This is a genomic window from Pseudomonas sp. KK18 (assembly GCF_037094675.1).
Lineage (GTDB): Bacteria > Pseudomonadota > Gammaproteobacteria > Pseudomonadales > Pseudomonadaceae > Aquipseudomonas.
In genome coordinates, this window is the sequence record NZ_CP146605.1 from 2845274 (window position 1) to 2958932 (window position 113659).

The window sequence follows — 113659 nt, forward strand, 5'->3', positions numbered from 1 at the left end:
GTAGGGCTCGGCGCCGGTGGCGATGATCACCCGGTCAGGTTGTTCGCGTTCCACCAATGCGCGGTCGACGCGGGTGTTGCGCACCACGCGGACCCCGGCCAGTTCCATCTCGCGCTGCAGGTTGGTACTGGCGCCGCCGAACTCGCTGCGTCGGGGCAGTAACTGCGCCAGAAGCACCTGGCCGCCCAATTGGGCACTGGCTTCATACAAGGTCACCTCATGTCCGCGCTGCGCCGCCACCGCTGCCGCTTTCATCCCTGCCGGGCCGCCACCGGCGACCATGATCCGCTGGCGTCGCAGTGCCGGTTGCAGTTGGCCAAACTGCAATTCGCGGCCGGTCTCGGGATGCTGGATGCAGGAGATCGGCAGGCCTTTGTGGAAGTGGCCGATGCACGCCTGATTGCAGGCGATGCACGCCCGTACATCCTCGGCATGGCCGCTTGAGGTCTTGGCCGGCATGCGCGGGTCGCAGATCAGTGCGCGGGTCATGCCGCACACATCGGCCTGGCCGCGTTGCAGCATCAATTCGGCCTCCTGGGGCTGGTTGATGCGCCCGGTGACGAACAGCGGAATCGACAGGTGCGTCTTGAACGTCGCCGCTTCTGTCGCCAGGTACGCCGGGGCAATGGCCATGGGCGGCACGATATGGATCGCGCCGCCGAGGGAGGCCGAGGTGCCGGCAACGATGTGCACATAATCCAGGTGTGATTGCAGCTGTTGCACGGCGGCCAGGGAATCCTCTTCGGTCAGGCCTTCGGGGTCGCGTTCATCGGCAGAAATGCGCAGCCCGATGATGAAGTGCTCGTCGGTTTCGGCACGCACCGTGGCGATGATTTCCCGCAGGAAACGCAGGCGTTGTTCCAGCTCGCCGTTGTAGCCGTCGGTGCGGCGATTCACCCGCGGGTTGAGAAATTGCGCAGGCAGGTAACCATGGCTGGCGACCACTTCCACACCGTCAATCCCGGCCTGATACAGGCGCCTTGCCGCAGCGCCGTAGCCGGCGACGATCTCGTCGATCATTGTCTGGTCAAGGGCGCGCGGCATCACCCGGAAGCGTTCGTTGGGCACCCCGGAAGCCGAGTAAGCCACCGCCAGCAAACCGTCGGCCGACTCCATGATTTCCCGCCCCGGATGGAAAATCTGCGACAGCACCACGGTGCCGTGGGCGTGGCAGGTTTCGGCCAGTCGGCGATAGCCGTCGATGCAGCTGTCATCGGTGGCCATCAGCACATGGGAGGTGTAGCGGGCGCTGTCGTGCACCCCGGCCACCTGCAACACAATCAGCCCCACGCCGCCTTCGGCGCGTGCCCGGTGGTAGGCGATCAACTGCTCGTTGACCTGGTTGTCGGTGGGCATCGAGGTGTCGTGCCCGCTGGACATGATGCGATTTTTCAGGCGTTTGCCGCGCAGTACCAGCGGTTCAAAAAGATGCGGAAAGGCATGGGGCGACATGGTGCGGATACTCCAGGCGCTGTTGTTATTATTTTTCTATAGGAGGTCAGCCTCAGTAAAAAATCAACTTGTTTTTTTACTGGCGACTGGATTAGCGTCAGCCACATCACCCACCCGCCTGGAGAATAAAAATGCCTGGGGCCACCGAACAACAGCTGCGCGAAGAGCTTGCCGCCTGCTACCGGCTGATCGCGCACTTTCGCATGAGCGATTTGATTTTCACCCATATCTCGGTGCGTATCCCGGGGCCCGAGCATCACTTTTTGATCAACCCCTATGGGCTGATGTTCGAGGAGATCACCGCCTCCAGCCTGGTGAAGATCGGCCTGGACGGACGTGCGGTCGAGGCTTCGGTCCATGGCGTCAACCCGGCGGGGTTTGTGATTCACAGCGCGATTCACGGCGCCCGCGAAGATGCGCAGTGCGTGCTGCATACCCACACCCGCGCCGGCTGTGCGGTGGCGGCCCTGGAGTGCGGGCTGTTGCCGGTGAACCAGATTTCCATGGAGTTCTACGGCAAGGTCGCCTACCACGACTACGAAGGCGTGGCGCTGGACATGGACGAGCAACAGCGACTGGTACGCGACCTCGGCGACAAGCCGGTGTTGATGCTGCGCAACCATGGTTTGTTGACGGTAGGGGAGACGGTCAGCCAGGCGTTCCTGCGCATGTATTACCTGGAGAAGGCCTGCGATATCCAGATCGCCGCCCAGGCGTGCGGCAAGCTGATCCTGCCGCCTGCGCACGTGTGTGAATACACCGAGCGGCAGTTCAATGAGCCAGGCCGGCCACTGGAAGAGGGCGAACTGGCAGACCCGGACGCCATGCAACTGGCATGGGCGGCATTGCTGCGGTTACTGGATCGGGTGTCGCCGGGGTTCCGGGAGTGAGGTAGAGTCGTCCAGCCGACTCAACCCAAGGACACCGCCTCATGACCCAGGAATCCCGTTTCTCCCGCATGGAACCGGAGTTGCGCAAGGCCAATCTGGTGCAGGCGACGTTGGCCTGCCTCAAGCGCGACGGCTTCCAGGGCGCGTCGATCCGCAAGATCAGCGCCGAGGCCGGGGTGTCGGTGGGGCTGATCAGTCATCACTACTCGGGCAAGGATGAGCTAGTGGCCGAGGCCTATCGGTCAATCACCCGGCAGGTCATGGACTTGCTGCGGGATGCGATGGCCAAGGCGCCGCCCAGCCCGCGGGAGCGGCTGTCGGCGTTCTTTCGCGGCTCGTTCTCCCCCGAATTGCTCGACCCGCAACTGCTGGATGCCTGGCTGGTGTTCTGGGGGGCGGTCAAGACGGCCCCGGCGATCAACCAGGCCCACGAACACTCCTATGGCGAGTACCGCACCATCATGCGTACGGCCTTGGTGGACATGGCCGGAGAGGAGGGCTGGAAGCAGTTCGATGCCGATTTGGCGGCCATCGCCTTGAGCGCCTTGCTCGACGGCTTGTGGCTGGAATCGGGGCTCAATCCCGGCACCTTCACCCCGGAGCAGGGCATCCAGATCTGCGAAGCCTGGGTCGATGGCTTGCAGTCGGGCGGGCGCAAGCGCTTCCAGATCAAACCCTGAACTGACGATTCCGCGCCGCCTGGACGCAATGTCCGGGCCGGCATTTTCCCCTCGAAAAATATTTGCAGTTACCCGATTGCCTCCTTACTGAACACTCGTTTAGTATCGCCCCATGTCGCACCCCTCAAGCCAATTAAAATAATTCGAGGATTCCATGACTACAGATCCGTCCGTGCTCACTCAGGTGCAGGCAGGCGTTGCCTGGATCACCCTCAATCGCGGCCCCCAGCGCAATGCCCTGGACATCCCGACCCTCAACCACCTGCATGCCTTGCTGGACGGTTTCAACCGCGACCCGGCTGTGCGCGTGGTGGTACTGACCGGCAGCGGTCGCAGCTTCTGCGCCGGTGCCGACCTTGCCGAATGGGCCGATGCCGAAGCCCGTGGCGCCCTCGAAACCTACGGCTGGACCGAAACCGCCCACGCCCTGATGACCCGCCTGCACACCCTCGACAAACCCACCCTCGCCGCCATCAACGGCACGGCGGTCGGTGCCGGCATGGACCTCACCCTGTGCTGCGACCTGCGCGTCGCCGCGCAATCGGCACGCTTCAAGGCCGGCTACACCAGCATGGCCTACTCGCCGGACGCCGGCGCCAGCTGGCATCTGCCGCGCCTGATCGGCAGCGAGCAAGCCAAGCGCCTGCTGTTCCTCGATGAATTGTGGAGCGCCGACCGCGCCCTGGCCGCCGGGCTGGTGGGCGAAGTCGTTGCCGACGAGCAACTGCATACCCACGTCGCCGAGCTGGCCACGCGCCTGGCCAACGGCCCGACCTTTGCGTTTGCCCAGACCAAAACCCTGATCCGCGAAGGCGCCGGGCGCAGCCTGCCCGAGCAGCTCCAGGCGGAACTCGCCGCCGGCCTGCTGTGTGGACGCAGCGCCGACGGTGCTGAAGCCCTGCGCGCCTCGATGGAAAAGCGCCCACCGAACTTCTCCGGCAACTGATTCCCCTTCAAAACACCCTCGAACGATCGACAGGTAGCGCCATGAATTTCCAGCCCAGCCAAGAACAAGACATGTTGGTGGACGCGGTACGCAGTTTTGTTGCCAAGGAGTTGTTGCCCCACGAGGAGGCGGTGGACCGCGCCGATGAAGTTTCGCCGGAGCTTGCCGCGCAGATTCGTGACAAGGCCATCGCTGCCGGTTTCTATGCCTTCAACATGCCGGAAGACGTCGGCGGTGGCGGCCTGGATTACCTGTCACAGGCGTTGATCGAGCGTGAGTTGTCGAAAGTCTCCTGGGCGCTGCATGTGTTTGTCGCCCGGCCGTCGAAAATCCTCATGGCCTGCACCGGCGCGCAGATTGGCGAGTACCTGTTGCCGTGCGTGCAGGGCAAGAAGATCGACTGCTTTGCCCTGACCGAACCGGGTGCCGGTTCCGACGCCAATGCGATCAAGACCCGCGCCGTGCGCAGCGGTGATGACTTTGTGCTCAATGGCAGCAAGCACTTCATCAGCCACGCCGGCCACGCGGATTTCGCCATCGTGTTTGCCGTTACCGACACCTACGAACACAACGGTCGCCAACGCAATGCCGTGACCTCGTTCCTGGTGGACCGTGGCACGCCGGGCATGACCATTCGCCGGGGCCCCAAGTGCGTCAGCAACCGCGGCTACCACACTTATGAAATGTTCTTCGACGACTGCCGCGTACCAGCCTCCAAAGTCCTCGGCGAAGTCGGCAAAGGTTGGGAAGTCGCCAATGCCTGGCTGACCGCAGGCCGGGTGATGGTGGCTGCCAACTGCGTCGGCCAGGCCCAGCGTGCGCTGGACGTTTCCCTGCAATGGGCGGCCGACCGCAAGCAGTTCGGCCAGCCCATCGGCACCTATCAAGGCATCTCGTTCAAGCTCGCCGACATGGCCACGCAAATCCGTGCGGCCGAACTGCTGACCCTGAACACCGCCTGGAAAATGGACCAGGGCACCATGACCGACGGCGAGGCCGGCATGGCCAAGCTGTTTGCCAGCGAAGTACTGGGCAAGGTTGCCGATGAAGCGGTGCAGATCTACGGCGGCATGGGTTTGATGGACGAAGGCCCGGTGGAGCGCATCTGGCGCAACGCGCGGATCGAGCGGATCTGGGAAGGCACTTCGGAAATCCAGCGCCACATTATTGCCCGCGAACTGTTGCGGCCACTGTTGCGTTGATCGGGTCGGAGAACGCTTATGTCCCAGGCTATTCGCGACAATCTCAAGCGCCTGCTGGCGCCCCGTCACCTGGCATTCGTCGGTGGGCGCAGCATGGCCCGTGCCCTCAAGCGCTGCGCAGAAGGTGGTTTTGCCGGCCAGATGTGGCTGGTCAACCCGCAACATGACAGCCTCGATGGCGTTCCCTGCGTGCGTCGCGTGGCCGATTTGCCGTGCGGTCCGGACGCGGTGTTTATTGCCACCAACCGCGAGCTGACCCTGACCTGCGTTGCCGAACTGGCGGCCATCGGCACCGGTGGCGCCATCTGCTACGCCTCCGGGTTTGCCGAAACCGGCGCCGAGGGCCAAGCCTTGCAGCAACAACTGCTCAAGGCCGCTGGCGAGATGGCACTGCTGGGCCCCAATTGCTATGGCCTGCTGGATTACCTGCACAGCTCGGCGTTGTGGCCGGTGGCCCATGGCGGCAAGCCGGTCGAGAAGGGCGTTGCGGTGCTGACCCAGAGCGGCAACTTTGCCTACAACCTGTCCATGAGCGACCGTTCGCTGCCGGTGGCCTACATGGCGTCGGTGGGCAACCAGGCGCAGCTGGGGGTTGCCGAGTTGATGGACGTGCTGCTCGACGAGCCGCGCGTTACAGCGATTGGCTTGCACCTGGAAGGCTTGAAGAATGTGCCGGGGTTCGCCCGTGCGGCCCACAAGGCCCTGGAAAAAGGCATTCCGATCATCGCCCTGAAAACCGGGGTGTCACAGATCGGCGCCGAGTTGGCTTTGAGTCATACCAGTTCGTTGTCGGGTTCCGATGCGCTGTACGACAGTCTGTTCGCGCGCCTGGGTGTGATCCGGGTCAGCGGGCCGGTGAGTTTTGTCGAGACCCTGAAGGCGGCGGCCTGCGGTAATCTGCCGGCGGGCAACAGCCTGATCGCCCTGGCCTGTTCCGGTGGTGATGCCGGGTTGATTGCCGACTACGCCGAGCGCAACGATTTGAGCCTGCCGAAGCTCGACGAAGGCCAGCGTGAAGAGTTGGCGCAGGTGCTGCCCAGCTACGCCAATCTGGTCAACCCGCTGGATTTCACCACGGCCATCTGGGGCAACAGCGACGCGCTTAATACGATGCTCGACACGGCACTGCGCACCGAAGCGGATGCGGCAATGCTGGTGCTCGACTACCCGGCGGAATTTACCGGTGAGCGCAAGGAGTGCGACCTGCTGCTGGAGCTGTTTTGCAGTGCGCTGACTCGCCACGGCAAGACTGGCTTTGTCACCTCTGCATTTCCCGAATTGCTCCCGGCCCACGCTCGCGAGCGTCTGCATGCCCAGGGCGTTGCCGCGTTGCAAGGCGTGGAAGATGCGCTGGCGGCCTGGGGCCGGATTGCTGACTATCAAAACAATCGCCGGGCGTTGTTGGCGCGGGGTGAGTCGATACTGGTGCCGCTGTGCCCGCAAGCGCTTGAGCAACACGGACAGTCGCTTGATGAGTGGGATTCCAAGCAGGCTTTACGGGCTTTCGGCCTGACCACGCCAGCCGGTGTCTTGAGCACTCCCGAGCGGGCCATAGCCGATGCCAAAGTGCTGGGTTACCCGCTGGTACTCAAGGCCGTCAGTGCCGACTTGCCGCATAAAACCGAAGCCGGCGCCGTGGCGCTCAACCTGCAGGACGGCTTCGCCTTGACTGCTGCCCTGGCTCATATGCGCGAGCAAATCGCCGCTTATGCGCCGGATGTGCCGTTCGATCAGCTGCTGCTGGAGTCCATGGCTACGCCGCCGCTGGCCGAGCTGATTGTGGGCATCAAGCGCGAAAACGACTTCGGCCTTGCGCTGGTGATCGGCGCTGGTGGAATCCTTGTGGAGTTGCTCAAGGACAGCCGCAGCCTGCTGTTGCCGACCACCGACGACGCAATCCGCAACGCCTTGCTCAGCCTGCGCAGCGCCGCATTGCTGCAAGGCTTTCGCGGACGGGAAGTGGCCGACATGGAAGCCCTGGTGGCGGCGATTCGTGCGGTGGCCGACTACGCCTGCGCCAACGCCGGGCAATTGCTGGAGCTTGATGTAAACCCATTGCTGGTCAATGCCCGGGGCGCCACGGCGGTCGATGCATTGATCCGTCTCGCCCAGGCGTGAAGGAGATGACAATGCAAAGCAAAACCTTGACGGGCGGCCAGGCCCTGGTGCGATTGCTGGCCAACTATGGTGTCGACACGGTGTTCGGGATTCCCGGCGTGCACACGCTGGAGCTGTATCGCGGCTTGCCGGGCAGCGGTATTCGGCATGTGCTGACCCGCCACGAGCAGGGCGCCGGCTTTATGGCCGACGGTTATGCGCGGGTCAGCGGCAAGCCGGGGGTGTGTTTCATCATCACCGGGCCGGGGGTGACCAACGCCGCGACGGCGATCGGCCAGGCGTATGCCGACTCGATTCCGCTGCTGGTGATTTCCAGCGTCAACCACACCGCCAGCCTCGGCAAAGGCTGGGGCTGCCTGCATGAAACCCAGGACCAGCGGGCGATGACCGCGCCCATCACTGCGTTTTCAGCGGTGGCGTTGAGCGCCGAGGATTTGCCGGAGTTGATCGCGCGGGCCTACGCGGTGTTCGACAGTGAGCGACCGCGCCCGGTGCATATTTCGGTGCCGCTGGATGTACTTTCGGCGCCGATCAAACGGGACTGGAGCAATGAGGTGGTGCGCCGTCCCGGGCGTGGCTTGCCATCGGCTGAAAGCCTTGATCAGGCAGTGGCAAAACTGGCCGCGGCCAAGCGCCCGATGATCATTGCCGGTGGCGGTGCGCTGTTGGCGGCCGATGCCTTGCCGCGCTTGAGTACGCAGTTGGCGGCGCCGTTTTTCAGCAGTGTCGCCGGCAAGGGATTGTTGCCGGTGGAGCATCCGCTGAATGCCGGTTCGACTCTGTGTGTCGAGCCCGGCTGGCAGCTCATCGCCGAGGCGGATGTGGTGTTGGCCATCGGCACCGAAATGGCCGATACCGACTTCTGGCGTGAACGCCTGCCGATTAATGGCGAGCTGCTGCGGGTGGATATCGACCCGCGCAAGTTCAACGATTTCTATCCTTGCGCCGTCGCGTTGCACGGTGATGCCCAGCAAACGACGCTGGCTTTGCTGGAACGCTTGCCAGCCACGCCGCGCAACGCGGATGCCGCCACCGCTGCGGTCGCGACGTTACGCCAGGCAGTCAGCAGCGGCCATGGTCCGTTGCAACGGATTCACCAGGCGATTCTCGACCGCGTGGCCGCCGAGCTGCCGGCCAATGCCTTCATCAGCAGCGACATGACCCAACTGGCTTACACCGGCAACTACGCCTTTCCCAGCAACGCCACCCGCAGTTGGCTGCATCCCACCGGCTACGGCACCCTGGGCTATGGCCTGCCGGCCGGTATCGGCGCCAAGTTCGGCGCACCGCAACGGCCCGGCCTGGTGCTGGTGGGCGACGGCGGCTTTCTCTACACCGCCCAGGAACTGGCCACGGCCGTGGAAGAACTGGACAGCCCGCTGGTGGTGTTGCTCTGGAACAACGACGCCCTGGGGCAGATTCGCGACGACATGCTGAACCTGGACATCGAACCCATCGGCGTACTGCCGCGCAACCCGGACTTTGCCGCCCTGGCGCGGGCGTTCGGCTGCACGGTCAGCGAGCCACAGAACCTGGATGAGCTGCAGACGGATTTGCGTAACGGTTTCAAGCGCAACGGCGTGACCTTGATCGAGTTGAAGCATGCCTGTGTGAACCTTTAGAGGAGCAACACCATGAGCGAAAACAACAACAAAATGACTCAAGCGATGCACCGGCGGGACTTCCTCAAGCACAGCGCCGTAGCCGGTGCCGTGGCCGCCGCGTTTTCCATGGGCCTGCCGCTGCAGGCCTTTGCCGAGGAGGCCACGCCCAAGCCGGGCGGCGTGCTGCGCATGGGCCTGGCCGGCGGCAGCACCACCGACTCCCGCGACCCGGGATCCTGGGTCGACACCTTCACCTTCGTCGGCTTTTCGGCGGTGTACAACACTCTCACGGAAATCGCGGTGGACGGCAGCGCCATCCCCGAATTGGCCGAAAGCTTCGAGTCGACGCCCGACGCGCGCACCTGGACCTTCAAGCTGCGCCAGGGCGTGACCTTCCATAACGGCAAAAGCCTGACCGCTGACGACGTGGTGGCCTCGATCAACCATCACCTGGCAGCCAACTCCACCTCGGCGGCCAAGACGGTGATCGGCGATGTGGCCAGTGTCAGCGCCAAGGGCAGCGATGCCGTGGTGTTCGAACTGCACTCGGGCAATGCCGATTTCGCCTATGTGGTCGCCGATTACCACCTGGTGATCATGCCCGCCAAGGACGGCGCCGCCGACTGGCAGGCCGGGATCGGCACCAGCGGTTATCGCCTGAAAAGCTTCGAGCCGGGCGTACGCATGGACCTGGAGCGCAACCCTGATTACTGGAAGCCGGGCAGGGCACACTTCGCCAGCGCCGAGCTGTTGGCGATTGCCGACGGCGCAGCGCGGGTCAATGCGCTGGTCACCGGGCAAGTCGACGTGATCAACAAGGTCGACCTGAAAACCGTAGCCCTGCTCAAGCGCAATCCCACGCTGGTCATCGAAGAAACCAAGGGCGCCCAGCACTACACCTTCCCGATGTTGTGCGACAGCAACGAGTTCAAGAACAACGACATCCGCATGGCGATGAAGCATGCGATCAACCGCGAAACCCTGCTGGCCTCGGTGCTGCATGGCTATGGCCTGGTGGGCAACGACCATCCGATCCAGCCGGGCAGCCGCTTCATCAACGCCGCCCTGGAGCAGCGCACCTACGACCCGGACAAGTCGCGGTTCTACCTGCGCAAGGCCGGTGTGGAGTCGCTGAAGGTGCGCCTGCAAGCTTCCGATGCCGCCTACACCGGCGCGGTGGATGCTTCGGTGCTGTTCAAGGAGCAGGCGCGCCAGGCCGGGATTGATATCGACGTGGTGCGCGAGCCGGCGGATGGCTATTTCTCCAACATCTGGATGAAGCAGCCGTTCACCACCTCGTTCTGGTACAGCAGCCTGACTGCCGACCGCATGTTCAGCATCGGCTACGCCAAGGGCGCGGCGTGGAACGAAACCCATTGGAATAACGACCGCTTCAACCAGTTGCTCAACGCAGCGCGGGGCGAGATGAACGCGCCGCTGCGCCAGGAGATGTACAACGAAATGCAGAGCCTGTGCCGGGACGACGGCGGTGCGATTGTGCCGTTGTTCGCCAGCTCCGTGGCGGCCCGCTCGAACCGCGTCAGCCATGGACCGCTGACGGCGCCGTATGGGGAACTGGATGGGTTGCGGCTGATCGAGCGGTGGTGGCAGGCGTGAAGATTTCAGAAACGCCACCAATCAAATGTGGGAGCGGGCTTGCTCGCGAATGCGGTGGATCAGTCTCTATCTGTATTGGCTGACACACCGCTTTCGCGAGCAAGCCCGCTCCCACATTGGTCCTGTGTCGCCTTCGAGAACATGCCCAACTCATGAGAACCGAACATGAATAGCCTATTCAAACTGGTACTCCAACGTCTCGCCCTTGGCCTGCTGTCGTTGTTCGCCGTCTCGGTGATCATCTTCCTGGCGGTCGGCATGCTCCCCGGTGATATCGCCCAGGCCATGCTCGGCCAGTCCGCCACGCCGGAAACCGTCGCCGCCTTTCGCGCCCAACTGGGCCTGGACCTGCCGCCCCTGAGCCGGTTCGTGCAATGGCTGCTGCGCCTTCTGCACGGCGACCTCGGCGCTTCCCTGGCCAACCAGCGGCCCATCGCCGAACTGATCGGCGCACGCCTGGGCAACACCTTGCGCCTCGCGGCACTGGCGGCGTTGGTCTCGGTGCCCCTGGCGCTGGTGCTGGGGATGCTCGCCGCGCTGTACCGCAACAGCTGGTTCGACCGCCTGCTCAACACCTCGGCCCTGAGTGCGGTGTCGTTCCCGGAGTTCTTCGTCGCCTACCTGCTGATCCTGGTATTTTCGGTCAAGCTGGGCTGGTTTCCCAGCCTGTCCAACCTGGCGCCGGATGCCTCATTCGCCACCATTCTCGAACGTTCGGTGTTGCCGGTGGCCACCCTGAGCCTGGTGGTGATCGCGCAGATGATGCGCATGACCCGCGCCTCGCTGATCAACCTGCTGGCCAGCCCGTATATCGAAATGGCCCGGCTCAAGGGCATCAGCCAGTCGCGGATTATCTGGCGCCACGCACTGCCCAATGCCCTGGCGCCGATCGTCAACGTGATCGCGCTCAACCTCGCGTACCTGGTGGTGGGCGTAGTGGTGGTGGAGGTGGTGTTTGTCTACCCGGGCCTCGGCCAGTTGCTGGTGGACTCGGTGTCCAAGCGCGATATCCCGGTGGTGCAGGCGTGCAGCCTGATCTTTGCCGCCACCTACATCCTGCTCAATACCGGCGCCGATGTGCTGTCCATCGCCACCAACCCACGCATGATGCATCCCAAGGGGTAGACCATGAGCCTTCTCACACAACTGGCCCGGGCGCCATTGAGCGCGAAGTTCGGCCTGCTGGTCATCGTGCTGTACGTGCTGGTGGCGTTGTTTGCACCGCTGCTCGCACCTTACGGGGAAACCCAGGTGGTGGGTGACGGGTTTGCGCCCTGGAGCGGCCAGTTCCTGCTGGGCACCGATAACCTTGGGCGGGACATGTTCAGCCGCCTGGTGTATGGCGCGCGCAACACCCTGGGCATCGCTTTTTTGACCACGGTGCTGGCGTTTTTGCTGGGCGGTTTGAGCGGCTTGATAGCCGCGATCAAGGGCGGCTGGGTCGACCAGGGATTGTCGCGGGTGGTGGATATCCTGATGGCGATCCCGCAACTGATCTTCGCCTTGCTGATCCTCAGCGTGGTGGGCACCAATGCCACCTCGCTGGTGCTGGTGATTGCACTGCTGGATTCGACCCGGGTGTTTCGCCTGTCCCGGGCCGTGGCGATGACCGTGGTGGTGCAGGACTTCGTCGAAGCCGCCCGGCTGCGTGGGGAAGGGCTGTGGTGGCTGGTCACCCGCGAAGTGCTGCCCAATGCCGCCGCGCCATTGATTGCCGAGTTCGGCCTGCGGTTCTGTTTCGTGTTCCTGTTTATCAGCGCGCTGTCGTTCCTTGGCCTGGGCATTCAACCGCCCACCGCCGATTGGGGCAGCATGGTCCGCGACAATGCGGTGCTGATTACCTTCGGCGACATCAGCCCGTTGCTGCCGGCCCTGGCGGTGGCGTTGATCACCGTCAGCGTGAATTTTGTCGTCGACTGGATGCTGCATAAATCCAGCGGCCTGAAGGAGTGTTGAGGATGGACAAGCCATTGCTGGAAATCCGCAACCTGCAGATTGAAGGGCATTACGAAGACGCCTGGCATCCGTTGATCAAGGGTATCGACCTGACGTTGCAACGGGGTGAGGTACTGGGGCTGATTGGTGAGTCTGGCGCGGGTAAATCAACCCTGGGCCTGGCGGCCATGGGCTTTGCCCGCGACGGTTGTCGCATCACCGGTGGCTCGGTGTGCTTTGACGGCATTCAACTGTTGCAGGCCAAACCCGAAGCCTTGCGCAAGCTTCGAGGACTGCGGATTGCCTACGTGGCGCAAAGCGCTGCCGCGTCGTTCAACCCGGCCCACCGGCTGATTGACCAGCATGTGGAAACCGCCGTGATCAACGGTGGCATCAGCCGCGCCCAGGCTGAACGTGAGGCGGTGGAGTTGTACCGCGTGCTGCGCCTGCCCTATCCGGAAACCATCGGCCAGCGTTATCCGCATCAGGTCTCCGGCGGGCAACTGCAACGGGTGATGACCGCCATGGCGATGGCCTGTCACCCGGACCTGATCATCTTCGACGAACCCACCACCGCCCTCGACGTCACCACCCAGATCGAAGTGCTGGCGGCGATTCGCGATGCGGTGAAAACCTTCGGCAGTGCCGCGCTGTATATCAGCCATGACCTGGCGGTGGTCGCGCAGATGGCCGACCGCATCATGGTGCTGCGCCACGGCAAGCTGGTGGAGGAGGCCGAGACCCGCGCCATGCTCAGCGCCCCGCAGCAGGACTACACCAAATCCCTGTGGGCGGTGCGCAGCTTTCGCACCGAACCCAAGGCCTGTCCCCAGCAGCAGATGCCGTTGCTGGAAGTGCGTCAGGTGTGCGCCAGCTACGGGCATCAGCCGGTGCTGCATGACGTGTCGATGAGCTTGCATCGCGGCCAGACGTTGGCGGTGATCGGTGAGTCCGGCAGCGGCAAAAGCTCCACCGCACGCTTGATTACCGGGTTGCTGCCGGCTACGGCGGGGCAGGTGCTGTATGACGGTGAAGCGTTACCGGCGGACTTTCGTCGGCGCAGCAAGGAGCAGTTGCGACGGATCCAGATGATCTACCAGATCCCCGATACCGCGCTGAACCCGCGCCAGCGCATCGTCGACATCATTGGCCGGCCACTGACCTTCTACCTCGGCCTCAAGGGCAAGGCCATGCGTGCCCGGGTCGCCGAGTTGCTGGAGATGATCGAGCTGGATCCGGCCACCTTCATGGAGCGTCAGCCCCGTGAGCTGTCCGGCGGCCAGAAGCAGCGGATTTGCATCGCCCGCGCTTTGGCGGCCGATCCGCAATTGATCATCTGCGATGAAGTGACCTCGGCCCTGGATCAATTGGTGGCCGAAGGCGTGCTGAAGCTGCTCAACCGTATCCAGCAACAGTTGGGCGTGGCCTACCTGTTTATCACCCATGACGTGGCCACGGTGCGCGCCATTGCCGACGAAGTGGTGGTGATGCAGCGGGGCAGGGTGGTGGACCAGGGCAGCCGCAGCGCGATCTTCACCCCGCCGTATCAGGACTACACCGGCCTGCTGTTTTCATCGGAGCCGGAAATGGACCCCGACTGGCTCGACCATTTGCTGGCCGAACGGGCCGCGCTTACTTCTTGAGGAGTTTTTATGAATGTGTTGATTGTCCATGCCCATCCCGAGCCGCAGTCGTTTACCGCGGCCTTGCGTGACCAGGCCACGGCTACCCTGCAAGCGCAGGGGCATGAGGTGCAGGTCAGTGATTTGTACGCGATGCACTGGAATCCCGTAGCCAGCGCCTCGGACTTCACCTCGCGGGAGAACCCCGACTACCTGGTGTATGCCCTGGAGCAGCGCCTGGGGGTGAAAAGCCAATCCATCGCGGCGGATATCCGGCAGGAGTTGGACAAGCTGCTGTGGGCCGATCTGCTGATCCTCAATTTCCCGATCTTCTGGTTCTCGGCGCCCGCGATGCTCAAGGGCTGGATTGACCGGGTGCTGGTGTCGGGCGTGTGCTACGGCGGCAAGCGGTTTTATGATCAGGGCGGGCTCGCCGGCAAGAAAGCGCTGGTCACGGTCACCCTTGGCGGGCGCGAGCATATGTTTGGCGAGGGTGCGATTCACGGGCCGTTGGAGGACATGCTGCGGCCGATCCTGCGTGGCACGCTGGCGTATGTCGGGTTTGAGGTGCTGGAGCCGTTTGTGGCGTGGCATGTGCCGTATATCAGCGCCGAGGCCCGGCAGGATTTTCTGCGCAATTACCAGCAGCGGCTGGAAGGGCTGGCGGATGACCAGCCGTTGGTGTTTCCGAAGTTGGCGCAGTTTGATGAGGCTCTTTATCCACTTTAGTCAAGTGAATGAAGATCCAGTGTGGGAGCGGGCTTGCTCGCGAAAGCGGTGCGCCAGTTGATGCATGTGCTGGCTGAACCACCGCATTCGCGAGCAAGCCCGCTCCCACATTTGATCTTCATTGTCAGGCGCGATTGTGTACCCGCAACCGCTCGGCAGCGCTGCGCAGCAGCTGTTCCGTGCCGTCCCAGCCCAGGCAGCCGTCGGTGATCGACACGCCGTATTTCATCGACGGGCTCAATGGTTGGCAGCCTTCAAACAGGTGGCTTTCGATCATCATGCCGATCAGCGAGGTGTCGCCCTGCAGGCGCTGTTCCAGCACGTCGTTGAACACCGCCGGTTGGCGCAGCGGGTCTTTGCCGCTGTTGGCGTGGCTGCAGTCGACCATGATCCGCGGCGCGACTTTGCTCTTGGCAAGGTCGGCGTGAACCTGGGCCACGCTCTGGCGATCGTAGTTCGGCCCACGATGGCCGCCGCGCAACACGAGGTGAGTGTCGGGGTTGCCCGGGGTCTGGATGATCGCCGGATGGCCCTGGCTGTCGACACCGAAGTGACGGTGCGGGTGAGCGGCGGAGCGCATGGCGTCACAGGCGATGGCCACGCCGCCGTCGGTGCCGTTCTTGAAGCCGACGGGCATGCCGAGGCCGCTGGCCATTTCGCGATGAATCTGCGATTCGGTGGTGCGCGCGCCAATGGCGACCCAGCTCAGCAGGTCATCGAAGTAGCCGGCAGCCATCGGTTGCAGCAGCTCGGTGGCGACCGGCAGGCCCAGGCGCAGCATTTCCCGCATCAGTTCCCGGGACAGGGTCAGGCCGGCGGCCATGTCGTCGCTGCCATCCAGGCGTGGGTCGTAGGCCAGGCCTTTCCAACCGATGGTGGTGCGGGGTTTTTCGACGTAGGCGCGGATCACCAGCAGCATCTGGTCACTGACTTCATGGGCCAGTTTTTTCAGGTTGCGCGCGTATTCCATGGCCGATTCCGGGTCGTGGATCGAGCACGGGCCGACAATCACCAGCAGGCGTGAGTCTTCACCCTGGAGGATGGCGCGCACGGCTTGGCGATGGGCGTGGATCTGTTCGTTGAGGAATGGGCTCAGGGGCAGTTGGTGCTTGAGCTCAAGGGCACTGGGCAAACGCTGGGTCAGCGCTTCATTGGCGCAGGACAGGGTGGAAACAGGCAGAGCGGCGATCGAGGCTTTCATATTCGGGCTTCCTGGGCAAGCGGCGGGCTGTTCCCGCACGCTCTGCCCTACTGGGGTGTTCGACAATTGGCCGTATTGGCTACGTGTGTTGGCTTGCCACCAATAGGTGACCGATCGGAGGCGGCAGGCTGTCCCGAACGGAGCTTGCTAAATCGCCAGGCGGTGGAGGTGTCGTAGCGGTAATAGGTGGCGTAGTTCATGGCGTGAGTCCTTTAAGTGTTCGGTGTGTGGCAAAAATAATAAGGGCTGAAAAAACAAAACCCCCGGTCGGGGAGCCGACCGGGGGTTAGATTTCTCTGGTAGGCGACCTCTTGAGTAGTGGGCGCCGATTTCAGGTATCAGGCGCGCCAGTGGCTAAACCAATACCCAAAATAAAAGCTGACCAGTGCGCTCAAACCGCTCACGCGGGCAGCCACGACCGAGCGCTGGGCGCTGGCAGCAGGGCAAACCTGGGTGTGGGTGAGTTGCAACATGGTGTGTCTCCAAATGATGGGGGGAGCTTAACTGAGGCGAGCGGGTGGATTCAATCAGTAATTTCTATTGAGGTTGGGTACTTACGGCTATGACCCAAGTGTCGATATGCTGCACGGACTTCACGATGATTGCCTGGATGCGACCATGATTGCCTTCACGATTGCTGCTGCCCAATCCATCTCCATTGCCGGCGACGTGCCCGGAAATATCGCGCGTCACTTGGCATTCATGCGCACGGCGGCAGAGCATGGTGTGCAATTGCTGGTGTTTCCGGAACTGTCGCTGACGGGGTACGAACCAGCGTTGGCCGCCGAATTGGCGATTGCGCCTGACGATGAAGTAGTGGCGCCGCTGCGGGAGATGGCCCGTGAGTTGCGCATCACCGCCGTGGTGGGCATGCCGATTCGCCTGGGGGCCGGCAGTGAGGTGTTGATCGGCGCGCTGGTGCTGGGGCCGGATGGTTCGGTGGCGGTCTATACCAAGCAGCATCTGCATCCCGGTGAAGACGTGGCGTTTGCTGCGGGGCAGGGCGGGGCGGCCCTTGAATGGGGGGACGACCGGATCGCCCTGGCGGTATGCGCGGATTTTTCCCACGCCAGCCACCCTCGACAGGCTGCCGAGGACGGGGCGAACATCTACGCTGCGGGTGTGCTGATCAGCGAAGGCGGCTACGCGCCGGACACCGCCTTGCTACAGGGCTATGCCGCCGAGCACCGGATGCTGGTGCTGATGGCCAACCACGGCGGTCCATCCGGTGGCTGGGCCTGCGCCGGGCGCAGCGCAATCTGGGGCGCCGACGGTGGTTTGATCGCGGCTAGCCCGGGTGTAGGCGATACGCTGGTGATTGCACGACGCGACACCGGCGGCGAGTGGCAGGGAGAACAGGTGGCAATCTAGGGAGTTCAGGCACATGGCGTTTCAACTGCAGGCCGCGACCAACCAACACCTGGCCTTCGCCCGGACCCTGACCCACCAGGCCATGGGTAATTATTATCGCCAATACGACTTGTCGTGGTCCGATGCCGGTTTCGATACCGCCTGGGCCGGACGAGAAAACTGGCTGATCTGTCGCGATAACGAGGTGCTGGGTTTCATCAGCATCAGTCGTGACCCCAAGGCACTGTATATCCGCGAGCTGCACATCCTTGAGGCGTTTCGTCATCAAGGAGCTGGCGGCTGGGTTATCGAGCAGATGGTGTACAAGGCGCGCGCGCAAGGGCTGGGTCTTTTACGGTTGACCGTTTTCAAGACCAACCCGGCGCGAAGGCTCTATCAGCGCAAGGGCCTGGAAATCGTTGGAGCGGAGGATTGCTTCTGGCGCATGGAGCGCAATTGCCGGCCGTGATCGGGTGCGAGTACTGCCAGTTCGAGGAAAACAGGCACTTGGTTTTAATAAGCGCATACTCACTTCAAGAAATGACTTCCTGCTCTTGTCTCACGGTTTCGCCCTCAACCGGGATGATTCCGTCCTTCATGCCCAACAGGACCGCCACCTTGTGGGCTTCTCCACGCCGTCCCTTTTTGCGCCCAGCGAGCACTTGATAAGTGGTTGCCGGGTCCACGCCATGTTCCCGGGCGAACGCTTGAACAGACTTACCTTGATGTTCCAGCCAAGCCTTGGCTTGTGCAGCAGTGCGAATACCGGGCATAGTTCAAAACCGTTCAAGTTTGTGTAAAACGAGATGAGTGTGTCACCTCTTGGGGTGTGCCAAATAGGATCATACATCCAAATGAGTGGAATCGGTTTCCGGTTAAGGCAAGAAAGAGAGCGACTTGGCCTGTCGCAGAAAACTTTTGGTGAAATAGGAGGTGTAGAAGCTAACGCACAGGGGAAATACGAAAATGGCGGCCGTGCGCCCAAGGCCGATTACTTGTCCCGCGTGGCAGAAAAAGGTGTCGATATCCTGTACGTGTTGACCGGCACGCCGACGCCGACCCAACTGGAAAATCTGAGCCAAATCGAAGAAAAAGTGCTGGGCAACTACCGTGCGATGTTCAAGGAAGACCAGGATGCAATCCATCGCCTGACCTCTACCCTGGCCGAGCATTCACTCTCCACCAATGGAAAAAACCGGTCATCGGCCCCGGATTCCTGACCTTTTACCCAGGAAATTGAGCCGCCCGCCACTCGGCGGCGGCCCGTTGTGCATTGAAACTCTATATATATGACGCTTGCAGCTAGGTCTGCGCCGTGGTTTTTTGCTAAGGTGTTCAGCAACCTATAAGACCATATCGCGAGGTGTCTGCTTGATTAGGGTGCTAGTAGTCGATGACCATGATCTCGTTCGTACAGGCATTACACGAATGCTGGCTGACATCGATGGCCTGCAAGTAGTCGGCCAGGCCGAGTCAGGGGAGGAATCCCTGATCAAGGCCCGGGAGTTGAAGCCCGATGTGGTTTTGATGGACGTCAAGATGCCTGGGATCGGCGGTCTTGGCGCCACTACAAAGTTGTTGCGCAGCCATCCGGATATCAAAGTCGTGGTAGTGACCGTGTGTGAGGAAGATCCTTTTCCTACACGGCTGCTACAAGCGGGCGCGGCTGGCTATCTGACAAAAGGCGCGGGATTGGCGGAAATGGTCCAGGCCATTCGCCTGGTATTTGCCGGCCAACGCTACATCAGCCCGCAGATTGCCCAGCAGCTGGCGATCAAGTCGTTCCAGCCCACCAGCGACTCGCCGTTCGATGCGCTGTCGGAGCGCGAAATCCAGATCGCCCTGATGATTGTCGGCTGTCAGAAAGTCCAGTCGATCTCCGACAAGCTGTGCCTGTCGCCGAAAACCGTGAACACCTACCGTTATCGGATTTTCGAAAAGCTTTCCATCAGCAGTGATGTTGAATTGACCCTGCTGGCGGTACGCCACGGCATGGTAGACGCCAGCGCCTGAAATGACAGCCTCTGAAATTAAAGTGCTGTTCGATCCGAGTGCGTTCCTTGCAACCTGCAGTGGCCGTCCTGGCGTGTATCGCATGTTCGACAGCGAAGCGCGCCTGCTCTACGTCGGTAAAGCCAAGAACCTGAAAAGCCGCCTGGCGAGTTACTTCCGCAAGACGGGCCTGGCGCCGAAGACCGCGGCGCTGGTGGCGCGTATCGCCCAGGTGGAAACCACCATCACCGCCAATGAAACCGAGGCGCTGCTGCTTGAGCAGACGCTGATCAAGGAATGGCGGCCGCCCTACAACATCCTGCTGCGTGACGATAAGTCCTACCCGTACGTGTTTCTCTCGGACGGCGACTTTCCGCGCCTGAGCATCCATCGCGGCGCCAAGAAGCAGAAGGGCAAGTACTTCGGGCCTTACCCCAGCGCCGGCGCCATCCGCGAAAGCCTGAGCCTGCTGCAAAAGGCGTTTTTCGTGCGCCAGTGCGAAGACAGTTTCTACAAGAACCGCAACCGCCCGTGCCTGCAGTACCAGATCAAGCGCTGCAAGGCGCCGTGCGTGGGCCTGGTTGAGCCTGCGGAATATGCCGAGGACGTGCGTCACTCGGTGATGTTCCTCGAAGGCCGCAGCAATGCCCTGGCCGATGAGCTGTCCGGCGCCATGGAGCAAGCGGCCAGCACCCTGGATTTCGAGCGCGCCGCAGAGCTACGCGACCAGATCTCCCTGCTGCGTCGCGTGCAGGACCAGCAGAGCATGGAGGGCGGCACCGGTGACGTCGACGTCATCGCCGCCTTCGTCAACCCGGGCGGCGCCTGTGTGCACCTGATCAGCGTGCGCGGCGGCCGGGTGCTGGGCAGCAAGAACTTCTTCCCCCAGACCGGTATAGAAGAGGAGGTCGCCGAAGTCATGGCGGCGTTCCTCGGCCAGTACTACGTCAGCAGCCCCGAGCGCGACCTGCCGAGCGAACTGATCGTCAACGTGGTGCACGAGGACTTCCCGGCGCTGATCGAAGCGATTCACGAACTGCGTGGCCGCGAGCTGGACATCAGCCACCGCGTGCGCGGCACCCGTGCGCGCTGGCAGCAGTTGGCCGTGACCAACGCCGAACAGGCCCTGGGCGCACGCCTGGCCAACCGCCAGCACGTCGCCGCGCGGTTTGACGCCCTGGCCGAAGTCCTCAAGCTCGACGAGCCGCCCCAGCGCCTGGAGTGCTACGACATCAGCCACTCCAGCGGCGAGGCCACCGTGGCTTCCTGCGTGGTGTTCGGGCCGGAAGGGCCGATCAAGTCCGATTACCGGCGCTACAACATCGAAGGCGTCACCCCGGGCGATGACTATGCCGCCATGCACCAGGCCCTGACCCGTCGCTTCAGCAAACTGAAGGACGGCGAGGGCAAGCTGCCGGATATCCTGCTGGTGGATGGTGGCAAGGGCCAGCTGTCCATGGCCCGCGACGTACTCAACGAACTGGCGGTACCCGACCTGATCCTGCTCGGCGTGGCCAAGGGTGCCACCCGCAAGGCCGGTTTTGAAACCTTGTACTTGAATGATGCAGCCCATGAGTTCACCTTGAAGGGCGACTCCCCGGCGCTGCACCTTATCCAGCAGATCCGCGACGAAGCCCACCGTTTCGCCATCACCGGCCACCGTGCCCGACGTGGCAAAACCCGGCGTACCTCAACCCTGGAAGGGGTGGCAGGGGTCGGGCCGACACGGCGGCGGGACTTGTTAAAACATTTTGGTGGCTTGCAGGAGCTGTCCCGTGCCAGCATCGAAGAAATAGCCAAAGCTCCCGGTATCAGTAAAAAGCTCGCAGAGTTGATTTATGCAAATCTGCACAGCGAGTAGAATGCCTTCTCACCTCGTAGCCAGTTGTGCCGATGAATATCCCTAATCTGATCACCGTACTACGCGTCCTGCTCATACCGATTTTCATATTGCTGTTTTACCTGCCGTACGAATGGAGCTACATGGCATCCAGTTCGGTGTTTGCCTTCGCAGCCGCCACCGACTGGCTGGACGGTTACCTGGCCCGTCGCCTGGAACAGAGCACGCCGTTTGGCGCGTTCCTGGACCCGGTGGCCGACAAACTGATGGTAGCGGTCGCCCTGGTGCTGCTGGTGCAGGAACACGGCAACCTCTGGCTGACGTTGCCGGCGGCCGTGATCATCGGTCGCGAGATCGTGGTCTCCGCCCTGCGGGAGTGGATGGCCGAAATCGGCGCCCGAGCCCACGTGGCCGTGTCCAACATGGGCAAATGGAAAACCGCGGCGCAGATGCTTGCCCTGGTGATCCTGCTGGCCAACCCGTCGGATTTCTCCTTCTGGGTATTGCTGGGCTACGCCTTGCTGCTGATCGCCGCGGGCCTGACCTTGTGGTCCATGCTGCAATATTTGCGCGCCGCCTGGCCGCATCTGCGCACCGAGGTTGAAAAGAAATAAAACTTTTTTGAATCAAGGGGTTGACGGGTGATGAGGATTCTATAGAATGCGCATCACCAAGACGCGGGAATAGCTCAGTTGGTAGAGCACGACCTTGCCAAGGTCGGGGTCGCGAGTTCGAGTCTCGTTTCCCGCTCCAAACACAAAAAAAAGCCACTCTAACGAGTGGCTTTTTTTTGCCTGTGATTTATGCAATAGACGCTTCGGCGTCTTTTTTCGTTTCTGCGAGACGCTTGGCGCCTGCAGGCTCCAGTGCGCTACCTACTCCTTATCGAAGAACTCGGATTTGTCGGGTTGCCATTTCTCACACGCATCGGTGGTCGCCCTCCTGTGGACGTTCAACCCGACCTCTCTCTGAAGTGAATGGCCATTCAGCACGCCCGACCCGCAGGTAAAGATGGCTTCAACGCAAAGACGCTGCCTATCAAGCGATAACGTTCTGACTATTAGAGTTTTCCGCGATCGAAGCTAATCTCAGCACTCAGCCATCAATGTCTGAGGTGCGCCAGTGGCGCGATGGTACGGATGAACATGACTAAAAGGTGTGCCAAGCATGTCAACTGAATCGAAATGCCCTTTCAACCACGCTGCGGGTGGCGGCACCACGAACCGAGACTGGTGGCCCCAGCAACTGAACCTGAAGATCCTGCATCAGCATTCCTCCCTCAGCGATCCCATGGGTGAGGGCTTCGATTACGCCAAGGCGTTCCAGAGCCTTGACTTTGAAGCGGTCAAGCAGGATTTGCGCGATGTCATGACGCAATCCCAGGACTGGTGGCCTGCGGACTTTGGCCATTACGGCCCGCTGTTCATTCGCATGGCCTGGCACAGCGCCGGGACCTACCGTACCGCCGACGGTCGCGGCGGTGCCGGTTCCGGTCAGCAGCGCTTTGCACCGCTCAACAGCTGGCCTGACAACGTCAGCCTGGATAAGGCCCGTCGCCTGATCTGGCCGGTCAAGCAAAAGTACGGCCGGCGGATTTCCTGGGCCGATTTGATCGTACTCACCGGTAACGTTGCGCTGGAGTCCATGGGGTTCAAGACCTTCGGGTTCTCCGGCGGTCGCCCGGATGTCTGGGAGCCGGACGAGGACGTTTACTGGGGCGCCGAGACCACGTGGCTGGGGGGAGAAGAGCGTTACGGCGTGCAAAAGAAAATGCAGCAGCCGGGTGATGGTCCGTTGGTGGCTGAACCGCAGAACCATGGCAACGAAGAAAGCCGCACCGGGGGCGGTGAGCGCAACCTGGAAAATCCCCTCGCCGCTGTGCAGATGGGCTTGATCTACGTGAACCCGGAAGGGCCTGAAGGTGTTCCGGATCCGGTTGCCTCGGCGAAGGATATCCGTGAAACCTTCGGTCGCATGGCGATGAATGACGAAGAGACCGTAGCCCTGATCGCCGGCGGTCACGCCTTCGGCAAGACCCACGGCGCAGGTCCGGCGGATAACGTCGGCCCGGAACCGGAAGCGGCTGGCCTGGAAGAGCAGGGGCTGGGCTGGAAAAACAGCTTCGGCAGCGGCAAGGGCGGTGACACCATCACCAGCGGGCTGGAGGTGACCTGGACTTCGACGCCGACAAGATGGAGCAATGAGTACCTCGAAAACCTCTTCGGCTTTGAATGGGAACTGACCAGGAGCCCGGCGGGCGCCCATCAGTGGACACCGAAGAACGGTGCCGGCGCCGGCAAGGTTCCGGATGCCCATGACGCCGGCAGGCGGCATGCGCCGAGCATGCTGACCTCGGACCTGGCGCTGCGTTTCGATCCGGCGTACGAACAGATCTCCCGACGTTTCCTGGCCAACCCGGACCAACTGGCAGACGCCTTTGCCCGTGCCTGGTTCAAGCTTACCCACCGCGACATGGGTCCGCTTGCGCGTTATCTCGGCCCGGAAACCCCCGCGGAAGAGTTGCTGTGGCAGGACCCGATTCCTGCGGTCGATCATCCACTGGTGGATGAGCAGGATGTGGCGGCGCTCAAGCAGAAGATTCTCGCCGCGGGGCTGACGGTCTCGCAGCTGGTTTCGACGGCATGGGCAGCGGCGTCCACCTTCCGCGGCTCCGATAAACGCGGAGGAGCCAATGGCGGGCGCCTGCGCCTGGCTCCGCAGAAGGACTGGGCGGTCAACCAGCCTGAGCAACTGTCGGGCGTACTGAAGCGTCTCGAAGCTATTCAGGGCGACTTCAATACCGCACAGACGGGAGGTAAAAAGATTTCCCTGGCCGATCTGATCGTGCTGGCGGGCATTGTGGGGGTTGAGCTGGCGGCCAAAAATGCCGGCCGCCAGACCACGGTGCCTTTCACGGCAGGGCGCACGGATGCTTCCCAGGAGCAGACGGATGTCGAGTCGTTCGGTTTCCTTGAACCGGTCGCCGACGGCTTTCGCAACTACCAGAAGGGGCACTACAAGGTGTCGGCCGAAGCGTTGCTGATCGACAAGGCGCAACTGCTGACATTGACCGCACCCGAAATGACGGTGCTGTTGGGCGGACTGCGGGTCTTGGGTCTAAATGTCGGGGAAAGCAAGCACGGGGTGTTCACCGAGCGCCCGGGAACCCTGACCAATGACTTCTTCAGGAACCTGCTGGACATGGGCGTTGAATGGAAGCCAGTCACCGGCACCCACGATACCTTTGAGGCGCATGACCGCAAGACCGGTGCCGTCAAGTGGACGGGCACCCGGGTCGACCTGGTGTTCGGTTCGCATGCCCAGTTGAGGGCGCTGTCCGAGGTCTATGGCAGTGCCGACGCCGAGGAGAAGTTCGTCGAGGACTTCGTGGCGGCCTGGACCAAGGTGATGAATCTGGATCGCTTTGAACTGGCCTGACACTGGCGCCTGACGTTTACAGGCCCACGCTGTGGGCCTATTCGCTAGCGGCCTGGGCTTATCCAGGTTTCCAGGTCCGTTGCGGTCATGGGCTTTGCTATCAGGTAGCCCTGCGCTTCGGAACATCCCCACTGTATCAAGAGGTCGAGGATTTCCTGGTTTTCTACGCCTTCGGCAACGACTCGGTAGCCGAGCCCTTTCGCCAGGCCTATCAGGGTTTTAACCAACTGCTTGTCATTTTGATTGCTGCCCAGCCCGCTGATCAATGATTGATCCAGCTTGACGGTAGTGGCCGGCAGTTCCTTCAGGTACGCCCAGTTGCTGTAGCCCGTGCCGAAATCATCAACCGCGACCTCTATGCCAATCTGCCGAACGCGCTGCAGTTGCCGGATGACTTCCTCAGGGTTGGTCATCAACATGCTTTCGGTAAACTCAAGTTCAAAGTCGGCAGGGTCAAGGTCATGCCGGTGAAGCTCATGAATCATCGCGTCCACGAACTCGGAGCTTTCCAGATCGCTGACGGTAATGTTCATCGCTATTCGCAGGCGCACGCCTTGTGCTTTCCAGGCTGCGGCTTGCCGGATGATTGCGTTGAGCACCCATAATCCAACGGACGGTATCAACGCGGTTTTTTCGGCCAGGGGGATGAACTCGGCAGGGCTGATGGGGCCAAGCAACGGATGGTTCCAGCGTAGCAATGCCTCTACTGAATCACAGCTTCCCGAGGGCAGTTTGATTTTGGGCTGATACACCAGGCTGAACTGTTTGTCGCAGCTGACCGCTTCCGGCAACGAACTCAACAGCATGAACGCGCGTTGTTGAGCCGCATCAAACTGGGGTTCATAAAGAGACCAGCCCAGCTTGCGGTCACGCGCCTCATCTGCCGCACTCACCAGCAGGCGTAGCCAGTCTTGCGGGCCGGAATGGTGAATGGGCAGCACGCCAATCCCGACTTGCATGAGGATGGGGATGCCGTGGCATTCAACAGGCTTTTTGAAGTCCTTGAGAATACTTTCGCAGATGTGCTCGGTGGTTTGATTCTCCTCAAGGATGAAGCCAAACCGCGTCGGGCTGATTTTGTAAAGCAGGCACTGCGCGGGTAACAGGTTTTGCAGGCGAGATTTGATCGCCAGAACCAGGTCTCCGGCAAAGCTGTAGCCCAGGGCCTTTACAATATCGTTGAGAAACTTTGGCGAGATAATGTCAACTGCGTACACATGGCACGCGTTTTCAAGCTTAAGCGCTTGACGTATATCTTCCTCAAGCCTGAGTCGATTGAATAGCCCCGTGGGTTGGTCTACGAAGTTGCGGGACCGCATGCCCTGTATGCGCATCATGACCAGCTCGGCAAAGTCGTTGAGCATTGCACTGTCACGCTCGCTCATGGGAGGGCGGGGGACAGTATCAATGATGCAGAGACTTCCCAGGGTAAAGCCATCCTCCGTGATCAATGGCGCGCCCGCGTAATAACGAATATGCGGCGGCCCCGTGACCAGGGGATTGTCTTTGAAGCGGGCATCCAGCGTTGCGTCCGACACCTCCAGCAGGGCGTTGTCCAGGGTAGAGTAGGCGCAAAAAGACACTTCTCGCGGTGTCTGCGTTTCTGTAATTCCCACGCGTGCCCTGAACCATTGCCGGTGTTTATCGACAATTGAAATCAGTGCGATGGGGGCGTTGTAATAGGCAGACGCCATCTCGACGATCTTTTCAAATACATCATCACTATCGCTGTCGGTTGGACAAAATTTCGCGACCTCTTTTAGCCGTTCAATTTCATTCGGCGGAATAGGAGCGCCTTCGCCCATGACAATCCTCAAAGTGGTTATGTTCGTACAACAAGGTATCAGACAGTGCCATCATTATGATGTTGTTTTTCTATTCATCAGATAGCTCAAGGGTATGGCGTCCGGGTGATCTCTTCCTGCGTATCTCCCTAATTCTTGCGCCCTGCGGATGAATGTACGCGCGGGGCAGCGAAGTGGATGCAGGGCATTAAAAATTTTTCCGGCATTTCCGCGCTTCTAGTTCACCCGGGGCGCCGCCTTGATGGCCATGTACGCATCCTTGATGGGCTCAAAACCATATTTCTCTTCCAGCCGTTTCACGATGAAGTGCCCCCGCGCCATGTCCTGGTAGAAGTGGGTGAACAGCGTATTGATCGTCGCCCCGGTAAAGGCGCCCATCACCGGAACGGCCTGGGCTGCGAACTTGCTGGAAATGGTAAAGCCAAAACGTGTCGCGACTTTATCGATGAGGATCGCCAGCCATTTCCCGGCTTGGCCCGGGGACAAGCTGCTGATGGCCTTGGAGCCCTGCTTGGCGGCGATCCCCGCCAGCTCCTTGGACAGTTGTTGCATGGCCTGGGTGGTGAAGCTGCGGGTCATGTAGTAACCGGTCTCCGTTGCATCGTCGGCCTGGCTGGTGCCACCCATGGCAAACACCTCGATGCAGGCTTGTTTGGTCGAAAAGTCCCCCAGGTCGAAACCCTCGCTGCGCGCCACGTCGGCGACCGCGCGCATCATGATGGTGGTAGAGATCGGCAGCTCGATAAACAGCGCCGCGAAACCGAAGGCCCCGCCGATGGCGCCCGAGGTGGCCGCAAAAGCCTTGTGCAGCCGGGTCGAGGCCGGTTTTCTCGGACTGTTGTCCAGGCTTTTCAGCGCCGCGCCGGCGGATGAATGCAGCGCTGCCGCCACCGCGCCATTGATCCGTTTGGAAACCACCCCCGGCAATGCCTTTACCGCGCTTTCAATCGGGGAGCCGATCATGCCGGATAGCCTGGCCGTCAGGGAGGGTGACTCCAGCAAACCGACGGCCCGCTTGAGATCCTGATAGTCCTCGGGATTGTCTCTGATGCTCACAGGCGTCTCCTTGAAATTTTTCCGGCTTTGATAAAACAAAGACCCGCGAAGAGGGCCATCGTGCCGTCACGCTTTACCCATTCTTTACCTGCGCGGGTGCTGCGTTCGCCGGCGGGTCGGTTAGGCTGCCAGTTACCTTGAACTGAACGGCGGTGTGAATCGAATGAACCTTCAACCTCGGTACTGGCTGGCGGTGAGCGCCCTGGTGGGCAGCCTGGGATTGATTGCGGGGTGTGCGGGCGATCCGCCAAACCCGCGGGCCGAATTCAGCGAGCGGGTCAACAAGGAACTGAGCACCGCGTATCAACCGTCCCATTATGAAACGTCCGGCTGGGGCGCGACCTGGCAGCTCGACAAGCAATCGGTGAACGTTGCGTGGCTGGCACCGGTGACCCATGAGCGCCTGCCGCTGATTATCTACTTGCCGGGTTTGGGTGAGCCGGCCTCGGGCGGGGTGGCGTGGCGCAAGGCTTGGGCGCAGGCCGGTTATGCGGTGCTGTCGGTTCAGGAGCCCGCCCATGATCAGTCGATCTTTGCCTCGCAGCAGGCGGTATATGGTGACTTTCGTGGGATGGCGAGCAGTCATTACTCCGCCGCCGCCCTGCGTGACAGGCTGTTGACCTTGCAGAAAGTCCTGAGCGAAGTTCGGGCACGGGCCGCCAAAGGCGACGCGCAACTGGCGGCCATCGACTGGAACCAGGTGGTGGTGGCCGGCTTTGATTTTGGCGCGCAGACCGCAGAAGCACTCGCCGGGGCGCTGGAGCCCGGGGCCACCCCGGGCGTCGGGATTCAACCCAAGGCGGTGTTGCTGCTCAGCCCTTATGTGGACGCCGATGCCCGGCCGGACGTGTTTGCCCGGATAACGGCGCCCGTGCTGTCGATGACCGGCCAGCAGGATGAAGACCCGTTCAACTGGGTCAGCTCTTACCGTCAGCGAGAGGTGTTGGGCGAGTCGGTGACAGCGGCGGGCAGTGTTCAGCTGGAGTTGAACAGTGCGACGCACAAGACCGGGAGCGAGCTGTTCAGCCGGCCGGCGAAAAGGGCCGACAAGGGCAGTGCTTCGTCTGGCGACGCGCCCAAGGGGCGGGGGCACAAGCACGGCGCCAAACCTGGCGGCGGCGGCCCGATGGCGGGCGAACCGGCGCCGGACCCCAAGCAGGTGGCCGCGATTCAGGCCATGGGTGTGGCGTTCCTGGATAGCCGGGTCAAACACAATCCCGCCGCCACCGAATGGTTGCAACAGGGCGCGTCAACCTGGCTGGGTGAGGCGGGACGGTTGAAGTAATGGCGGCGGGCTTCCCCCCGCCAAGCGTGATGTATAAGTTTCTCAAACGTCATCAACCATCTTTTTCCGGCGTGATACGCTAGCCTTACTTTTGAATTGGCACTGGTCGTTCCCGCGTATACGGCGACAGTGAGGAGTGAACATGTCGAAAATTTCCCACCAGGATCTACGGCGCTCGTTTCGCGAGCTGCTGGCCTCCCAACACTGCTTTCACACCGCCTCGGTGTTCGACCCGATGTCCGCCAGGATCGCTGCAGACCTGGGCTTCGAAGTCGGCATCCTGGGAGGCTCGGTGGCGTCATTACAGGTCCTGGCTGCACCGGACTTCGCGCTGATTACCCTGAGTGAGTTCGTCGAGCAGGCCACCCGCATCGGCCGGGTGGCGCAACTTCCGGTGATCGCCGACGCTGACCACGGCTACGGCAATGCTCTGAACGTGATGCGCACGGTTCAGGAACTGGAGCGTGCGGGCGTTTCAGCGCTGACCATTGAAGATACCTTGCTGCCCGCGCAGTTCGGGCGTAAATCCACCGATCTCATCAGCACGGAAGAGGGCGTGGGCAAGGTCAAGGCAGCCCTGGAGGCGCGGGTCGATCCGCAGCTTTCGATCATCGCGCGCACCAACGCCGCCGTGCTGCCGGTGGAGGACGTCATCCATCGCACCAAGGCGTATCAAGAAGCCGGTGCAGACGGCATCTGCATGGTGGGTGTCCGTGACTTCGACCACCTTGAACAGATCGCCGAAGGCCTGACGGTCCCGCTGATGCTGGTGACCTACGCCAACCCGAACCTCAATGACAACGAGCGCCTGGCCAAACTGGGCGTGCGGATTGTGGTGGCCGGCCACGGCGCGTACTTTGCCTCGATCAAGGCCACCTACGACAGCCTCCGCGAGCAGCGCAACCTCACTCGCAGCACCTCAAACCTGACGGCCAGCGAACTGACCCATACCTACACCTTCCCCGACACCTACGTGAGTTGGGCCAAGGAGTTCATGGATGTTCAAGAGTAGAGCCTGCCAGGCGTCAGGCGTTACGCGACAGAAACTGAAAAAGGACCTCTGAAAAGAGGTCCTTTTTTTTCGTCTGCACAAACGTATTTCTTCGTGGGTTGCCACCGTCGACAGCGTCCGAACCGCAGCGCTTAAGCTAATGCAAAAAAGGTATTTATTCCTACTTTTTAAGATCGTTTAGCTTTATGCCCACGGAAGGTGTTGCGCTTCAAGCGCAGCGCTTTTTTTTGCGTTTGGCTACCTGGAGCTACTGTGACAATCATTCAATCCCCGTTGGCGACTGCCTGGGTCGCGCCTTCCCGACACCCTGAGGGGGGCGGAGACGATCATGCGAATGACGGTGACGTGGTGCTTGAACTGCGAAACATCACCAAGGCTTATGCGCGAAAAGACGCGTCGGCGCTGCCAGCCGTCAGCAATATCAACTTGAAGGTACGCCGCGGAGAAGTCCTCTGCCTGATGGGCACCTCCGGCAGTGGCAAGTCGACGTTGCTGCGGCACATCAACCGCTTGATCGAGCCCACCAGTGGCGAGGTGTTGATTGAAGGCGAGGCCATCAGCGAGCTGAGCAGCAAGGCCTTGCGTGCATTGCGCTCGCGCCGTATCGGCATGGTGTTTCAGCATTTTGGCCTGTTACCCCACCGTACGGTTCTGGACAACGTCGCGTTGCCGTTGGAATTGCGCGGGGAACCCGAGTCGGTTCGGCACGCGGCTGCCATCACTCAGCTGAAGGCCGTAGGGTTGGACGGTTGGGGAGAGCATTATCCCCACGAGCTTTCCGGAGGCATGCAGCAACGCGTCGGGTTGGCCCGGGCGCTGGTGACGCAGCCCGATATCCTGCTGATGGACGAGCCTTTCAGCGCACTCGACCCCACCATCCGCCGCGATTTGCAGCGTCATTTCCTGACCCTGGCACGTGAGCGCGGGATCAGCACCTTGTTGGTCACCCACGACCCGGCAGAAGCCATCCTGCTGGCCGATCGTATTGCCGTGCTACGCAAAGGCCGATTGGTGCAAGTGGGCACTCCGGCGCAGTTGCTTGAGCGTCCTGCCGATGCAGAAGTCGCGGATTTTTTCCGCGACTGCACGCCCACGCCATCCCCGGTGCAACAGGTTGCCAGCGTCCGCCTCCAGGCTCCCGATGCCGAGCCTCGTGAGCAACATGCCAGCCCCGGTCTGCGCGGCTGGCAAGCGCTTCTGCTGGGGCCGGCAGCGCTGGCTGCCCGTGGCAGGGGCGGCTGGTTCTGGCTGACCTTCGCCGCCGAGCTTGCCGCTTTGACCTTCCTGGTCAAAGGCATTATCAGCGGTGCGTGGCTCGCAGTGCTGGCCGCCATGGCGGTGCTTGGTGCCAGCCGTTTCCTGGCCGTTTCCCCCAGCCGTCAGCCGGTGCGCCGCACCGTATCGGGTTGGGGGCTGCCGTTGTTGGTACTGCTTGCCAGTGAGGCGTTGGTGGTCTGGCGAGTCATCACACCGGACACCCGTAGCGCGTTGCTTCAGTTTCCGGCAAACCGCCAAGCGTTGCTGTTTGCAGCAGACAGTATCGACCAGTTCATTGGTTGGTCTCAGGTGACCTTCGAGGGCGCATTTGTCGGGGTGATTGTCGCCGTCCGCACCGTCATCGAGGGCATCGAAAACCTGCTGGGATGGTTGCCATGGTCAGTCTCGGCATTGGCGCTGGTGTTGTTGGCCTGGCGTTCGGCCGGCCTGGCGCTGGCACTGACGAGCAGCGCTGCGTTGCTGTACATCGGGCTGTTCGGTTTCTGGGAGCGCACCATCGCCACGCTGGCACTGGTGGGCTCGTCGGTACTGATCGCGCTGGTCATCGGCGTGCCCACCGGCATCCTCCTGGCGAAACGACCGCTGTTTCGCCGCGTGGTAACGCCGTTGCTGGATGTGATGCAGACGCTGCCCACCTTTGTGTACCTGATTCCCGCCGTGGCGTTCTTCTCGGTGGGCAAGACGCCGGCGGTCATCGCGACGGTGATTTTTGCCTTGGCACCGATGATTCGCCTGACATCGCTGGGGATCCAGGAAGTCCCCAAGGATGCCGTCGAGGCTGCTGTCGCCCATGGCGCCAGCCCCTGGCAAACCCTGATCAAGGTCCAGTTGCCACTGGCTCGCCGTTCCTTGTTGCTGGGCATCAACCAAACCATCGTCATGAGCCTGTCGATGGTCGTGGTCGCTGCGCTGATCGGCGCCGGAGGCCTGGGTTATGACGTGATGACGGCGCTGCGCAACATCAAGGGCGGCGAGGGCATGCTGGCCGGTGTCGCGATTGTGCTGTGTGCGCTTATCCCGGACCGAATCATTCAATCGAGCTTGCGCAAGCAAGATCACCTGCACAACCCATCGTGAGATTTATCGTGAACACACCCTTATCGCGCCGCCTGGGCGCCGCCGCACTGCTGGCCTCCCTGATTCTCTCCCCGACGGTTTCCGCCAAGGACAAAATTGTCATTGGCGAGCAGAACTGGACGGGCGCAATCGCCATTCAGCACATTCTTGGGGAAGTCATCGAAAGCCGCCTGAACGGTGATGTGTCGTACCTGGCCGGGGACGTGCCGGTGCTGTTCAGTGCTGCCGCAAAAGGCGATGGCGCGGTGGATGTGCTGACCGACATCTGGTTGCCCAACCAGTCGGCAGCATGGGCCCGATACGTGACGGGCGGCACCCGTTCACTGGTGCCGAACGACCACCCTTATGCCGGCGAGCAAGGGTTTTACATCCCGGGCTATATCCAGGACAAATACGGTGTGAAATCGGTCTACGACCTGAAAAAACCGGAAGTGGCCAAGCTGTTCGAGCCGCTGGGCGGTGGCGAGGCACAGCTACTGGTGGGCCCGGCGGGCTGGGAGTCGACCTATATTGGCCAGATCAAGGCCAAGGATTATGGGTTCGCCGATCAATTCGAGGCGGTGTCCACCGAGGCCTCTGTGACCTACGCCAAGCTGGCGGCGGCGTACAAGGCCCAACGCGGCGTGGTGTTTTACGCCTACACCCCGGACTGGATCTTCTCGGCCTTTGACCTGCGCCGTCTGGAAGAACCGGCGTTCGACGGTTATGCCCAGGACAACAAAAAGGATGACCCGCTGTACAAGGCCGATGGCTGCTGGAAATTTATCAGCCCGACGGTCGACCCGGACTGGTTGAACAAGAGCCAGATCACCTGCGCCTTCCCGGACGCCAAGGTCTACGTACTGGCGTCAACGGCTTTGCAGAAGCGCGCGCCAAAAATTGCCGAATTCCTGCGTAATTTCTCGATTGAACCGGCGCAACTCAATGGTCTGATCCTGAAGATCGAAAAAGAAAAACTCCCGGCAGATGCCGCGGCCAAGGCCTGGGTCCAGGCGAACACGGCCACGGTTGATCAATGGTTGGCTCCGTCGGCGCAAAAAGTGAGTACAAACCCATGAGCCAGATTGCTGTGCGCCTGCTCGATGGCGGCATGGGCCGGGAGTTGAAACGCATCGGAGCGCCGTTCCGCCAGCCTGAATGGTCGGCACTGGCGTTGATCGAGGCGCCGGAGTTTGTGCTCCAGGCTCACGGAGCATTCATTGCTGCCGGTGCCCGGATCATCACCACCAACAGTTATGCCGTGGTGCCGTTTCATATCGGGGATGCACGCTTTGCCGAGCAGGGGCGTCTGCTGGCGGAGCGGGCAGGGCGCCTGGCGCGTCAGGCGGCATCCGCGAGTGGCGAGCCAGTGGCGGTCGCGGGCTCGTTGCCACCGGCCCTGGGCTCCTATCGGCCTGACCTGTTTGATCATCAACGCTCGGTCGCGATCCATCGCGAGCTGATCGACGGGCTGCAAGCCCATGTGGATGTCTGGCTGGCGGAGACCCAGAGTTCGACTGCTGAAGTTCGAGCGGTCGTTGAGGCGTTGGGCGCGCAATCCAAGCCGCTTTGGGTATCGTTTACGCTGCTGGATGAAACGGATGGGCCCGCGCGGCTGCGTTCCACCGAATCGGTGGGCGACGCCGTACGTGTGGCGGCACAATTGGGCGCGCAGGCGGTACTCTTCAATTGCAGCCAGCCGGAAGTCATGGCGGCGGCGCTCACCGAGGCCCGGCTTGTGATTCAAAGCCTTGGTCAAAGCCTTGAGCTGGGGGTTTACGCCAACGCGTTTCCTCCCGTCAACACAGAGGCCAAGGCGAATAGCACGTTGCTGGAAATTCGTAGTGACCTGGGCCCCGAGTCTTACCTGGAGTGGTCCAGAACCTGGGTCGAGGCGGGTGCGACCCTCGTTGGCGGCTGCTGCGGCATCGGGCCCGAGCACATCGCGCAGTTGCACCTGCACCTGATACCGCAAACAGAGGTGGCTGGAAAATGAGTGAGCATGATGTGGTTGAGCAGGCGACCTTTGGCGCCGGCTGTTTCTGGGGCGCGCAGGCGTCCTTCAACGGCTTGCCCGGCGTGCTCGACAGTCGGGTCGGTTTTGCCCGGTCATCCCAAGGTGACTCACCGCTGATCGAAGTGGTGCAAGTTGACTTCGATGCGAGGGTGATACCCTTCACCCAACTGGTATCGCACTTCTGGACGTTGCACGATCCCACGTCAGTAGATCGCCAAGGTGCAGATATTGGGGTGAAATACCGTTCAGCGGTATTTTTTACCACAGCTCAACAGGCCCAACTGGCGCTGGTTGCCAAACAAAAGCTGGATGCTTCGGGACAGTTGGGCAAACCAGTGGCGACCGTGATTGTGCCACTGGCTGAATTTCAGCTGGCCGATGAAGAGCATCAGAACTATCTGGAAAAGCACGGCGGCACTTGCTCAATCTGACTGTATTCGAACACACCACTTGAGGCTTGAATCGACTTCCATGACGGATAACGCCCAACACCCCAAGCTGGCATTCAGGCCGGTGAACCTGGATGCGCATCTCGACGTTTGTGTACGTTTCGCCATAGACGCTCAAATTTGCGCCTTCGGGTCGGCAGAACGCTTTCACACAAGCGATGGCAAAGGGACCGAACGTTACGCCGACTGGCTAAGGACCAAGTCGACGGACTTGCCAGGCAGCGTTGTACACGTGTGGCTGGGCGAAGACATCATTGGCCAGATTGAGATGGGCCGGGCGCCGGAGGATTTGACGGTAGGCTACGTGAGCCTTTTTTATCTGGTTCACGATATGCGCGGGCGAGGGCTGGGTAAGTTGCTGGAGGCCTACGCCTGGTCATTTTTGAGCGGGTTGGGTTGTGAGTCACTGCGGCTGTCCGCGACGCCGACCAATACACAGGCACGGCTCTTTTACGAACGGGGTGGCTGGCAAAATTCGGGGCCTCGCAAGGAGGCTCCCCATGTTTGCTTATTCCATAAAAAAGCCAGTGCCGAAGGTGCAGGCCTGCCCGTTGTGATCAACCCGGACGACTATCTGGAAACCGAGTTCGGCAGGGAGTTCACACCTGAGCGCAATCGCCAGGCATGGCAGCTCGCGTATACGCGGTTGAGGCACGAGCTGTCACAGGCGGCAAAGGGCACTCATGTCTACGTGGTCATGGGCGTGCAGGGGGCGGGCAAGTCTCGCTGGGTGTCGGAAAACCTCGGTCGGCTGGGACGTCGGGCAATTGTCTTTGATGCCGCCCTGCCTGCGCGGCGTCATCGGCAGGAGCTACTGTCCATCGCGAGGGACTATGCAGTCCCGGTGATCGGCATCCTGGTGAGCGCACCGCTGGAGCTGGCGCTGGCGCGAAATGCCCAACGCAATGCTGACAAAAAGGTGCCGGAGGACGCGCTGAAAAGCGTGTTCAGCATGCTCGAGCCACCCAGTGAAGACGAAGGATTCGTGTGGGTGCAAACCATTGAACAGCTGGCGCCGCTGCCCACAACCCTGCAAACTGACCGGATGACCCTGGTTGCGCCTGATGTGGCGCTCGCTGAAAAACTCGCCGATGCCTTGAACGCCAGCTACGCACTGCACCGCCGGTTTCTCGTATGGAGCAAGCCGCACTGGACGCGGGAGGACACGCAGGAAAGCCTGCAGCGCGCGGCCAAAGACTTCGATGCGCCTGTCGGGGAGAAACGGTATTTCCTGTTATCTCGCGACGAGCCCCAGGCATTGGTGGGCTGTATCGGCCTGCTGCCGCTGGCCGATGAGATTCACAGCTACGAAGTTGGCTATTGGGGCAATCAGGCACACGCCGGTCATGGGCTGATGAGGGAGGCATTGACCGCTCTGGTTTCGCAGTTGAGCGGGCACACACTGCGCCTGACCACTTCTTCGGCGAACATATCCAGTCAACGACTGGCTGAGGCAACGGGGTTTGAATGGGTGGAAACCCTTCAAGGCGCGCGGCGCTGCGAGTACTTCGGCGTACGCGATACGCTGGTTTACCGCCGGACCGCGCGCTGACACTAAAGGTACTCACACTCCCCACGCAGCAGCGAAAGCTGAACCAGGTCTTGATGAGCTGCATTCCAGTAACCCGCCTGCCTCAACGTTCCTTCACGCACGAACCCGGCTTTCTCAAGCAGGCTCAGTGACCGAGCGTTGTCAGGATGAACCAGCGCCTCGATCCTGTTGAGTTCCATGTGCTGGAACGCCCATCGAAGGGCGGCGTAAACCGCCTCCTTCATGAGCCCCTGTCCCTGTGCCGATTGCGCCATCTCAAACCCTATGGCACAACTGCGCCACGCACGATTCCATTTGAAGAAACCACAGGTGCCGATCAGCGCTGCCGTGGCTGTCTCCTCAATCCCCCAGCGAATCCCCGGATTGGGTGAGGTGCGCCAACTGGCAAACAGCTCGATCAGTTGCTCCGCTTGATGAGGCTCGGTAATTGGGTCGGCACCGAACCACTTCATTGCTTCAGCGTCGCTATGAATCGCAAACAACCCCACCGCATCCTCCTGTGTAAGTTCTCTGAGGGTCAGGCGTTCGGTTTTGAGAGTCGGAAAATCGGACACTGCGGGCGTCACCTTTTAGAAAAACGATTCGCTAAGGTGTGTCGTGCGGAATAAAAAATCAATCTGTTCAGTGGTGACGCAGGGCGTCACGGGATACGAATACACGCTCCTGATCAACTGAGATCAACTGAGATCAACTGAGACCAACTGTGGGAGCTGTCGAGCCCCAGCGAGGCTGCGATGCAGGCGCCGCGGTCTGGCAGGTACGGCGCGGTGATCCCATCGCAGCCTCGCCGGGGCTCGACAGCTCCCACATTGGTTTCAGCACTCACTCCTCGCGTTTGACCACCAACGTCAAGATGTCATAACTGGCCACCAGCTCACCCAACTGGTTGGTCACCTCCACATCCCACGCCACCACGCCTTGCGGAATGCCCTGGGGGCTCTTCTTGCCCTGGTCGATCTTGCGCTTGCAGGTCAGCCGCGCCTGGATGGTGTCGCCAATGCCCACCGGGTTGATAAACCGCAGGGTGTCCAGTCCGTAGTTCGCCAGCACCGGCCCCGGTGCCGGGGACACAAACAGCCCGGCCGCCGCCGACAGCACAAAGTAACCATGGGCAATGCGTTTGCCGAATTGCGATTCCTTGGCTGCGATGTCATCGAAGTGCATGTAGAAGTGATCGCCCGACAGGCAGCCGAAGTTCACCAGGTCGGCCTCGGTGACGGTGCGGCGGTGGGTCAGCAGCGATTCGCCAATCTGCAGGTCCTGGAAGAAGCGGCGGAACGGGTGCACTTCGGTCTCGATGACCTTGGCGCCGCGTACGTACTCGCCGGTGACCGCCGCCAGCATGGTCGGTGAGCCCTGTACCGCTGCGCGTTGCAGGTAGTGTTTCACGGCGCGCAAGCCGCCGAGTTCTTCGCCGCCACCGGCGCGGCCCGGGCCGCCGTGCTTGAGTTGCGGCAGGGGCGAGCCGTGGCCGGTGGATTCGGCGGCGGATTCGCGGTCGAGCACCAGCAGGCGGCCGTGCCACGCGGCAGCCACCGGGATGGCTTTGGCAGCGATCTGCGGGTCTTTGGTGATCAGGCTCGCGACGAGGCTGCCTTTGCCGCGTGCGGCCAGGGCCAGGGCTTCGTCGAGGTCGTCGTAGGCCATCAGCGTGCTGACCGGGCCGAAGGCCTCGATGTCGTGGGCGCCGCCTTCCGCATGCGGGTCGCGGGCTTGCAGCAGGGTCGGGGCGAAGAACGCGCCCTGGCTGACGTTTTCACCGCGGGGTTCAAAGCCGTCGCGGGCGCCGAACAGCATATCGCTGCTCTGCAGCAGGCTTTCCAGGCGTTCGGCCACGTCTTTCTGCTGGTCGTGGGAGGCCAGTGCGCCCATGCGCACGCCTTCCACCGACGGGTCGCCCATCACGACTTTTTTCAGGCGGTCCCGCAGGCGGGTGGCGACGGCGTCGATATGTTTGGCCGGCACGATGGCGCGGCGAATGGCGGTGCATTTCTGCCCGGCCTTGGTGGTCATTTCCCGGGCGACTTCCTTGATGAACAGCTCGAACTCTTCGTCGTCCGGGCTTACGTCCGGGGCGAGGATCGCGCAGTTCAGCGAGTCGGCCTCGGCGTTGAACGGCACCGAGTTGCGGATCAGGTTCGGGTTGACCCGCAGCTTGGCGGCGGTGTCGGCGGAGCCGGTGAAGGTCACCACGTCCTGGCCTTGCAGGCGGTCGAGCAGGTCGCCGGTGCTGCCGATCACCAGTTGCAGGCTGCCGGGTGGCAGCAGGCCGGATTCGTCCATCAGGCGCACCACGGCTTCGGTCAGGTAGCTGGTGGCGCTGGCCGGCTTGACGATGCATGGCATGCCCGCCAGGAAACTCGGGGCGAATTTTTCCAGCATGCCCCAGATCGGGAAGTTGAACGCGTTGATGTGCACCACCAGGCCGCCACGAGGCACCAGGATATGGGTGCCGGCAAAGCTGCCGAGCTTGCTCAGCTGCATCGCCGGGCCTTCGTGGACGATATTGCCCGACGGCAATTCCCGCGAGCCCAGGCTGGCGTAGGTGAACAGCGTGCTGTTGCCGCCTTCGATATCGATCCAGCTGTCGGCACGGGTCGCGCCGCTGTGGTGGGAGAGGGCGTAGAGCTGTTCCTTGCGCTCGCTCAGGTACAGCGCGATGGCCTTGAGGCGCTGGGCCCGCTGCTGGAAATCCAGGGCCATCAGCCCGCTGACACCCTGGCGGCGCCCGTGTTCGATGGCTTCGGCGAAGTCCGGGCGCTCCTCGTGAGTGCGTGCCAGCTCGTGGCCGTCAATGGCGCTGCGCAGCACCTGGGCGCCGTGTTGGCCGATCCAGCGGCCAGCGATGAAACTTTGCAGGGTAGGGGCGTGAGACATCACGATTCCTCCGGGTTGGAAAATGAGAGTTAGTGTTTGCTGGCGCCTGCGGCACCAATGCCGGTCATGGAGCGAATGAACTGCGCCAGGTAACGCCCGCGTTCAACGGCAGCGCGGGGCGAGCGGTCGGTGACGGAAAAGACCCAGGCGCTGAAAAACGCCAGGCTCATGGAAAACAGGGCAGGGTTGGAATAGGGGAACAGCGCCTTGTCGTAATGCAGTACGTTGACCCACACCGCCGGGCTCAGCACCAGCAGCACGATGGCCGAGACCAGTCCCGCCAGGCTGCCGGTCACCGCGCCACGGGTGGTCAGGCCCTTCCAGTACATCGAGAGGAACAGCACCGGGAAATTCACCGAGGCGGCGATTGCCAGTACCAGGCCGGACAGGAACGCGATGTTCTGCGACTCAAACAGCAGGCCGAGGATGATCGCCAGCACGCCGATGCACAGCGTGGCGATGCGCGACACGCGGATTTCCTCCTGCTCGCTGGCCTGGCCCTTGCGGATCACGCAGGCATACAGGTCGTGGGACACCGCCGACGCGCCGGACAACGCCAGCCCGGCGACCACGGCCAGGATGGTCGCGAAGGCCACCGCCGAAATGAACCCGAGGAACAGGTTGCCGCCCACGGCCTGTGCCAGGTGCACGGCGATCATGTTGCCGCCGCCGATGATCGCGCCGTTGGCATCCCGGAAGCTTGGGTCAGTACCCACCATGACGATGGCGCCGAAGCCGACGATGATCAGCAGCAGGTAGAAGTAGCCAATGAAACCGGTGGCGTAGAACACGCTCTTGCGCGCTTCCTTGGCGTCGCTGACGGTAAAGAAGCGCATCAGGATATGCGGCAACCCGGCGGTGCCGAACATCATGCCCAGCCCCAGGGAAATCGCATCGATCGGGTTCGACAGCAAGCCGCCCGGCGCCATGATCGCGCTGCCCTTGGCGTGCACGGCGGTGGCCCCGGCGAACATCGCCTCGGTGCTGAAACCAAAGTGCTTGAGCACCATGAATGCCATGAAGGTGGTGCCGAACAGCAACATCACCGCCTTGATGATCTGCACCCAGGTGGTGGCGAGCATGCCGCCGAAGGTCACGTAGAACACCATCAGCACGCCCACCAGCATCACCGCGTACAGGTAGTCGATGCCGAACAGCAGCTCGATCAGCTTGCCGGCGCCCACCATCTGCGCCACCAGGTACATCAGCGCCACGGTCAGGGTGCCGAAGGCCGAGGTCAGGCGCACCGGGGTCTGCTCCAGGCGGTAGGACACCACATCGGCAAACGTGTACTTGCCCAGGTTGCGCAGGCGCTCGGCGATCAGGAACAGGATGATCGGCCAGCCGGCCAACACGCCCAGGGCGTAGAGCAGGCCGTCATAACCGTTGAGGAACATCATCGCCGAGATGCCGAGGAATGACGCCGCCGAGATCATGTCGCCGGCAATCGCCAGGCCATTCTGGAAGCCGCTCATGCCGCCGCCGGCGGTGTAGAAGTCGCTGGCGGAACGGGTGCGCAGGGCGGCCCAGCGAGTCACGCCGAGGGTGAACAGCACGAACACCAGGAACATGCCGATGGCGTTCCAGTTCAGTGGCCGGGATGCGCCGTCGGCGGCGACTGCAAGGTCCGTGGCCAATGCCAGCGGCAGGAGAAACCACGCTACCAGCCGGCTCATGCTGTGCACTCCTGCTTGAGCTTGTCGTTCAGCGGGTCGATCACATGGTTGGCGCGGTACACATAAAAGCCGGTCAGCGCGAACGCCAGCAGCACAATCACCACACCCACCAGCATGCCCACGGTGGTCACGCCGCCGCTCAACGACTGCCCGAGGGTAGCCGGGGAGAACGCCACCAACAGCACAAACCCGAAATAGATCACCAGCATGATCAGCGACAGCGACCAGTACAGGTTCTGTTTGCGGCGTACCAACTGGATGAAATCGGGATGTCGACGGATGCGCTCGATATCGTCGGGGGTCATGGTGGTGTGCTCCTTTTTATTGTTGTTGTGGTTAAACCTGCGTCCTGTAGGAGCGAGCTTGCTCGCGAAAAACCTGAGGGCGCCGCGTTGATTCAGGCTACCCGCGTCATCGTTAACGATCTTCGCGAGCAAGCTCGCTCCTACAGGGGAGCGGTGTGTCCTTAAAGCTGATCGAAATCCAGTACCACCTTGTCGCTGACCGGGAATGCCTGGCACGACAGCACATAGCCGGCGGCCACTTCGTAGTCTTCGAGGGCGTGGTTGCTGTCCATCTCCACTTCGCCTTCGATGACTTTGCATTTGCAGGTGGAGCACACGCCGGCCTTGCACGAATACGGCAGCTCGGCGCCCTGGGCATTGCCCGCGTCGAGGATGCTCTGAGTGTTGCGGGGCAGGTCGAAGGCGAGGGCGCGGCCATCGCTGATCACCGTGATCTGGCTGACCGCCGCATCCACTTGCCGCGCCGCTTCGCGGGCCTCGCGCTTGTGCTGGCTGCCGGCGGCGGCGAACAGTTCGAAATGGATGCGCTCCGGCGCCATGCCCTTGGCCTTGAGGCTGTCGCGCACGATCTCGGTCATCTCCTGCGGGCCGCAGATAAAGGCCGCGTCGAGGGCTTTTACGTCGAGCCAGCGGGAGAACAGTTGCTCGCACTTCTCGGCGTTAATGCGGCCGTTGTAGAGGTCGACATCCTGCTGCTCGCGGCTGAACACGAAGATCAGGTTCAGGCGCTGCAGGTAGCGGTTCTTCAGGTCTTCGAGCTGTTCGCGAAACAGTGCACCGGAGCTGGAACGGTTGCCGTACAGCAGCGTCACGCGGCTGTGGGGCTCGGTTTGCAGGGTGGTCTTTATGATCGACAGGATCGGCGTGATACCGCTGCCGGCCGCCACTGCCAGGTAATGGCCGTGGCGAGCCGGATCAAGGTCCACATGAAAATGCCCGGCGGGCGGCATCACTTCCAGGCTGTGCCCGGCCTTGAGCTGCTCATTGGCAAAGGCGGAGAACCGTCCACCGGCCACGCGCTTGATGGCGATGCGCAGTTCACCGTCATTGACCCCGGTGCAGATCGAATAGGAACGGCGCACTTCCTCGCCATCCAGCTGGGTGCGCATCACCAGGTGCTGGCCCTGGGTGAAGTGGAAGCTGTCTTGCAGGTGCTGCGGAATCTCGAAGGCGATGGACACCGCGTCACGGGTCTCGTTGCGCACATCCTTGATGGTCAGGCTGTGAAATTTGCTCATTGTTGTTCTCCAACCAAGCGGGCCGCTGGCCCCTCAGATGCACTTGAAATAGTCGAACGGTTCCAGGCAATCGCGGCAGCGGTGCAGCGCCTTGCAGGCGGTGGAGCCGAATTCGCTGAGCACTTCGGTGTGGGTGCTGCCGCATTGCGGGCAGGCAATCACCGGGCTTTCTCCCAGCAGGCTGCGTTTGCTGCTACTGCCTTGGGGCGGTGCGATGCCGTAGGCCCGCAGGCGTTCGCGGCCGCTGCTGGTGATCCAGTCGGTGGTCCAGGCCGGGGTCAGCTTGCGTTCCAGTTGCGGGGCGCGGAAACCTGCCAGCTCCAATGCATCGCGGATATCGCCCTCGATCACTTCGGTGGCGGGGCAGCCGGAGTAGGTCGGCGTGACCACCACATGCAAGTGGCCGGCCTGCCAGTCCAGGTCGCGCACTATGCCCAGGTCGACCACGCTCACCACCGGCACTTCCGGGTCCATGACCTGCGCCAGGGTGGCCCACGCGGCAGCCAGGTCGGTGGGTTGCGCCGGGCGTGCGCCCTGGTCGCTGGCGATCAGCTCACCAGGTTGCATCGGGGTACGCTCGGGGCAAAAACTGCATTTCCGCCAACAAAATTCCCAGGTGCTCGCTGTGCAAACCGCGGCGTGCATCCAGGTAGAAATAGCTCGCAGCAGGCGGCAGGGGCAGGGTGGCGCTGGTAAAGATTTCGCTGACCTGGGTTTGCCACGCTGCGGCAACCTGAGCGGCGTCCGGCGTAATGCCGGCGGCGTGCAGGCGCTGTTCACTGTCGTCGGCGCCGGTCAGTTCCACGGTGAACCGCCACAGCTCGGGGATCGCCGCGAGCATGCGTTTATGGCTTTCCTCGGTGCCGTCCCCGAGGCGCTCCACCCACTCGCCGGAGCGGCGCAGGTGATAGGTGACTTCCTTCACCGCCTTGGCCGCGATGCCGGCGATGCGTTCGTCGCTGGATTGGGCCAGGCCGCTCAACACCGGCAAGTGCCAGGCGTCATACAGGAATTGCTTGAGGATGGTCACCGCGTAGTCGCCGTTGGGTTGTTCCACCAGCAGCAGGTTGCGATAGGCCCGCTCATCCCGGCGGAAGGCCAGGTGATCGGCGTCGCGCCCGTCGTCCAGCAGCTCGGCGGCGTATTCCAGCCAGTTGCGCGCCTGGCCCACCAGGTCGAGGCCGACGTTCATCAGCGCCAGTTCTTCTTCCAGCGCCGGCGCATGGCCGCACCACTGGCACAGGCGCTGGCCCTGGATCAGGGCGCTGTCGCCGAGGCGCAGCAGGTATTCGATCAGATCGGTTTCAGGGTTCATGGTCGACCTCACATATGCCCGACTTCGGCCGGCAACTCGTAGAAGCTGGCGTGGCGGTAGACCTTGTCATCGGCCGGGTCGAACAGCGGGTCTTTCTCGTCCGGCGACGAGGCGGTGATCAGCGCGGAAGGCACTACCCACAGGCTCACGCCTTCACTGCGGCGGGTGTACAGCTCCCGGGCATTCTCGATGGCCATGGTGGTGTCGGCGGCATGCACGCTGCCCACATGCTTGTGATTCAGGCCGTGCTTGCTGCGCACGAAGACTTCAAACAGGGTCCATTCAGACATAACGGTGACTCCACATCAGGTGGCCGATCAGGCGGCGTTCTTGTTCTGTTTTTTACGGGCGTGGGCGACGGCGGCTTCGCGTACCCAGGCACCGTCTTCAATCGCCTTGCGGCGGGTGGCGACGCGTTCCTGGTTGCACGGGCCGTTGCCCTTGAGCACTTCGTAGAACTCGCTCCACTGGATCTCGCCGAAATCGTAATGGCCGCGTTCGGCGTTCCACTTCAGGTCCGGGTCGGGGCAGGTGCAGCCCAGCAGCTCCAGCTGCGGGATGGTCTGGTCGATGAAGCGCTGGCGCAGTTCGTCGTTGCTCTGGCGCTTGATTTTCCAGGCCATGGATTGGGCGCTGTTGGGGGAGTGTTCGTCGCTGGGGCCGAACATCATCAGCGATGGCCACCAGAGGCGGTTGATCGCGTCCTGGACCATGTCTTTTTGCGCCTGGGTGCCCTGGCGCATCATGGTCAGCAGCAGTTCGTAGCCCTGGCGCTGGTGAAAGCTTTCTTCCTTGCAGATGCGCACCATGGCCCGGGAGTAGGGGCCGTAGGAGGTGCGCTGCAGTACCACCTGATTGACGATGGCGGCGCCGTCTACCAGCCAGCCTACTGCGCCCATGTCGGCCCAGTTCAGGGTGGGGTAGTTGAAGATGCTGGAGTACTTGGCCTTGCCGCTGTGGAGCTTGGCGATTTCTTCGTCGCGGTCGGCGCCCAGGGTTTCCATGGCGCTGTAGAGGTACAGGCCGTGGCCGGCTTCGTCCTGGATCTTGGCCATCAGTTGCAGCTTGCGTTTGAGGGTGGGGGCGCGGGTGACCCAGTTGCCTTCGGGCAGCATGCCGACGATTTCCGAGTGGGCGTGTTGGGAGATCTGGCGGATCAGGGTTTGACGGTAGGCGTCGGGCATCCAGTTCTTGGCTTCGATCTTGATTTCGGCGTCGATTTTTTCCTGGAAAGCGCGTTCCTGGTCGGACATCTCGGAGAGGTCCTTGATGCGCTTTACTCCGGTTTCTACAAGCTGTGCGTACATGGGGGGTCTCCCGCCTTGTGTTTTGTCGTAGGCATGGAGGACTTTATAAGCGATACGGAAATTAATATCAAACACAAAATATGGTGTCGTTATTTGATTTTGTATCGCTTTGCGGGAAGGGAGCAGATATCTGTCGCTACGGTAACGGCGGCATAGGGTTCCCGGTCATCGTGGTAAGCAGGGCCAGTAGGCAAAAAACAGGGCCGCTTTATGTGGGAGCGGGCTTGCTCGCGAAGAACCTGAGTGCGCCGCGTTGAATCAGGATGCCCGCGTCATCGTTAACGACCTTCGCGAGCAAGCCCGCTCCCACATTTGAACCGTGTGCGCCTTTGATTTTGCTGGTGCTCTACCCCCACCCCAAAAAACGAGCAAAAAAAAGCCCCGCAAATGCGGGGCCAAAAAGGTGCAGCAGTCATGCTTTAGGGCGACGATCCATCACATGGCATGCCTTTCCCTCAGACCGCTTGATCGAATGCAGCGGCTGCAAAACGATACGCGAGCTGATCCCGATATACGTCTTGATGTGCCTGCTCAGTTCGCTGGAGACGGCTTTCTGTTGTTCATCATTGAGGTGCTGATGCTCAGCCTTCAGCTCCACATGCACATCCACACTGTCCAGGTTGCCATTACGATACAGATGTATCTCATAACACTCTGAAAGCTGTTTTATTTTAAGCACCTGCTCCTCGATCTGCGTGGGAAACACATTAACCCCGCGAATGATCAACATGTCATCACTGCGCCCGGTGATCTTGTCGATCCGCCGCATCGGCCGCGCTGTCCCCGGCAGCAACCGCGTCAAATCCCGGGTGCGGTAGCGAATCATCGGCAGCGCCTCCTTGCTCAAGGAGGTAAACACCAGTTCACCCATCTGCCCGTCCGGCAGCACCTCACCCGTCACCGGGTCGATGATCTCCGGGTAGAAGTGATCCTCCCAAATGGTCGGGCCATCCTTGGTTTCCGCACACTCCATGGCCACCCCAGGTCCCATGATTTCCGACAGCCCGTAAATATCCAGCGCCGTAATCCCCAGTCGCGCCTCGATTGCACTGCGCAGCTCGGCAGTCCACGGCTCGGCCCCAAAGATCCCCAGTCGCAACGCCAGCTTCTGTGGATCAATGCCCTGGCGCTCGATTTCATCGGCAATGTTCAGCATGTACGAGGGCGTGACCATGATGATGTCCGGCTGGAAATCCTTGATCAGTTGCACCTGTTTTTCCGTCTGCCCGCCGGACATCGGAATCACCGTACAACCCAGGCGTTCCGCGCCGTAGTGGGCACCAAGGCCGCCGGTGAACAGCCCGTAGCCATAGGAAATATGCACCTTGTCGCCACGCCGCCCACCGGCCGCGCGGATCGAGCGGGCCACCACATTGGCCCAGGTGTCGATGTCGTTCTGAGTGTAACCCACCACCGTCGGCTTGCCGGTGGTGCCGCTGGACGCATGCAGGCGCACCACCTCGTTCATCGGCACGGCAAACATGCCGTAGGGGTAACTGTCCCGCAGGTCGCCCTTGGTGGTGAACGGGAACTTGGCCAGGTCGTCCAGGGACTTGATGTCATCCGGGTGCACCCCCAGCGCGTCGAAGCGCTGACGGTACAGCGGCACATTCTGGTAGGCGTGGCGCAGGCTCCAGCGCAGGCGCTCCAGTTGATGGGCGCGCAGTTCGTCGACGCTGGCGGTTTCCAGCGGGTCCAGCACAGGGTTAAGCACGGCGTTTGGAATAGGCATGTTCATGAGTTCACTCGAATTATTTTTGTGTATCAGCCCACCGCACACCGTGGGCTTTGAGTGCATGCCCCAAGGATACCGCTAGGCTCCCCGGGAATCGCGAATCTTTAGTTGGACAGGCGCTCGATGATCAGCGCGATGCCTTGGCCCACGCCGATGCACATGGTGCACAGCGCGTAGCGGCCACCACGTTCCTCCAATTCATGCAGGGCGGTAGTTACCAGCCGTGCGCCGCTCATCCCCAGTGGATGGCCGAGGGCGATGGCGCCGCCGTTGGGGTTCACCCGTGGGTCGTTGTCCCCCAGGCCCAGCTCGCGCAGCACCGCCAGGCCCTGGGCGGCGAAGGCTTCGTTGAGCTCGATCACGTCCATGTCCGCCAGGCTCAGGTTGGCCAGTTCCAGCACCTTGCGGGTCGCCGGCACCGGGCCGATGCCCATGATGCGCGGTTCCACGCCGGCGGTGGCCATCGCCACCACCCGGCCGCGGGCGACCAGGCCGTGACGCTTGGCAACTTCCGCGCTGGCCAGCAGCAGGGCGCAGGCGCCGTCGTTGACCCCGGATGCATTGCCGGCGGTGATGCTGCCACCCTCGCGGAATGGCGTGCCGAGTTTCTGCAGTTGTTCAAGGGTGGTGTCGCCGCGGGGGTGTTCGTCGTGTTCCACCACCTTGGCCGGGCCTTTGCGCTGGGGGATTTCCACCGCGACGATTTCCCTGGCCAGGCGCCCGCTGGCCTGGGCGGCGGCTGCACGTTGCTGGCTGCGCAGGGCAAACGCGTCCTGGTCGGCACGGGAGATATTGAACTGCTCGGCGACGTTTTCAGCGGTCTCCGGCATCGAGTCGATCCCGTAGGCCTTTTTCATCAGCGGGTTGACGAAGCGCCAGCCAATGGTGGTGTCATATAGCTGCGCATCGCGGGAAAACGCCTGTTCGGCCTTGCCCATTACCAGCGGTGCCCGGGACATCGATTCCACGCCGCCCACCAGCATCAAGCCAGCCTCGCCACAGCGAATCGCCCGGGCCGCGCTGCCGATGGCGTCCAGCCCCGAGCCGCACAAACGGTTGAGGGTGGTGCCCGGCACGCTCACCGGCAGCCCGGCCAGCAGCGCCGACATGCGCGCCACGTTGCGGTTGTCTTCGCCGGCCTGGTTGGCGCAGCCGTAGATCACATCGTCGACGCTGCTCCAGTCCACTTGCGGGTGGCGGCGCAGCAGTTCGCGCAGCGGCACCGCTCCGAGGTCGTCGGCGCGCACGCTGCTCAAGGCGCCGGCGTAGCGGCCGATCGGGGTACGGACTGCGTCGATGATCAAGGCGTCATTCATTCGGATTCTCCTGCGCCAGCACCGTGCCGCGCACTTTGTAGGATTTGCCATGGAACAGCGCAATCAGCTGGCCCAGTTGGTTTTCGATACGGACGTCGTAGTTGCCGGTGCGACCCGAGCGGCTTTGCTCGCGGCAATCGGCACTCAAGGTGTCGCCCAGGTGGGCCGGGGCGATGTAGTCGATGCTGCAGCCCAGCGCCACGGTGGCGTCGTTGTAGCTGTTACAGGCCAGGGCGAATGCCGAGTCCGCCAGCGCAAACAGGTAGCCGCCGTGGCAGGTGCCGTGGCCCTGGATCATGTCGGCGCGCACGCTCATGCCCAGTCGTGCGCAACCCGGCGCCACCGAGAGCAGGCGCATGCCCATGCCCTGGCTGGCGGCATCGCGGCTGAACATGGCCTGGGCGCACTGGTTGGCCAGGTTCATGGCTTCATGGTTGGTCATGTGGTGCGCTCCTTTCAGCGGCCCTTGAAGCTTGGGCTGCGTTTTTCCATGAAGGCGGCGACGCCTTCGCGGTAATCCTCGCTGCGCCCGGCCAGGCGTTGCAGGTCGCGCTCCAGCTCCAGCTGTTGGTCAAAGCTGTTGCTCAGGCTGGCGTTCAGGCTGCGCTTGATCAGCGCCAGGCCGTAGGTCGGTTGCGTGGCCAGGTGGCGGGCCAGGGTCAGGGCTTCGTTGCGCAATTCGGCGTCGTCCACGCAGCGGTAGATCAGGCCCCATTGCTCCGCCTGCTCGGCGCTCAGGCGGTTGCCCAGCAGGGCCAGCGCCTTGGCGCGGGCCATGCCCACCAGGCGCGGCAGGGTCCAGGTGCCGCCGGAATCGGGGATCAGGCCGATCTTGCAGAAGGCTTGGATGAAGTTCGCCGAGCGTGCTGCCAGCACCAGGTCGCAGGCCAGCGGGATGTTCGCGCCGGCACCGGCCGCCACACCGTTGACCGCGCAGATCACCGGCAGAGGCAGGTCGCGCAGTTGGCGGATCAGCGGGTTGTAGAACTTCTCGATGGATTCGCCCAGGTCCGGCACCGCGCTGCCGGGTGCCACGTTGCGGTCGCTGAGGTCTTGCCCGGCGCAAAAGCCGCGGCCTTCACCGGTCAGCAGCAGCACGCGTACGTCGGGGTTTTCCTGGACTTGCTTCAACGCCTGCTGGACTTCGCCGTGCATCTGCGTGTTGAAGCTGTTGAGCTGGTCGGGGCGATTGAGGCTGAGCAGGGCGACGCCGGCCTCGATGGAAAACAGGATGTGTTCGAAGTTCATGGTCGTGAGGCCCTCACGGTGCACGCTCGGCGGTCAGCCGGCTCATTATTGGATCGGCGTGGTCAGCCGGTTTTGCCGGAGTATAGCTTCAACGTGATACATAAATGCAATGATAAAATTGATTTGGTGTGTCTTGTTTTGAGTTTGATGAAAATGAACAGCTCGCTGTGCTGGTCGGTAAATACCTGATAAATCCTCTATTTTATTGGCTTTACGTCGATTATCAGCGGCACCGTATCAAGCCACGGCGACACATGATTCAAGTGATACGCTTTTACAGCTTTGTGCTTGTAAAAATGATGTGATACAAAATAAGCCAAGATCGGCATCGCTTTGCGAATACGCCATAAAAGGAATCCCCATGACTTGCTACAGCCTCGACGGCCTGACCCCGGTGGTCGACCCCACGGCCTACGTCCATCCCTCGGCGGTACTGATCGGCGACGTGATCATCGGCCCCCATTGCTATGTAGGGCCGCTGGCGAGTTTGCGCGGCGACTTCGGGCGCATCGTCCTCGAAGAAGGCGCCAACCTGCAGGACACCTGTGTGATGCACGGCTTCCCGGACAGCGATACGGTGGTCGAGCGCAACGGCCATATCGGCCACGGCGCCGTGCTGCACGGTTGCCGGATCGGCACCGATGCGCTGGTGGGCATGAATGCGGTGGTGATGGACAACGCCCGTATCGGCGCTCGCTCATTCGTCTCGGCGGCGGCGTTCGTCAAAGCCGGTTTCGAGTGCCCTGAGCAGTCGCTGGTGATGGGCACGCCGGCCAGCGTCAAGCGCAGCCTCAGTGATGAAGAGGTGCACTGGAAACAAACCGGCACCCGTGAATACCAGCGCCTGGCTCAGCGTTGCCTGGAGCAGATGCAGGAATGCGCACCCCTGAGCGCACCGGAAGCTGATCGCCCACGCATCAGCGACAGCGGCCTGCGGCCCAAGGGCAGATGAATCGCCTGCATCCCGACGCCGCTAAAAACGGTATATTTTCTCTTTTTGCCTCGGTACGCCCATGTCGTCACTGACACCCCTGAACCAACTGATTACCCGCTTCCAGGAGCAGACGCCGATTCGCGCCAGTTCCTTGATCATCACCTTGTACGGGGACGCCATCGAACCCCACGGCGGGACGGTGTGGCTGGGCAGCCTGATCCAGTTGCTCGAACCCATCGGCATCAATGAACGGCTGATCCGCACCTCGATCTTTCGCCTGACCAAGGAAGGCTGGCTGACCGCCGAAAAAGTCGGGCGCCGCAGCTACTACAGCCTGACCGGTGCCGGGCGTCGGCGTTTCGACAAGGCCTTCAAGCGGGTCTACAGCTCCAGCGTGCCGGCATGGGATGGCTCGTGGTGCCTGGTGATGCTCACGCAGTTGACCCAGGACAAGCGCAAACAAGTGCGTGAAGAGCTGGAGTGGCAAGGTTTTGGTGCGATTGCCCCGACCGTGCTGGCCTGCCCACGCAGCGACCGCGCCGACGTCAACGCCACCTTGCTCGACCTCGGCGCCCAGGAAGACACCATCGTCTTCGAAACCACCGCCCAGGATGTACTGGCCTCCAAGGCCCTGCGGGTGCAGGTGCGCGAGAGCTGGAACATCGAGGAGCTGGCGGCCCATTACAGCGAGTTCATCCAACTGTTCCGACCGCTCTGGCAAGCGCTTCGCGAGCAGGAACAGCTACAGCCTGCGGATTGTTTCCTGGCACGGGTCCTGCTTATCCATGAGTACCGCAAACTGCTGCTGCGCGACCCGCAATTGCCCGATGAATTGCTTCCCGGCGATTGGGAAGGCCGCGCCGCCCGCCAGTTGTGCCGCAATATTTACCGGTTGATCTACGCCAAGGCCGAGGAATGGCTGAACAGCGCGCTGGAAACTGCCGACGGCCCGTTGCCGGACGTTGGCGAAAGCTTTTACCGGCGGTTCGGAGGCCTGAAATAAGGAGCGACGCTGTTCAGGAGAACGGGTGGAGTGATGTGGCGTAGAGAATAAAAATAAGCCTGCGTGAGGCCTGAACATGATGTCTTCAATTGCACAGCGCTGTGATGGGTTCGACCAATGGATCCATCAGATCAATCAGATCTGTGGCGCATTCGATGGGCAGATCCTGGGGGATGGTTTTTCCGGGCAGATCCGCGAGTACCAGAGCGGCGCGCTGAAACTCAGCTTTGTCGACGCCTGCCAGGCGCGGCTGTTTCGTACCCCCAGCCAAATCGCGGCGGGCGAGGGCGGCAAGTACTTTGCCGTGTTCCAGCTCGACGGCACGGCCGGCATGGCCCAGGGTGACAGCAAGGCGCTGTTGCGCGCCGGCGACATTACCCTGATCGATGCGGCGCACCCCAGCGACTTCACCTACAGCGAGAATTCGCGGCAGTTGTCGTTGATCCTGCCGTCGTACCTGGTGGAGCAGACCTTGCGTTTCAACCCGGTCAAATGCGGGCACCGGATCGAGGCGACGTCGCCGATGGCGATGCTGTCCCGGCAGCTGATTCTGGAGGCCACCCGGCAAGACAACCTGACCTTGCAGGAAAGCGAGGCGACGCTGGAGGCGATCATCAACCTGCTGCGCCCGGCGATCAGCCAGGCGGGCGAGGGCAGCGACGCCCATGAGCGAGTGTTCCGCAAGACGCTGGAGTGCATTGACCAGCACATTCGCTCCGAAGAGCTGTGCCCCGAGTGGCTGGCGCGGGAGGTGGGGATGTCGGTGCGCGGGCTGTACCGGATCTTTGCCCGCAAGGGCCTGGTGGTGGCGCGGTACATCAAGAACCGACGGCTGGATTTGTGTGCTGAATCCCTGCGCCAATCCAGGGTGGAGGAAAAGCTTTCGGTGCTGGGGTACTCGTGGGGGTTTTCGGATTCGAGTTATTTTTCGACGGCGTTCAAGTCACGGTTCGGCATTGCGCCGGGTGAGTACCGCAAACAACACGCCTGATCAGGGGATACGCCGATCAAAAATGTGGGAGCGGGCTTGCTCGCGAATGCGGTGGTTCAGTTGATGCATTGGGTGACTGACACACCGCATTCGCGAGCAAGCCCGCTCCCACATTTGGATCGCGTTTCGTTCAGTTGGGCATTCCATCTTCAATCGCAATCCCTTGCGCCCGCATTTCCTTGATCAAACCCGCCCTTGTGCCCGGCAGATTGAGCATCGCTTTGTGCCGCAATTCAGTGACTTCCTCGGCGCTATAGGGCTTGTAATCCACCGGCGTACTCTTGCCCGCCATCCCGTCCGGGCGCATCAGCCAGTTCAGCAAATCCGCCAGTTGCCCATCGTTCAGCGCCGACTGCGACATCCCCGGCACCCGTACCAAAAACTCCCGCCCGCCTGGCACCTTCAGAAAGTTGCCGACAAACCCGGTCATCCTCGGTGTGTCGTTCGCCGCCGAGCCCATGCCGCTGCCCAGATGGCAGCCGGCACACTGCAGCTGATAGTTGGTCGCCACGCTGTACCCGGCCTGGGCGATCGGCGTTTGCGGCGACTCATTGCCCGGTGCGTGCTTCTGGTTTGGATTGGGAATGGCCCGAGCCTGGGCGAGCGGGGTGGCGAAGACACACATCAAGCTCAGCAAAAACAACGTACGCATGACAAGCCTCTTGCACTGACCTGTGGCGAGGGCGCTTGCTCCCGTTGGGCTGTGCTGCGGCCCCAAGATCTCTGGGAGCGCTTCGCACTCCAACGGGAGCAAGCTCCCTCGCCACAAGGGTGAGTTAAACCGCGACGCCGCGAATGATCGAGACCGTGCAGTGGTAGATGTGGGATTTGGCCGCCAGGCACCAGTTCACATCGTTGTTGTTGAACGGCCGGTATGCCGGTTCCTCGCTGTCGTTACGCGTGCACGCGCACTGGGCGCAGCTTTGCTTACCGCAGCAGTCGTTATAGGAAATGATGTAGTCCTTGCCATCCGCCGGGTTGCGGCAGGTGCCGATCCAGGTCACCTGGGACGCCTCGGTGCCCGGTGGGCAGGAGGTCACCGAACCGCCACAGCAACTGCACAGGAAACCGTCGATGGAGCAGTAGCGCCAGTAGTCGCAACTGTTCGGGTCGCCCGGGTCACCGGCTTTCGGGTTATCGGCAGCCAGCGCCTTGCTGGTGCGGTCCAGGGGCAGCAGCAGGGGCAACGCGGCGCCTGCGACCATCAGCGAACCCATACGGGCCAACAGTTTGCGTCGCGACGTGGTGTCGGCCAGGCGACGGGTCGAGCGCTCGAATAACAGATCCAGCAATTTCATGAGAGTCTCCCTGCCTTAATCAGTGGCTATGGCCGTGGCTGTGGTCGTGGGGCTGCGGCTGGCTGTTGAGGTATTCCTGCAGCGTCGCGCTTTTCAGGTGTTCGACTTCGAACAGGCTGTCCAGGTGCTCGCGGGAATTGACCAGGCCCTTGGCGCGCAAGGTGCCGCTCTTGTCGATCAGCGCGGCATACGGCAGCTTGCCGATCTGGTAGGTCATGCCGACTTCCGGGCCGACCACGTAGGTGACGTCGTCCAGCTTGTGTTCGGTGATCAGCGCGTGCTGGGCTTCCATGTCGCCGTCGCTGATAAACACCACATCGAGTCGGTCAGCCTGTTCCCTGGCGATGGACTTGATCGCCGGCAACAGGGATTTGCAGATCGGGCAGGTGGGCGAGAGGAAGAACAGCAACTGGTTCTTCTCACCGGCATAGCCGAAGTTCACCGGGCGGCCTTTACGGTCGGAAGCGGTGACTTGCGGGGCCGGCTCATTCACCGCCACGCCCTTGTCGACCATCAGTGCGCCGGCCGGGGCGATGCGCCCGTGCAGCACACCAATCTGGCGCACCAGGCCCATCACGGCAAACGCCAGCGCCAGCAGCAGTACCCACAGCAGTACGTTGGAAACAATAAGGCCTTCCATTGATCACCTACCAATCAGTTTGAGCAGAAGAGGGGAGTTCGCCAGCAGGCCATCGGCTGCGGCGTAAATCAGCAGCGCGACGGCGCTGGCGGCGACGGTGACGAAGCCGTCGAAAAAACCCAGGTCACGGGCAATCGGCAGCACGCTGGCCAGCAGGGCCACGGCCACCAGTGCGCCGTTGCGCAACAGCAGGATCGGCCGCAACGGCTGCGCCTGGTCGGGGCCTGCGCAGCCGCAGTCGATGTCCCGGCGGCCGCGCCACAGGTTGATGCCAATGGCGGCGGCGTACAGTGCAATCAGGCCGGCGGCGCCGAGGGCGGCCCAGGAACGGCTGGCCGGCACCAGCAGGGCAAAGGCAATCACCAGTTCCAGCACCGGGATTACCCGGGCGGCGGGGCGAGTCACTGCCTCTGGCAGCAACTGGTAATCGGCCAGTTGCCGGGCGAAGCGTGCCGGTGCGCGCAACTTGTGGGTCGCGGCACTGGCCAGCAACACCGCGATGGCGAGGGCGCTGGCAATGATGAAGATCGGGTCGATATGCATGGCCGAACCTCTTTAGTAGCTCATGATCTGGGTTGCGGTCTTCGCTACCTTGGCCATGCTACCGGTGAGTTTGTTGGTCTTGAGGTCGAAGATCTGCAAGCCGCCTTCGACGTCGGCGCCCAGCAACAGGGGCTTGTCGTCGCCGGTGGCCTGCATGCTCCAGACCGGGGTCGGGGCTTCCAGGGTGGCTATCTTCTTCATGGTCTTGAGGTCATAGGCCCAGATGATGGTGCTCGGGTCTTCCCACTTCATCGGCTCGTGGTTGTCGTGCATCAGCACGTACATGCGGTTGAGCTTTGGTGCCACGGCCATCAACTGCCAGCCACCCGGGGCCCAGCCGGTTTTCTTTTCCGCGTCGGTGGTGAGTGACCAGGACGGCAGGATTTTCGGCTCATCGCCGGAGAAATCTACCGGGCGGATGGTGCCGGTGGTGGTGGTGAAGTAGTAGGTGTCGCCCACGTTCACCGCGCGTTCGTTGAGCTTCTCGGCGTTGGGGTCGAAGAAGTGCGTGCGGTTGCGCGAGGTTTCCTGGCCCTGCTCGTTCAGCGTCACCACTTGCAGGCTGCCGTCACCGCACAGGGAGGCGAAGCGGCGAGTGCCGACCGGGTAATTGAGTACGCAGCCCGGGATCGCGATTTCGGCGGTGACGGAGCGGGACTGTGTGTCGACCACGGTCACCGAGGTGGAGGGTGTGAAGTTGTAGACGTAGACGAAGCGGTCATCGCCGCTGGTCTTCAGGCCATAGCGCTGGGTGAGGGATTCGGCGCGTTTGTTCGGGATCAGCACTTCCCAGGCGGGCGACAGGCTGGAGCTGTCCCAGGCGGTGAGCACATCGGTGCGATCGCCCCGGGTGCCGCGGGAATAGTAGATGTCGGCGCTGTACAGGGTCTTCTGGTCGTGGCTCAGGGCCGAGGGCGCGGCGAAGCCGGTGGGGACCATGCCGAGGACGCGCTTCTTGTCGGGATCTACCACGGTGACGCGGCCGACCACGAAGCTTTCGAATTCGACGTCTACCACGAATGCGCGGTGGGCTTCCGGTGGAAAGGCCAGGGTGGTCTGGCCGATGGTGTCTGGCGGTAAATCCGCCCGGGCGCTGTTCAAGCCGAGTACAAGCAGGCCCAGACCCAGCGCTGACTGTACGTTGATCCTGTTGCTTCGCATTAGGGGCACTCCCTGAATTATTGTGTTTTGCTAATCGCGGGTGCTTTGGCAGATTCTTGCAAGTGGATTCTGCCTTGTGGGGCGATTGCAAGAATTGTTGTGTCTGCCAAGTGGTTGTGTGTCTGTGCCAATGGTTTGGGGTAGGGTGTATATCCGTTATTTTTGTTATGGCTGGTATTGGTTCCGCTCTTACAGCGGGTCACTTTTGAAAGGAGCCCAAAAGTAACCAAAAGGCTCTTGCCCCACCACTCGGCACCTCGCCTAGGCTCGGTGTGCCCTCACTCCGGCTTTGGACCGTGGGCCGCCGCGATGGGCCATCCTTGGCCCAGCGCGGCTAACCCGGCGTCCTGCCGGGTTACCCACGCTCCAAAGCCTGCGTTCGGCCAGCGTGGTTTAACGGGGCGCCTAAGATCAAGATCAAAAGCAGATCAAGAGCACAGCGGCCTACCGGCCGGCTTGAGTGTTTAGAAGCAAAATCAAAAGCTAAAGCGGGCACGGTCAAATGTGGGAGCTGGCTTGCCTGCGATAGCATCACCTCGGTATGCCTGAAAGACCGAGTTGTCTGCATCGCAGGCAAGCCAGCTCCCACAGAAAAGCAGAGCTGCATCAGCTTCAGATTTGGCTTTCGCTCTGGATCTTGCCTTTGCTTTTAACACTCAAGCCGGCCGGGAGGCCGCTGTGCTCTTGCTTTTGATCTTGATCTGCGGGCCCCGTCAACCACGATGGCCGCAAGTAGGCACGGTGGAGCGGGTAAATCGGCAAGGATGCCGATTTAGCCGCGCCGGGCCATGGATGGCCCGTCGCGGCGGCCCGCGGAAGCGTGCCGGAGTGCGGGCATGCCGAGCCTAGGCGAGGCACCGAGTGGTGGGGCAAAGCGTTTTTTGGTTACTTTTTTAGGCGTTTGTAAAAAAGTGACCCGCTGTAAGAGCGGAACCATAGGTGGCCGTTACCGAAGAAACGGATATACCCCCCCATCTCAAGACCCCACCAAAGGCAACGAAAAACTGAACACCGCCCCACACGGCTCCAGATTCTGCGCCCAGATATCCCCCTGATGCCGACCAATGATGTTCTTGCACAACGCCAGCCCAATCCCGTTACCACCCACCTTCGACGAAAAGAACCCGTCAAAGATTTTCTCCCGAGCCACAGCCTGAATCCCGCGTCCACAATCCTCGACACTCAACCGCGCCACGTTTCCATCACGGCAGGCATGCAGCCGCAGCACCCGACGTTCGACGGGCAGCTCGCTCATCTCTTCAATAGCATTGAATGCCAGGTTCAGAATCACCTGCCCGATCAGCACTTTTTCACAAAGCACCATCAGCGGTTCAATACTGGGGAACAGTTCCAGCCGCACCTGACTCGGCTCGGCCCGCAGGCTGATGAAATATCGGGTTTCCTGCAGCAACTCATTGAGGTCCACCCACTCCGCGCTCTGCTCCAGCTTGACCACATAATCACGCACACTCTTGATGATCGTTGACGCATGCTCGACCTGCCGCACAGCACTTTGCAGCCCCCAGTTCACCCCCTGGTCGGCACTGTGGGTATCGCCCAGACGAATCAAAACCCCCTCGATAAAGTTGCGCGTGGCCGCCAGTGGCTGGCTCAACTCATGAGCAATCGCCACCGCCATCTCGCCCATGGCGTTGTATCGGGCCAGGTACTCAAGCTGCTGTTCACTGACACGCCGGGCTTCCTCGGCGCGGATCAGGTCCCGCTTCACCTTGTCTTCCCGGGAAATATCCCGGAACTGCACCATCAGCACGTCGCGCCCGTCCAGGTGCACCAGCGTCGCGACCGCTTCCGAAAGAATCTCCACCCCGGCCTTGGAGCGATAACACCACTCGATGGTGCGCTGGCCACTGCGGGCCGCGCGCTCAAGCCAACGCAAGCCGATGGAGCGCTTGTACTTCGGTGCGTCCCGGGTCATGTCCGGGGCCTTGAGCGGGATCAGTTCTTCCAGGGTAAACCCCAGCGCCGACAGCGCCGCGGTGTTGGCCCAGAGGATGTCCTTGCTCTGCGCATCGTGAAGGATGGTGCAGATCGGCATGGCTTCGATCAGGGTGTGGAAATCATTGTTATTGGGTAGGTACATCGCGTAGCCCTTGGCGGTGGAGGGGACGACTACGGTGGCAAGTTATACCGGTTTGCATCCGGGGGCACGCTCAGAAGTAATCGGGGGCGCACTAGGGGATTTCTTTAGCCGGTGGGCTGCACGCCCCAATAGTTGACGGTGGTCGGGCTTTTTACACTGGACCTATCAACGCCCGACACGGCGTCCATAACAACTACAACGGAGAAAGCCCATGCTGCGTTCGGCCCTCGTGCAACCAGACGCTTTACCCGACGTGCAGCCCACGCTGTTCCAGCAGGTGCTCGATGAAGTGCGCCAGCGCCGCGACGAGTTCGACGCCGGCTCCCACGTGCCACGGGACATGATCGAACGCTTCAAGCAGGTGGGCATCTACCGGGCGGCCACGCCCCGTTGTTTCGGCGGCGATGCCCTGGCCCCCGCAACGTTCTTGCAGATGATCGAGCGCATATCCGAAGCCGATGGCTCTGCCGGCTGGGTTGCCAGCTTCGGCAGCGCCGGGGTGTATCTTGCGGCCTTGCCCCAGGAAACCCTCGCCGAACTGTACGCCGACAGCCCCGACCTGGTGTTTGCCGGTGGCCTGTTCCCGCTGCAGCCGGCGGAAACCGTCGAGGGCGGCTGGCAGGTCAACGGCACCTGGAAGTTTGCCAGCGGCTGCAAAGGCGCCGACCTGCTGGGCGTGGGCATCGGTGCGGCGGGCGGCAAGCCACGCACTGCCGTGTTCAAGCCCGGCCAGGTTGAAATCATCGAAAACTGGGACGTGGTCGGCCTCAAGGGCACCGGCAGCCATGACCTGCGAGTTACCGACCAATACATCGACGAGCGCTGGACCTTCATCCGTGGCGGCGCCGCCACCATCGACGAGCCGCTGTTTCGTTATCCCTCGATTGCCTACGCCGCACAGGTGCTGGCGGTGGTCAACCTCGGCCTGGCCCGCGCGGCCCTCGATGAAATCAGCGCCATGGCCAGCGGCAGCGGCATCACCGGCGCACCGAAACTGGCGGACCGCGCCTACGTGCGCATCGAAATCGCCAAGGCCGAAGCCCGGCTGAGCGCCGCTCGGGGCTTTTTCTACGGCGCCACCGAACAAGTGTGGAACTCGATCCTCGCCGGCAACCCGGTCACGGCCGAGCAAACCAGCTTGCTGCGCCTGACCGCCATTCACGTGTCCCAGGCCGGCGCCGCCGTGGTGCAGAGCGCATACAGCCTGGCGGGCACCACCGCGATCTACCTGCGCCACCCGCTGCAACGCTACCTGCGCGACGCCATGGTGGTGACCCAGCACGCCTTCCTCAGCGAAGGCCTGTACGACGGCGCGGGCTCGGTGTTCCTCGGCGTTCCTCCATTTCCTGGCTACATCTGACTTTCAAGGAACAACCCATGTCCCAAGCCACTCAAGAACCGCTGCGCGTCGTCTTCTGCATCGGCATCACCCAGAACTTTTTCGACCTGCCTACCGGCGAAGGCCTGAGCGTGTGGAAAGGCTTCAGCCAGATGATGGGCGACCTCGGCGCCATGCCGGGCATCAACGTGCTGGGGGCGATGGATGACGACCGCTTGATGGTCGGCCCGTCGACCACCTCGCCGTGGACCGTCTACATCATGGCCGACGTCGACTGCCACCAGTCGGTGATCGACGCCTGCAACCTGTTCCGTACCACGCCGGTGGGTGAATACAGCCTGTGGCGCTACGCCAAGGTTGAAGCACGGATCGGCCGCCCGCTGACCATTCCCGAAGCGGCCAGGGTGTGAGCCATGGACCTGTTGCAGCGTGTTGAAACCCTTGAAGGGGAGAGCCAGGTAAGGCGCTTGATGGCGCGCTACATGGACCTGTGCGACGTGCCCCGGGCGGCGACCAACGTTCGCGAGTTGGCCGAGCTGTTCACCGTGGATGCGGTGTGGGAAGGCATTGGCACAAGTACCGCGCAGACCTTCGGCCAGCATCAGGGGCGCGACGCGGTGGCGGCGTTTGTCGGCAGCTACCTGCCACCGTCGGAACACTTTGCGCTGAACCTGCATTACCTCACCAGTGAGTCGATCCAGGTAGACGGCAGCGCGGCTGCAGGGCAGTGGATCATGCAACAGATTTCCACCTACGCCGACCAGCGCAGCGAGTTGTTCGGCACGCGGCTGACCATCGATTTTCGCCGTGTCGACGGCACCTGGCTGATCGCGCATTTCCGTACGCAGCGCCTGTTCAATAGCATGTTGGGGGTGAACCCATGAGTACCTTCGTCAGCGAATTTTTACTCGGTGGCAGCGGCCGACGCGTGGCCATCAAGGATTCCATCGACATCGCCGGGTATCCGACCCGCTCGGGCAGTCGTGCCTTTGCCGATGCTCCGCCGGCGACGCGGCATGCGCACGTGGTGCAGGCGGTCCTGGATGCCGGCTGGCAGATCGTCGGCAAGACCAGCCTGCATGAACTGGCATTTGGCGTCACCGGCATCAACGACTGGAGCGGTACGCCCGTCAATCCCCAGGCGCCGGACCGGGTGCCGGGCGGCTCCTCCAGCGGTTCGGCCGCGGCGGTTGCGGCGGGCCTGGCGGATATCGCCATTGGTACCGACACCGGCGGCTCGGTGCGGGTGCCGGCGGCGTGCTGCGGGATTGCCGGGTTGAAACCGACCTATGGCCGAGTCAGCCGCACTGGCGCGCAACCGGCGGTATCCAGCCTCGATTGCGTCGGGCCGTTTGCCGCGAACATGCAGGACCTGATTGCCGCGATGCAGGTGATTTGCCCGGGTTTCCAGGCACAGGCGGCGCCGTCCGGCAGCGTGCCGGTGGGCTTTCTGGATGTGGCCTGTGAGCCATGGCTGAAGGCGAGCCTGATGGCTGCCGTCGACGCGGCCGGCTGGCGTCAGCAGCGTCTGCATCTGGACGACTTTGACACGGCGTTCGGCGCCGGCCTTACGGTGATTAACGTCGAAAACTGGGCAGCCTTCGGTCACCTCACCGGCAAGGGCCTGATCGGTGCGGATGTCGAACAACGCTTGTTGGCTGCCAGCCGCACCAGCGCTGCTGATTTGGCCGCAGCCGAAGTCGTGCGCACCCGCTTCAGCCACCAGGTGGACGCCGCGCTCGAAGAATTCTCCGTGTTGCTGCTGCCGACGATGCCGGACCTGCCGCCGACCCTGGCCGAAGCCCGCAACGGCAGCCAGGCCGTGGCCCGCATGACGCCATTGGTGCGGCCATTCAACCTCAGCGGCCACCCGGCGTTGACGGTGCCGGTGACCCTGGCCGACAGCGGGCTGAAGGTCGGGCTACAGATTATCGGCCGTAAGGGCCAGGACGAATGGGTGTGTGCCCTCGGCGCACAACTGCAGCAGAGCATCACGGCTCGCCAATAAGAACAACGCCTTGAGGAGGGCTCCATGAGTACCCATGAATACCGGCTGATTGCCAAATCAAAAAGCCTCGACGAGTTGGTCAAGCACGATCGCGTCGACGTCTCGCTGTACAACGACCCGGCGCTGTTCGAGGCCGAACTGGAAAAGATCTTCTACCGCACCTGGGTCTGGGTCGCCCATGAAAGCGAAGTGCGCAACAGCGGCGACTTCAAGACCGCGACCATTGGCCGGCGCCCGGTGATTGTGGTGCGCGACAAGAAAGGCGCGATCAACGTGCTGGAAAACCGCTGCCGCCACCGTGGCGCCACGGTTTGCGAGAAGCACAAGGGCAACGCCAGCGGCTTCACCTGCCCGTATCACAGCTGGTCCTATGGCTTGGACGGCAAGCTGCGGGCGCTGCCTTACCCGGACGGCTACGAAGGCATCCTGGAAAAGTCCGAGTTACCCCTGACCAGCCTGCGGGTGGACAGCTACGCCGGGATGGTATTCGCCAGCTACAACGACGATATCGAACCGTTGGCCGACTTCCTCGGCGGCGCCAAACACTGGATGGACCTGTTCATGAAGCAGGGCGCCGGCTACCCGATCAAGACCCAGGGCGAACACAAGTTCAGCTTCAAGGGCAACTGGAAGATCCAGCTGGAAAACACCACCGACGGCTACCACTTCCCGATCGTGCACAAGTCGTTCATGTCGTCGGTGGACGCCGAGACCTCGGAAATGCTCTCGTTCATGACCGACGAGCAGGCCGTCACCCATTCCCTGGGCAATGGCCACAGCGTGATGGTGATGGTGCCCGAGCATGTCGACCTGGACCACGACGACGGTACCGAGCAATTGCAGGAGCGTTTCGCCCACGTCACCGAAGAACTGTCGAAAACCATGGAGCCGGCCCAGGTGCGACGCATCGTGCGCTCGCTGCACGGCGCCGGGTTCAACCTCAACCTGTTTCCCAATGTCGCCATGTCGATGTCGTTCTTCCGGGTGCTGCGCCCGGTGTCGGTCACCGAGACCGAAATCCGCCACGTCGCCCTGGGCATGGAGGGCGGCCCACAGGTTGCCAACCGCGAGCGCCTGCGCATCCACGAACACTTCCAGGGCCCGTTCGGCTTTGGCAGCCCCGACGACGCCGAAGCCTGGGACCGGGTGCAACGCGGCTCGTATGCCGGCGTGGACGCACCGATCCTGGTCAACCGTGGCCTGAACCGCGAAGTGCTGGCCGACAACGGCGACAAGGTATCCCACGCCACTGATGAAGGCGGCATGCGCGGGGCCTATGACATGTGGAAAAGGATGATGAGCCAATGAACACCCTGACTGGTTTTACCGCACCGCTGGCCCAGGCCATCGAATTCATCTGGCGTGAAGCCGAACTGCTGGACCACAAGGACTACGTGCAATGGGCCGCGTTGTGGAGCGAGAGCGGGCGCTACGTCGTGCCGATCGACCCGGACACCGAGGATTTTGAAGCCAACCTCAACTATGCCTATGACGATGCGCGCATGCGTGACCTGCGCATCGAACGGCTGACGGCGGGGTATTCACCGTCGGCGGTGGATGCGGCGAAAACCGTGCGCAGTGTGTCGCGATTCACCCTGGTGGAAGCGGCGGGCGAGGTGGTGGAGGTTAACTGTGCGCAGCTGCTGTACGCCTACAAGCGCGGAGTACACACGCCGTTTGTGGCCGACCTGAATTACCGCATCCGGTTCAGCGCCGGGGTCGCGACCCTGGAGCGCAAGGTGGTGCGGCTGATCAATTCCACCGACAGCCTGAGTGCGCTCGGCTTTCTGTTGTAAGCACGATTCAAACAACGACACAAAACCAATGTGGGAGCGGGCTTGCTCGCGAATGCGGTGGATCAGTCGCCACATGCATTGACTGACACACCGCATTCGCGAGCAAGCCCGCTCCCACAGTTGAGATGAGGACATCCTGATGAACCGAATCGCGCTTGTAACCGGCGCCTCCCGTGGCCTCGGCGAATGCATCGCCCGGCGCCTGCACGCCGCAGGCTACCGCGTGGGCCTGGCGGATGTGCACCTGGACGGCGTGCAGCGCCTGGCCTCTGAACTCGACAACCGCGGCGAAACCGCCGTCGCCATCGAGCTGGATGTGCGCAACAAGGCCGATTTTATTCGCGCCCGGGACTTGCTCAGCGAGCGCTGGGGCGGCACCGATATTCTGGTGAACAACGCCGGGGTGTCGAAAGTTGCGGCGCTGATGGACATCACACCCGAGGAATTCGACGAATCGATGGCGATCAACCTGCGGGGCACGTTCGTGGCCTGCCAGGTGTTTGGTGCGCATTTCGCCGAACGAGGGTTCGGGCGCATCGTCAATATCGCCTCCCTCGCCGGGCAAAACGGCGGAACTGCCACTGGCGCGCATTACGCCGCGGCCAAGGGCGGCGTGGCTACGCTGACCAAGGTCTTCGCCCGTGAACTGGCGCCCCGGGGCGTGACGGTCAACAGCATTTCGCCAGGCCCGCTTGATTTGCCGGTAGTGCGCGAAACCGTGGCGCCGGAGCGCCTGGAGCAGATCCTCAAGATTATCCCGACGGGCACCCTCGGCGACCCGCACACCATCGCCGACACCGTGCTGCTGTTGATCGCCGACCACGCCGCCTCGATCACGGGCGCGTGCTGGGACATCAACGGCGGGCTGTTCATGCGCTAGTCATCGCCGAAGAGAGTGGGCCTGCTGCGCAGTCCAGCGGGAGCAAGCTCCCTCGCCACAGGTTAGCGTTCAACCGAAACAACAGGATTCAGGTGCTGCAATGATGAAGGTGAAGATCGAACGCATCGTCGATGAAGCGCTGGATATCCGTTCCTTTCGCCTCGTGCGCAGTGACGGCCAGCCCCTCGACAGTTATGAGCCCGGGGCCCATGTGGACCTCACCGGGCCAACCGGCGTCACCCGCCAGTATTCGCTGTGCAGCCCGCCCCACGATGGCCGCGCTTACCTGGTGGCGGTGAAGAAAGAGGCGCAATCCCGTGGCGGCTCCCTGGCCCTGCATGAGCAGGTGCAGGAGGGCATGGAGCTGGAGATGGGCGCGCCGCGCAACCTGTTCCGCCTCGACCCGGAGGCGCCGGCCCATGCGCTGTTTGCCGCCGGTATCGGGGTGACGCCGCTGTTGAGCATGGCCTATCGACTGGCCGACAGCGGCCAGCCGTGGCGCCTGCACTATTTTGCACGTTCGGCGCAGTACGCGGCGTTTACCCAGCTGTTGGCCGATACATTCGGCGAGCATGTGCAGTTTCACTATGGCGTCGAGCCGGGCGCGCTGGATGCGGCCTTGAGTACCTGCCTGGAGCAGGCGGGCGCGGCTGCCCACGTCTACACCTGCGGCCCCGCGCCGTTCATGCACAAGGTGGTGGAAGTGGCGGCCCGCAGCCGTCCCGAGGAAGCGATCCACCTGGAGCACTTCCAGGCCGACCCAGCGGTGAATGTCGGGCCCAGCGGTGGTTTCGAGGTGGAGCTGGCCAGCTCCGGCGTGGTGCTGCAAGTACCGGCGAATACCAGCCTGGTGGACGTATTGCAGGCCCACGGTTGCGACATCGACACCGAGTGCCGCGAAGGCCTCTGCGGCACCTGCATTGTCGAGGTGCTGGAAGGCGTGCCCGAGCACCGTGACAATTGCCTGTCGACCAAGGAGAAGGCCGCCAACCGGCAGATTTGTGCGTGTGTTTCCCGGGCGGTTTCCGCTCGTCTGGTATTGGATATTTGATCGGCGCTACCCGTAAGATTGCTGGGACCAAAAAAATAAAAAACGTGAGGCCTTGCGGTCATGATGAGTTCAACGGTGCAACGTAACGAATCGTTCGAGCGTTGGTTACAGCAGGTTAACCTGGCCTGTGGACGCTTCGATGCCAGGGCCCTGGGCGCGGGGTTTTATGGGGAATTGAGCGAGTTTCGCAGCGGCGCGATCAAGCTCAGCGTGGTCGATATGGCCCAGGTGCATCTGTATCGCAGCAGCAAGGAAGTCAGTACGGGCAATGAAGGGCACTACTACGCGGTGTTCCAGTTGCAGGGCAGCGCGCAGCTGGAACAGGGCGACAACCGTGCGCAACTGGGCTGCGGTGACATCGCCCTGATCGACGCCTGCCGCCCCAGTGACATGACCTACCACGACAACTCCCGGCAATTGTCGCTGATCCTGCCGCGCCAGGTAGTGGAGCGCGGTTCGCACTTCACGGCGGTCAACTGCGCGACGCGGATCTCGGCGCGCACGCCGTTGGCGCTGATGGCCAGCCAGATGGTGCTCGACACCCGCCAGCAAAACGACCTGGGCATGCAGGAAAGCGAAGCCGTGCTGGATGCATTGGTCAGCCTGCTGCTGCCGGGGATCAGCGCCCGGGACAACGGCGTGGACACCCAGGAACGGCAGTTTCGCAAGACCATCGCCTACATCGATGCGCACATCGGCGCCGAAGAACTCTGCCCGGAGCTGATCGCCCGGGAAGTCGGGGTATCGGTGCGCGGGCTGTACCGGATGTTTTCCAAGCGCGGGCTGGTGGTGGCGCAATACATCAAGCACCGACGCCTGGATTTCTGCGCCGAAACCCTGCGCCATTCGCCGGCGGAGCAGAAGCTGTCGGCACTCTGTTATGCCTGGGGCTTCTCCGACTCCAGCTACTTCTCATCGGCGTTCAAGTCGCGCTTTGGCGTGTCACCGGGCGAGTACCGCAAGCGCTATAGCCATCATTGATGCGTGCCGCTCCCGAACCTGGAATGCATTTTCCTGTGGGAGCCGGGCTTGCCCGCGATGCAGGCCACTCGGTCTGACAGGTACACCGCCGCGATCCCTTCGCAGCCTCGCCAAGGCTCGACAGCTCCCACATTCAATCATCGCGCCCTAGGGATACAACACCTCGCGGACCAGCATGGCGATGCTGGTCACGCCCATCTTTTCCTTGATCTTGGTGCGGTGCACGTCAACGGTCTTCACGCTGATGTTCAGCTCGCGGGCAATCACCTTGCTCGCCTTGCCGTCCACCACCAGCATCAACACTTCTCGCTCCCGGCTCGTCAGCAGCGCCAGCTTGCCTTGCAGGTGCTCGCGCTGTTCCTGGTCGGCCTGGGCCTGTACAGCGGTCTTCAGCGCGGCCTGGATGCGGTCGATCATCTGTTGCGGGTTGTAGGGCTTCTCGACGAAATCCAGCGCGCCGTTTTTCATTGCGGTGACCGACATCGGTATGTCGCCGTGGGCCGACACGAAGATGGTCGGCAAGGTACTGCCGCGCCGGTTGAGGATCTCCTGCAACTGGAAGCCGCTGGTCTGCGGCATGCGCACGTCCAGCACCAGGCAGGCGGGCTGGCGCGGGTCGTAGTGCGCAAGGAACTCTTCGGCCCCGGCGAAACATTGGGCCTTTACGCTGACCGACTCCAGCAGCCAGGCCAGCGAGGTACGCAGGTCTTTGTCGTCATCAACGATGTAAACAATCGGTGTGCGAATTTCCATCAGGGACTGCCACGAGAATTTCTAATTATTGTTTTCGCACGCGGGCACGCTGCGGCGGACATTGGCTCATCTGTGGAGCCTTGCCAGCAGAATACCCAGTGTGAACGGCCCTGACGATAAAGAAACCACCTAGTCGGCATGGGGATCGTCTGAATGGTCGCGCCGCACGGGGCGTCTTAGTCTTGTGGCATCACCCACGGACCGTAAAGGGGCACCGACATGGCCGACCTGAGCCAGCAGCAAATCGACTTTCGCAACGCCATGGCGCAACTGCCGGCCGCGGTGAACATCATCACCACCAACGGCCCGGGCGGGCGTTGCGGGATCACGGCGAGTGCGGTGTGCTCGGTGACGGATTCGCCACCCACGGTGTTGGTGTGCGTGAACCGCGGGAGTGCGACCCATGATGTGTTCCGTACCAATGGGCAGCTGTGCGTGAACGTGCTGTGCGGGGAGCAGGAAGAGCTGGCGCGGCACTTTGCCGGGATGACCCAGGTGCCCATGGCGGAGCGGTTTGCCTGGGACCTGTGGGACGGAGGCGAGGCGGGGGTGCCGGTGCTGCGGGATGCGCTGGTGCAGCTGGAAGGGCGTATCAGTGAGTGCAAGGAGGTAGGGTCGCATTCGGTGATGTTCGTGGAGTTGTCGCGGGTTGGGGTGCGGGGGCAGGGCGACAGCCTGGTGTACTTCAACCGGCTGTTTCACCGGATTGAGCATGCTGGCGCCCATTGCTGAAGGTTCAGGAGATCAAATGTGGGAGCGGGCTTGCTCGCGAAGGCGGTGTATCAGAAACCTATTCAGTGGCTGACACTCTGTCTTCGCGAGCAAGCCCGCTCCCACATGGGGCCTGCGGGGCAGTTGTTGGTCAGATGCGAAAGCTGCCCACCAGCTGATTCAAGCGTTCCGCTTCACGCTCAAGCTCGGTACAGGCCTGCAGCGTCGACTGCAGGTTTTCCACCCCGGCCTGGTTCAGCATATTGATCTCGGTAATGTCCACATTCAGCGCTTCCACCACCGACGTCTGTTCCTCGGTCGCCGCCGCTACCGACTGGTTGACGTTATCAATCTCGCCAATCCTCTGCGTCACACTGGCCAGCCGCGTACCTGCCAGGTTGGCGATGCTCACGCTTTCCTCGCTGTGCTGCTGGCTCTCGGTCATGGTGCTGACGGATTCCCGTGCGCCCACCTGCAACTCTTCGATCATCTGCTGAATCTCCAGCGCCGACTCCTGGGTGCGATAGGCCAGGCTGCGCACCTCATCGGCCACCACCGCAAACCCGCGCCCGGCCTCACCGGCCCGGGCCGCTTCAATGGCGGCGTTCAGTGCCAGCAGATTGGTCTGCTGGGAGATGCCCTTGATCACCTCCAGGATTTGCCCGATGTTCACCGTCTTGTGATTCAGCGCATCGATGTGCACGCACGAGGCGCTGATCTTGCCCGACAGTTCATTCATCACGGCAATCGTGCGCTCCACCACCTGGCGCCCGTCCTCAGCCTGTTGCCGGGCGCCGGAGGCTTGCTGCGAAGCATCGGAGGCATTACGGGCGATTTCCTGGGCGGCGGCGCCCAGTTCGTTGATCGCCGCCGCGACACTGTTGGTGCGGGTCGCCTGTTCATCGAAGTTGTTCAGCGAGGAATTCGAGGCCAGCAACACCCGCTTGACCACCTGGTTAACCCCGAGCCCCGCTGAAGACACTTCGCGAATTGACTGGTGGATGCGTTCGACAAAACGGTTGAAGGCGCTGGCCAACTGGCCGATTTCGTCCCGGGATTGCACCTCCAGCCGCCGCGTCAGGTCGCCTTCGCCCCGGGAAATGTCCTCCATCACCCGGGTCAGGGTTTGCAGCGGCCGGGTGATGCGCAGCGCGGCGTACCAGATCAACAGCAGGCCGAGCAGGGCCGAGCCGCCACCCAGCAGCAGTTCCAGGGCGGTGCTTTTCACCCCTTGGGCATCGAGTTGCTGTTGCAGCGCAGTGACCGGCGCCAGCAGCACCGACTGCGGCACACCCACCAGAACGCCCCACGGTGCGGCACCGGCAATCGGTGCCAGCGGTTCGAGTAGCTTGATTTGCTGTTGATCGACAAAGGTTTGCGGTTGCCCCTGGCGCAACGCGTCCAGTACCTGGGCGCCATCGTGCATGACTTCGCTGATCGGCTGCCCGAGGCGGCTGGCGTCCTCGCTGTAGGCGGAAATCACGCCTTCGGGGCTGACGATGCTGACTTGCCCGTGGCCGTCGAAGAGTTGCCCGGCGCTGGTATGGCTGGCCTGTTGCAAGGCCGCCAGGTTGATGTCCAGGCCAATCACCGCGATCACCTTGCCGTGCTCCATCAGTGGGAACGCAATGCTGGTCACCAGCTTGCGGCTGCCGGAAGCCTCGTCGAAATACGGCTCCAGCACACAGGCCCTGGCGGTGTCGCGGGCGCAGGTGTAGAAGGCGTTGTACGGCGCGCCGCTGGGGCCGGGCGAGGTATTGGCCAGCAGCGCTTCGTCGCCGACTACCGCTGTCAGTTCACCCGGGGTGGCCTGCACCCAGTATTGGGCGAAGCGCCCGGCCTCGTTGCTGCCGACGGCGGCCTGGTCGACGAAGTGGGCATCGTCACCGTCCAGGGCATTGGCTTCGAAAATGACGTAAATCCCGAGCAGGTCGGGCTTGTCGACCAGGGCCTGGCGCAGCTGGGTATTCAGCTCCTGGCGCAACTCTGGGCGGGTCAGTTTGCCCTGTTGTTGCAGTTGCCGCAGGTACAGCACATAACGCGACAAGCCCTGGCCGTATTCATGGGTTTGCATGAAGGTGCGTTGCACCTGCATGGCCTGAACTTGCCCCAGTGCCTGCATGTGTTCCTTGGCGGCGGCAGCGAGCATGTCGCTGCTGGCCTGGGCCACGTGCTGGCTGCTCTGGTGGGTCTGGTACAGCGACAGGCTCATCAGCAGGCCGACCACCAATAACAGGCAGAGGCCGGCGAGCAGGGCGATCTTGCTCTGGATCGTGAGGAATTTCTTGTGCATTGCGAAGGCCTTGGCCAGGCGGGGCGATGGCGGCGCCACCGCCCCGGCCGGGCTTAGAAGTTAGTGGCGAACACCACTTGGCTGTAGAGGTTTTTATCGTGGTTGCCCAGCTGCGTGCCGCCTTGCTCGGCGCTCTTGTCCGGCTGGTACAGGCCGATCAGCGGCATCACCGTCAGGTGGTCGTTGACGTGCCATTCGGCGTACAGGTCCAGCTCGTGGCCGTCGTTGTTGCCGAGGTTGCGGTCGATGGTCTTGAAGTCGAACAACACCGCGCCGACGTTGAGGTTCTGCAGGGGCGAAACCTTGAACGTGACGTTCTGGATGCGTGAGTTGTTGTTGAACGGCCCGGCGTAGTTGCCCGCCACTTCACCCTGGAACCAGGTGCCGTAGCCACGGCTGAAACCGTAGAACAGCGGGTCGAAGCCTTCCGAGAAGCGGCTGTAGCGGTAGCTCACATACGGCGTCCAGGTCACGTCGGAGAAGGTCCAGCCAGCTTCCAGGTACCAGGCGTCTTCGTTGCCGGTGTGGGGCTTGTCCTGCCAGGCGTATTCGCCGGACAGGAACAGGTTGGTCACCCCGGCATTGCCCGTGGCCCGCAGGCTGTAGGTCTTCATGCCATCGCGTTCCAGCTGCGTGGGGGAGGCGTACTGCTTGTCGACGTCGGTGGTGTCGATGTACGTCAGCCCCACGGTGCCTTCGGCAGCCACGTGTTCGAGGGTGGCGACGTACATCTCGGTCTTGGCCTGGGCACGGTTATCGGACTTGAGCCACATCAGGTCGCTGCGCCAGCCGTCCTTTCCGCCCAGGCGCAACACGGCGGTTTCGTCGAAGGCCTTGCGGGCGGCGATGTAGTAGCCGCCGCCGCGATTGAGGTCGCCATCGGCCACGCCCTTGCCGAAGTTCAGCGCGTCGCCGTCAATCAGGAAACCGTCGCCGACCACGATGTTCTGGCGGCCGAAGGACAGGTCCACGCCATTCTCGCCCAGGGCCTCAAACAACTTGCCCGAGCGCCAGCCGAGGTAGGCGTCTTCGAATTTTGTGGTGCGCTCCGAACCGTCGCTGAAACCTGCGGCATCGCCGTCGCCCCAGGTGCCGGAACTCAGCAGGTTGGCCGCACCGTAGGTGGTGCCGGCGCCGCTGAAGCTTTTGTCGAAGCTCAGGCCGTACTTCACGTAGCCCTCGCGCCAGGACGAGGAGCCCTTGGCCAGGCGGCCGGATTGACTGTAGTTCTGCTGGCTGTGGAAGGCCCCGAATACCGCTTCCAGCGTGGCGTTCAGATGACTGCTGTCATCGGCGTACAGCTCATAAGCGCCGGCCGGGTTGGCACCGATCATCAGCGCGAGGGTCGAGAGACGAAGCAAGGGGGACTTGAGCATGGTGTGGCATCCATTCTTGTTCATGACCACAGGGTTGGGGTCTGCCGCGATACTAATGCTGGCGAAGTGACGTGCCTTTTGTCTGGTTGCCAAAGACTTGACTGTGCTTGCCAGAATCCACGGTTTGGCAGCCCGGCCAATACGACTGGCACGCAGGGCAAAACCCGAGCGACCTTGAGCCCTGACAATCGTCGGCAACTTCGATGATTTCCAAGGTCGTTTTTCTATGTTCACTGCACACAGATTTTCCCTGGCCGGCCTGCTGTCGCTGGTCCTGGCCCACAGCGCATTCGCCGCTGAATGCAGCCCTGACCAGAGCCGTGGCGCCCAGGTTTTCGCCAACGAATGCAGCGTGTGCCATGCGGTGGCGAAGGGCGGCGCGACAATGATGGGGCCGAACCTGGCAGGCGTTTACGGGCGTAAATCCGGCTCCCTGGCGGGCTTCAGCTACTCCCAGGCGATGCGTGACAAAAACGTCGAGTGGCAAGCCGAGACCATCGCGCAATTCATCACCCAACCCCAGGCGTTTGTGCCTGGCACCTACATGCCCTACATGGGCCTGGCTTCGGCCGACGATCGCCAAGCGGTCGCCTGCTTTCTCAAAGAACAACATTGAATACAGGTGAATCATGAGCAACGTTGAAATCCTGCCGCAGGTGGCTGCATTCCTGGACCGTCGTCATGGCTGCTTTATCGATGGCCAGTGGGTATTTGCCGAGGGCGAACACATCAAGGTGATCAACCCGGCCACCGGGCAAACCCTGTGCGAAACCCTCGACGCGCCGCTGCACGTGGTGGAGCAGGCGGTGCAGTCGTCCCATGCGGCGTTCAAGTCCCGCGTGTGGTCGGGATTGCGCCCGGCCGACCGTGAGCGGATTTTGCTGAACTTCACCGCATTGGTTGAGGCCCATGCCGAGGAGCTGGCGCAGCTGGAAACCCTGAGCCAGGGCAAGTCGATCAACCTGGCGCGGGGGCTGGATCTGAACGCCACGGTGGAGTTCATGCGCTACATGTCGGGCTGGGCGACCAAGATCGAAGGGCAGACCTTTGACGTGTCCATCCCTTTGCCGCCGGGGGCCAGGTTCACTGCGTTCACCAAGCGCGAGCCGGTGGGCGTGGTGGTGGGCATCGTGCCGTGGAATTTCCCGCTGCTGATTGCGGCCTGGAAATTGATGCCGGCGCTGGCGACCGGGTGCACGGTGATCATCAAGCCGGCGATGGAAACGCCGCTGACGGCGATGCGCCTGGCGGAGCTGGCGCTGGAGGCGGGGATTCCGGCGGGGGTGTTCAACGTGGTGACCGGCGGCGGTGCGTCGGTGGGGGGCGTTCTGACTGCTCATCCGTTGGTGAGCAAGGTGTCGTTTACCGGTTCGACTGCGGTGGGCAAGAGCGTGGGGGTGGCGTGCATGGAGAACATGACGCGGTTTGCCCTGGAGTTGGGGGGCAAGAATCCGATGATCGTGTTGGCGGATGCGGATATTGATAAGGCGATCCAGGGGGCGATCCTGGGTGGGTTGCTGAACAACGGGCAGGTGTGTGCGGCGGCTTCGCGCTTTTATGTGCATCGTTCGGTGTATGACCGGTTTGTCGAGGGGTTGGCGGCGGCGGTGTCGGCGATGCCGTTGGGGGCGGGGATGGATGGTGAGGCGGCGATTAATCCGTTGGTGTCGCGCAAGCAGCAGCAAGGGGTACTGCGCCATATCGAGCAGGCCCGGGCTGAAGGGGCGCGGGTGGTGATCGGTGGGGATGAGGTTGCGGGTGAGGGGTTTTATGTGCGGCCGACGATTTTGGCGGATATCGATCATGGGATGGCGGTGGCCCGGGAGGAGGTGTTTGGGCCGGTGTTGGGGGTGATGGCGTTTGATGATGAGGATGCGGTGATTGAGTTGGCCAATGACAATCGGTATGGGTTGGCGGCCAGTCTTTGGACCAATGATCTGGGTAAGGCGATGAACCTGGTGCCGCGGATCGAGGCGGGGACGGTTTGGGTGAATGCGCATGTGTTGCTGGACCCGGCGATGCCGTTTGGCGGGGTGAAGCAATCGGGGATGGGGCGGGAGTTTGGGCGGGCGGTGATTGAGGCTTATACCGAGCTGAAGTCGGTGTGTATTGCGCATTGATTGGGGGCATATCCGTTATTTAGGTCACGGCGACTTATGGTTTCGCTCTTACAGCGAGTCACTTTGCAAAAGCGTGTACGGACCGGACACATGGTTGACGGGTGTACGGGGACATGGTTGACACTTTTCGGCGAGCTAACTACGCCGGAAAACCATCATGCCCTGGAATACGAGAGACGCCATGAGCCTGAAAAAAGAGTTCGTTGCCTTAGCCCGGCAACCCGGCAGCAATAAACGAGAACTGTGTCGACGGTTCGGTATCAGTCCCCAAACCGCGTACAAGTGGCTCGGTCGCTACGAAGAACAAGGCCAGCAAGGTCTGCTGGAGAAATCCCGCAGGCCAGCCACTAGCCCAAAACTTACCGAGCCCGCGCTGGAGACTGAAGTCTTGGCAATTAGGCGGGAGCATCCAGCCTGGGGCGGCCGCACGATCAGCAATCTGTTAGATAAGCGTATCGCTCCTAGCACTGTCACCAATGTCTTACATCGCCATGGTTTGGTTCAAACGGTCCCAAAAGAGTTACAGGCAGCAAGGTTGAGGTTTGAACACGACGCGCCCAATGATCTTTGGCAGATGGATTTCAAAGGGCATTTCCCAACGCAACAAGGCCGATGCCATCCGCTAACTGTTTTGGACGACCATTCTCGTTTCAACTTGGCAATCAAAGCCTGTGCCAACGAGCGCACAGCCACGGTACAGGAGCAGTTGATCGCGGTTTTTCGGCGCTACGGTTTACCAGCTCGCATCAACGTCGATAACGGGCCCCCATGGGGCTCTCCGCGTAATCCGGGGGAGATCACGGAACTGAGTATCTGGCTCGTTCGCCTAGGTATCAGAGTAAGTTTCAGTCGGCCTTTCCACCCTCAAACCAATGGGAAAATCGAACGATTTCATCGGTCACTCAAGGCTGAAGTGCTCAACGGCCGCCATTTTCGGACGCTTGCAGAAGCGCAAACAAATCTTGATCAATGGCGAGAGGTTTATAACCATCAACGCCCTCATCAAGCCCTGGATTACAAGGTTCCAATGGACCGATACCGAGAAAGCCCCTGGGCTTATCCGGAGACGCTTTTGGCGTTTGAGTACGGGCCGGACGATTTAAAGGCCAAGGTTTATCACAGCCGATTTAAGTTTCAGAAGCGCTATTTCAGGATCGCCAAAGGCCTGGCCGGACATCACATCGCACTACGTCCCAACACTGAGAGTGACGGGCTATTTGACGTCTATTTCTGCCATCATTTTTTGCGAACGATCGACGTGAAACAGCCTGATTACGGTTCATAATGTGTCAACCATGTCCCCGCACATGTGTCCACCATGTGTCCGGTCCGTACAAAAAGCGGCAAAGTAACCAAAGCGCTCTGCCCCGCCTGTCGGCGCCTCGCCTAGGCTCGGCGTTCCCTCACTCCGGCATTGCTCCGCGGGCCGCCGCGACGGACCATCCATGGCCCGGCGCGGCTAAACCGGCGTCCTGCCGGTTTACCCGCTGCGCAATACCTGCGTTCGGCCTCGGGCTTATTGGGGCAGTCAGAGCAAGATCAAAAGCAAGAGCACGGCGGCCTACCGGCCGACCTGAGTGTTAAAAGCCAGATCAAAAACCAGAGCGAAAGCAGAGCTGCTTTTCTGTAGGAGCTGGCTTGCCGGCGATGCAGACACCTCGGTGCATCAGGCACACCCAGTTGATGCCATCGCCGGCAAGCCAGCTCCTACATTTGAACCGTGCCCGCTTTAGCTTTTGATTTGGCTTTTAAACACTCAAGCCGGCCGGTAGGCCGCTGTGCTCTTGATCTGCTTTTGATCTTGATCTTGGGCGCCCCGTTAAACCACGCTGGCCGAACGCAGGCTTTGGAGCGTGGGTAACCCGGCAGGACGCCGGGTTAGCCGTCCTGGGCCAAGGATGGCCCATGACGGCGGCCCACGGTCCAAAGCCGGAGTGAGGGCACACCGAGCCTAAGCGAGGTGCCGAGTGGTGGGGCAAGAGCGTTTTGCTTACTTTTGCGCTTTTCAAAAGTGAGCCGCTGTAAGAGCGGAACCAATAGCAGCCGTGACCGCAGCAACGGATATGTACCCATAACCCCGCCATCCCCCCCGCTAGCCCCCCGCATTGCACCCGCAGCCCAGAGCCGATAGTCTTGCAAATCATTACCAGCCCAATCGCCCCAGCACCCCCGGGCCCATTGGGTAAAAGGAGAGGTTTGTGAACATCGGACAGTTCGCCTTTCAACGCCAGGTTGAAAATCTATACGTCGACCACAACGCCTGGCTACGTACCCTGTTGCGCCGCAAGCTGGGCAACGCATTAGACGCCGCCGACCTGGCCCACGACGTCTACCTGCAACTCATGCGCAAGGGCCAACTCCCGCCCACCGGCGAATCCCGGCGACACCTGACCCAGATCGCCAACGGCCTGGTCATCGACCTCTACCGCCGCCGCCAGATCGAATCCGCTTACCTGCAAGCCCTGGCCCTGTTGCCCGAACCCTGCGCCCCCGATGAAGAAACCCGCGCCCTGGCCATCGAGGCCCTGATCCAAATCGACGCCGCCCTGCACAGCCTGCCACCCAAGGCGCGCCAGGCCCTGTTGCTGTGCAAGCTCGATGGCCTGAGCTACCGCGAGATCGCCGCCGAGCTACAGGTCTCCGTCTCCTCGGTGGAAAAGTACATCGCCGCCGGCCTGCTGGCCTGCTACCAGACCCTGTACGGCTGACCCTCGCAATGTCGACCGAGCAGCCAATCTCCCCGGATATCATCGAGCGCGCCGCCGCCTGGATGGCCCGCCTGTGGGCCGATGACGCCAGCGCCGAAGACCACGCCAACTGCCTGCACTGGCGCGCCGAACACCCCCATCACGAACTGGCCTGGACGCGCCTGCTGGGCTTCGAACAAAAACTCCACAGCATCCCCGCGCCGGTGGCCAGGCACAGCCTGGCCGAACCCGACGCTCCCGACTCCCCCGATCGCCGGAGCACCCTGCGCCTGCTGGGCCTGTTGGTCGCAGCCGGTGGCCTCACCTACGGCGTGCGCCACACCGACGCCTGGCAACTGGCGAGTGCCGGCCATAGCACCCGCACCGGCGAAGTTCGCGAAGTGGTATTGCCCGACGGTACCCGCCTGGTATTGGGCCCGGCTTCAGCAGTTGACGTACAGTTCGATGACGACCAGCGCCTGGTGCTGCTGCTGGTCGGCGAGGTCTTCATCACGACCGCGCCGTCACCCCGGCCGTTTCGGGTGCAGAGTCGCCAGGGCGTGTTTCATGCCCTGGGCACGCGTTTCAGCCTGCGCCAATGCGACGACGGCAACTGCCAGTTGGCCGTGCTTGAGGGCGCCGTGCAGGTGCAGCCCGACCATGGCGCAGGTGCGCGGGTGGCGGCAGGTCAAGGCGCCACGGTTTCCAGGGACACCGTGCAGCCGACTGCGGCGGTGACTGACCGCAGCATCGCCTGGGTCAAGGGCCTGTTGGTGGCCGATGGTACCCGGCTGGACGAACTGATCGCCGAGCTGGGACGCTACCGCACCGGTGTACTGCGCTGTGCGCCTGAGGTGGCGATGCTGCGGGTCAGCGGTGTATTGCACCTGGACAATACCGACCTGGCGCTGGACAACCTGGCCGCCGCGTTGCCGATCCAGGTGGTGCGGCGCACCCGCTATTGGGTGACGGTCCGCGCCCCTGCCTGAAAATTCCTTGAGGTTTCGATTGAGGGGTTTGGCCGCTCGTTCGGAAGATAAGGTAAGGGCGAGCAAAGGCTCATTCAGTCAGGGAGACTTCATGAGTAACAAGGATGTGGCTGCGGCCAAACCCAGGGGGCGGGGCGCGGTCTCGCAAGTGTTGCGGCCGGTGCGCGGGCGACTGATCGCTGCGGCACTGCTGGCCGGTGTGGGCAGTATGCTGACGCTGGTGCCGCTGGGGGGCATTGTGCATATCGCCAGGGTCGCCCTCGGCGCGCCGTCGATGGCCCAGGCATCGGGCGAGGTCTGGTTGACCATCAGCCTCAGCCTGGCGAGCCTGTTCGCGGGCCTGCTGTTGATGACAGTTGCGGAGACGGTCGCGCACCTGGCCGACAACCACATCACTCGCCACTTGCGCCTGGCCATCGCCCAGCGCCTGAGCCAGGTGCCGCTGGGCTGGTTCACCGAGCGGGCGTCGGGCGAGGTCAAGCAGGCAATGCAGGACGATATCGGCACCCTGCATAGCCTGACTGCGCATTTCTACACCACCGTGGGCCGTTGTGCCGGGGCCGTGCTGCTGTCGGCGGCTTATCTGTTCATGGTGGACTGGCGCATGGCGCTGGTCTCGCTGTTGCCGTTTCCGGGTTTTTTGCTGTTTTTTACCCGGGCGATGAAAGCCAGCGGCAGCCACATGCAGTCCTTTGTCGAGCGCATGACCCGGGTCAATAACGCGGTGGTCGAGTTCGTCAACGGCATTCCGGTGGTCAAGGCCTTCGGTGCCACCGGCAAGGCCCACGCCAGTTACCGCGAGGCGGTAGATGAGTTCAGCGAAGCCTTCGTTGAGTTCACCCGTCCACTGGTGGGGACGATGGCCAATGCCAACGCGATGATCGCCCCGGTGACGGTGCTCGCCATGGTGCTGACGTTTGGCCTGGTGTTTGTCAGCCTGGGCTGGATCAGCGCGGTGGAGGTGCTGCCGTTCGCCATTGTCGCACCGGGTATTTGCGCGCCACTGCTGCTGCTGAGTTACATCGTGCATGATCTGGACAACGCCACCGGCGCGGCCCAGCGCGTGCAGGCACTGCTGGCGACGCCGGTGCTGGCGCAGGTGGAGCCGGGGTGCGAACGCTTGCCCAAGGACGCCGAAGTACGCGTCGAAAACCTCGGGTACGCCTACGACCCGCAGCACCCGGTACTGTCGAACATCAGCTTCACCCTCAAGCCTGGCACCGTAACCGCCATCGTCGGCGCCTCGGGTTCGGGCAAGTCGACCCTGGCGCGCCTGCTGCTGCGGTTTTTTGACCCGACCGAGGGGCGTATCACCCTGGGCGGCGTCGACCTGCGGCAGATCGAGACCTCGCAGCTCTACAACCTGATCGGCTTTGTGCTGCAAGAGGTGCGCCTGGTCCACGCCAGCGTTGCCGAAAACATCGCCCTTGGCCGGCCCAGCGCCAGCCGCAAGGAAATCGAGGCGGCGGCACGGGCCGCGAATATTCATGAGTGCATCATCGGCTTGCCACGGGGCTATGCCTCGGTGATTGGCGAGGACGCGCAGTTGTCCGGTGGCGAGCAGCAGCGTATCAGCATCGCCCGCGCAGTATTACTGGCGCCGCCGGTGCTGGTGCTGGATGAACCCACGGCCGCCGCCGATGCCGCAAACGAGGTGGCAATCCAGGAGGCGCTGTCGCGCTTCGCCCAAGGGCGCACGTTGTTGGTGATTGCCCATCGCCTCGATACCGTGATGCACGCCGACCACATCATCGTGCTGGAAAACGGCCGTATTGTTGAACAGGGCACCCATCCTCGACTGATCGCGCAAGAGGGCCGCTATGCGCGCCTGTGGGCGTCGGGCGGTTACAAACAGACCCGCGAACAGGCGCTGCCGACATGCTGAAAACCTTTATCGAACTGTTGGGCGATGACGGGCCGGTCTTCCGTCGCTATGTCGGGAAAGTGATGTTCTACGGTGCGCTGTGCGGGCTGACCCTCGCCGCCCTGGTGCCGGTACTCACCGACATGCTCAACGGTGATCTGGCCGAAGCGGCGTTGTGGCTGGTGGTGTTCCTGGCGGCGGTGGCGACGTGTTGGGCCACGCGACGCGAGGTTGAAAAGGCTGGCGTCGCGGTGGGTGTGGCGGTGCTGCAAGGCGGGCGCCAGCGCATCGGCGACCATGTGGCCGAACTGCCTGTCGGCTGGTTCACGCCTGATAACACGGCGCGGCTCAACCAGGTGGTGACCCAGGGCATGATGGCCGTGGCTCAGCTGCCGGCCCATGTATTTACTCCGGTGCTCAGCGGCGTGGTGACGCCATTGGTGCTGGTACTGGCGTTGTTTGTGCTGCACTGGAAAATGGGCCTGATTGCCTTGCTGGCGTTGCCGATTCTCGGCGGCGCGTTCTGGCTCAGCGCCCGCCTTGGGCGGCGCGCCGACCGGGCGTTCCAGCGCAGCTCGGCCGACACCAGCCAGCGCATGCTGGAGTTCGCCCAGTCGCAGTCGGTGTTGCGTGCCTTCAGTGGCGGCGGCAGCTCGGTGTTCCTGCAACGGGCGATCGAGCAGCAGCACGCGACCGGGGCGCGCCTGATCCTGCTGTCCGCCACCTCGATTCTGCTGAACATGTGGCTGGTGCAGGTGGTGTTCGCGGCCTTGTTGATCGCCGCCGCGCTCTGGCTTGACGCTTACCTGGGAAATGCCTTGCACGTGGGCTCGGTGATTGCGGTGATGGTGTCGCTGTTGCTGGTCAGCCGCTTCATCGACCCGTTGCTGGAGGTGGCCGGCTATGGCGAAACGTTGCGCGGCGCCGGGGTGCAGCTTGAGGCGGTGCGCGAGATATTGTCCGCGTCGCCCCTGAAGGCGCCGAGCGCGCCGCAATCTCCACGGGATGCCTCGGTGGAACTGTTCGATGTGAGCTTTCGCCACGCGGCCGGTTCGCGGGACGTGCTGCGCGGGGTGAGCCTGCGTATTGAGCCCGGCAGCATGACCGCGCTGGTGGGGGCTTCCGGTTCGGGCAAGACCACGCTGTTGCGGTTGGTCGCACGGTTTTTCGAGGTCAGCCAGGGCCAGGTGTGCATCGCAGGCGTGGACGTGCGACAGATGTCCGGTGAGCAGCTCAACGCGCAGATCAGCCAGATCTTCCAGGACACGTACCTGTTCCAGGGCAGCGTCGCCGACAACATTCGCCTCGGCAAACCCGACGCCAGCGACGCACAAGTACTGGAGGCCGCGCGGCAGGCTGGCGTGCAAGAGATTATCGAGCGCCTGCCGATGGGCCTGTCGACCACGGTGGGTGAGGGCGGGGCACGCCTGTCCGGTGGCGAGCGTCAGCGTGTCGCGATCGCCCGTGCGTTGATCAAGGGCGCGCCGATCCTGCTGGTGGACGAAGCCACGGCAGCACTGGACGCCGAGAACCAGGCGGTCATCGCCGAAACCCTGGCACGCTTGCGCGGTACATGCACGCTGATCGTGATCGCGCATCAGTTGTCGACGGTGGTGATGGCCGACCAGATCGTGGTGCTCGATGAAGGCCGGATCGTGGAGCAGGGCACGCCTGAGCAATTGACCGCAAGGCAAGGGCGCTATGCCCGGTTCCTCGCGCAGCGGCGGGCGTCCAAAGGCTGGCGTATCGCTTAGTGGACCCGCCAGGGCGGCGGGTCCGAAGGGCAGGTCAGAGCTTTGGCAGTTGCCCGATGCGGCCCATCATTTCGGTGACGATCTGCAGGTCCAGCAGGAACTGGTCGACGGTCTTGAACTCGTTGTCGGTATGGCCGGTGTACTTGACCTCCGGCCGTGCCAGGCCGAATTGCACGCCGTTGGGCAGCTCATGCACCGAGGTAGCGCCGGCAGACGTGCCGTACTTGTGCTCCATGCCCAGGTTCTCGCTGGCCACCGCCAACAGCGCCTTGACCCACTCGCCCTCAGGGTTGCGGTACATCGGCTCGGCGATCGAGTAATCGAAGGTCACAGCCACGTGGTTTTTCTTGGTCCAGGCGCTGAGCTTGTCAGCGATTTCGGCCTTGAGCGCTTCCGGTGACTTGCCCTTTGGCACCCGCAGGTTGACCGCCAGCTTGAAGGTAGTGTCATCTTCGCCCACATAGGTCAGCGAGGTGGTCAGCGGGCCCATGAACGTATCGGAGAAGCCCACGCCCAGCTTGGCGCCCAGGTAATCCAGGCCCCAGTTGTTGGCGGCGTAGTGCGCGGCGTCGGTGAACTGGTTGTGCTTGAGCGCGACCTTGCCGTCGAGGCTGTTGAGGAAGTCGAGGACCCTGGCTACCGGGTTCACCCCGGATTCCGGTTCGGAGGAGTGGGCGGACACGCCAGTGACGGTCAACTGAACGTCCTTGCCGACGACCTTGGCCGCCACTTCAAAGTCGCCGCCATTGCGCTTGGCGTACTCGCTGCCGGCCTTTTGCAGGCTGGCGGCCAGTTCGGCAGGCTTGTCGCTGAGCAATGTCACCACCGACGCCGACGGAATCTGGTTGGTGGCCTTGCCACCGGTCATCGAGATGATTTCTGCGCCTTTGCCTTCAGCCTTGCGCTTGGGGAACTTGGCCATGACCGTGCCGTAGCCTTTCTCGGCGATCACCACCGGGTAGCCGCCGTCCAGCGCCAGGTTGTAGTTGGGCGTTGGGTTGTGCTCGAAGTAGTACGGGATCGCGTCGCCGGAGGTTTCCTCGGTGGTGTCCACCAGCAGCTTGAAATTGCGCGCCAGCGGCAGCTTCTCTTCCTTGATCACCTTCATCGCGTACATCGCCACCACGATGCCGTTCTTGTCATCCTCGGTGCCGCGACCATACATCCGGTCGCCGATCAGCGTGACCTTGAATGGGTCGAGCTTGGTGCCGTCCTTGAGCACCCAGTTTTCCGGGGTTACCGGTACCACGTCCGCGTGAGCGTGGATGCCGACCACTTCATCGCCGCTGCCTTCCAGGGAAATCTCGTAGACGCGGTTGTCGATGTTGCGGAAGTTCAGGTTGAACGACTCGGCCAGGCTCTTGATCTTGGCGGCGATCTTGATGAACTCGGGATTGTCGTGCTGGGCCACGCCGGCGACCTGGAAGGTCGGGATCTCCACCAGCTCACGCAGGGTTTCAGTGGCGGCCGCACCGTACTTCACCCGCGCATACAGGCCCAGCAGGCGATGGATTTCATTCTGCTGGTCGGCGCTCAGGTCCTTGTTGTCGAGAAAGGCACTGATGGCCGGGCCGAGGTTGTCGCTCTTGGCCACGTCACTCTTGGCCAGGCTGGCGAGGAACTGCCGGAAATCCTTGACCGAGGCATCGCTGAAGGTCTTCAGGATGACGGCGTTCTGTTGTGGGGTGAGGTTGGCTTGAGCTTGGGTGGTGAACACCGAAAGGCTGGCGGCCATCAGGGTGGCTACGGCCAGTTGCTTGAGGGAAAAATCCATTGCTGGGGGCATTCCTTTGCAGGGAGTGAGTGAGAAATGTCTGATCGAAAGGTCAGAAACAATTTCACACACTACCATCGGGAGGGCGCAGGAGGGGAGCCCCCGTTGTGGGATTTGTCCGGAGGAAATGCACAAGTGGCGCATAAACGAAAATCCAGTGTGGGAGCTGTCGAGCTTTAGCGAGGCTGCGATAGCGGTGGGTCAGGCAGCATCAATGTTGACACTGCTGCCGCCTTCGCAGCCTCGCTAAAGCTCGACAGCTCCCACAGGGTTTGGTGGTCTGCTAATCTGCGCTCGTTGAATCTCGACCGCCACCCGTGGACCTCTCAATGACATCGCCATCCGATCAAAACCTTGAACCCCAATCCGTCTGCAGCCCGATCACCAGCAGCGCCATTTTCATGGTCGCGACCCTGGCGCCTGGCAGTGACTCGGCTGAGGCGGTGCGCAGCTGGTGCGCCGATATCGCCGGCCTGGTGCGCTCGGTCGGCAAGCGTGTACCGGCGGGCAACCTGACGTGTGTCGCAGGGTTTGGCTCCAAGGCGTGGGACGCGCTGTTCGGGGGGCCGCGGCCAGCAGCGTTGCATCCGTTCAAGGAAGTGGGCGTGGCCGGGCGCCTGGCGCCGGCCACGCCGGGGGATATCCTGCTGCACATTCGTGCCGAGCAGATGGACCTGTGTTTCGAATTGGCCACCCAGTTGATGGCGGCGCTGGGGGATGCGGTGACGGTGGTGGACGAGGTCCAGGGTTTCCGCTATTTCGACATGCGCAGCATCATCGGTTTTGTCGACGGCACCGAGAACCCGGTCGGGCGCAAGGCGGTGGGTTTCACCATCGTCGGTGATGAGGATCCGGCGTTCAGCGGCGGCAGCTATGTAATGGTGCAGAAGTACCTGCACAACATGCAGGCCTGGAATGAATTGTCGGTGGAGGCGCAGGAGCGGGTGATCGGGCGCACCAAGCTGTCGGACATCGAGCTCGACGATGCGACCAAGCCGAGCAATTCCCACAGTGCATTGACCACCATCACCAAGGACGGCGAGGAAGTGAAGATCCTGCGGGACAACATGCCCTTTGGCCGGCCGGGCGCGGGGGAATTCGGGACGTACTTTATCGGCTACGCGCGCTCGCCAGAGCCTTTGGAGTTGATGCTGGAGAACATGTTTGTCGGCCGACCGGTCGGCAACTATGACCGCCTGCTGGACTTCAGCACGGCGGTCACCGGCGGCCTGTTCTTCATACCGTCTGCGGATTTGCTCGAAGAACTGGCCGACCGCGCGCCTTAGGCCAACAACCCGGTGCTCACCGCCACAATCAGGAATACCCCGAGCACCGCGCGGTAGATCACGAACGGCCAGGTGGAGAATCGCTCCAGGAACTTCATCAGGCCCCAGATCGCGAAGAACGCCGACACACTGGCAACCACCAGCCCGAAGATCAGGTGCGGCCAGGCGTGGGCGGGCAGGTCGGCGTGGAACAATACCCACAGCTCTTTCAGCCCCGCGAGGGCGATCGCCGGCAAGCCCAGCAGGAACGAAAACCGCGCCGCTTCTTCACGCTTGAAGTTGAGGAACAGTGCGGCGGTCAGGGTCGAGCCCGAGCGGGAAACCCCTGGAATCAGCGCGCCGATCTGCGCAATGCCGACAATCAGCGCATCCCGCAGGCGCATTTCGCCCACCGTGCGCTTATGCCTCGCGCTGAGTTCAGCCGCCGCCAGCAGCACCGCCATCACCAGGCAGGAAATCCCGATCACCATCAGCCCGCGCAGCGGCGAGTTGCAGGAGTTGAGGGTCGACGACAAGGCTATCCCGGCAATCCCGATCGGAATCGTCGCCAGCACAATGGCCACCGCCAGCTTGAACCACTGGTTGTTGTAGTCACCCTGGCGCACCGCAGTGATGCTGCCGACCGTGACCTGGCGTACATCCTTCCAGAAGTAACTGACCACTGCTGCCAGTGCGGCCAACTGCATGGCTGCGGAAAACGCCGAGCCGGGATCCGGCCAGCCGAGCAGGGCGGGCACGATGCGCATGTGGGCGGTGGAAGACACGGGCAACAATTCGGTGATGCCCTGAATGATGCCCAGGATGCCTATTTGCAGGTAATCCAGGGACGCAAAGCCGACATCGAGGCCGCTGGTGCAGACGTTTGTCAAAGTACTTATCCTGAAAGCAAGGGGAGGGAAGTGACGCGGAGTTTAGTCTAACTTTGTAACGATTTTGTCGTTGACATGAGAAAAGCACGATCGGTTCAGCAAGCAGAAAGCTTGGCCGGTGTATTGGCATTGCAGGTGGCTTTGTTGACAATGGCGGCCTGTTTTTTTGCCGAGATGCCCATGCCTGCAATCCCCGATACCACCGTCGAACTGATCGAGACCGGCCCGGAACACGCCACGTTGATCGCCAACCTTTACCAGTTCTACGCCTACGAGTCCTCGGACTGGGAACAGGAAGATGTCGAGGTGGACGGTCGCTTCTACATCCATGAGGAGCACCTGGCCCGCTACTGGGAAGACCCGCAGTGGAGTGCCAACCTGCTGCTGGTCGACGGCTTCATCGCCGGCTTCCTGCTGATCGAAGGCAGCGAGTTGCCGGGGATCGATGCGCTGGAACTGGCGGACCTGTTCATCCTCAAACGCTACCGCCGCAAGGGCATTGGCCGCGCCATCGCCACTCAGGTGTTGAGCAGCGGCGAGGCGAACTGGCTGGTGCGTTTCTATGATCAGGATGAAGTGAGCCAGGCGTTCTGGCGCACGGTGTTGGATAACCTGCCGCGTCCGGTGCAGGCCATCGAGCTGGACGATGAGCCAAACCTGCTGAGCTTCCTGGTGACGCGCGCAGCGTTGCACTGAGGCATCAGTTAAACGCTGCGCCAGCCCCTGCACTGAACAATGCCGCCTGCATCGCCTGTGGCGGCTGGCCGAACGCCCGCAGGAACGCCTGGCGCATGCGCTCGCGATCACCGAACCCGGTCTCGCGGGCGACCACTTCCACCGGATGCCGACTGGTTTCCATCATTGCCCGGGCGGCTTCCACCCGCAGGGATTCGATGGCCTTGGCCGGGGTTTGCCCGGTCTCCTCGCGAAACACCCGGCTGAACTGGCGTGGGCTGAGCCGCGCCACGGCCGCCAGGGCCTCGACCGAAAGGTCGTGGGTCAGGTTCTCCCGGGCGTAGGCCAGGGCCAACTGCACACGGTCGGACTTGGGGTCGAGTTCCAGCAACGCCGATAGCTGCGACTGTTCGCTGCCACGGCGCTGGGCAATCACCAGCTTGCGCGCGATGCGGCGGGCGAGGTCGCTGCCCAGGTCGTTCTCCACCATCGCCAGCGCCAGGTCCACCCCGGCGCTCATGCCGGCACCGGTCCAGATCTGGCCGTCGACCACGAACAGCTTGTCTTCCTCCAGGCGAATCTGCGGGTAGCGCTTGGCAAAGGCCGGTGCGTGCAGCCAGTGGGTGGTGGCGCGCTTGCCTTCGAGCAATCCCGCCTCGGCCAGCACGAAGATGCCCATGCACAACGAAGCAATCCGCCGCGACTGTTTGGACGCCGCCTGGACCAGCCTCGGCAGGCTGGCGTCAGGCAGTTGGAACTCCAGGTAACCGCTGACGATCAATGTGTCATAGCCCTCGGGCCGGATCGGCGTGCTGTTCACCGAGAAGCCCTGGGACGTCATGATCGGGCCGCCACTTTCCGACACAATGTGAAATTCATACGCCTGCTCGCCACGCAGCAGATTCGCGCACTCGAACACCGAGCCCAGGCTGAGGCTCAAAGATTGAAAGTTCGGGTACACCATCAGCGCAATGCTGTGCATCTCATCTCTCCAGGGGGCGCGGAGCGGTGATTGTCGGTGTGTGCCAGGGAAACGGCAACCGCCTTGGCGCAATGTCCGGAATCCTTGCGGACATGACATTGTGCGGTTTTGGCCCGGCTCCTAAGCTTGATTCCATTCCAACCCACATCACCCCGAGGCACTGGCACATGAAAGTATTGATGGTTTTGACTTCTCACGACCAGCTTGGCAACACCGGCCGCAAGACCGGGTTCTGGCTCGAAGAATTTGCTGCTCCCTACTACGCGTTCAAGGACGCCGGGGCCGACGTGACCCTGGCTTCGCCGGCCGGTGGGCAGCCGCCCCTGGACCCGGTCAGCGACCTGCCGGATTCGCAAACCGACCAGACCCGCCGCTTCGCCACTGACCCGGCGGCGCAACAGGCCCTGGCCACCACCGTGAAGCTGGAGTCGGTCAACGCCGGCGACTTCGACACCGTGTTCTACCCAGGCGGCCACGGCCCGCTGTGGGACCTGGCAGAGTCGAAAACCTCCATCGCCCTGATCGAAGCCTTCGAGCGTGCGGGCAAGCCGATTGGCTTTGTGTGCCACGCCCCGGGCGCCTTGCGTCACGTCAAGGCGGTCAACGGCGAGCCGCTGGTCAAGGGCCGACGCGTCACCGGCTTCTCCAACTCCGAAGAAGCGGCGGTTGGCCTGACCGACGTGGTGCCGTTCCTGATCGAGGATGATTTCAAGGCGCTGGGCGGCACGTATGAGAAGGGTGCCGATTGGCAGTCCTTTGTGATTGAAGATGGCCTGCTGGTCACCGGGCAGAATCCTGCCAGTTCCAGTGACGTTGCCAAAGCGCTGTTGAAGCTGACCGCGTAACCCGCTGAATCCCCCCCAAAAGTACGTTGTTGGCGGCTCCCCTGAGCGGGAGCCGGCAGCTTCTGCTTGTCTGAAATTTGAATCCGGAACTGTCCCCCATGAGCAACAGCGCTTTAGGTACCCCGATCACACTGGGGCACCACACCCTGAAAAACCGCATCGTCCTGCCGCCGCTTACCCGCCAGCGAAGTGCCCAGCCCGGTGATATCGCCACGGACTTGATGGCGCTTTATTACCGCCAGCGTGCTACCGCCGGCTTCATGGTCAGCGAGGGCACGCAGATCGAGCCTCGCGGCCAGGGTTACGCCTGGACCCCGGGCATCTACACACCGGAGCAGATTGACGGCTGGCGTACCGTGACCGATGCCGTGCATGCCGAAGGCGGCGTGATCTTCGCCCAGCTTTGGCATGTGGGCCGCGTGTCCCATCACGAACTGCAGCCCGACGGCGCAGCACCCGTCGCGCCGTCGGCGATCCAGCCGCAGCAAGCCAAGGCATTCGTTGCAACCGGGCCCGGCACCGGTAAGTTGGTGCAGCCACCCGAGCCGCGCGCCCTGGCTACCGTCGAGGTCAAGGAGTTGGTGGGGCTTTACGCCCAGGCTGCAAAAAATGCATTGGCCGCAGGCTTCGATGGCGTGGAAATTCATTCGGCTAACGGCTACCTGGTCAACCAGTTCATCTCGGCGCATTCCAACCAGCGCGACGATGAATACGGTGGCTCACTGCACAATCGCCTGCGGTTCCTGCGGGAAATCGTCGAGGCGGTGGCCGAAGTAGTCGGCCCGCAGCGCCTGGGTGTGCGCTTTGCGCCGTTGTTCAGCGGCACTGACCAGGACCGGGTCTACATCGGCCTCGTCGAGGAAGACCCGCATCACACCTACATCGAGGCGATCAAGGTGCTTGAGGCGGCCGGCATCGCCTACGTGTCGATTGCCGAGGCCGACTGGGACAATGCCCCCGAGTTGCCCGAGTCGTTCCGCCAGGCGGTGCGTGACACCTTCAGCGGCCGGATCATCTACGCAGGCCGCTACACCGCAGAGCGCGGCGTGCGGTTGGTAGAGGCGGGGCTGGCAGACCTGATCGCGTTTGGCCGGCCGTACATTGCCAATCCCGACTTGCCCCAACGCCTGCTCAACGGTTGGCCGCTGAACCCGTTGAACGCGGACGGCCTGTATGGCGGCACCGAGGTGGGCTTCACCGATTATCCGGTGTATGCCGGGTAGGCACGGGCTACTCGATCGGGTATTTGCCGAATGCCGGGTGCTGCTCGGCGAGGGCCGCGTGGCGTTGCAAGTGGGGAAACGCATCGGCCTTCACGACGTCGGCTATCTTCAGCTGGGTGAAGGACCAGGCGACCGCCACCGTCAGGCTCGCCTGGGTCAGCGGCAAGTCGCTGTCGCGCTCGGCCACCCGCGCCTCCAATAACGCATAGGCCGCCAGCAGTTGTCCGGTCACGCGGTCGATCCACGGCTGATGCAGTTTTTCGGCGGGCCGCAGGTGATGTTCGTAGACGATCTGCACGGTCTTTTCGCACGCTGCCAGCGCCAGGCCGATCACTTGCAGATCCCTGGCAAGCGCTGGGGCTGACGGGGGCAGCAATCGGCTGCCGGCCGGCGCCAGGGCTTCCAGGTACTCGAGGATCAAGCCGGAATCCATCAGCACCGTGCCGTCGTCGAGCACCAGCGTCGGTGCCTTGACTACCGGGTTGATCCCGGAAAACTCATCGAAGGTGCTGAACACCGACAATGCCTGGTGTTCGAACGCGACGCCGTACAGTTCCAGGGAAATGGCCACGCGGCGCACGTAGGGCGAGTCCAGCATGCCGACCAGTTTCATGAAGCCTCCATTAACCGCAGTGTTTTGTTCTGATGACGTTATAAACCGTTTTTCCGCATGTTTATCAATCCACCCGCAACACAATCTTGCCGATATGGTCGCCACCTTCCATGCGCGCATGGGCCTTCGCGGCGTCGGTATAGGCATACACTTCATCGATCATCGGCAGGCAACGCCCGGCCGACAGCACCGGCCACACGTGTTCGCGCAGTTGTGCGGCAATCGCGGCTTTTTCTTCCCGGGTGCGTGAGCGCAACAACGAGCCGGTAACGATCGCGCGTTTGCCGAGGATCGCCAGCAGGTCGATGTCGTTGGCGCGTGCGCCGCCGAGGAAGCCCAGCATCACCAGGCGACCTTCCATGGCCAGGGCGCTGATGTTGTCGTTCAGGTAGGAGCCACCCATGATGTCGAGCACCACATTGACACCCTTGCCCGCGGTCTTGTCAGCGATAACCTCGGCGAAATTCTGTTCCCGGTAGTTGATCGGCTCGGCTCCCAGCTCGCGGATGGCGGCGCATTTTTCCACGCTGCCGGCGGTGGCGAACGCTTCGATACCGAACTCGCGGCAGAGCATCAGCGCGGTGGTGCCGATGCCGCTGGTGCCGCCATGGATCAACACGCGCTGGCCTTTATGCGCACCGCCGATGCCGAACAGGTTGGCCCATACGGTGAAGAAGGTTTCCGGGATCGCTGCCGCCTGAATCCAGTCCAGGCCATCGGGAAGCGGCAAGGTCTGGCTGGCGGGCACTGCGCAGTACTGCGCATAACCGCCGCCATTGGTCAGGGCGCACACCTTGTCGCCCAGCGCGTACTCGCTGACGCCTTCGCCCAGCGCGACCACCACACCGGCCACTTCCAGCCCGGGAATCGGGCTCATGCCGGGTTTCATCGGATACGTGCCGGCGCGTTGCAGGGCGTCCGGGCGATTGACGCCGGCGGCGTGCACGCGGATCAGCACTTCGCCGGGGCCGGCGACAGGTACCGGCTCCTGGCGTGGTTGCAGGACTTCGGGGCCGCCGGGGCTGGTGATTTCGATCAGGGTCATTTCGTGGGGCAGAGTCATTTGAGCGCACCTGTAGCAATGAACGTATGGGTTGGGACCGCGCCCGTTACCGAGCGGTTCAGCCTGCTGGCGATCCTGGGTATTTTCTCTGGTGCCCAGCATAGCCGTGATGAGTGATGCAATAATGCTGCGATTACACGTCACGCTGATGCAAAAATGCATCGAAGGGGAAAGCCATGAATTGGGACGATGCGCGGGTGTTCCTCGCGGTGTGCCGCGAGTCCACACTGCGCGGGGCCGCGCGGGTGCTGGGGGTGGATCAGGCCACCGTGGGGCGACGGGTCAATGCCCTGGAAAAGTCCCTGAACGCAACGTTGTTCCTGCGCACCTCCGAAGGCTATGCGCTGACCGCCGTGGGTGAAGCCGCGTTGCAATCGGTGGAGAACATGGAGCGCTCGGCCCTTGACCTAGAGCGTCAGGTCCTGGGCCTGGACGACCGCCTGACCGGCACCGTACGGGTGACCACCACCGATTCCCTGGCCATCGACTTCCTGATCCCGGCCATTGCCCGGCTGCACGATGCGCACCCTGACGTGCGCGTGCAGATGGACGCTTCGACCCAGTTGCTTAACCTGGCCAAACGCGAAGCCGATATCGCGGTGCGCAATACCCGCCCGGACAACCCCGACCTGATCGCCCGGCGCATCGCCCGCTGGCCGGTGGGGCTGTTTGCCTCGCAGGCGTATATCGATCGGCACGGCGCACCCGAACCGGGCAGCCTGTTCGAAGGACACGACCTGGTGGTGTATCAGCCGCACCTGCAAAGCCAGAAGGACCTGACCCTGGTCAGCGAGCCGCTGGGACGCGGACGTATTGTTGCGGCCTTGAGTTCAAGCCTGTTGGTACGCCGCTCCATCGCCGCAGGGATCGGTATCGGTGAGGTTCCGATAGTTTCCGGCGAACGCGACGGCCTGGTGCGGCTGTGGGCGGACCGTACGCGGCCGTTGCCCTACGATGTGTGGCTGGTGACCCATGCCGACCTGCGGCATACCGCCCGGGTGCGGGTGGTGATCGACGAGATCGTAGCGGGGTTTGCCGGCACCGGGGAATAGTACGACTGCCTGAAAAGGCCGGGTGTCAGCCCGGCCAGAAATAAGCCGTCGCAGGAGAACGCAATCGGCTCAGCGTTGCAGGAAGGCCAGCAGATCTTCGTTCAAGGCTTGCTGGTGGGTCACCGCAAAACCATGGGGGGCATCCTTGTACACCTTCAACTGCGCGCCTTTGATCATCTGCGCGGCGACCTTGCCGGTAGTTTCGAACGGCACGATCTGGTCGCCATCACCGTGGATAACCAGGGTCGGCACGTCGATCCTGGCCATGTCCGGGCGGAAATCGGTTTCCGAGAACGCGGTGACGCAATCCACCGTCGCCTTGAGCGAGGCGAGCAGGGCGATGTTCAGTGTTTGAGTCAATACACCGCTGGAGACCTGTTGGCCCTTGTTGATGCCATAGAACGGCGTATTGAAGTCTGCCAGGAACTGCGCGCGATCCTTCAGCAGCGCGGCCTTGAACCCGTCAAACGCTGCCATCTCGACACCTTGCGGGTAATCCGGCTTTTGCCCGAACAGCGGCGTCACCGCCCCCAGCAACACCAGCCCGGCCACGCGCGCGCTGCCATGGCGGGCGATATAGCGGCTGACATCGCCGCCGCCCATGGAGAAGCCCACCAGGGTCACGTCCTGCAGATCCAGATGGTTGATCAACTGGGCGATATCGTCGGCAAAGGTGTCGTAGTCGTTACCGGTCCAGGGCTGGTCCGAGCGGCCAAAACCACGGCGGTCGAACGCGATGGTGCGGTAGCCGCGGCTGCTCAGGTACTCCATCTGGTATTCCCACATATCGGCATCCAGCGGCCAGCCGTGGCTGAACAGCACCGGTTTGCCGGTGCCCCAGTCCTTGTAGTAGAGCTCGGTACCGTCTTGTGTGCGTAGGGTGCTCATGGCAAAACTCCTTGGGTGAGAGGGCAGCCAATACTATAGGCGCAGAATCTGACGAGGGACTTGTATGCCTGTGCTCGGTTGAACGGTTCAGCGTCTATGCTGGTCAACTGCTTTCTACCGTCTGAACAAACAGGTGAACGAAATGGCCAAGACTTACAGCTACGCCGCTCGTGACTCCAAGGATTCCCTCAAACCCTTCACGTTCGAACGTCGCGCCCCCGGGGCCGATGATGTGCAGATCGACATCCTCTATTGCGGCGTCTGCCACTCGGACCTGCACACCGTACGCAACGAATGGAAAAACACCCTGTACCCGTCGGTACCGGGCCATGAAATCGTTGGCCGAGTGACCGCCGTGGGCGCCAATGTCAGCAAGTTCAAGGTGGGCGATTTGGCCGGTGTCGGCTGCATGGTCGACAGCTGCCAGCACTGCGAATCCTGCGCCGAGGGCGAGGAGCAGTATTGCGAAAACGGCTTCACCGGCACCTACAACGGCCCGGCTTTTGGCGGCGAAAACACCTTCGGCGGCTACTCGGACAATATCGTGGTCAAGGAGAAGTTCGTCCTGCGCATCTCCCACGACGAGAGCAACCTGGCGGCGGTCGCGCCGCTGCTGTGTGCAGGCATCACCACCTACTCACCGCTGCACCACTGGAACGTCGGGCCGGGCAAGCGCGTCGGCGTTGTCGGCCTCGGTGGCCTGGGCCATATGGCGGTGAAAATCGCTCATGCCATGGGCGCCTACGTGGTGCTGTTCACCACCTCGCCGAACAAGCGCGAAGACGGCCTGCGACTGGGGGCCGATGAAGTGGTGGTGTCGAAGAACGCGGACGAAATGGCCAAGGTTGCCAACTCCCTGGACTTCATCCTCAACACCGTGGCCGCGTCCCACAATCTCGACGCCTTCCTCAACCTGCTCAAGCGCGACGGCACCATGACCCTGGTGGGCGCCCCGGATAGCCCGCACCCGTCACCGACCGTGTTCAACCTGATCTTCAAGCGTCGCAGCCTGGCCGGGTCGTTGATCGGTGGCATCCAGGAAACCCAGGACATGCTGGATTTCTGCGCCAGGCACGGGATTGTCTCGGACATCGAGATGATCGACATCCAGGGCATCAATGACGCCTACGAGCGCATGCTCAAGGGCGATGTGAAGTATCGGTTCGTGATCGACATCGAGAGCCTGAAGAAAGAAAAACACGCGGCCTGATTGATCGCCGCCGATCCCTGTAGGAGCGGGCTGGTGTGGGAGCGGGCTTGCTCGCGAAGGCGGTGTGTCAGTCGCTCAATAGGCTGGCTGAACCACCGCTTTCGCGAGCAAGCCCGCTCCCACCCAAGCCCGCTCCCACATTTTGATCTTCGCCGGTTTCTAGGCCGACAGGTGCTCATACAAAATCGTCGCACCCACCAGCATCAACACCACGCCGCCGACCATCTCGGCGCGCTTGCCGACCACAGTCCCCAACACCCGGCCAAGCATCATGCCGATGGTTACCATGGTCATCGTCGCCAAGCCGATCGCCGCAGCGGCCACCAGGATATTCACGTCGACAAACGCCAGGCCCACACCCACCGCCAAGGCATCAATGCTGGTAGCAAACGCGGTCACGGCAAGAATCATGAACGAGTGCTGGCTCGGTTTCTCTTCCTCTGGATCATCGGCCTTCAAGCCGTTGTAGATCATGTGCAGGCCCAGGGCTACCAGCAGGGTAAAGGCGATCCAGTGGTCCCACTGCTCCACCCAGCGGGTGGCAGCCTGGCCGATAGCCCAGCCGATGATCGGCGTGATCGCTTCGATCACACCAAAGATCAGCCCGGCCCGCAGGGCTTCGGTCAGGCGTGGTTTGTGCAGGCTGGAACCTTTGCCAATGGCCGCCGCAAAGGCGTCCGTGGACATGGCAAGGGCGAGAAGAATCAGGGAAATAGGGTTCACGGTAAGGCTTCCAGTCGGGCTGTATGAGTCAACGACACAACCACACGCCCGACTTCAGGCATGGATGTGTCGCTGGTCTCACCAACCAAAATGGTGTTCGCACCACGGCATGTTGCCGAGAATGTTGATACGAACGCTTCGAGAATCCGAAGCAGGCTACTCCCCAACGAGGTGGCGGATCATAGCCGCGCAATCATGAAAATTTCGTTAAGGACGCCTCACGGATGTTCCAGGTGACACCGCACCTGCTGACTCATCCCACCCGTCAACCGCTGCGGCCGCTCACAGCCTTGTGTACGCCTCGGGCAGCGGTCGAGAAAGAAACACCCACCCGGCAACACCCGGTTCCCCGGCAGCTCTGTCGGTGCACTGACATACGCGTCGTCCAGCGCCACCCCCAGCTTGGGCACCGCCTCCAGCAACAGCTGGGTGTACGGATGCTTCGGCTGCTCCAGCACTTGCTCGGCACACCCCAGTTCCACGATCTGCCCCAGGTACATCACCGCCACCCGGTCGGCCATGTGCCGCACCACCGAAACGTTGTGGGAGATCAGGATGTAGGTCAGCCCCAGCCGCCGTTGCAGCTCGGCCAGCAGGTTGAGGATTTGCGCCTGCACCGAGATATCCAGGGCCGAGGTCGGCTCGTCCAGCACCAGGATGCTCGGGTTGGACGCCAGCGCGCGGGCGATGGCGATGCGTTGGCGCTGGCCACCGGAAAACTGGTGCGGGTAACGGTCCAGGTATTCGGCGCGAATGCCTACCTGCGCGGCGACCTTGGCGGCGATGGTGCGCATTTCACTCTTGGGCGTGTCGCCAAGGGCGAACAGCGGCTCGGTAATGATTTTCCAGATGGGCAGGCGCGGGTCGAGGGACGATTGCGGGTCCTGGAATACGATCTGCACATGCCGGTGGCGTTCCCGGGCACTTTCGTAGACCCAGTCCACTTCACCGTCACTGGGCTTGACCAGGCCCATCAGCAATTGGGCGAGGGTGCTTTTACCGCAGCCGGACTCGCCGACAATCCCCAGGGTTTCCCCACGGCGCACCTGCAAGTCGATGCCGTTGAGGGCGTGGGCATAACCGCGCGGGCGGCCCAGCCAGTCGGTTTTTACCGGGAACTTGACCCGTACATCCCGCAAAGCCAGCAGTGAATCTTGAGACACGGTCATTGCACCGACTCCCCGGCAGTCAGCCAGCACGCACTTTTGCGGGTGCCGGCAGGGTTGATCAGGTCCAGGCGCGGGCGCTCGATGCATTGGCTCATGGCCTGGGGGCAGCGTTCGCGAAAGGTGCAGCCTGAGGGCAGGGCGGCAAGGTTGGGCACTTGGCCGGGGATGGTCAGCAGGTCGTCGCCGGGTTTCACCTGTTCCGGCAAGCCGCTGAGTAACCCTTGGGTGTAGGGATGGCGCGGGTCGCTCATCACCTGGGCGGTGGGGCCTTCTTCCACCACGGCGCCGGTGTACATCACATACACCCGGTCGCAGAACTGCGAGACCACAGCCATGTCGTGGGTGATCAGCAGGATCGCGGTGCCGCGTTCCCGGGCTTTTTCCCGCAGCAGCAACAGCACCTGGCGTTGCACGGTGACGTCGAGGGCAGTGGTGGGCTCGTCGGCGATCAGCAACTGAGGGTCGCAGGAAAATGCCAGGGCGATCATCACCCGCTGGCGCATGCCGCCGGAGAGTTCGAAGGGGTAGCTGTCGAGCACTTGCTCGGGGTCGGCGATGTGCATGTCCCGCAGCAGGGCGATGGCCTTGGCACGGGCGGCGGCCTTGCTCAGGCGCTGGTGGTGGATGATCACATCGAGCATCTGCCGGCCAATGCGCCGGGTCGGGTTCAGCGCGGTCATCGGCTCCTGGAAGATCATCGCCGCGTCACGCCCGCGGATCTGCAGCAGCTCCTTCTCGCTGGCACCGAGCATGTCGCGGCCGAGCATCTGCAAGCTGCCGGCGGTGATCCGGTAACTGCGCTCCGGCAGCAGGCGCAGGCTGAGCATCGCGGTCACGGATTTGCCGGAGCCGGATTCACCCACTACGCCGACGACTTCGCCGGGGTTGACGTGCAACGACACGCCGTTGAGTGCCTGGACGTTGTTGCGGTAAGCCGGGAATTCCAGGCTCAGGTTGTCGATGGCAAGCACTGCCGGACTGGACATGGTCATTTCCCCTGTTGCCGTGGGTCGAGCAGGTCACGAACACCGTCACCCAGCAGGTTGAAGCCGGTCGCGGTGACCAGGATCGCCAGCCCCGGAAAGGTCGAGTACCACCAGTTGTCGAGAATGAAATTGCGCCCGGTGGCAACCATCGCGCCCCATTCGGCGGTGGGCTGTTGTGCACCCAGGCCGATGAAACCCAGGGCCGAGGCCATCAGGATCGCGCTGCCGATGTCCAGGCTCAGTTGCACCAGCAACGGCGGCATCGCATTGCGGCCCACGTGCCACGACACGATGTGCCAGCGCCCGGCGCCGAAGGTCTGGGACGCCTTGACGTAGCCCATCTGCCGAATACTCAGGGCCTGGCCCCGGGCCAGGCGCACGTAGAACGGGATGCGCACCACGGTGATTGCCAGCATCGCATTGAACAGGCTCGGGCCCAGTGCGGCGGCCAGGGCCATGATCAGCACCAGGGACGGCACCGACAGCATGATGTCCATCAGGCGCATGATCAGGCTGTCGAAACGCCCGCCGATGATCCCCGACAGGCAGCCCAGCAGCCCGCCCACCAGGCAGGACGAAAACGCCACGAACAGGCCCACGCCCACCGACTGGCGGCTGCCGTACAGCACCCGGCTGAACAGGTCGCGGCCGACTTCATCGGTGCCGAACCAATGTTCGGCGGAGGGCTCGGCCAGGCGTTGCGCCAGGTTCAAGGCATTGGGGTCATGGCTCGCCAACCAGGGGGCGAAGGCCATGCAGATCAGCACGATCAAGGTGATGGTCAGGCCGGCGATGGTCAGCGGGCTGCGGCGTATTTGATAGCCCAGGTACTCCATTCGCGCACGCCAGGTGGGGCGCTGTTCCAGGGGCACCGGTACGGGCATGGTCAGGGGAGCGGTCATCTCAATTCACCTCGCCGATGCGCGGGTCGACCACCCGGTAGAGCAGGTCGATCAGCATGTTCAGCAGTACATAAATAAACGACACCAGGATCGCGAAGCCCATCACCGCCGGGAAATCCAGGGACTGGATCGACTTCACCACATAGGCACCCATGCCCGGCCAGGCGAACACGGTTTCGGTCAGCACCGCGCCGTACAGCAGGTCGCCGAGGGTCAGGCCGAGCACGGTGATCGACGGGATCAGCGCGTTGGGCAAGGCGTGGCGCAGGATCACCGCCCAGCGCGACAGGCCGTAGGCGCGGGCGGTACGGATGTAGTCCTCGCCCAACTGGTCGAGCATCGCCGAACGAATCTGCCGGGCGACCACGCCGAGGTTGACGAAACCCAGGGTGACGGCGGGCAGGATCAGGTGTTCCAGGGCATTCAGGAACAGCGGGATATCGCCGGCCAGCAGCGAGTCGATCAGGTAGAACCCGGTGATGGTGCGCGGTGGTTCGAGGCCTTCATCCAGCCGCCCGCTGCCGGGCAGCCAGCCGAGCTGGCCGTAGAACAACACGATCAGGCCCAGGCCGAGCCAGAAGGCCGGCGTGGAAATGCCGGTAACCGCCAGCGTTCGGGCGATCTGGTCGATGGCGCGGTTGTGATACACCGCTGACAGCACCCCCAGCGGTACGCCCACCAGTACCGAGAGCAGCAGGGCGGCGACCGCCAGTTCGAGGGTCGCGGGGAAGAACGCTTTCAGGTCTTCCAGCACCGGGCGGCTGGTGCGGATCGAGGTGCCGAGGTCGCCGTGCAGCAAGTCGCTCATGTAGCGGCCGTATTGCTGGTACAGCGGCAGGTCGAGGCCCAGTTGATGGCGGATGTTCTCGACAATGGCGTCGCTGGCCCGGTCGCCGGCAATCAGGCGCGCCGGGTCACCCGGGATCAGGTGGGAGATGCAAAAGGTAATCAGCGAAACGCCGACGACGACCAGGATCAGGCCGAACAGGCGTTTGCGCAACATATTCAGGAAGGCCATGAGGGCTCCTCGGTAACGCGAGACATTTGGATCAGGATACAGCCTGGAAAACACAGCAGGTCCAGTGTGGGAGCGGGCTTGCTCGCGAATACGGTGGGTCAGTCATACATCGGGTAACTGATACACCGCTTTCGCGAGCAAGCCCGCTCCCACATTTGATCGCGTGTTACTTACTGATCTCAGCCACGTTGAACACCTGCTCCAGCATCGGATGGAACACATAACCCTTCACCGAATCACGCATCGGCAGGGTGTAGTTCTTCTGATAGAGGTAGGCGTATACGCTGTCCTTGAGCACGATCTTCTGGGCTTCCTGATACAGCTCGGTGCGCTTGGCCGTGTCGTTGTTGGCCGCCGCATCGCGAATCAGCTTGTCCACCACCGGGTTGCTGTAGAACGAACGGTTGCCCGGCAGGCCTTGCAGGGAGGAGTCGAACCAGAAGTTCATGTACATGTAGGGGTCGGAGAAGTCCGGTGCCCACGAGCCGATGGACACGTCGAAGTCACCCTTGCCCAGGCGCTCGCGCATGGTGGCGTTGGCCAGTTTTTCCATCTTCAGGTTGATCCCCAGCGGCGCCAGGCTGGCTTGCAGGGTCAGGCCGATGGATTCCCAGTCCGGGTCCTTGTCGGAGTACATGTAGTTCAGGTTGGTGATTTTTTCCGGGAGTTTCTTCAGGTTCGCGCCCGCGCTGTCCAGGTCCTGTTTCATCAAGGGCAGGCTCGGGTCATTGGCCCACATGCCGGCAGGAATCGGCCCGTTCATCAACTTGGCCTGGCCCTTGAGGATGCCGTCGACAATGCCTTTGTAGTCCACCGCATCAACGATCGCCTGGCGCGCATTCTGGTTGTTCAGCGGGGCTTTCTGGTTGTTCAGGTACAGGTAGGTCACCCGCAGCGACGGGAACTCCTTGATCACCACGTCTTTCTTTTTGGCCAGGTTGGTGAGCTGGTCCTGGGGCATGTCTTCGGCGATGTCCAGGTCACCGCGTTCCAGTTGCAGGCGGCGTACCGAGGCTTCGCTGATGATCTTGATCACCACCTTGTTCAGCGCGGGCTTGGTGCCGGCGTAGTAGGTGTTGGGTTCCAGGGTCAGGCTCTGGCCTTTCTGCCAGTTGCTCAGGCGAAAGGCGCCGGAGCCGGCGGTGTGGGTGGAGAGGTAGGCGTTGACGTCGCCCTGTTTCACCACGTCCGGGTTGATGATGCCTGCGCCGTTATGGGCGAGGGTGTAAAGGAAGGGCGCGTAGGGCTTGGCCAGGGTGAAGCGCACGGTGAGCGGGTCGACCACGGTGACTTTCATGTCATCCGGGAACGCGCCCGACGGGCCTTGCTTGAGCTGCATCACGCGGTCGAAGGAGAACTTCACCGCATTGGCGTCGACCTCGGCGCCATCATCGAACTTGTTGCCGGGCTTGAGTTTGAAGTCCCACACCAGACCGTCGGCCGAGGTGGTCCAGCTGTCGGCCAGGTCGCCCTTGACCTCGGTGCTGCCCTTGCCGTTTTCGACTTTGTAGGCCACCAGCTTCTGGTACGCCGGGTACGTCACCGCCCAATCGTTGTTGTCGATGGTCACGGCCGGGTCGAGGGTTTGCGGGTCGGCGGCCTTGCCGATCATCAGGGTGTCTTTGGGGGCGGCGGCACTTGCCGATTGCCACGCGCCCAGGCTCAGGGCGGCGCACAGCAGGGAGAGTGCGAGGGTCTTGCGGTTGCTTGGGGTCATGCCGGTTTCCTTGATTATTTAGAGGAAAAAGCGGGTTGGTTTATTTTTATGAAATCTATAACCGGGCAGTTGGAGCTAAAGGGTGCTGCTAATTATTGTGATGGTACGGTCCTTGGGATCAGTATGACTCCTCAATTAGTGGGAAAAGTTCGGCATCCGGCAATTCGTAATGCCACCACTCGGTGGCAATCGCCTTGAAGCCGGCGCCAAGCATGATGCCCAGCAACAGCAGGCGGTTGCGCTGCACCTGCGGCGGCAGGTCGGGGTAGAACTGGTGGGACTTGGGCTCCATGGCATCAAACGCCGTGCCCATGTCCAGGGGGGTGCCGTGTTCATCAATCAGTGTCAGGTCGACGGCCACGCCGCGGGTGTGGTGCGAGCCCAGGCGCGGGTCGCGCACGTAGTCCGGGTTGGGCAGGGCCTGCCACAGCAGTTGCTGGGCGTAGGCAGGGCGATAGGCGTCGTAGATCAGCAGGGTCATGCCGGCGTGGCGTGCCAACAGGCTCGCCTTGCGCAAGCAGGCCGCCGCTTCGGCGTGCAGCAGGCAGCGGGTGTTGCGGTAGATCACGGTGCCTGCCAGGTTGTCGGCACTGGCGTAGATCAGGTCGACCTGTACCGGGTATTCCGGTGGGGCGATTTCTACCAATGGGCTGGTATTCACTCAAAGATTTCCTTTCCAGGGTCAGGATTCGAACTGGCCGAAGGCCTGTTGCAGGGCGCGGTTTTTTGCCAGGCGTGCATCCAGTCGCTCGCCGTAGCGGTCAGCGACGGCAGACACCATCAGGTTGAACAGGCACGTCAGGGGCGCCATGGAGTCCCAGAACTGGCCGACATCGGTTTTCAGTTGCAGCAGGTCCAGGTCGTAGTCCCGGGCCCAGGGGCATTGCAAGTCAGTGATCAGCGCCAAGGGTAGACCCTGGGCATTCGCGGTCTCGCAGAACGTGGGCGTGATGCTGGAATAGGCGCGGAAGTCCGCTGTGATGGCGTAGGGTTTTTCAAAGCCGGAGTTCAGGGTCTCGGCGTAGATCCCCGACAGGCCATCGACGTAATAGACCTTGGGGCGAATGTATTCCAGGTGACTGTGGAACGCATTGAGGATGCCCCGGGTGGACTGGATACCGAGGATGAACACGGCGTCGGCGTCCACGATGTGCTGCACGATGTCGGCGAAACCCTGGCTGCGGGCCAGGCCGTACACATGCTGGATGGCTTCGATCTCGCGGTTGAGGGAACGGTCGAGGGCGTCTTCCTGATCGTTCTCCTGGCGAAACGCGCCCAGGCGGTCGGTGATCAGCCAGGAGGCTTGCGGGTCGCCGCGCAGGCCTTGCTTGACGTCATCGAGGTTGCGATAACCCAGGGTTCGCAAGAAACGCCCCACTGAAATCCCGGTGGTGCCGGCTTGCTGGGCGATGCTGTCGGCGGTTTCGAACGGCAGCTGTTGCAGGTTGCCCAGCAGGTAGGTCGCGATGCGCTTGCCGGTGGGCGTCAGCGTCGGGAACTGCTGTTCCAGCGTGCGCTGGAAGCTGTTTTTATCCATGACGTTTTCGCGCAGGCCGGTCATTGATGTTACTCATGTTTCATGATTTTGATGTCTGTTAGAAACATAACATCGGCAATCGCGATAACACAATGGCTTTTTTTGCACTGGGCGGGCAGGGGGGGACAAGCGGCGATCAAGGCCGCTGGGGTTTCACCGAAGTACCGAACGTATTGCCCATGCGCACACTGGTCGCTGCGGGTGTAGAGAGCCCGATCTGGTTCGGCTTGCGTTTGTCGATGGGCACCTGTTGCGCTTGCTGGTTCTTTTGCGTGGCCTTGGCGGCGTCCGGGTGGTTGCCCATCTGCTGGCTCAGGCAGCCATAGTCCGGTGCCTTGTAGCCATCCACGTTGACCTCGGTGCAGCCATTCGGCGTTCCTTCGGCGTGGGCCATCAGTGGCAGGGCAGCACACAGCAACAGGCTGGCGAGGGTCGGGAACAGGTTCATCGGTGCCTCCTGGCGAGCCCTGGGAAATGGGCCGGTATGGCTCAAAAGTGTAGTGCAGCGGGCTGCCCGTCACCGTGATGTTTTTTTTGCTGGCACCGTAACATCAGGTTCATAAACTGGCCTCAGGATGACGGTTTTGTAGGCTATGTCGGACGTGTTGCGATGCTGAGCAGGGGGGCTTGGAGGCGCGCGGGCTGCTGCCTGGCTCTGCTGTTGGGGCTGGCGCAGACCGTGCGCGCCGAAGTGACCCTGGACCTGCCCGCGCAGAACCTGGATAGCGCCCTGCAGGCGTTCAGCCATGCCACCGGCATGGCGGTGCTGGTGGACCGCGAGTTGACCCGGGGCCGGCGCTCCATCGGCGTGCATGGCCGCTACAGTGCGCAGCAAGCCCTGGGCCTGCTGCTGACAGGGAGTGGCCTGATGGCGCGTTATGCCCGCAGCGATGCGTTCACCCTGCAAGCCCCCGAGGTCAGCCAGCCGGCCACGACGCGGGGGCTGAAGGCAGGGCATGCAGCACGGATCAACAACAGCTATGCCGCGGCCTTGCAGCAGGCGATCGAACGCAGTTTGTGCCGTTCGCCGCTGACCCGCCCCGGCAGTTTCCGGGCGCTGGTGCAGGTGTGGGTCAACGGTGACGGGGTGATCGAACACAGCCGGCTGGTCAGCTCCACCGGTGACCTGCAGCGTGACGAAGCGCTGGTACGCGGCCTGGGCGCCACCCGGGTCGAACGCCCTGCGCCCAGTTCGCTGCGCTTGCCGGTGACCTTACTTTTGATGCCCGATTCAACAGGAACACGCATGGAATGCACAGCAGGGGAAGGAGTTTCCGGGGCATGAAAGATACCGGCCACAGCATGATGGTCAGCCTGTTCCTGGCGTCCTACGAGGACTTCAAGGTACGCCTGCGCAAGCGCCTCGGGTCCGAGGACCTGGCCAACGACGTGCTGCACGAAACCTACCTGCGGGTCGACCGCATGGACATGCCGCCGAACCTGGCGCAACCCAATGCCTACCTGTATCGAATGGCGCTGAACATCGCCGCTGACCGACGCCAGGCGGATGCGCGACTGTTGACCGGCAGCGAAGTCGAAGAGCTGCTGCAAACCGTCGATGAAGCCCAGGACCCGTCGCGGGTGGTGGGTGGCCAGCGGGAAATCCAGTCCTTGCTCAAGGCCCTCTACGAACTGCCGGCGCGGCGGCGCCAGATCCTTATCGCTGCACGTCTGGAAGAGGCGCCACACCTGGAAATCTCCAGGCGTTTCGGGATTTCCACGCGCATGGTCGAAAAGGAAATCAAGGCCGGGCTGGGCCACTGTGCACAGCGCCTTGAAAGAAAAGTGATCCAGCGGTTCGGTCCCGGGGCCGGAAAACCGTCTTAGTGATTGAGTCCCTGATAATCCGTTGAGTACCTGCGCGCTTGAACATTTTTAACCTCTCCGCTGCCCGTGCTGCGCCCGACAGCCCCCTGCACGATGAAGCGCGTGACTGGCTGGTGCTGCTGACGTCGGGCCGGGCCACCGTTGCTGATGCCAAGGCGTTGCGCCAGTGGTGCGCCCAGAGCCCGGAGCATGCCCGGGCGTTCGAGCAGGCCAAGGTGTTGTGGCAGCAATTGGCTCCCGCCGCCGAGCAGTTTTCCCGGCCGCGGCATTTTGGGCGGCGGGCGTTTTTGGGCGGGGCGATTGCGGCGTCGGCGGCGGTGTTGATGGTGCGGGTGACGGTGCCGGGTGGGTTTGCCGGGTTGACGGCGGATTACCGCACCGAGGTCGGCGAGCAGCGGCGGGTGGAGTTGGGTGATGGGGTTCGGCTGGAGCTCAATACGCAGACGCGGATCAGCCGGCGTGAGGGTGGGATTGAGTTGTTGGAGGGGGAGGTCGAGGTGCTGGCCGATGCTGCGATGCCGCTTCAGGTTCAGGCGGGTGGAGGGTGGTTGAGTGCGGCTCGGGCACGGTTCAATGTGCGCAATACGGATCACAGTGTGTGTGTGACGTGTATTGATGGGGCGCTGTTGGTGGGTGTTGGGGGGCGTACGGTTCGGCTTGAGGGTGGGCGGCAGCTGACTTATGACGCCAGCGGTGTGGGTGAGCCGGTGGCGGTGGACGTGCAGGCTGTGGTGGCTTGGCGGGAGCAGGTGCTGGTGTTTGATAATGCGACGCTGGCGACGGTGGTGGATGAGATCAATCGCTATCGGCCGGGGATGTTGCTGCTGATGAATGCGCAGTTGGGCAAGCGGCGGGTGCAGGCGCGGTTTAGTCTGCATCAGTTGGCGGGGGTGGCGCTTTTGATTCGCGATGCGTATGGGGCCAAGTGTACGGAGTTGCCTGGCGGTGTTGTTTTGTTGAGTTAGATCGGTGTGCATATCCGTTATTTAGGTAACGGCTGCTTCAAAATCAAAAGCACAGCGGCCTCCCGGCCGGTTTGAGTGTTAAAAGCAAAGGCTAAGACCAGAGCGAAAACAGATCTGCTTTTCTGTGGGAGCGGGCTTGCTCGCGAAAAACCTGACAGCGCCGCGTTCATCCAGAATGCCCGCGTCATCGTTAACGACCTTCGCGAGCAAGCCCGCTCCCACATTTGGACCGTGCCCGCTTTAGCTTTTGATTTTGCTCTTCAACACTCAAGCCTAGGCGAGGAGCCGAGTGGTGGGGCAAGAGCGTTTTGCTTACTTTTGACTGGGCCGGCATTCCGGCTTTTCGAAAGTGAGCGGAACCCATATCAGCCATAACAAAAATAACGGATATGTACACCACCCCAAAAAGCCCTACCGCAAGGGCCCCAAAACCTGCCGATACCGCTCCACCCCCTGGCCCGTCTCCCGCACCAGAACCACCTCGATCCCCAGCGGTTCATCCTGCCGATTCCCACTCAACTGCCGCCACCCCTTGTCCCAAACCCGCACCTGCAAATCCCTGACCTGCCCAAGCACCGCCACCGCATCCCGGGGCGCCGGCAGCGGATACCGATCCCGCGCCGGTGCAGCTGCCCGGTACAGCGTGTCGCCCTTGAGCCACCACCGCACCCGCTGCAACCCATCCCCAGGAACCGGCGCACTCCGGATCACCTCCAGCCGAAACCCCTTGCTGTCCGAACTCCTCACCGACACCGCCGCCAACCCGCCAGGCTTCGGCGCGTCTTCGCCAATCGGCGGCCCCAACTCAACCCCCGCGCGCAAGTTCACATCCAGCTGCATCTGGTTCAGCGCCCGCAACAACACCTCAGTCTGCTCACTGCTGGCCTGCAAATGCTGATCAGCCCGGGTCACACTGTCCAACCCGCGCCAGGCAATCACACTGACCACCGCCATCAACATGATCGCCACCATCACCTCGATCAGCGTAAAACCCTTCTGGTCACTCATGACTCACCACCCGCAACAACCCCGCCGCATCCCGTTGCAGGCTCAGGCTGTATTGCCCATCCGACAGCACCACCCGCATGGGCGGGTTCACCCATTCAGCATCCAGCACCAATGTTTTCCCAGGCTCGATGCGCACCTGCATCGGCGCACTGTCCCAGGCCCGCGGACGCAGTTGCTGATCGCCGCTGAAGTTCTCCACTCCCAGCCCATCATCGGTCACGCGGCTGAAGCGAAATCCCTTGGCATCGGCTTTCCAGGTAATCGCCCGGCCATCGGCACGCGCCTCGGCCTGGGCCATCTGCAGCAATTGGCTCAAGCGTTCCGCGTCCTTGCGCAGCAGGTGCAGCGGATCAGGCTTGATGCTCAGGCTGATGGCCGCACTGGCGATGCCGATGATCACCAGCACCACCATCAACTCGATCAACGTGAAGCCCTGCTGTTTCATTTTTTGCTCCCTGATCAACCGCTGAAATAAAAAGGTGTGAATTGCCCTGTAGCCTGAGGCGACGGACAAACAGGAGGTCCCGCCCATGGCATTCATCCATCGTTTTTCACCCGCCCATGGCGTCCAGGCCGTGGCGTTGCTGGCGGCGCTGGCAGGGGTTGCGACCTGGACGCCGCTGTTGCTCACGTCGGCCGAGTCCCACACCCCGCAGGCCGCGCCCCAGGCGTTGGCGGCCCGCAGCGACAACCCCGCCGTGCAATGGTTTTCCAATACCCCGGCGGTGATGCAGATCAAGGTCTCCGGGGTGCTTGCCGGGGCGCGTGGGGCGGTGGCGATCCTCAGTCTCAACGACGGCCCGCCCCGCAGCTTTTTGTTGGGTGAACGCCTGAGCCCCGGCGTGCGGCTGACGGCCATTGAAGGCGATAGCGTGGAGATCGAGCGCGGCGCGGAAAAAATCCGCGTGCCCCTCGACAAGTTGCCCGACGGGCCGGCGTTGCCAAGCCTCATTCGGCAGTAACCGGGCGCTTCACCGGCGGGCGCCCCAGCAGTGTCTCCAGGCGTGCCAGGGGTGGCGCTTCCCGGGTGGCGTCCAGCACCTGCACGCTGACCTGGAACAGGCGCCCATCCGGCCCGTTGCTGATGGTCTGTTCGCAACGCAGTTTCAGCCGGCCCTGGTCGCAGTCGAACGTCTTGCGCCCGGTGCTCACCCGACCTTCCAGGCGCAGTTCCGCCATCCGGCCCTGGGCTGCCAGCAGCGCCATCGACTTGTCCCGCAGCAGGCCGTTGCTGGTGGTCATCAGCCCGGCCACGCGTACCGCCGCCGCCATGGCCACGGCGATGATCGCCAGTGCCACCAACACTTCAATCAGGGTGAAACCTTGCTCGTTGCGGGGCCCGCCCATGGCGTACTCAAAACCGGGAAACAGGCCCGCAGACTAGCCCCGGGAGTTGACCGATTGGCGACCAAAGCTCCCGAGGATTTTCAACATGACTGACATGTGTTCTTGCAACACTGCGCCACGAAATGCACTCAAGCCAAGGAATGTCGACATGGATATCGCACACTTCACGTCAGCGCGCAGGCAGCGCGGTTTCACCCTGATCGAGATCATGGTGGTCGTGGTGATCCTGGGGATTCTGGCGGCGCTGGTGGTGCCCAAGGTGCTCGACCGCCCCGACCAGGCGCGGGCCACAGCGGCCCGGCAGGACATTGGCGGGCTGATGCAGGCCCTGAAACTCTACCGCCTCGACCACGGCTCGTACCCGCGCATGAACCAGGGCTTGAAGGTGCTGGTGGAACGCCCGGCCGATGCGAAAAACAGCAACTGGCGCGCCTACCTCGAACGCTTGCCCAACGACCCGTGGGGCAACCCGTATCACTACCTCAACCCTGGGGCCAACGGCGAAGTGGATGTGTTCTCCCTCGGCGCCGACGGGAAACCTGATGGTGACGGCGTGAACGCCGATATCGGCTCCTGGCAGTTGTAAGGCCGGCGATGAACAGCCATTCGCCCCCAGCGGCGAAGCAGCGCGGCATGGCGATTATCAGTGCCTTGCTGATCGCGGCCGTGGTCGCGGTGCTTGCCGGCGCCATGCTCACCCGGCAAACCGTGTTCACCCGCAGCCTGGAAGCTGAACAACTGCGTATCCAGGCCCAATGGTTGTTGAATGGCGGCCTGGAAACCAGTCGCCAGCTCCTGTGGGACGCGCGCCGCCAGGACGTGTTGACCCGGCTCGATCAACCGTGGGCAAGGCCCCTCGGCGGTGCTTTCGAGGGGCGGATTGAGGATGAGCAGGGCAAGTTCAACCTGCGCAACCTGGTGACCCAACAACACCCGGACGCCGTGCAATTGCAGAGCTTCGAACGCCTGTGCCAGTTGATCGGCATCGAGCCGGCCGTGAGTCGCCGCATCAGCCGGCGAGTGATCGACTCATACGACCAGCGCGAGCTCGGCGCCTCACTCACCGGCGGCTTCAACAGCAGCCGGGATACCTCGCCCGGTGCCGCCGCGCCATTGATCCCGGCCAAGTACCCGATGTTGCGCAGCCTCACCGACCTCAGCGGTATCGAAGGCCTCGACCCGCGCCAACTGCGGCGCATGGCGAGCTATGTCAGCGTGCTGCCCGGCAATACCTGGGTCAACGGCAATACCGCCAGCGCCGAGGTGCTCAGCAGCGTGGTACCGGGGCTCAGCCTGTCCCAGGCCCAGGCACTGGTGGCCGAGCGCGACGGCGGGCGCTGGTTTGTCAATCGCGGGGATTTCGTCAACCGGTTGCGCATGCCACAAGTCGCGGTGGACACGGTGCAGGTGGGGATCACCAGCGAGTGGTTTCGCGTGCACGGCCAGGCGCGCCGCGAGCAGCGTCGGGTCACGCTGGAGGCGTTGCTGTATCGCCCGCAAGACCGTCAGCCCCAGGTGATCTGGTCGCGGGTGGGCGTATGAAGCGTTTGCGCATCGGCTTGCCGCCGCTGGATGAACTCACCACCGAGAGCCAGGTGCAGTTCGCCTGGCTGGACCGCGCCGGGCAGGTCAGCCAGCAGGGCGAGTGCCGCCTGGCGCAATGGGCGAATACCCAGGCGGAGTGTTTTCTGCATCCACGGGACAGCTTGCTGACCAGCCTGGAGCTGCCGCAATTGCCCTCCGCCAAGGTCGACGATGCAGTGACCTGTGCGGCCCAGGCGTTGATCCTCGGCCCGCTGGAGTTTATGCATGTGGCCCACGGTCCACGGGAAAGCGGCGGCCTGGTGCAGGTCGGCTGGTTGCCCAAAAGCAGCCTCGAGCACCTGGGCCGGATAACGACCCAGCTGAAAATCAAAGTGCGTGGCCTGTACCCGGCGCCCTACGCGCTGCCGGTCAGCGGGCCAGCGAGCGCGGCCTTCTGCGACGGGCATTTGCTACTGCGCCATAGCCTGCAGCAGGGCGCGGTACACCCTCTGGGGCAGCAGGTGCTGGATGATCTGCTCGCCACCGGTGTCGATGTGCTCCATGTGGCCGACGAGGCCCGTTGGAGCGGTACCGCGCCGGGCTGGGGTTTGCACGGTCGGCTCCAGCAGGCGGCCACCGGTGGCTGGGGCAGGGCGGCGGCCTGCACGGCGCTGGCGGTCGCCATCTGGGCCCTGGGCCTGAACCTCTACGCCGCCCGCCAGGTCGACGAAGGTCAACGCCTCAAGGCGCAGATGAGCCAGCAAGTACGCCAGGCCTTCCCCGAACTGCCGGTGATTCTCAACCCGCTGCAACAAGCCCGTCAGCAACTGGCCGCACGCCAGAGCGGCGCGGCGGCCGAACCAGGGCAGCGCTTTACCGGCTTGCTGGCGCTGGCGGGTAGCAGCCTGCCGTCCATGGCGGGCAGCGTCGAGAGTTTGAGCTACGAGCAAGGCAGCCTGCAGCTGAGCCTGCTGCCCGACGCCCGGACCCCGGCGCTGGCCGCTGACGCGCAGGCGCTGCTGGCCCAGGCCGGGTTCAGCGCCAGTCGCGACGACCAGGGCTGGACAGTCGGCCCGCTCACCGAGCGCGTTGAAGCCGATGCAGACGATGAGGCCGAAGATGAATAAGCGTTGGCAGCTTCTGCGCAGCCAGGCCCAGGTGTTCTGGAACGGCCTGGCCATGCGTGAAAAACGTCTGTTGGTGGGTGCCGGCCTGGTGCTGGCGGGCCTGCTGACCTGGTTGCTGTTGATCCAGCCACCGCTGAAGAAGATCGACTACTGGCAAGCCGAAACCCCGAAACTGCGCAGCCAGGCCGAGGCCTTGCAGGTGCTGCTGCAAGGCGTCGCCCCAGCCCCGCGCAGCAGTGACCTGGAAACCGCCTTGCACCAGTCCCTCGACAACGCCGGGCTGCAGGGCCGCTATCAATTGCAGCCGCAGGACACCGGCAGCTGGCGCCTGACCTTCGACGATGCCCCGGCGGACGCGGTGATCGACTGGCTGCTGGCCAACCCCCGGCCGTTCTCCCTGGAAGTCTCTGCGGCCCGCCTGCAACGCGCAGGCGAGGCCACCCCTTCAAACTCGGCCGGCACCTTGTCCGGGACCGTTCGCATGGGTCAGGCGCCTGGCGCTAAGGAAGCTTCATGAAGTGGTCATTGCCCAACGCTGCGCCTTATCGCAAGGTCGCCCCTTTGCTCTTGTTGGCGCTGGGAGCGTGCAGCAACCCCCAATCCTCCGCACCGTTGCTGGTGGACAGCGAGCTCGGCCAACCCCTGGCCGACACCCGGCGCAGCGGCGACACACCACTGGACCGCCAGCGCGAAACCGTGCCGCCACCCCGGGTGCAACACCCGGTGACCAACAGCGCCCGCAGCCATGGCACCGCACCGGCCAGGGCGCGCAACCCGCTGGGTGATCAACCGGTACAACTGAACTTCGTCGACGCCGATATCCAGGCGGTGGTGCGCGCCTTGTCCCGCGCCACCGGCCAGCAATTCCTGGTGGACCCGCGTGTCAAAGGCAACCTCACGTTGGTCAGCGAAGGCCAGGTACCGGCGCACCAGGCCTACGACATGCTGCTGGCGGCGCTGCGTATGCAGGGCTTCAGCGTGGTCGACGTAGGCGGCGTGGCCCAGGTGGTGCCTGAGGCGGACGCCAAGCTGCTGGGCGGGCCGATCTACAGCGGCGCCAACCCGGGCGGGCAGGGCATGCAGACCCGCACCTTCCGCCTGCAATACGAAAACGCGGTGAACCTGATCCCGGTGCTGCGCCCGATCGTGTCGCCGAACAACCCGATCAACGCCTACCCCGGCAACAACAGCATCGTGATCACCGACTACGCGGAAAACCTGGCGCGGGTGGCGCAGATCATCGACGGCATCGACACCCCGAGCGCCATCGACACCGACGTGGTGAAGGTGCAGAACGGCATCGCCGTGGACATCGCTGCCATGGTCTCGGAACTCCTCGAAACCCAGGGCGCCGATCAGACCCAGAAGATCAACGTGATCGGCGACCCGCGCTCCAACTCCATCATCATCCGCGCCGGCAGCCCGGAGCGCACGGAACTGGCGCGCAACCTGATCTACAAGCTCGACAACGCCCAGAGCAACCCGAGCAATATGCACGTGGTGTACCTGCGCAACGCCCAGGCCGGCAAGTTGGCGCAGTCGCTGCGGGGCTTGCTGACCGGCGAGAGCGACTCCGGTACCAGTGACAATGCCCGTGGCAAGTTGAGCAGCATGGGCGGCAACACCCAGGGTGGCCAGGGCAGTACCCAGAACAGTAGCGGCACTCCCACCGGCAGCGGCACTGTCCAGCCCAGTGGTTACGGGCAAGACACCAGTGCTGCCGGTGCTTCGTCCTCCAGCGACCAGAACACCGCGTTCAGCGCCGGTGGTGTGACCATCCAGGCGGACGCCACCACCAACACCTTGCTGATCTCCGCGCCGGATCCGCTGTATCGCAACCTGCGGGAGGTGATCGACATGCTCGACCAGCGTCGCGCCCAGGTGGTGATCGAGAGCCTGATCGTCGAAGTGGGTGAGGACGATGCCAGCGAGTTCGGGGTGCAGTGGCAGGCGGGCAACCTGGGCGGGAAGGGGGGCTTTGGCGGGGTGAACCTGGGGGGCAGCGGCTTGAATGGAACCCCCACCAGCAAGACCAGCATTGATGTGTTGCCCAAGGGCTTGAACATCGGGCTGGTGAATGGCTCGGTGGACATTCCGGGGATTGGCAAGGTGCTGGACCTCAAGGTGTTGGCCCGGGCGTTGAAGAGCAAGGGCGGGACCAATGTGTTGTCGACGCCGAACCTGCTGACCCTGGATAACGAGGCGGCTAGTATTTTTGTGGGGCAGACGATTCCGTTTGTCACCGGCAGTTATGTGACGGGCGGAGGCGGGACCAGCAATAACCCGTTCCAGACGGTACAGCGGGAGGAGGTGGGGCTGAAGCTGAACGTGCGGCCGCAGATTTCCGAGGGGGGGACGGTGAAGCTGGATATTTATCAGGAGGTCAGCAGCGTCGACACGCGGGCTTCGGTGGATGCCGGGACGGTGACGAACAAGCGGGCGATTGATACGAGTATTTTGCTGGATGACGGGCAGATCATGGTACTTGGCGGGCTGTTGCAGGATGGGTATAGCCAGAGCAATGACGCGGTGCCTTGGTTGTCGGATATTCCGGGGTTGGGGGCGCTGTTCAGGAATGAAAAGCGCAGTGTGACGAAGACTAATTTGATGGTGTTTTTGCGGCCCTACATTATTCGTGACGGTGGGGCGGGGCGCAGTATTACGCTGAATCGCTATGAGTTTATGCGCAGGGCCCAGGGTGGGTTGCAGCCGGAGCATAGCTGGGCGATGCCGGATGTGCAGGCGCCGCAGTTGCCTTCGGTGGATAAGGCGATTCCCGGGGGGCAGGGGGTTAGGGCGGTGATTCGGGCGGTGCCGCGGTGATTTGGGGTTTGGATGGGGGGCATATCCGTTGCTGCGGTAACGGCCACCTATGGTTCCGCTCTTACAGCGGGTCACTTTTGGCAAACGCCCCAAAAGTAACCAAAAGGTCTTTGCCCCACCACTCGGTGCCTCGCCTAGGCTCGGCATGCCCGCACTCCGGCCCGGTTCCGCGGGCCGCCGCGACGGGCCATCCATGGCCCGGCGCGGCTAAACCGGCATCCTTGCCGGTTTACCCGCTCCACCGTGCCTGCTTGCGGCCATCGTGGTTGACGGGGCCCGCAGATCAAGATCAAAAGCAAGAGCACGGCGGCCTGAAAGCCGACCTGAGTGTTAAAAGCCAGATCAAAAACCAGAGCGAAAGCAGAGCTTTTTTTTGTAGGAGCTGGCTTGCCTGCGATGCAGACACCTCGGTGCATCAGGTACACCCAGTTGATGCCATCGCCGGCAAGCCAGCTCCTACAGTGGACCGTGCCCGCTTTAGCTTTTGATTTTGCTTTTAACACTCAAGCCGGCCGGTAGGCCGCTGTGCTCTTGCTTTTGATCTTGATCTTAGGCGCCCCGTTAAACCACGCTGGCTGAACGCAGGCTTTGGAGCGTGGGTAACCCGGCAGGACGCCGGGTTAGCCGTCCTGGGCCAAGGATGGCCCATGACGGCGGCCCACGGTCCAAAGCCGGAGTGAGGGCACTCCGAGCCTAGGCGAGGAGCCGAGTGGTGGGGCAAGAGCGTTTTGCTTACTTTTGCGCTGTTCAAAAGTGAGCCGCTGTAAGAGCGGAACCAATCGAAGCCGTAACCGAAGGAATGGATATGTACTCAACCAAACGAAGCCCAAAAGCATGAGCCTCCTGCCCTACGCCTGGGCCAAATCCCAACGCATCCTCCTCCACCCGGGAACCCAGGGCCCGACGCTGACCATCTGCCCCTCGACCCCCGGCTGGTCCATCAGCGAGGTCTACCGCCAGTTCGGCCAAACCCACCTGATCCAGGTGCGCGACGACGAACTCGACGGCCTCCTGGCCACTGCCTACGCCGACACCGGCAGCGCCGCCGCCGTCGTGGGCGCCGCCGAAAACGAAGTCGATCTCGACCGCCTCATGCAAGACATCCCCGAAATCACCGACCTGCTCGACACCCAGGACGGCGCCCCGGTGATCCGCATGATCAACGCCTTGCTCACCCAGGCCGCCCGCGACGAAGCCAGCGACATCCACATCGAACCCTACGAAACCCACTCCGTGGTGCGCTACCGCGTCGACGGCACCCTGCGTGACGTGGTGTCCCCGCGCAAGGCCCTGCACGGCGCTCTGGTCTCACGCATCAAGATCATGGCCCAACTCGATATCGCCGAAAAACGCCTGCCCCAGGACGGCCGCATTGCCCTGCGCGTGGCCGGTCGCCCCATTGATATCCGCGTCTCCACCGTGCCCACCGGCCATGGCGAGCGCGTAGTGATGCGCCTGCTGGACAAACAAGCCGGCCGCCTGCAACTGGAAACCCTCGGCATGGACCCCGCCGTCCTGGCCAAACTCGACACCCTGATCCGCCAACCCCACGGCATCGTGCTGGTCACCGGCCCCACCGGCAGCGGCAAGACCACCAGCCTCTACGCCGCCCTGGCCCGGCTGGATGCGAGCACCAGCAATATCCTGACCGTCGAAGACCCGGTGGAATACGACCTGCCGGGCATCAGCCAGATCCAGGTCAACGCCAAGATCGACATGACCTTCGCCCTGGCCCTGCGGGCAATCCTGCGCCAGGACCCGGACATCATCATGATCGGCGAAATCCGCGACCTGGAGACCGCACAAATTGCCGTCCAGGCCTCGCTCACGGGCCACTTGGTGCTCGCCACCCTGCACACCAACGACGCCGTCTCGGCGGTCAACCGCTTGATCGACATGGGCGTCGAACCGTTCCTGCTGGCCTCGTCACTGCTCGGCGTATTGGCCCAGCGCCTGGTGCGTCGGCTGTGCCCGCACTGCAAGCAGGAAGACCCGGCCGCGCCCGGCACCTGGCGGCCTGTCGGGTGCGCGCAGTGCAACCAGATCGGTTACAGCGGGCGTACCGGTATCCATGAATTGTTCTGCATCGA

General features: G+C 62.6%; 107 protein-coding genes, 1 tRNA gene and 1 riboswitch (2 of these 109 cut by a window edge). Of the genes, 62 read left to right on the plus strand and 46 right to left on the minus strand.

All coding sequences use genetic code 11. From position 1 onward, the window contains the following. Positions 1–1452, minus strand: the 5' portion of a protein-coding gene (locus V6607_RS12960; RefSeq protein ID WP_102605441.1) for an FAD-dependent oxidoreductase. It extends 504 nt beyond the left edge of the window; only the first 1452 of its 1956 coding nucleotides appear in the window; its start codon is at positions 1450–1452; its stop codon lies off the left edge, out of view. Between the two features lie 131 nt (positions 1453–1583). Here V6607_RS12960 and V6607_RS12965 point away from each other — a divergent pair, with 131 nt between their 5' ends. The 11 genes from V6607_RS12965 (at position 1584) to V6607_RS13015 (ending at position 14795) form a co-directional block, all read left to right on the plus strand. Beyond that, complete coding sequence (locus V6607_RS12965) at positions 1584–2342, plus strand: class II aldolase/adducin family protein (protein ID WP_134326238.1); 759 nt, start codon at positions 1584–1586, stop codon at positions 2340–2342. 41 nt (positions 2343–2383) lie between these two features. Beyond that, a complete protein-coding gene (locus tag V6607_RS12970) occupies positions 2384–3022 on the plus strand; it encodes a TetR family transcriptional regulator C-terminal domain-containing protein (protein ID WP_102605443.1) in 639 nt (212 codons plus the stop codon). Between the two features lie 154 nt (positions 3023–3176). After that, complete coding sequence (locus V6607_RS12975; protein WP_134326239.1) at positions 3177–3968, plus strand: enoyl-CoA hydratase-related protein; 792 nt, start codon at positions 3177–3179, stop codon at positions 3966–3968. Positions 3969–4009: 41 nt separating this feature from the next. Continuing rightward, on the plus strand, positions 4010–5170 hold the full coding sequence (locus tag V6607_RS12980) for an acyl-CoA dehydrogenase family protein (protein WP_008436052.1): 1161 nt from the start codon (positions 4010–4012) through the stop codon (positions 5168–5170). Positions 5171–5188: 18 nt separating this feature from the next. After that, a complete protein-coding gene (locus tag V6607_RS12985; RefSeq protein WP_134326240.1) occupies positions 5189–7288 on the plus strand; it encodes an acetate--CoA ligase family protein in 2100 nt (699 codons plus the stop codon). Positions 7289–7299: 11 nt separating this feature from the next. Continuing rightward, positions 7300–8910: a 5-guanidino-2-oxopentanoate decarboxylase gene (locus V6607_RS12990; RefSeq protein ID WP_134326241.1), complete on the plus strand. Its 1611-nt coding sequence runs from the start codon at positions 7300–7302 to the stop codon at positions 8908–8910. Between the two features lie 12 nt (positions 8911–8922). Continuing rightward, on the plus strand, positions 8923–10509 hold the full coding sequence (locus V6607_RS12995; RefSeq protein ID WP_134326242.1) for an ABC transporter substrate-binding protein: 1587 nt from the start codon (positions 8923–8925) through the stop codon (positions 10507–10509). Between the two features lie 165 nt (positions 10510–10674). After that, complete coding sequence (locus V6607_RS13000; protein WP_134326243.1) at positions 10675–11634, plus strand: ABC transporter permease; 960 nt, start codon at positions 10675–10677, stop codon at positions 11632–11634. Positions 11635–11637: 3 nt separating this feature from the next. Beyond that, the gene (locus V6607_RS13005) at positions 11638–12465 is read left to right on the plus strand and encodes an ABC transporter permease (RefSeq protein WP_087694880.1); all 828 of its coding nucleotides are present in this window, start codon (positions 11638–11640) and stop codon (positions 12463–12465) included. A gap of 2 nt (positions 12466–12467) precedes the next feature. Next, positions 12468–14087, plus strand: a complete 1620-nt coding sequence (locus tag V6607_RS13010; RefSeq protein ID WP_134326244.1) for an ABC transporter ATP-binding protein — start codon at positions 12468–12470, stop codon at positions 14085–14087. Positions 14088–14096: 9 nt separating this feature from the next. Beyond that, positions 14097–14795: an NAD(P)H-dependent oxidoreductase gene (locus V6607_RS13015; protein WP_134326245.1), complete on the plus strand. Its 699-nt coding sequence runs from the start codon at positions 14097–14099 to the stop codon at positions 14793–14795. A 124-nt stretch (positions 14796–14919) separates the two neighbouring features. Here V6607_RS13015 and V6607_RS13020 read toward each other — a convergent pair whose 3' ends face one another. Then, the gene (locus tag V6607_RS13020; protein ID WP_134326246.1) at positions 14920–15996 is read right to left on the minus strand and encodes a 3-deoxy-7-phosphoheptulonate synthase; all 1077 of its coding nucleotides are present in this window, start codon (positions 15994–15996) and stop codon (positions 14920–14922) included. 338 nt (positions 15997–16334) lie between these two features. Then, entirely contained in the window at positions 16335–16469 is a 135-nt protein-coding gene (locus V6607_RS13025) for a hypothetical protein (protein WP_003208942.1), read from the minus strand. 145 nt (positions 16470–16614) lie between these two features. Here V6607_RS13025 and V6607_RS13030 point away from each other — a divergent pair, with 145 nt between their 5' ends. Both V6607_RS13030 and V6607_RS13035 read left to right on the plus strand, forming a co-directional pair. After that, a complete protein-coding gene (locus tag V6607_RS13030; protein ID WP_134327650.1) occupies positions 16615–17367 on the plus strand; it encodes a carbon-nitrogen hydrolase family protein in 753 nt (250 codons plus the stop codon). Positions 17368–17380: 13 nt separating this feature from the next. After that, positions 17381–17815, plus strand: a complete 435-nt coding sequence (locus V6607_RS13035) for a GNAT family N-acetyltransferase (protein ID WP_134326247.1) — start codon at positions 17381–17383, stop codon at positions 17813–17815. Positions 17816–17879: 64 nt separating this feature from the next. Here V6607_RS13035 and V6607_RS13040 read toward each other — a convergent pair whose 3' ends face one another. After that, the gene (locus tag V6607_RS13040; RefSeq protein ID WP_008436063.1) at positions 17880–18119 is read right to left on the minus strand and encodes a DNA-binding protein; all 240 of its coding nucleotides are present in this window, start codon (positions 18117–18119) and stop codon (positions 17880–17882) included. Positions 18120–18200: 81 nt separating this feature from the next. On the opposite strand from V6607_RS13040, the gene V6607_RS13045 reads away from it, so the two are divergent. The 6 genes from V6607_RS13045 (at position 18201) to katG (ending at position 24616) form a co-directional block, all read left to right on the plus strand. Then, positions 18201–18566 carry a helix-turn-helix transcriptional regulator gene (locus tag V6607_RS13045; protein ID WP_023658724.1) on the plus strand — a complete coding sequence of 122 codons (366 nt, stop codon included), beginning with the start codon at positions 18201–18203 and terminating at the stop codon, positions 18564–18566. Between the two features lie 151 nt (positions 18567–18717). Next, a complete protein-coding gene (gene uvrY / locus V6607_RS13050) occupies positions 18718–19359 on the plus strand; it encodes a UvrY/SirA/GacA family response regulator transcription factor (RefSeq protein WP_008436066.1) in 642 nt (213 codons plus the stop codon). A gap of 16 nt (positions 19360–19375) precedes the next feature. Further along, on the plus strand, positions 19376–21199 hold the full coding sequence (uvrC, locus tag V6607_RS13055) for an excinuclease ABC subunit UvrC (protein WP_134327651.1): 1824 nt from the start codon (positions 19376–19378) through the stop codon (positions 21197–21199). A gap of 32 nt (positions 21200–21231) precedes the next feature. After that, positions 21232–21792 carry a CDP-diacylglycerol--glycerol-3-phosphate 3-phosphatidyltransferase gene (gene pgsA / locus V6607_RS13060; RefSeq protein WP_003208929.1) on the plus strand — a complete coding sequence of 187 codons (561 nt, stop codon included), beginning with the start codon at positions 21232–21234 and terminating at the stop codon, positions 21790–21792. Between the two features lie 63 nt (positions 21793–21855). Then, positions 21856–21931, plus strand: a tRNA-Gly gene (locus V6607_RS13065). A 414-nt stretch (positions 21932–22345) separates the two neighbouring features. Next, entirely contained in the window at positions 22346–24616 is a 2271-nt protein-coding gene (gene katG / locus V6607_RS13070) for a catalase/peroxidase HPI (RefSeq protein ID WP_134326248.1), read from the plus strand. A gap of 44 nt (positions 24617–24660) precedes the next feature. Here the strand turns inward: katG and V6607_RS13075 are convergent, their stop codons facing one another. Together V6607_RS13075 and V6607_RS13080 are read right to left on the minus strand one after the other, a co-directional pair. Continuing rightward, the gene (locus V6607_RS13075) at positions 24661–26421 is read right to left on the minus strand and encodes an EAL domain-containing protein (RefSeq protein WP_134326249.1); all 1761 of its coding nucleotides are present in this window, start codon (positions 26419–26421) and stop codon (positions 24661–24663) included. Between the two features lie 216 nt (positions 26422–26637). Further along, positions 26638–27477, minus strand: coding sequence for an EcsC family protein (locus V6607_RS13080; RefSeq protein WP_003208925.1), 840 nt, complete (start codon positions 27475–27477; stop codon positions 26638–26640). A gap of 163 nt (positions 27478–27640) precedes the next feature. Here V6607_RS13080 and V6607_RS13085 point away from each other — a divergent pair, with 163 nt between their 5' ends. The 7 genes from V6607_RS13085 (at position 27641) to V6607_RS13115 (ending at position 36126) form a co-directional block, all read left to right on the plus strand. Beyond that, entirely contained in the window at positions 27641–28762 is a 1122-nt protein-coding gene (locus V6607_RS13085; RefSeq protein ID WP_338743949.1) for an alpha/beta hydrolase, read from the plus strand. A 142-nt stretch (positions 28763–28904) separates the two neighbouring features. Beyond that, positions 28905–29774, plus strand: coding sequence for an oxaloacetate decarboxylase (locus V6607_RS13090; RefSeq protein ID WP_134326250.1), 870 nt, complete (start codon positions 28905–28907; stop codon positions 29772–29774). A gap of 273 nt (positions 29775–30047) precedes the next feature. Continuing rightward, positions 30048–32129, plus strand: a complete 2082-nt coding sequence (locus V6607_RS13095; protein WP_134327652.1) for an ATP-binding cassette domain-containing protein — start codon at positions 30048–30050, stop codon at positions 32127–32129. Beyond that, positions 32126–33187 (plus strand): glycine betaine ABC transporter substrate-binding protein, encoded by a 1062-nt coding sequence (locus V6607_RS13100; protein WP_134326251.1) that lies wholly within the window; start codon positions 32126–32128, stop codon positions 33185–33187. Before V6607_RS13095 ends, V6607_RS13100 begins: the two co-directional genes overlap by 4 nt. After that, entirely contained in the window at positions 33184–34104 is a 921-nt protein-coding gene (locus V6607_RS13105; protein WP_134326252.1) for a homocysteine S-methyltransferase family protein, read from the plus strand. The genes V6607_RS13100 and V6607_RS13105 overlap by 4 nt, the downstream gene beginning before the upstream one ends. Beyond that, positions 34101–34556: a peptide-methionine (S)-S-oxide reductase MsrA gene (gene msrA / locus V6607_RS13110; protein ID WP_017475382.1), complete on the plus strand. Its 456-nt coding sequence runs from the start codon at positions 34101–34103 to the stop codon at positions 34554–34556. Before V6607_RS13105 ends, msrA begins: the two co-directional genes overlap by 4 nt. A gap of 40 nt (positions 34557–34596) precedes the next feature. Next, positions 34597–36126 carry a GNAT family N-acetyltransferase gene (locus tag V6607_RS13115; protein ID WP_166742152.1) on the plus strand — a complete coding sequence of 510 codons (1530 nt, stop codon included), beginning with the start codon at positions 34597–34599 and terminating at the stop codon, positions 36124–36126. Positions 36127–36128: 2 nt separating this feature from the next. On the opposite strand, the gene V6607_RS13120 is transcribed toward V6607_RS13115, so the two are convergent. The 13 genes from V6607_RS13120 to paaG form a co-directional block, all read right to left on the minus strand. After that, positions 36129–36680, minus strand: a complete 552-nt coding sequence (locus V6607_RS13120; RefSeq protein WP_134326254.1) for a GNAT family protein — start codon at positions 36678–36680, stop codon at positions 36129–36131. A 268-nt stretch (positions 36681–36948) separates the two neighbouring features. Continuing rightward, entirely contained in the window at positions 36949–39003 is a 2055-nt protein-coding gene (paaZ, locus tag V6607_RS13125; protein WP_134326255.1) for a phenylacetic acid degradation bifunctional protein PaaZ, read from the minus strand. Positions 39004–39032: 29 nt separating this feature from the next. Continuing rightward, a complete protein-coding gene (locus V6607_RS13130; protein WP_177437397.1) occupies positions 39033–40679 on the minus strand; it encodes a cation acetate symporter in 1647 nt (548 codons plus the stop codon). Beyond that, positions 40676–40984, minus strand: coding sequence for a DUF485 domain-containing protein (locus V6607_RS13135; RefSeq protein ID WP_003208907.1), 309 nt, complete (start codon positions 40982–40984; stop codon positions 40676–40678). Before V6607_RS13135 ends, V6607_RS13130 begins: the two co-directional genes overlap by 4 nt. 161 nt (positions 40985–41145) lie before the next feature. Further along, on the minus strand, positions 41146–42222 hold the full coding sequence (gene paaE / locus V6607_RS13140) for a 1,2-phenylacetyl-CoA epoxidase subunit PaaE (RefSeq protein WP_134326256.1): 1077 nt from the start codon (positions 42220–42222) through the stop codon (positions 41146–41148). 33 nt (positions 42223–42255) lie between these two features. Next, positions 42256–42789, minus strand: coding sequence for a 1,2-phenylacetyl-CoA epoxidase subunit PaaD (paaD, locus tag V6607_RS13145; protein WP_003208903.1), 534 nt, complete (start codon positions 42787–42789; stop codon positions 42256–42258). After that, on the minus strand, positions 42776–43537 hold the full coding sequence (paaC, locus tag V6607_RS13150) for a 1,2-phenylacetyl-CoA epoxidase subunit PaaC (protein WP_003208901.1): 762 nt from the start codon (positions 43535–43537) through the stop codon (positions 42776–42778). Before paaC ends, paaD begins: the two co-directional genes overlap by 14 nt. An 8-nt stretch (positions 43538–43545) precedes the next feature. After that, positions 43546–43827, minus strand: coding sequence for a 1,2-phenylacetyl-CoA epoxidase subunit PaaB (gene paaB / locus V6607_RS13155; protein WP_003208899.1), 282 nt, complete (start codon positions 43825–43827; stop codon positions 43546–43548). A 27-nt stretch (positions 43828–43854) separates the two neighbouring features. After that, positions 43855–44844 carry a 1,2-phenylacetyl-CoA epoxidase subunit PaaA gene (gene paaA / locus V6607_RS13160; protein ID WP_003208897.1) on the minus strand — a complete coding sequence of 330 codons (990 nt, stop codon included), beginning with the start codon at positions 44842–44844 and terminating at the stop codon, positions 43855–43857. A 412-nt stretch (positions 44845–45256) separates the two neighbouring features. Beyond that, a complete protein-coding gene (gene paaK, locus V6607_RS13165; protein ID WP_134326257.1) occupies positions 45257–46582 on the minus strand; it encodes a phenylacetate--CoA ligase PaaK in 1326 nt (441 codons plus the stop codon). 101 nt (positions 46583–46683) lie between these two features. Next, positions 46684–47895, minus strand: a complete 1212-nt coding sequence (gene pcaF, locus V6607_RS13170; protein WP_134326258.1) for a 3-oxoadipyl-CoA thiolase — start codon at positions 47893–47895, stop codon at positions 46684–46686. Then, entirely contained in the window at positions 47888–48337 is a 450-nt protein-coding gene (gene paaI, locus V6607_RS13175) for a hydroxyphenylacetyl-CoA thioesterase PaaI (protein WP_008431049.1), read from the minus strand. The genes pcaF and paaI overlap by 8 nt, the downstream gene beginning before the upstream one ends. 14 nt (positions 48338–48351) lie before the next feature. Next, positions 48352–49143, minus strand: coding sequence for a 2-(1,2-epoxy-1,2-dihydrophenyl)acetyl-CoA isomerase PaaG (gene paaG, locus V6607_RS13180; RefSeq protein WP_003208887.1), 792 nt, complete (start codon positions 49141–49143; stop codon positions 48352–48354). A 361-nt stretch (positions 49144–49504) separates the two neighbouring features. On the opposite strand from paaG, the gene paaY reads away from it, so the two are divergent. From paaY to feaR (V6607_RS13195), 3 genes are all read left to right on the plus strand, one after another. Beyond that, the gene (paaY, locus tag V6607_RS13185) at positions 49505–50095 is read left to right on the plus strand and encodes a phenylacetic acid degradation protein PaaY (RefSeq protein WP_134326259.1); all 591 of its coding nucleotides are present in this window, start codon (positions 49505–49507) and stop codon (positions 50093–50095) included. 61 nt (positions 50096–50156) lie between these two features. After that, positions 50157–51080, plus strand: coding sequence for a phenylacetic acid degradation operon negative regulatory protein PaaX (gene paaX, locus V6607_RS13190; protein ID WP_003208883.1), 924 nt, complete (start codon positions 50157–50159; stop codon positions 51078–51080). A gap of 76 nt (positions 51081–51156) precedes the next feature. Further along, positions 51157–52071 carry a transcriptional regulator FeaR gene (feaR, locus tag V6607_RS13195; RefSeq protein ID WP_003208881.1) on the plus strand — a complete coding sequence of 305 codons (915 nt, stop codon included), beginning with the start codon at positions 51157–51159 and terminating at the stop codon, positions 52069–52071. Between the two features lie 130 nt (positions 52072–52201). Here the strand turns inward: feaR (V6607_RS13195) and V6607_RS13200 are convergent, their stop codons facing one another. From V6607_RS13200 to V6607_RS13225, 6 genes are all read right to left on the minus strand, one after another. Continuing rightward, complete coding sequence (locus V6607_RS13200; protein ID WP_087694284.1) at positions 52202–52723, minus strand: cytochrome C; 522 nt, start codon at positions 52721–52723, stop codon at positions 52202–52204. Positions 52724–52847: 124 nt separating this feature from the next. Next, positions 52848–53369 (minus strand): methylamine dehydrogenase light chain, encoded by a 522-nt coding sequence (locus V6607_RS13205; protein ID WP_003208877.1) that lies wholly within the window; start codon positions 53367–53369, stop codon positions 52848–52850. 19 nt (positions 53370–53388) lie between these two features. Beyond that, positions 53389–54009 carry a methylamine dehydrogenase accessory protein MauD gene (mauD, locus tag V6607_RS13210; protein WP_003208875.1) on the minus strand — a complete coding sequence of 207 codons (621 nt, stop codon included), beginning with the start codon at positions 54007–54009 and terminating at the stop codon, positions 53389–53391. Positions 54010–54012: 3 nt separating this feature from the next. Beyond that, positions 54013–54552, minus strand: a complete 540-nt coding sequence (locus tag V6607_RS13215; protein ID WP_003208874.1) for a MauE/DoxX family redox-associated membrane protein — start codon at positions 54550–54552, stop codon at positions 54013–54015. 12 nt (positions 54553–54564) lie between these two features. After that, complete coding sequence (locus V6607_RS13220; RefSeq protein WP_008431064.1) at positions 54565–55713, minus strand: amine dehydrogenase large subunit; 1149 nt, start codon at positions 55711–55713, stop codon at positions 54565–54567. A gap of 976 nt (positions 55714–56689) precedes the next feature. Continuing rightward, complete coding sequence (locus tag V6607_RS13225) at positions 56690–57814, minus strand: PAS domain-containing sensor histidine kinase (protein ID WP_087694281.1); 1125 nt, start codon at positions 57812–57814, stop codon at positions 56690–56692. A 211-nt stretch (positions 57815–58025) separates the two neighbouring features. On the opposite strand from V6607_RS13225, the gene V6607_RS13230 reads away from it, so the two are divergent. The 9 genes from V6607_RS13230 to feaR (V6607_RS13270) all read left to right on the plus strand — a co-directional run bounded on the left by V6607_RS13230 (position 58026) and on the right by feaR (V6607_RS13270) (position 65869). After that, positions 58026–59174, plus strand: coding sequence for an acyl-CoA dehydrogenase family protein (locus tag V6607_RS13230; RefSeq protein ID WP_003208868.1), 1149 nt, complete (start codon positions 58026–58028; stop codon positions 59172–59174). 17 nt (positions 59175–59191) lie between these two features. Then, entirely contained in the window at positions 59192–59563 is a 372-nt protein-coding gene (locus V6607_RS13235; RefSeq protein ID WP_003208867.1) for a hypothetical protein, read from the plus strand. A gap of 3 nt (positions 59564–59566) precedes the next feature. Next, entirely contained in the window at positions 59567–60037 is a 471-nt protein-coding gene (locus V6607_RS13240; protein WP_134326262.1) for a nuclear transport factor 2 family protein, read from the plus strand. Further along, entirely contained in the window at positions 60034–61161 is a 1128-nt protein-coding gene (locus V6607_RS13245) for an amidase (RefSeq protein WP_134326263.1), read from the plus strand. The genes V6607_RS13240 and V6607_RS13245 overlap by 4 nt, the downstream gene beginning before the upstream one ends. 24 nt (positions 61162–61185) lie before the next feature. After that, positions 61186–62469: an aromatic ring-hydroxylating dioxygenase subunit alpha gene (locus V6607_RS13250; protein WP_087694279.1), complete on the plus strand. Its 1284-nt coding sequence runs from the start codon at positions 61186–61188 to the stop codon at positions 62467–62469. Further along, complete coding sequence (locus tag V6607_RS13255; protein ID WP_008431075.1) at positions 62466–62957, plus strand: aromatic-ring-hydroxylating dioxygenase subunit beta; 492 nt, start codon at positions 62466–62468, stop codon at positions 62955–62957. Before V6607_RS13250 ends, V6607_RS13255 begins: the two co-directional genes overlap by 4 nt. A gap of 139 nt (positions 62958–63096) precedes the next feature. Next, on the plus strand, positions 63097–63837 hold the full coding sequence (locus V6607_RS13260; protein WP_003208858.1) for an SDR family oxidoreductase: 741 nt from the start codon (positions 63097–63099) through the stop codon (positions 63835–63837). 100 nt (positions 63838–63937) lie between these two features. Then, positions 63938–64888, plus strand: coding sequence for a PDR/VanB family oxidoreductase (locus V6607_RS13265; RefSeq protein WP_134326264.1), 951 nt, complete (start codon positions 63938–63940; stop codon positions 64886–64888). 60 nt (positions 64889–64948) lie between these two features. Beyond that, positions 64949–65869 (plus strand): transcriptional regulator FeaR, encoded by a 921-nt coding sequence (gene feaR / locus V6607_RS13270; RefSeq protein ID WP_134326265.1) that lies wholly within the window; start codon positions 64949–64951, stop codon positions 65867–65869. A gap of 147 nt (positions 65870–66016) precedes the next feature. Here the strand turns inward: feaR (V6607_RS13270) and V6607_RS13275 are convergent, their stop codons facing one another. Further along, positions 66017–66622 (minus strand): response regulator, encoded by a 606-nt coding sequence (locus V6607_RS13275; protein WP_003212609.1) that lies wholly within the window; start codon positions 66620–66622, stop codon positions 66017–66019. A 219-nt stretch (positions 66623–66841) separates the two neighbouring features. Here V6607_RS13275 and hpaC point away from each other — a divergent pair, with 219 nt between their 5' ends. Beyond that, positions 66842–67354: a 4-hydroxyphenylacetate 3-monooxygenase, reductase component gene (gene hpaC, locus V6607_RS13280; protein WP_003212611.1), complete on the plus strand. Its 513-nt coding sequence runs from the start codon at positions 66842–66844 to the stop codon at positions 67352–67354. Between the two features lie 130 nt (positions 67355–67484). Here hpaC and V6607_RS13285 read toward each other — a convergent pair whose 3' ends face one another. Both V6607_RS13285 and V6607_RS13290 read right to left on the minus strand, forming a co-directional pair. Beyond that, positions 67485–69626, minus strand: a complete 2142-nt coding sequence (locus V6607_RS13285; protein ID WP_102368722.1) for a methyl-accepting chemotaxis protein — start codon at positions 69624–69626, stop codon at positions 67485–67487. 53 nt (positions 69627–69679) lie between these two features. Next, complete coding sequence (locus V6607_RS13290; protein WP_003212614.1) at positions 69680–71002, minus strand: hypothetical protein; 1323 nt, start codon at positions 71000–71002, stop codon at positions 69680–69682. 226 nt (positions 71003–71228) lie between these two features. Between V6607_RS13290 and V6607_RS13295 the strand changes: the two genes are divergently transcribed. The 7 genes from V6607_RS13295 to V6607_RS13325 all read left to right on the plus strand — a co-directional run bounded on the left by V6607_RS13295 (position 71229) and on the right by V6607_RS13325 (position 80416). Continuing rightward, the gene (locus V6607_RS13295; protein WP_003212617.1) at positions 71229–71618 is read left to right on the plus strand and encodes a c-type cytochrome; all 390 of its coding nucleotides are present in this window, start codon (positions 71229–71231) and stop codon (positions 71616–71618) included. 13 nt (positions 71619–71631) lie between these two features. After that, positions 71632–73122 carry an aldehyde dehydrogenase family protein gene (locus V6607_RS13300; RefSeq protein ID WP_008431084.1) on the plus strand — a complete coding sequence of 497 codons (1491 nt, stop codon included), beginning with the start codon at positions 71632–71634 and terminating at the stop codon, positions 73120–73122. A 157-nt stretch (positions 73123–73279) separates the two neighbouring features. Continuing rightward, positions 73280–74407 carry an IS481 family transposase gene (locus V6607_RS13305; protein WP_338739149.1) on the plus strand — a complete coding sequence of 376 codons (1128 nt, stop codon included), beginning with the start codon at positions 73280–73282 and terminating at the stop codon, positions 74405–74407. Between the two features lie 913 nt (positions 74408–75320). Then, positions 75321–75830: a sigma-70 family RNA polymerase sigma factor gene (locus V6607_RS13310; protein WP_102606099.1), complete on the plus strand. Its 510-nt coding sequence runs from the start codon at positions 75321–75323 to the stop codon at positions 75828–75830. An 8-nt stretch (positions 75831–75838) separates the two neighbouring features. Further along, positions 75839–76798: a FecR domain-containing protein gene (locus tag V6607_RS13315; protein ID WP_134326266.1), complete on the plus strand. Its 960-nt coding sequence runs from the start codon at positions 75839–75841 to the stop codon at positions 76796–76798. A 91-nt stretch (positions 76799–76889) separates the two neighbouring features. Beyond that, complete coding sequence (locus tag V6607_RS13320; RefSeq protein ID WP_134326267.1) at positions 76890–78683, plus strand: ABC transporter ATP-binding protein; 1794 nt, start codon at positions 76890–76892, stop codon at positions 78681–78683. Beyond that, entirely contained in the window at positions 78677–80416 is a 1740-nt protein-coding gene (locus tag V6607_RS13325) for an ABC transporter ATP-binding protein (protein ID WP_134326268.1), read from the plus strand. Before V6607_RS13320 ends, V6607_RS13325 begins: the two co-directional genes overlap by 7 nt. 34 nt (positions 80417–80450) lie before the next feature. On the opposite strand, the gene V6607_RS13330 is transcribed toward V6607_RS13325, so the two are convergent. Further along, complete coding sequence (locus tag V6607_RS13330; RefSeq protein ID WP_134326269.1) at positions 80451–82190, minus strand: dipeptidase; 1740 nt, start codon at positions 82188–82190, stop codon at positions 80451–80453. Positions 82191–82519: 329 nt separating this feature from the next. On the opposite strand from V6607_RS13330, the gene V6607_RS13335 reads away from it, so the two are divergent. Further along, positions 82520–83476 (plus strand): Dyp-type peroxidase, encoded by a 957-nt coding sequence (locus V6607_RS13335; protein WP_003220100.1) that lies wholly within the window; start codon positions 82520–82522, stop codon positions 83474–83476. Here V6607_RS13335 and V6607_RS13340 read toward each other — a convergent pair. After that, positions 83473–84345 (minus strand): undecaprenyl-diphosphate phosphatase, encoded by an 873-nt coding sequence (locus tag V6607_RS13340; RefSeq protein ID WP_003220102.1) that lies wholly within the window; start codon positions 84343–84345, stop codon positions 83473–83475. The genes V6607_RS13335 and V6607_RS13340 overlap by 4 nt on opposite strands. A 150-nt stretch (positions 84346–84495) precedes the next feature. Between V6607_RS13340 and V6607_RS13345 the strand changes: the two genes are divergently transcribed. Beyond that, on the plus strand, positions 84496–85041 hold the full coding sequence (locus V6607_RS13345; RefSeq protein WP_003220104.1) for a GNAT family N-acetyltransferase: 546 nt from the start codon (positions 84496–84498) through the stop codon (positions 85039–85041). A gap of 4 nt (positions 85042–85045) precedes the next feature. Here the strand turns inward: V6607_RS13345 and V6607_RS13350 are convergent, their stop codons facing one another. Further along, the gene (locus tag V6607_RS13350; protein ID WP_134326271.1) at positions 85046–86002 is read right to left on the minus strand and encodes a GlxA family transcriptional regulator; all 957 of its coding nucleotides are present in this window, start codon (positions 86000–86002) and stop codon (positions 85046–85048) included. Between the two features lie 167 nt (positions 86003–86169). Between V6607_RS13350 and V6607_RS13355 the strand changes: the two genes are divergently transcribed. Further along, a complete protein-coding gene (locus tag V6607_RS13355; protein WP_102606095.1) occupies positions 86170–86847 on the plus strand; it encodes a type 1 glutamine amidotransferase domain-containing protein in 678 nt (225 codons plus the stop codon). A 98-nt stretch (positions 86848–86945) separates the two neighbouring features. Further along, positions 86946–88070, plus strand: a complete 1125-nt coding sequence (locus tag V6607_RS13360; RefSeq protein ID WP_134326272.1) for an alkene reductase — start codon at positions 86946–86948, stop codon at positions 88068–88070. 7 nt (positions 88071–88077) lie between these two features. Here the strand turns inward: V6607_RS13360 and V6607_RS13365 are convergent, their stop codons facing one another. Continuing rightward, entirely contained in the window at positions 88078–88683 is a 606-nt protein-coding gene (locus tag V6607_RS13365; RefSeq protein WP_008431431.1) for a glutathione S-transferase family protein, read from the minus strand. A gap of 64 nt (positions 88684–88747) precedes the next feature. Beyond that, a complete protein-coding gene (locus V6607_RS13370) occupies positions 88748–89746 on the minus strand; it encodes an NAD(P)H-quinone oxidoreductase (RefSeq protein ID WP_134326273.1) in 999 nt (332 codons plus the stop codon). Between the two features lie 176 nt (positions 89747–89922). On the opposite strand from V6607_RS13370, the gene V6607_RS13375 reads away from it, so the two are divergent. Further along, the gene (locus V6607_RS13375; RefSeq protein WP_134326274.1) at positions 89923–90798 is read left to right on the plus strand and encodes a LysR family transcriptional regulator; all 876 of its coding nucleotides are present in this window, start codon (positions 89923–89925) and stop codon (positions 90796–90798) included. 69 nt (positions 90799–90867) lie between these two features. Here the strand turns inward: V6607_RS13375 and V6607_RS13380 are convergent, their stop codons facing one another. Further along, positions 90868–91686: an alpha/beta hydrolase gene (locus V6607_RS13380; protein ID WP_003220116.1), complete on the minus strand. Its 819-nt coding sequence runs from the start codon at positions 91684–91686 to the stop codon at positions 90868–90870. Positions 91687–91828: 142 nt separating this feature from the next. On the opposite strand from V6607_RS13380, the gene V6607_RS13385 reads away from it, so the two are divergent. Then, positions 91829–92896: an NAD(P)-dependent alcohol dehydrogenase gene (locus V6607_RS13385; RefSeq protein WP_003220118.1), complete on the plus strand. Its 1068-nt coding sequence runs from the start codon at positions 91829–91831 to the stop codon at positions 92894–92896. A 159-nt stretch (positions 92897–93055) separates the two neighbouring features. Here V6607_RS13385 and mntP read toward each other — a convergent pair whose 3' ends face one another. The 9 genes from mntP to V6607_RS13430 form a co-directional block, all read right to left on the minus strand. Next, complete coding sequence (gene mntP, locus V6607_RS13390) at positions 93056–93619, minus strand: manganese efflux pump MntP (RefSeq protein WP_003220119.1); 564 nt, start codon at positions 93617–93619, stop codon at positions 93056–93058. A 10-nt stretch (positions 93620–93629) separates the two neighbouring features. Beyond that, positions 93630–93796, minus strand: a riboswitch (yybP-ykoY riboswitch). A gap of 41 nt (positions 93797–93837) precedes the next feature. Further along, positions 93838–94788 carry an oligopeptide/dipeptide ABC transporter ATP-binding protein gene (locus tag V6607_RS13395; protein WP_003220120.1) on the minus strand — a complete coding sequence of 317 codons (951 nt, stop codon included), beginning with the start codon at positions 94786–94788 and terminating at the stop codon, positions 93838–93840. Continuing rightward, positions 94785–95780: an ABC transporter ATP-binding protein gene (locus tag V6607_RS13400; RefSeq protein ID WP_032898749.1), complete on the minus strand. Its 996-nt coding sequence runs from the start codon at positions 95778–95780 to the stop codon at positions 94785–94787. The genes V6607_RS13395 and V6607_RS13400 overlap by 4 nt, the downstream gene beginning before the upstream one ends. Then, positions 95777–96676, minus strand: a complete 900-nt coding sequence (ddpC, locus tag V6607_RS13405; protein ID WP_003220124.1) for a D,D-dipeptide ABC transporter permease — start codon at positions 96674–96676, stop codon at positions 95777–95779. The genes V6607_RS13400 and ddpC overlap by 4 nt, the downstream gene beginning before the upstream one ends. 1 nt (position 96677) lies before the next feature. Beyond that, entirely contained in the window at positions 96678–97694 is a 1017-nt protein-coding gene (locus tag V6607_RS13410) for an ABC transporter permease (protein ID WP_008431420.1), read from the minus strand. A gap of 166 nt (positions 97695–97860) precedes the next feature. Beyond that, complete coding sequence (locus V6607_RS13415; RefSeq protein ID WP_008431417.1) at positions 97861–99411, minus strand: ABC transporter substrate-binding protein; 1551 nt, start codon at positions 99409–99411, stop codon at positions 97861–97863. A gap of 118 nt (positions 99412–99529) precedes the next feature. Next, entirely contained in the window at positions 99530–100072 is a 543-nt protein-coding gene (gene ddpX, locus V6607_RS13420) for a D-alanyl-D-alanine dipeptidase (RefSeq protein ID WP_134326275.1), read from the minus strand. 21 nt (positions 100073–100093) lie between these two features. Then, positions 100094–100948 (minus strand): MurR/RpiR family transcriptional regulator, encoded by an 855-nt coding sequence (locus tag V6607_RS13425; protein WP_032898755.1) that lies wholly within the window; start codon positions 100946–100948, stop codon positions 100094–100096. A 136-nt stretch (positions 100949–101084) separates the two neighbouring features. Beyond that, the gene (locus V6607_RS13430; protein ID WP_087694900.1) at positions 101085–101396 is read right to left on the minus strand and encodes a hypothetical protein; all 312 of its coding nucleotides are present in this window, start codon (positions 101394–101396) and stop codon (positions 101085–101087) included. A 162-nt stretch (positions 101397–101558) separates the two neighbouring features. On the opposite strand from V6607_RS13430, the gene V6607_RS13435 reads away from it, so the two are divergent. Genes V6607_RS13435 through V6607_RS13445 form a run of 3 tightly spaced genes read left to right on the plus strand, consistent with a single transcriptional unit; the run spans position 101559 to position 103740 of the window. Further along, positions 101559–102233: a secretin and TonB N-terminal domain-containing protein gene (locus V6607_RS13435; protein ID WP_003220136.1), complete on the plus strand. Its 675-nt coding sequence runs from the start codon at positions 101559–101561 to the stop codon at positions 102231–102233. Further along, positions 102230–102775, plus strand: a complete 546-nt coding sequence (locus V6607_RS13440) for an RNA polymerase sigma factor (protein ID WP_008431413.1) — start codon at positions 102230–102232, stop codon at positions 102773–102775. Before V6607_RS13435 ends, V6607_RS13440 begins: the two co-directional genes overlap by 4 nt. A 38-nt stretch (positions 102776–102813) precedes the next feature. After that, the gene (locus tag V6607_RS13445) at positions 102814–103740 is read left to right on the plus strand and encodes a DUF4880 domain-containing protein (RefSeq protein ID WP_008431412.1); all 927 of its coding nucleotides are present in this window, start codon (positions 102814–102816) and stop codon (positions 103738–103740) included. Positions 103741–104151: 411 nt separating this feature from the next. Here the strand turns inward: V6607_RS13445 and V6607_RS13450 are convergent, their stop codons facing one another. Together V6607_RS13450 and gspH are read right to left on the minus strand one after the other, a co-directional pair. After that, positions 104152–104748, minus strand: coding sequence for a type II secretion system protein GspJ (locus V6607_RS13450; RefSeq protein WP_134326276.1), 597 nt, complete (start codon positions 104746–104748; stop codon positions 104152–104154). Beyond that, a complete protein-coding gene (gene gspH / locus V6607_RS13455; RefSeq protein ID WP_134326277.1) occupies positions 104741–105193 on the minus strand; it encodes a type II secretion system minor pseudopilin GspH in 453 nt (150 codons plus the stop codon). The genes V6607_RS13450 and gspH overlap by 8 nt, the downstream gene beginning before the upstream one ends. An 85-nt stretch (positions 105194–105278) precedes the next feature. On the opposite strand from gspH, the gene V6607_RS13460 reads away from it, so the two are divergent. Beyond that, a complete protein-coding gene (locus V6607_RS13460; RefSeq protein ID WP_003218665.1) occupies positions 105279–105710 on the plus strand; it encodes a type II secretion system protein N in 432 nt (143 codons plus the stop codon). On the opposite strand, the gene gspI is transcribed toward V6607_RS13460, so the two are convergent. Then, the gene (gene gspI, locus V6607_RS13465) at positions 105697–106095 is read right to left on the minus strand and encodes a type II secretion system minor pseudopilin GspI (protein WP_008431408.1); all 399 of its coding nucleotides are present in this window, start codon (positions 106093–106095) and stop codon (positions 105697–105699) included. The genes V6607_RS13460 and gspI overlap by 14 nt on opposite strands. Before the next feature lie 148 nt (positions 106096–106243). On the opposite strand from gspI, the gene gspG reads away from it, so the two are divergent. From gspG to gspE, 6 genes are all read left to right on the plus strand, one after another. Further along, positions 106244–106681, plus strand: coding sequence for a type II secretion system major pseudopilin GspG (gene gspG, locus V6607_RS13470; RefSeq protein WP_134326278.1), 438 nt, complete (start codon positions 106244–106246; stop codon positions 106679–106681). An 8-nt stretch (positions 106682–106689) separates the two neighbouring features. Continuing rightward, a complete protein-coding gene (gene gspK / locus V6607_RS13475) occupies positions 106690–107637 on the plus strand; it encodes a type II secretion system minor pseudopilin GspK (RefSeq protein ID WP_166742153.1) in 948 nt (315 codons plus the stop codon). Further along, positions 107634–108746, plus strand: a complete 1113-nt coding sequence (gene gspL / locus V6607_RS13480) for a type II secretion system protein GspL (protein WP_134326280.1) — start codon at positions 107634–107636, stop codon at positions 108744–108746. The genes gspK and gspL overlap by 4 nt, the downstream gene beginning before the upstream one ends. Further along, a complete protein-coding gene (gspM, locus tag V6607_RS13485; RefSeq protein ID WP_134326281.1) occupies positions 108739–109263 on the plus strand; it encodes a type II secretion system protein GspM in 525 nt (174 codons plus the stop codon). The genes gspL and gspM overlap by 8 nt, the downstream gene beginning before the upstream one ends. Continuing rightward, the gene (gspD, locus tag V6607_RS13490; protein WP_134326282.1) at positions 109260–111569 is read left to right on the plus strand and encodes a type II secretion system secretin GspD; all 2310 of its coding nucleotides are present in this window, start codon (positions 109260–109262) and stop codon (positions 111567–111569) included. The genes gspM and gspD overlap by 4 nt, the downstream gene beginning before the upstream one ends. Before the next feature lie 834 nt (positions 111570–112403). Beyond that, positions 112404–113659: the 5' portion of a type II secretion system ATPase GspE gene (gene gspE / locus V6607_RS13495; protein ID WP_008432561.1), read on the plus strand. It continues 163 nt past the right edge of the window; only the first 1256 of its 1419 coding nucleotides appear in the window; it begins with the start codon at positions 112404–112406; the stop codon falls past the right edge of the window.

Bases quoted from the DNA above. Each gene is read 5' to 3' on its own strand.
- V6607_RS13260 (WP_003208858.1), top strand. From the start codon at position 63,097: ATGAACCGAATCGCGCTTGTAACCGGCGCCTCCCGTGGCCTCGGCGAA.
- msrA (WP_017475382.1), top strand. From the start codon at position 34,101: ATGAGTGAGCATGATGTGGTTGAGCAGGCGACCTTTGGCGCCGGCTGT.
- V6607_RS13135 (WP_003208907.1), bottom strand. From the start codon at position 40,984: ATGACCCCCGACGATATCGAGCGCATCCGTCGACATCCCGATTTCATC.
- V6607_RS13440 (WP_008431413.1), top strand. From the start codon at position 102,230: ATGAAAGATACCGGCCACAGCATGATGGTCAGCCTGTTCCTGGCGTCC.
- gspG (WP_134326278.1), top strand. From the start codon at position 106,244: ATGGATATCGCACACTTCACGTCAGCGCGCAGGCAGCGCGGTTTCACC.
- V6607_RS13040 (WP_008436063.1), bottom strand. From the start codon at position 18,119: ATGCCCGGTATTCGCACTGCTGCACAAGCCAAGGCTTGGCTGGAACAT.
- V6607_RS13380 (WP_003220116.1), bottom strand. From the start codon at position 91,686: ATGAGCACCCTACGCACACAAGACGGTACCGAGCTCTACTACAAGGAC.
- V6607_RS13415 (WP_008431417.1), bottom strand. From the start codon at position 99,411: ATGACCCCAAGCAACCGCAAGACCCTCGCACTCTCCCTGCTGTGCGCC.
- feaR (WP_003208881.1), top strand. From the start codon at position 51,157: ATGATGTCTTCAATTGCACAGCGCTGTGATGGGTTCGACCAATGGATC.
- paaC (WP_003208901.1), bottom strand. From the start codon at position 43,537: ATGAACCCTGAAACCGATCTGATCGAATACCTGCTGCGCCTCGGCGAC.
- V6607_RS13325 (WP_134326268.1), top strand. From the start codon at position 78,677: ATGCTGAAAACCTTTATCGAACTGTTGGGCGATGACGGGCCGGTCTTC.
- V6607_RS13345 (WP_003220104.1), top strand. From the start codon at position 84,496: ATGGCGGCCTGTTTTTTTGCCGAGATGCCCATGCCTGCAATCCCCGAT.
- V6607_RS12990 (WP_134326241.1), top strand. From the start codon at position 7,300: ATGCAAAGCAAAACCTTGACGGGCGGCCAGGCCCTGGTGCGATTGCTG.
- V6607_RS13350 (WP_134326271.1), bottom strand. From the start codon at position 86,002: ATGCACAGCATTGCGCTGATGGTGTACCCGAACTTTCAATCTTTGAGC.
- gspM (WP_134326281.1), top strand. From the start codon at position 108,739: ATGAATAAGCGTTGGCAGCTTCTGCGCAGCCAGGCCCAGGTGTTCTGG.
- gspI (WP_008431408.1), bottom strand. From the start codon at position 106,095: ATGGGCGGGCCCCGCAACGAGCAAGGTTTCACCCTGATTGAAGTGTTG.
- paaB (WP_003208899.1), bottom strand. From the start codon at position 43,827: ATGTCTGAATGGACCCTGTTTGAAGTCTTCGTGCGCAGCAAGCACGGC.
- V6607_RS13395 (WP_003220120.1), bottom strand. From the start codon at position 94,788: ATGACCGTGTCTCAAGATTCACTGCTGGCTTTGCGGGATGTACGGGTC.
- V6607_RS13265 (WP_134326264.1), top strand. From the start codon at position 63,938: ATGATGAAGGTGAAGATCGAACGCATCGTCGATGAAGCGCTGGATATC.
- V6607_RS13315 (WP_134326266.1), top strand. From the start codon at position 75,839: ATGTCGACCGAGCAGCCAATCTCCCCGGATATCATCGAGCGCGCCGCC.
- V6607_RS13015 (WP_134326245.1), top strand. From the start codon at position 14,097: ATGAATGTGTTGATTGTCCATGCCCATCCCGAGCCGCAGTCGTTTACC.
- V6607_RS13085 (WP_338743949.1), top strand. From the start codon at position 27,641: ATGAACCTTCAACCTCGGTACTGGCTGGCGGTGAGCGCCCTGGTGGGC.
- V6607_RS13275 (WP_003212609.1), bottom strand. From the start codon at position 66,622: ATGGAAATTCGCACACCGATTGTTTACATCGTTGATGACGACAAAGAC.
- V6607_RS13290 (WP_003212614.1), bottom strand. From the start codon at position 71,002: ATGCTCAAGTCCCCCTTGCTTCGTCTCTCGACCCTCGCGCTGATGATC.
- V6607_RS13025 (WP_003208942.1), bottom strand. From the start codon at position 16,469: ATGTTGCAACTCACCCACACCCAGGTTTGCCCTGCTGCCAGCGCCCAG.
- V6607_RS13320 (WP_134326267.1), top strand. From the start codon at position 76,890: ATGAGTAACAAGGATGTGGCTGCGGCCAAACCCAGGGGGCGGGGCGCG.
- gspH (WP_134326277.1), bottom strand. From the start codon at position 105,193: ATGAAACAGCAGGGCTTCACGTTGATCGAGTTGATGGTGGTGCTGGTG.
- paaI (WP_008431049.1), bottom strand. From the start codon at position 48,337: ATGACCAACCATGAAGCCATGAACCTGGCCAACCAGTGCGCCCAGGCC.
- V6607_RS13220 (WP_008431064.1), bottom strand. From the start codon at position 55,713: ATGCGAAGCAACAGGATCAACGTACAGTCAGCGCTGGGTCTGGGCCTG.
- V6607_RS13370 (WP_134326273.1), bottom strand. From the start codon at position 89,746: ATGACTCTGCCCCACGAAATGACCCTGATCGAAATCACCAGCCCCGGC.
- V6607_RS13365 (WP_008431431.1), bottom strand. From the start codon at position 88,683: ATGAAACTGGTCGGCATGCTGGACTCGCCCTACGTGCGCCGCGTGGCC.
- V6607_RS13300 (WP_008431084.1), top strand. From the start codon at position 71,632: ATGAGCAACGTTGAAATCCTGCCGCAGGTGGCTGCATTCCTGGACCGT.
- V6607_RS13295 (WP_003212617.1), top strand. From the start codon at position 71,229: ATGTTCACTGCACACAGATTTTCCCTGGCCGGCCTGCTGTCGCTGGTC.
- V6607_RS13205 (WP_003208877.1), bottom strand. From the start codon at position 53,369: ATGAAATTGCTGGATCTGTTATTCGAGCGCTCGACCCGTCGCCTGGCC.
- V6607_RS13130 (WP_177437397.1), bottom strand. From the start codon at position 40,679: ATGAGCCGGCTGGTAGCGTGGTTTCTCCTGCCGCTGGCATTGGCCACG.
- V6607_RS13105 (WP_134326252.1), top strand. From the start codon at position 33,184: ATGAGCCAGATTGCTGTGCGCCTGCTCGATGGCGGCATGGGCCGGGAG.
- V6607_RS13250 (WP_087694279.1), top strand. From the start codon at position 61,186: ATGAGTACCCATGAATACCGGCTGATTGCCAAATCAAAAAGCCTCGAC.
- V6607_RS12975 (WP_134326239.1), top strand. From the start codon at position 3,177: ATGACTACAGATCCGTCCGTGCTCACTCAGGTGCAGGCAGGCGTTGCC.
- V6607_RS13435 (WP_003220136.1), top strand. From the start codon at position 101,559: ATGCTGAGCAGGGGGGCTTGGAGGCGCGCGGGCTGCTGCCTGGCTCTG.
- V6607_RS13225 (WP_087694281.1), bottom strand. From the start codon at position 57,814: ATGTACCTACCCAATAACAATGATTTCCACACCCTGATCGAAGCCATG.
- V6607_RS13005 (WP_087694880.1), top strand. From the start codon at position 11,638: ATGAGCCTTCTCACACAACTGGCCCGGGCGCCATTGAGCGCGAAGTTC.
- gspK (WP_166742153.1), top strand. From the start codon at position 106,690: ATGAACAGCCATTCGCCCCCAGCGGCGAAGCAGCGCGGCATGGCGATT.
- V6607_RS13375 (WP_134326274.1), top strand. From the start codon at position 89,923: ATGAATTGGGACGATGCGCGGGTGTTCCTCGCGGTGTGCCGCGAGTCC.
- V6607_RS13400 (WP_032898749.1), bottom strand. From the start codon at position 95,780: ATGACCATGTCCAGTCCGGCAGTGCTTGCCATCGACAACCTGAGCCTG.
- V6607_RS13460 (WP_003218665.1), top strand. From the start codon at position 105,279: ATGGCATTCATCCATCGTTTTTCACCCGCCCATGGCGTCCAGGCCGTG.
- V6607_RS12995 (WP_134326242.1), top strand. From the start codon at position 8,923: ATGAGCGAAAACAACAACAAAATGACTCAAGCGATGCACCGGCGGGAC.
- V6607_RS13030 (WP_134327650.1), top strand. From the start codon at position 16,615: ATGATTGCCTTCACGATTGCTGCTGCCCAATCCATCTCCATTGCCGGC.
- pcaF (WP_134326258.1), bottom strand. From the start codon at position 47,895: ATGAATGACGCCTTGATCATCGACGCAGTCCGTACCCCGATCGGCCGC.
- paaD (WP_003208903.1), bottom strand. From the start codon at position 42,789: ATGCAACCTGGTGAGCTGATCGCCAGCGACCAGGGCGCACGCCCGGCG.
- V6607_RS13115 (WP_166742152.1), top strand. From the start codon at position 34,597: ATGACGGATAACGCCCAACACCCCAAGCTGGCATTCAGGCCGGTGAAC.
- V6607_RS12980 (WP_008436052.1), top strand. From the start codon at position 4,010: ATGAATTTCCAGCCCAGCCAAGAACAAGACATGTTGGTGGACGCGGTA.
- V6607_RS13235 (WP_003208867.1), top strand. From the start codon at position 59,192: ATGTCCCAAGCCACTCAAGAACCGCTGCGCGTCGTCTTCTGCATCGGC.
- mauD (WP_003208875.1), bottom strand. From the start codon at position 54,009: ATGGAAGGCCTTATTGTTTCCAACGTACTGCTGTGGGTACTGCTGCTG.
- V6607_RS13410 (WP_008431420.1), bottom strand. From the start codon at position 97,694: ATGGCCTTCCTGAATATGTTGCGCAAACGCCTGTTCGGCCTGATCCTG.
- V6607_RS13355 (WP_102606095.1), top strand. From the start codon at position 86,170: ATGAAAGTATTGATGGTTTTGACTTCTCACGACCAGCTTGGCAACACC.
- V6607_RS13305 (WP_338739149.1), top strand. From the start codon at position 73,280: ATGCCCTGGAATACGAGAGACGCCATGAGCCTGAAAAAAGAGTTCGTT.
- V6607_RS13230 (WP_003208868.1), top strand. From the start codon at position 58,026: ATGCTGCGTTCGGCCCTCGTGCAACCAGACGCTTTACCCGACGTGCAG.
- V6607_RS13285 (WP_102368722.1), bottom strand. From the start codon at position 69,626: ATGCACAAGAAATTCCTCACGATCCAGAGCAAGATCGCCCTGCTCGCC.
- katG (WP_134326248.1), top strand. From the start codon at position 22,346: ATGTCAACTGAATCGAAATGCCCTTTCAACCACGCTGCGGGTGGCGGC.
- V6607_RS12965 (WP_134326238.1), top strand. From the start codon at position 1,584: ATGCCTGGGGCCACCGAACAACAGCTGCGCGAAGAGCTTGCCGCCTGC.
- paaK (WP_134326257.1), bottom strand. From the start codon at position 46,582: ATGAACATGCCTATTCCAAACGCCGTGCTTAACCCTGTGCTGGACCCG.
- V6607_RS13360 (WP_134326272.1), top strand. From the start codon at position 86,946: ATGAGCAACAGCGCTTTAGGTACCCCGATCACACTGGGGCACCACACC.
- V6607_RS13010 (WP_134326244.1), top strand. From the start codon at position 12,468: ATGGACAAGCCATTGCTGGAAATCCGCAACCTGCAGATTGAAGGGCAT.
- V6607_RS12970 (WP_102605443.1), top strand. From the start codon at position 2,384: ATGACCCAGGAATCCCGTTTCTCCCGCATGGAACCGGAGTTGCGCAAG.
- V6607_RS13020 (WP_134326246.1), bottom strand. From the start codon at position 15,996: ATGAAAGCCTCGATCGCCGCTCTGCCTGTTTCCACCCTGTCCTGCGCC.
- paaE (WP_134326256.1), bottom strand. From the start codon at position 42,222: ATGAGCAAATTTCACAGCCTGACCATCAAGGATGTGCGCAACGAGACC.
- V6607_RS13450 (WP_134326276.1), bottom strand. From the start codon at position 104,748: ATGAGTGACCAGAAGGGTTTTACGCTGATCGAGGTGATGGTGGCGATC.
- V6607_RS13330 (WP_134326269.1), bottom strand. From the start codon at position 82,190: ATGGATTTTTCCCTCAAGCAACTGGCCGTAGCCACCCTGATGGCCGCC.
- paaY (WP_134326259.1), top strand. From the start codon at position 49,505: ATGACTTGCTACAGCCTCGACGGCCTGACCCCGGTGGTCGACCCCACG.
- V6607_RS13035 (WP_134326247.1), top strand. From the start codon at position 17,381: ATGGCGTTTCAACTGCAGGCCGCGACCAACCAACACCTGGCCTTCGCC.
- paaX (WP_003208883.1), top strand. From the start codon at position 50,157: ATGTCGTCACTGACACCCCTGAACCAACTGATTACCCGCTTCCAGGAG.
- V6607_RS13045 (WP_023658724.1), top strand. From the start codon at position 18,201: ATGAGTGGAATCGGTTTCCGGTTAAGGCAAGAAAGAGAGCGACTTGGC.
- V6607_RS13255 (WP_008431075.1), top strand. From the start codon at position 62,466: ATGAACACCCTGACTGGTTTTACCGCACCGCTGGCCCAGGCCATCGAA.
- V6607_RS13090 (WP_134326250.1), top strand. From the start codon at position 28,905: ATGTCGAAAATTTCCCACCAGGATCTACGGCGCTCGTTTCGCGAGCTG.
- paaA (WP_003208897.1), bottom strand. From the start codon at position 44,844: ATGTACGCACAGCTTGTAGAAACCGGAGTAAAGCGCATCAAGGACCTC.
- V6607_RS13240 (WP_134326262.1), top strand. From the start codon at position 59,567: ATGGACCTGTTGCAGCGTGTTGAAACCCTTGAAGGGGAGAGCCAGGTA.
- V6607_RS13430 (WP_087694900.1), bottom strand. From the start codon at position 101,396: ATGAACCTGTTCCCGACCCTCGCCAGCCTGTTGCTGTGTGCTGCCCTG.
- feaR (WP_134326265.1), top strand. From the start codon at position 64,949: ATGATGAGTTCAACGGTGCAACGTAACGAATCGTTCGAGCGTTGGTTA.
- hpaC (WP_003212611.1), top strand. From the start codon at position 66,842: ATGGCCGACCTGAGCCAGCAGCAAATCGACTTTCGCAACGCCATGGCG.
- paaG (WP_003208887.1), bottom strand. From the start codon at position 49,143: ATGAACTTCGAACACATCCTGTTTTCCATCGAGGCCGGCGTCGCCCTG.
- V6607_RS12985 (WP_134326240.1), top strand. From the start codon at position 5,189: ATGTCCCAGGCTATTCGCGACAATCTCAAGCGCCTGCTGGCGCCCCGT.
- paaZ (WP_134326255.1), bottom strand. From the start codon at position 39,003: ATGTCTCACGCCCCTACCCTGCAAAGTTTCATCGCTGGCCGCTGGATC.
- V6607_RS13000 (WP_134326243.1), top strand. From the start codon at position 10,675: ATGAATAGCCTATTCAAACTGGTACTCCAACGTCTCGCCCTTGGCCTG.
- ddpC (WP_003220124.1), bottom strand. From the start codon at position 96,676: ATGACCGCTCCCCTGACCATGCCCGTACCGGTGCCCCTGGAACAGCGC.
- V6607_RS13245 (WP_134326263.1), top strand. From the start codon at position 60,034: ATGAGTACCTTCGTCAGCGAATTTTTACTCGGTGGCAGCGGCCGACGC.
- V6607_RS13200 (WP_087694284.1), bottom strand. From the start codon at position 52,723: ATGCGTACGTTGTTTTTGCTGAGCTTGATGTGTGTCTTCGCCACCCCG.
- pgsA (WP_003208929.1), top strand. From the start codon at position 21,232: ATGAATATCCCTAATCTGATCACCGTACTACGCGTCCTGCTCATACCG.
- V6607_RS13075 (WP_134326249.1), bottom strand. From the start codon at position 26,421: ATGGGCGAAGGCGCTCCTATTCCGCCGAATGAAATTGAACGGCTAAAA.
- gspL (WP_134326280.1), top strand. From the start codon at position 107,634: ATGAAGCGTTTGCGCATCGGCTTGCCGCCGCTGGATGAACTCACCACC.
- V6607_RS13335 (WP_003220100.1), top strand. From the start codon at position 82,520: ATGACATCGCCATCCGATCAAAACCTTGAACCCCAATCCGTCTGCAGC.
- V6607_RS13385 (WP_003220118.1), top strand. From the start codon at position 91,829: ATGGCCAAGACTTACAGCTACGCCGCTCGTGACTCCAAGGATTCCCTC.
- V6607_RS13425 (WP_032898755.1), bottom strand. From the start codon at position 100,948: ATGGATAAAAACAGCTTCCAGCGCACGCTGGAACAGCAGTTCCCGACG.
- gspD (WP_134326282.1), top strand. From the start codon at position 109,260: ATGAAGTGGTCATTGCCCAACGCTGCGCCTTATCGCAAGGTCGCCCCT.
- V6607_RS13215 (WP_003208874.1), bottom strand. From the start codon at position 54,552: ATGCATATCGACCCGATCTTCATCATTGCCAGCGCCCTCGCCATCGCG.